Origin of the sequence: Paenibacillus sp. NFR01 (genome assembly GCF_900111565.1) — a bacterium.
Lineage (GTDB): Bacteria > Bacillota > Bacilli > Paenibacillales > Paenibacillaceae > Paenibacillus_AQ.
Genome location: NZ_FOIK01000002.1, coordinates 1 through 115,343, shown reverse-complemented (window position 1 = coordinate 115,343; position 115,343 = coordinate 1). Strand labels below are relative to the sequence as shown.

Annotated in this window: 92 protein-coding genes and 1 riboswitch (1 of these 93 running past the window's edge); of the genes, 66 read left to right on the top strand and 26 right to left on the bottom strand. The window is 54.5% G+C overall.

Annotated elements, in window-relative coordinates:
* A protein-coding gene (locus BMW84_RS11780; protein WP_254772964.1) for a methyl-accepting chemotaxis protein crosses the window boundary here: on the top strand, positions 1–506 show its 3' end. 1,699 nt of this gene lie to the left of the window's left edge; only the last 506 of its 2,205 coding nucleotides appear in the window; the start codon falls outside the window, past its left edge; it ends in the stop codon at positions 504–506.
* Positions 507–656: 150 nt separating this feature from the next.
* Positions 657–1,751 (top strand): LacI family DNA-binding transcriptional regulator, encoded by a 1,095-nt coding sequence (locus BMW84_RS11775; protein WP_091068497.1) that lies wholly within the window; start codon positions 657–659, stop codon positions 1,749–1,751.
* A 100-nt stretch (positions 1,752–1,851) separates the two neighbouring features.
* On the opposite strand, the gene BMW84_RS11770 is transcribed toward BMW84_RS11775, so the two are convergent.
* Positions 1,852–3,024: a glycoside hydrolase family 130 protein gene (locus BMW84_RS11770; protein ID WP_091068495.1), complete on the bottom strand. Its 1,173-nt coding sequence runs from the start codon at positions 3,022–3,024 to the stop codon at positions 1,852–1,854.
* Entirely contained in the window at positions 3,024–4,241 is a 1,218-nt protein-coding gene (locus tag BMW84_RS11765) for an AGE family epimerase/isomerase (RefSeq protein ID WP_091068491.1), read from the bottom strand. The genes BMW84_RS11770 and BMW84_RS11765 overlap by 1 nt, the downstream gene beginning before the upstream one ends.
* A 358-nt stretch (positions 4,242–4,599) precedes the next feature.
* Between BMW84_RS11765 and BMW84_RS11760 the strand changes: the two genes are divergently transcribed.
* Together BMW84_RS11760 and BMW84_RS11750 are read left to right on the top strand one after the other, a co-directional pair.
* A complete protein-coding gene (locus tag BMW84_RS11760) occupies positions 4,600–6,612 on the top strand; it encodes a methyl-accepting chemotaxis protein (protein ID WP_175498782.1) in 2,013 nt (670 codons plus the stop codon).
* 222 nt (positions 6,613–6,834) lie between these two features.
* On the top strand, positions 6,835–8,649 hold the full coding sequence (locus tag BMW84_RS11750; RefSeq protein WP_254772963.1) for a peptidoglycan D,D-transpeptidase FtsI family protein: 1,815 nt from the start codon (positions 6,835–6,837) through the stop codon (positions 8,647–8,649).
* Here BMW84_RS11750 and BMW84_RS11745 read toward each other — a convergent pair.
* The gene (locus tag BMW84_RS11745) at positions 8,595–9,809 is read right to left on the bottom strand and encodes an AI-2E family transporter (RefSeq protein ID WP_091068483.1); all 1,215 of its coding nucleotides are present in this window, start codon (positions 9,807–9,809) and stop codon (positions 8,595–8,597) included. The two genes, BMW84_RS11750 and BMW84_RS11745, sit on opposite strands and share 55 nt — an antisense overlap.
* A 154-nt stretch (positions 9,810–9,963) precedes the next feature.
* Between BMW84_RS11745 and BMW84_RS11740 the strand changes: the two genes are divergently transcribed.
* Positions 9,964–11,340, top strand: a complete 1,377-nt coding sequence (locus BMW84_RS11740; protein ID WP_091068482.1) for a polysaccharide deacetylase family protein — start codon at positions 9,964–9,966, stop codon at positions 11,338–11,340.
* 209 nt (positions 11,341–11,549) lie between these two features.
* Here the strand turns inward: BMW84_RS11740 and BMW84_RS11735 are convergent, their stop codons facing one another.
* The 6 genes from BMW84_RS11735 to BMW84_RS11710 all read right to left on the bottom strand — a co-directional run bounded on the left by BMW84_RS11735 (position 11,550) and on the right by BMW84_RS11710 (position 19,083).
* Positions 11,550–12,494: a glycoside hydrolase family 113 gene (locus BMW84_RS11735; RefSeq protein ID WP_091068479.1), complete on the bottom strand. Its 945-nt coding sequence runs from the start codon at positions 12,492–12,494 to the stop codon at positions 11,550–11,552.
* A gap of 34 nt (positions 12,495–12,528) precedes the next feature.
* A complete protein-coding gene (locus BMW84_RS11730; protein ID WP_091068478.1) occupies positions 12,529–14,022 on the bottom strand; it encodes a response regulator in 1,494 nt (497 codons plus the stop codon).
* The gene (locus BMW84_RS11725; RefSeq protein WP_091068473.1) at positions 14,000–15,832 is read right to left on the bottom strand and encodes a sensor histidine kinase; all 1,833 of its coding nucleotides are present in this window, start codon (positions 15,830–15,832) and stop codon (positions 14,000–14,002) included. The genes BMW84_RS11730 and BMW84_RS11725 overlap by 23 nt, the downstream gene beginning before the upstream one ends.
* 33 nt (positions 15,833–15,865) lie before the next feature.
* The gene (locus BMW84_RS11720; RefSeq protein ID WP_091068470.1) at positions 15,866–16,699 is read right to left on the bottom strand and encodes a carbohydrate ABC transporter permease; all 834 of its coding nucleotides are present in this window, start codon (positions 16,697–16,699) and stop codon (positions 15,866–15,868) included.
* Positions 16,700–16,701: 2 nt separating this feature from the next.
* Positions 16,702–17,595, bottom strand: coding sequence for a carbohydrate ABC transporter permease (locus tag BMW84_RS11715; protein ID WP_091068467.1), 894 nt, complete (start codon positions 17,593–17,595; stop codon positions 16,702–16,704).
* Between the two features lie 129 nt (positions 17,596–17,724).
* Entirely contained in the window at positions 17,725–19,083 is a 1,359-nt protein-coding gene (locus BMW84_RS11710; protein WP_254772962.1) for an ABC transporter substrate-binding protein, read from the bottom strand.
* A 256-nt stretch (positions 19,084–19,339) separates the two neighbouring features.
* Between BMW84_RS11710 and BMW84_RS11705 the strand changes: the two genes are divergently transcribed.
* Positions 19,340–21,508 (top strand): alpha-galactosidase, encoded by a 2,169-nt coding sequence (locus tag BMW84_RS11705; protein WP_091068465.1) that lies wholly within the window; start codon positions 19,340–19,342, stop codon positions 21,506–21,508.
* Between the two features lie 951 nt (positions 21,509–22,459).
* On the opposite strand, the gene ilvD is transcribed toward BMW84_RS11705, so the two are convergent.
* Entirely contained in the window at positions 22,460–24,145 is a 1,686-nt protein-coding gene (ilvD, locus tag BMW84_RS11700; RefSeq protein WP_091068462.1) for a dihydroxy-acid dehydratase, read from the bottom strand.
* A 295-nt stretch (positions 24,146–24,440) separates the two neighbouring features.
* Positions 24,441–25,481 carry an acyltransferase family protein gene (locus tag BMW84_RS11695; RefSeq protein ID WP_254772961.1) on the bottom strand — a complete coding sequence of 347 codons (1,041 nt, stop codon included), beginning with the start codon at positions 25,479–25,481 and terminating at the stop codon, positions 24,441–24,443.
* A 193-nt stretch (positions 25,482–25,674) separates the two neighbouring features.
* On the opposite strand from BMW84_RS11695, the gene BMW84_RS11690 reads away from it, so the two are divergent.
* The 4 genes from BMW84_RS11690 (at position 25,675) to mgrA (ending at position 29,172) form a co-directional block, all read left to right on the top strand.
* Positions 25,675–26,412, top strand: a complete 738-nt coding sequence (locus tag BMW84_RS11690) for an alpha/beta hydrolase (protein WP_091068461.1) — start codon at positions 25,675–25,677, stop codon at positions 26,410–26,412.
* 27 nt (positions 26,413–26,439) lie between these two features.
* Complete coding sequence (locus tag BMW84_RS11685) at positions 26,440–27,204, top strand: HAD family hydrolase (RefSeq protein ID WP_091068459.1); 765 nt, start codon at positions 26,440–26,442, stop codon at positions 27,202–27,204.
* A gap of 35 nt (positions 27,205–27,239) precedes the next feature.
* The gene (locus BMW84_RS11680) at positions 27,240–27,977 is read left to right on the top strand and encodes an NAD-dependent protein deacylase (protein ID WP_091068456.1); all 738 of its coding nucleotides are present in this window, start codon (positions 27,240–27,242) and stop codon (positions 27,975–27,977) included.
* A 190-nt stretch (positions 27,978–28,167) separates the two neighbouring features.
* A complete protein-coding gene (mgrA, locus tag BMW84_RS11675) occupies positions 28,168–29,172 on the top strand; it encodes an L-glyceraldehyde 3-phosphate reductase (RefSeq protein ID WP_091068455.1) in 1,005 nt (334 codons plus the stop codon).
* Positions 29,173–29,270: 98 nt separating this feature from the next.
* Here mgrA and BMW84_RS11670 read toward each other — a convergent pair whose 3' ends face one another.
* Entirely contained in the window at positions 29,271–30,170 is a 900-nt protein-coding gene (locus tag BMW84_RS11670; protein WP_091069693.1) for an AraC family transcriptional regulator, read from the bottom strand.
* Positions 30,171–30,398: 228 nt separating this feature from the next.
* Between BMW84_RS11670 and BMW84_RS11665 the strand changes: the two genes are divergently transcribed.
* The 11 genes from BMW84_RS11665 to pulA all read left to right on the top strand — a co-directional run bounded on the left by BMW84_RS11665 (position 30,399) and on the right by pulA (position 45,864).
* Positions 30,399–31,574, top strand: coding sequence for a galactokinase (locus BMW84_RS11665; RefSeq protein WP_091068453.1), 1,176 nt, complete (start codon positions 30,399–30,401; stop codon positions 31,572–31,574).
* A gap of 1 nt (position 31,575) precedes the next feature.
* Positions 31,576–32,562 (top strand): UDP-glucose 4-epimerase GalE, encoded by a 987-nt coding sequence (gene galE, locus BMW84_RS11660; protein WP_091068451.1) that lies wholly within the window; start codon positions 31,576–31,578, stop codon positions 32,560–32,562.
* Between the two features lie 46 nt (positions 32,563–32,608).
* A complete protein-coding gene (locus BMW84_RS11655; RefSeq protein ID WP_091068449.1) occupies positions 32,609–34,195 on the top strand; it encodes a UDP-glucose--hexose-1-phosphate uridylyltransferase in 1,587 nt (528 codons plus the stop codon).
* A 166-nt stretch (positions 34,196–34,361) separates the two neighbouring features.
* Positions 34,362–35,525, top strand: coding sequence for an iron-containing alcohol dehydrogenase (locus tag BMW84_RS11650; protein WP_091068446.1), 1,164 nt, complete (start codon positions 34,362–34,364; stop codon positions 35,523–35,525).
* A gap of 304 nt (positions 35,526–35,829) precedes the next feature.
* Positions 35,830–36,375 (top strand): NfeD family protein, encoded by a 546-nt coding sequence (locus BMW84_RS11645; RefSeq protein ID WP_091068444.1) that lies wholly within the window; start codon positions 35,830–35,832, stop codon positions 36,373–36,375.
* A complete protein-coding gene (locus tag BMW84_RS11640; RefSeq protein ID WP_175498781.1) occupies positions 36,372–37,844 on the top strand; it encodes a flotillin family protein in 1,473 nt (490 codons plus the stop codon). Before BMW84_RS11645 ends, BMW84_RS11640 begins: the two co-directional genes overlap by 4 nt.
* A 97-nt stretch (positions 37,845–37,941) precedes the next feature.
* Positions 37,942–38,820 carry a glucose PTS transporter transcription antiterminator GlcT gene (locus BMW84_RS11635; RefSeq protein ID WP_091068442.1) on the top strand — a complete coding sequence of 293 codons (879 nt, stop codon included), beginning with the start codon at positions 37,942–37,944 and terminating at the stop codon, positions 38,818–38,820.
* 274 nt (positions 38,821–39,094) lie between these two features.
* The gene (gene ptsG / locus BMW84_RS11630) at positions 39,095–41,161 is read left to right on the top strand and encodes a glucose-specific PTS transporter subunit IIBC (protein WP_091068440.1); all 2,067 of its coding nucleotides are present in this window, start codon (positions 39,095–39,097) and stop codon (positions 41,159–41,161) included.
* 33 nt (positions 41,162–41,194) lie between these two features.
* Positions 41,195–41,470 (top strand): HPr family phosphocarrier protein, encoded by a 276-nt coding sequence (locus BMW84_RS11625; protein ID WP_091069690.1) that lies wholly within the window; start codon positions 41,195–41,197, stop codon positions 41,468–41,470.
* Entirely contained in the window at positions 41,463–43,175 is a 1,713-nt protein-coding gene (gene ptsP, locus BMW84_RS11620; protein ID WP_091068438.1) for a phosphoenolpyruvate--protein phosphotransferase, read from the top strand. Before BMW84_RS11625 ends, ptsP begins: the two co-directional genes overlap by 8 nt.
* 316 nt (positions 43,176–43,491) lie before the next feature.
* Complete coding sequence (gene pulA, locus BMW84_RS11615; RefSeq protein WP_091068436.1) at positions 43,492–45,864, top strand: type I pullulanase; 2,373 nt, start codon at positions 43,492–43,494, stop codon at positions 45,862–45,864.
* Between the two features lie 69 nt (positions 45,865–45,933).
* On the opposite strand, the gene BMW84_RS11610 is transcribed toward pulA, so the two are convergent.
* The gene (locus BMW84_RS11610) at positions 45,934–47,535 is read right to left on the bottom strand and encodes a sensor domain-containing diguanylate cyclase (RefSeq protein WP_175498780.1); all 1,602 of its coding nucleotides are present in this window, start codon (positions 47,533–47,535) and stop codon (positions 45,934–45,936) included.
* A 395-nt stretch (positions 47,536–47,930) separates the two neighbouring features.
* On the opposite strand from BMW84_RS11610, the gene BMW84_RS11605 reads away from it, so the two are divergent.
* Positions 47,931–48,551, top strand: coding sequence for a histidine phosphatase family protein (locus BMW84_RS11605; RefSeq protein ID WP_091068432.1), 621 nt, complete (start codon positions 47,931–47,933; stop codon positions 48,549–48,551).
* A gap of 80 nt (positions 48,552–48,631) precedes the next feature.
* Here the strand turns inward: BMW84_RS11605 and BMW84_RS11600 are convergent, their stop codons facing one another.
* Genes BMW84_RS11600 through BMW84_RS11585 form a run of 4 tightly spaced genes read right to left on the bottom strand, consistent with a single transcriptional unit; the run spans position 48,632 to position 54,665 of the window.
* Positions 48,632–49,804, bottom strand: coding sequence for an ABC transporter permease (locus tag BMW84_RS11600; RefSeq protein ID WP_091069688.1), 1,173 nt, complete (start codon positions 49,802–49,804; stop codon positions 48,632–48,634).
* A complete protein-coding gene (locus BMW84_RS11595; RefSeq protein ID WP_091068430.1) occupies positions 49,804–50,502 on the bottom strand; it encodes an ABC transporter ATP-binding protein in 699 nt (232 codons plus the stop codon). The genes BMW84_RS11600 and BMW84_RS11595 overlap by 1 nt, the downstream gene beginning before the upstream one ends.
* Positions 50,499–52,022 (bottom strand): efflux RND transporter periplasmic adaptor subunit, encoded by a 1,524-nt coding sequence (locus BMW84_RS25150; RefSeq protein ID WP_091068427.1) that lies wholly within the window; start codon positions 52,020–52,022, stop codon positions 50,499–50,501. Before BMW84_RS25150 ends, BMW84_RS11595 begins: the two co-directional genes overlap by 4 nt.
* A gap of 57 nt (positions 52,023–52,079) precedes the next feature.
* On the bottom strand, positions 52,080–54,665 hold the full coding sequence (locus BMW84_RS11585; protein WP_175498779.1) for a hypothetical protein: 2,586 nt from the start codon (positions 54,663–54,665) through the stop codon (positions 52,080–52,082).
* Positions 54,666–55,187: 522 nt separating this feature from the next.
* Here BMW84_RS11585 and pheS point away from each other — a divergent pair.
* The 3 genes from pheS to BMW84_RS11570 all read left to right on the top strand — a co-directional run bounded on the left by pheS (position 55,188) and on the right by BMW84_RS11570 (position 61,478).
* On the top strand, positions 55,188–56,222 hold the full coding sequence (pheS, locus tag BMW84_RS11580) for a phenylalanine--tRNA ligase subunit alpha (RefSeq protein ID WP_091068423.1): 1,035 nt from the start codon (positions 55,188–55,190) through the stop codon (positions 56,220–56,222).
* A 22-nt stretch (positions 56,223–56,244) separates the two neighbouring features.
* The gene (gene pheT, locus BMW84_RS11575) at positions 56,245–58,689 is read left to right on the top strand and encodes a phenylalanine--tRNA ligase subunit beta (RefSeq protein ID WP_091068422.1); all 2,445 of its coding nucleotides are present in this window, start codon (positions 56,245–56,247) and stop codon (positions 58,687–58,689) included.
* 182 nt (positions 58,690–58,871) lie between these two features.
* The gene (locus tag BMW84_RS11570) at positions 58,872–61,478 is read left to right on the top strand and encodes a cell division protein ZapA (protein WP_139209619.1); all 2,607 of its coding nucleotides are present in this window, start codon (positions 58,872–58,874) and stop codon (positions 61,476–61,478) included.
* A 72-nt stretch (positions 61,479–61,550) separates the two neighbouring features.
* Here BMW84_RS11570 and BMW84_RS11565 read toward each other — a convergent pair whose 3' ends face one another.
* Positions 61,551–61,955 carry a cupredoxin domain-containing protein gene (locus BMW84_RS11565; RefSeq protein ID WP_091068417.1) on the bottom strand — a complete coding sequence of 135 codons (405 nt, stop codon included), beginning with the start codon at positions 61,953–61,955 and terminating at the stop codon, positions 61,551–61,553.
* 223 nt (positions 61,956–62,178) lie between these two features.
* Here BMW84_RS11565 and BMW84_RS11560 point away from each other — a divergent pair, with 223 nt between their 5' ends.
* Complete coding sequence (locus BMW84_RS11560) at positions 62,179–63,309, top strand: GGDEF domain-containing protein (RefSeq protein WP_091068415.1); 1,131 nt, start codon at positions 62,179–62,181, stop codon at positions 63,307–63,309.
* A 74-nt stretch (positions 63,310–63,383) separates the two neighbouring features.
* Here the strand turns inward: BMW84_RS11560 and BMW84_RS11555 are convergent, their stop codons facing one another.
* Positions 63,384–63,731 carry a phage holin family protein gene (locus BMW84_RS11555; protein ID WP_091068413.1) on the bottom strand — a complete coding sequence of 116 codons (348 nt, stop codon included), beginning with the start codon at positions 63,729–63,731 and terminating at the stop codon, positions 63,384–63,386.
* 153 nt (positions 63,732–63,884) lie between these two features.
* Between BMW84_RS11555 and BMW84_RS11550 the strand changes: the two genes are divergently transcribed.
* From BMW84_RS11550 to BMW84_RS11535, 4 genes are all read left to right on the top strand, one after another.
* Positions 63,885–66,251, top strand: coding sequence for an endonuclease MutS2 (locus BMW84_RS11550; protein WP_091068410.1), 2,367 nt, complete (start codon positions 63,885–63,887; stop codon positions 66,249–66,251).
* Between the two features lie 36 nt (positions 66,252–66,287).
* Positions 66,288–66,707 carry a DUF350 domain-containing protein gene (locus tag BMW84_RS11545; protein ID WP_091068409.1) on the top strand — a complete coding sequence of 140 codons (420 nt, stop codon included), beginning with the start codon at positions 66,288–66,290 and terminating at the stop codon, positions 66,705–66,707.
* 129 nt (positions 66,708–66,836) lie between these two features.
* A complete protein-coding gene (locus tag BMW84_RS11540; RefSeq protein ID WP_091068406.1) occupies positions 66,837–67,364 on the top strand; it encodes a hypothetical protein in 528 nt (175 codons plus the stop codon).
* Between the two features lie 82 nt (positions 67,365–67,446).
* Positions 67,447–68,643 (top strand): MFS transporter, encoded by a 1,197-nt coding sequence (locus BMW84_RS11535; RefSeq protein ID WP_254772960.1) that lies wholly within the window; start codon positions 67,447–67,449, stop codon positions 68,641–68,643.
* A 116-nt stretch (positions 68,644–68,759) separates the two neighbouring features.
* On the opposite strand, the gene BMW84_RS11530 is transcribed toward BMW84_RS11535, so the two are convergent.
* The gene (locus BMW84_RS11530; protein WP_091068404.1) at positions 68,760–69,992 is read right to left on the bottom strand and encodes an NAD(P)/FAD-dependent oxidoreductase; all 1,233 of its coding nucleotides are present in this window, start codon (positions 69,990–69,992) and stop codon (positions 68,760–68,762) included.
* A 167-nt stretch (positions 69,993–70,159) separates the two neighbouring features.
* Between BMW84_RS11530 and BMW84_RS11525 the strand changes: the two genes are divergently transcribed.
* Both BMW84_RS11525 and BMW84_RS11520 read left to right on the top strand, forming a co-directional pair.
* Positions 70,160–70,393, top strand: coding sequence for a hypothetical protein (locus tag BMW84_RS11525; RefSeq protein ID WP_091068401.1), 234 nt, complete (start codon positions 70,160–70,162; stop codon positions 70,391–70,393).
* Between the two features lie 58 nt (positions 70,394–70,451).
* Entirely contained in the window at positions 70,452–70,829 is a 378-nt protein-coding gene (locus BMW84_RS11520) for a spore coat protein (protein WP_091068399.1), read from the top strand.
* 87 nt (positions 70,830–70,916) lie between these two features.
* Here BMW84_RS11520 and BMW84_RS11515 read toward each other — a convergent pair whose 3' ends face one another.
* A complete protein-coding gene (locus tag BMW84_RS11515) occupies positions 70,917–71,117 on the bottom strand; it encodes a hypothetical protein (protein WP_091068396.1) in 201 nt (66 codons plus the stop codon).
* Positions 71,118–71,245: 128 nt separating this feature from the next.
* Between BMW84_RS11515 and BMW84_RS11510 the strand changes: the two genes are divergently transcribed.
* From BMW84_RS11510 to BMW84_RS11495, 4 genes are all read left to right on the top strand, one after another.
* Entirely contained in the window at positions 71,246–72,139 is an 894-nt protein-coding gene (locus BMW84_RS11510) for a LysR substrate-binding domain-containing protein (RefSeq protein WP_091068395.1), read from the top strand.
* Positions 72,140–72,211: 72 nt separating this feature from the next.
* Entirely contained in the window at positions 72,212–72,712 is a 501-nt protein-coding gene (locus tag BMW84_RS11505; RefSeq protein WP_091068393.1) for an Lrp/AsnC family transcriptional regulator, read from the top strand.
* A 13-nt stretch (positions 72,713–72,725) separates the two neighbouring features.
* Entirely contained in the window at positions 72,726–73,943 is a 1,218-nt protein-coding gene (locus BMW84_RS11500) for an aminotransferase class I/II-fold pyridoxal phosphate-dependent enzyme (protein ID WP_091068391.1), read from the top strand.
* Between the two features lie 167 nt (positions 73,944–74,110).
* Positions 74,111–74,287: an aspartyl-phosphate phosphatase Spo0E family protein gene (locus BMW84_RS11495; RefSeq protein WP_254772993.1), complete on the top strand. Its 177-nt coding sequence runs from the start codon at positions 74,111–74,113 to the stop codon at positions 74,285–74,287.
* A 55-nt stretch (positions 74,288–74,342) separates the two neighbouring features.
* Here the strand turns inward: BMW84_RS11495 and BMW84_RS11490 are convergent, their stop codons facing one another.
* Positions 74,343–74,966: a TetR/AcrR family transcriptional regulator gene (locus BMW84_RS11490; RefSeq protein ID WP_091068389.1), complete on the bottom strand. Its 624-nt coding sequence runs from the start codon at positions 74,964–74,966 to the stop codon at positions 74,343–74,345.
* A gap of 177 nt (positions 74,967–75,143) precedes the next feature.
* Between BMW84_RS11490 and BMW84_RS11485 the strand changes: the two genes are divergently transcribed.
* From BMW84_RS11485 to BMW84_RS11460, 6 genes are all read left to right on the top strand, one after another.
* Complete coding sequence (locus BMW84_RS11485; RefSeq protein WP_091068387.1) at positions 75,144–76,337, top strand: YhgE/Pip domain-containing protein; 1,194 nt, start codon at positions 75,144–75,146, stop codon at positions 76,335–76,337.
* 194 nt (positions 76,338–76,531) lie between these two features.
* Positions 76,532–77,098 (top strand): cob(I)yrinic acid a,c-diamide adenosyltransferase, encoded by a 567-nt coding sequence (locus BMW84_RS11480; RefSeq protein ID WP_091068385.1) that lies wholly within the window; start codon positions 76,532–76,534, stop codon positions 77,096–77,098.
* Positions 77,099–77,100: 2 nt separating this feature from the next.
* Positions 77,101–78,075 carry an RluA family pseudouridine synthase gene (locus tag BMW84_RS11475; RefSeq protein ID WP_091068384.1) on the top strand — a complete coding sequence of 325 codons (975 nt, stop codon included), beginning with the start codon at positions 77,101–77,103 and terminating at the stop codon, positions 78,073–78,075.
* A 31-nt stretch (positions 78,076–78,106) separates the two neighbouring features.
* The gene (locus BMW84_RS11470) at positions 78,107–78,472 is read left to right on the top strand and encodes an arsenate reductase family protein (protein ID WP_175498778.1); all 366 of its coding nucleotides are present in this window, start codon (positions 78,107–78,109) and stop codon (positions 78,470–78,472) included.
* A gap of 28 nt (positions 78,473–78,500) precedes the next feature.
* Positions 78,501–79,427 (top strand): 5'-3' exonuclease, encoded by a 927-nt coding sequence (locus tag BMW84_RS11465; protein WP_091068380.1) that lies wholly within the window; start codon positions 78,501–78,503, stop codon positions 79,425–79,427.
* A 136-nt stretch (positions 79,428–79,563) separates the two neighbouring features.
* On the top strand, positions 79,564–80,478 hold the full coding sequence (locus tag BMW84_RS11460) for a class I SAM-dependent methyltransferase (RefSeq protein WP_091068377.1): 915 nt from the start codon (positions 79,564–79,566) through the stop codon (positions 80,476–80,478).
* On the opposite strand, the gene BMW84_RS11455 is transcribed toward BMW84_RS11460, so the two are convergent.
* Together BMW84_RS11455 and BMW84_RS11450 are read right to left on the bottom strand one after the other, a co-directional pair.
* On the bottom strand, positions 80,479–81,189 hold the full coding sequence (locus BMW84_RS11455) for a hypothetical protein (protein ID WP_091068375.1): 711 nt from the start codon (positions 81,187–81,189) through the stop codon (positions 80,479–80,481).
* Positions 81,190–81,192: 3 nt separating this feature from the next.
* Positions 81,193–82,050: an ATP-binding cassette domain-containing protein gene (locus BMW84_RS11450; RefSeq protein WP_091068373.1), complete on the bottom strand. Its 858-nt coding sequence runs from the start codon at positions 82,048–82,050 to the stop codon at positions 81,193–81,195.
* A 205-nt stretch (positions 82,051–82,255) separates the two neighbouring features.
* Between BMW84_RS11450 and BMW84_RS11445 the strand changes: the two genes are divergently transcribed.
* The 6 genes from BMW84_RS11445 (at position 82,256) to BMW84_RS11425 (ending at position 89,048) form a co-directional block, all read left to right on the top strand.
* Positions 82,256–83,752 carry an alpha-N-arabinofuranosidase gene (locus tag BMW84_RS11445; protein ID WP_091068371.1) on the top strand — a complete coding sequence of 499 codons (1,497 nt, stop codon included), beginning with the start codon at positions 82,256–82,258 and terminating at the stop codon, positions 83,750–83,752.
* Between the two features lie 18 nt (positions 83,753–83,770).
* Entirely contained in the window at positions 83,771–84,052 is a 282-nt protein-coding gene (locus BMW84_RS11440; RefSeq protein ID WP_091068368.1) for a DUF6171 family protein, read from the top strand.
* 1,058 nt (positions 84,053–85,110) lie between these two features.
* Entirely contained in the window at positions 85,111–85,350 is a 240-nt protein-coding gene (locus BMW84_RS24500) for a hypothetical protein (RefSeq protein ID WP_139209618.1), read from the top strand.
* Between the two features lie 868 nt (positions 85,351–86,218).
* Complete coding sequence (locus tag BMW84_RS11435) at positions 86,219–87,553, top strand: RHS repeat-associated core domain-containing protein (protein WP_175498777.1); 1,335 nt, start codon at positions 86,219–86,221, stop codon at positions 87,551–87,553.
* A gap of 19 nt (positions 87,554–87,572) precedes the next feature.
* The gene (locus tag BMW84_RS11430) at positions 87,573–88,019 is read left to right on the top strand and encodes a contact-dependent growth inhibition system immunity protein (protein WP_091068364.1); all 447 of its coding nucleotides are present in this window, start codon (positions 87,573–87,575) and stop codon (positions 88,017–88,019) included.
* A 603-nt stretch (positions 88,020–88,622) separates the two neighbouring features.
* The gene (locus tag BMW84_RS11425) at positions 88,623–89,048 is read left to right on the top strand and encodes a helix-turn-helix domain-containing protein (RefSeq protein WP_254772959.1); all 426 of its coding nucleotides are present in this window, start codon (positions 88,623–88,625) and stop codon (positions 89,046–89,048) included.
* 318 nt (positions 89,049–89,366) lie between these two features.
* On the opposite strand, the gene BMW84_RS11420 is transcribed toward BMW84_RS11425, so the two are convergent.
* On the bottom strand, positions 89,367–90,290 hold the full coding sequence (locus tag BMW84_RS11420; protein WP_091068363.1) for an ArsR/SmtB family transcription factor: 924 nt from the start codon (positions 90,288–90,290) through the stop codon (positions 89,367–89,369).
* 175 nt (positions 90,291–90,465) lie between these two features.
* Here BMW84_RS11420 and BMW84_RS11415 point away from each other — a divergent pair, with 175 nt between their 5' ends.
* Positions 90,466–91,347, top strand: coding sequence for an ROK family protein (locus BMW84_RS11415; protein ID WP_091068361.1), 882 nt, complete (start codon positions 90,466–90,468; stop codon positions 91,345–91,347).
* 164 nt (positions 91,348–91,511) lie between these two features.
* Positions 91,512–92,525, top strand: a complete 1,014-nt coding sequence (locus tag BMW84_RS11410; protein ID WP_091068359.1) for an HRDC domain-containing protein — start codon at positions 91,512–91,514, stop codon at positions 92,523–92,525.
* A 99-nt stretch (positions 92,526–92,624) separates the two neighbouring features.
* Here BMW84_RS11410 and corA read toward each other — a convergent pair whose 3' ends face one another.
* Complete coding sequence (gene corA / locus BMW84_RS11405; protein ID WP_091068356.1) at positions 92,625–93,560, bottom strand: magnesium/cobalt transporter CorA; 936 nt, start codon at positions 93,558–93,560, stop codon at positions 92,625–92,627.
* Between the two features lie 404 nt (positions 93,561–93,964).
* Positions 93,965–94,093: riboswitch (SAM riboswitch) on the top strand.
* A 94-nt stretch (positions 94,094–94,187) separates the two neighbouring features.
* Here corA and metA point away from each other — a divergent pair.
* From metA to BMW84_RS11325, 16 genes are all read left to right on the top strand, one after another.
* Entirely contained in the window at positions 94,188–95,126 is a 939-nt protein-coding gene (gene metA, locus BMW84_RS11400; protein WP_091068354.1) for a homoserine O-acetyltransferase MetA, read from the top strand.
* Positions 95,127–95,175: 49 nt separating this feature from the next.
* A complete protein-coding gene (locus tag BMW84_RS11395; protein WP_175498776.1) occupies positions 95,176–96,375 on the top strand; it encodes an aminotransferase class I/II-fold pyridoxal phosphate-dependent enzyme in 1,200 nt (399 codons plus the stop codon).
* A 156-nt stretch (positions 96,376–96,531) separates the two neighbouring features.
* Entirely contained in the window at positions 96,532–97,668 is a 1,137-nt protein-coding gene (gene mqnC, locus BMW84_RS11390) for a cyclic dehypoxanthinyl futalosine synthase (protein ID WP_091068350.1), read from the top strand.
* Positions 97,669–97,832: 164 nt separating this feature from the next.
* Complete coding sequence (locus BMW84_RS11385; RefSeq protein WP_091068347.1) at positions 97,833–99,071, top strand: MFS transporter; 1,239 nt, start codon at positions 97,833–97,835, stop codon at positions 99,069–99,071.
* Between the two features lie 348 nt (positions 99,072–99,419).
* Positions 99,420–103,736 carry a bifunctional 2',3'-cyclic-nucleotide 2'-phosphodiesterase/3'-nucleotidase gene (locus BMW84_RS11380; RefSeq protein ID WP_091068346.1) on the top strand — a complete coding sequence of 1,439 codons (4,317 nt, stop codon included), beginning with the start codon at positions 99,420–99,422 and terminating at the stop codon, positions 103,734–103,736.
* Positions 103,737–104,220: 484 nt separating this feature from the next.
* Entirely contained in the window at positions 104,221–106,407 is a 2,187-nt protein-coding gene (locus tag BMW84_RS11375) for a peptide ABC transporter substrate-binding protein (RefSeq protein WP_175498775.1), read from the top strand.
* A 73-nt stretch (positions 106,408–106,480) separates the two neighbouring features.
* Entirely contained in the window at positions 106,481–107,443 is a 963-nt protein-coding gene (locus BMW84_RS11370; protein ID WP_091068340.1) for an ABC transporter permease, read from the top strand.
* Between the two features lie 38 nt (positions 107,444–107,481).
* Positions 107,482–108,375 (top strand): ABC transporter permease, encoded by an 894-nt coding sequence (locus tag BMW84_RS11365; RefSeq protein ID WP_091068338.1) that lies wholly within the window; start codon positions 107,482–107,484, stop codon positions 108,373–108,375.
* A gap of 1 nt (position 108,376) precedes the next feature.
* Complete coding sequence (locus tag BMW84_RS11360) at positions 108,377–109,363, top strand: ABC transporter ATP-binding protein (protein WP_091068336.1); 987 nt, start codon at positions 108,377–108,379, stop codon at positions 109,361–109,363.
* Positions 109,353–110,309, top strand: coding sequence for an ABC transporter ATP-binding protein (locus tag BMW84_RS11355; RefSeq protein WP_254772958.1), 957 nt, complete (start codon positions 109,353–109,355; stop codon positions 110,307–110,309). Before BMW84_RS11360 ends, BMW84_RS11355 begins: the two co-directional genes overlap by 11 nt.
* 19 nt (positions 110,310–110,328) lie before the next feature.
* Positions 110,329–111,294 (top strand): glycoside hydrolase family 113, encoded by a 966-nt coding sequence (locus tag BMW84_RS11350; protein ID WP_254772957.1) that lies wholly within the window; start codon positions 110,329–110,331, stop codon positions 111,292–111,294.
* 85 nt (positions 111,295–111,379) lie between these two features.
* Complete coding sequence (locus tag BMW84_RS11345) at positions 111,380–112,429, top strand: LacI family DNA-binding transcriptional regulator (RefSeq protein ID WP_091068332.1); 1,050 nt, start codon at positions 111,380–111,382, stop codon at positions 112,427–112,429.
* A 96-nt stretch (positions 112,430–112,525) separates the two neighbouring features.
* Positions 112,526–112,876 carry an SMI1/KNR4 family protein gene (locus BMW84_RS11340; RefSeq protein ID WP_091068329.1) on the top strand — a complete coding sequence of 117 codons (351 nt, stop codon included), beginning with the start codon at positions 112,526–112,528 and terminating at the stop codon, positions 112,874–112,876.
* Positions 112,839–113,075 carry an SMI1/KNR4 family protein gene (locus BMW84_RS11335; protein WP_175498774.1) on the top strand — a complete coding sequence of 79 codons (237 nt, stop codon included), beginning with the start codon at positions 112,839–112,841 and terminating at the stop codon, positions 113,073–113,075. Before BMW84_RS11340 ends, BMW84_RS11335 begins: the two co-directional genes overlap by 38 nt.
* A gap of 108 nt (positions 113,076–113,183) precedes the next feature.
* Positions 113,184–114,323 carry a tyrosine-type recombinase/integrase gene (locus BMW84_RS11330; protein ID WP_091068323.1) on the top strand — a complete coding sequence of 380 codons (1,140 nt, stop codon included), beginning with the start codon at positions 113,184–113,186 and terminating at the stop codon, positions 114,321–114,323.
* 143 nt (positions 114,324–114,466) lie between these two features.
* The gene (locus tag BMW84_RS11325) at positions 114,467–114,862 is read left to right on the top strand and encodes a contact-dependent growth inhibition system immunity protein (protein ID WP_175498773.1); all 396 of its coding nucleotides are present in this window, start codon (positions 114,467–114,469) and stop codon (positions 114,860–114,862) included.
* Positions 114,863–115,343 lie beyond the last annotated feature (481 nt).

Genomic DNA, 115,343 nt, shown 5'->3' with positions numbered 1-115,343 from the left:
TTTCGCTGAATGCAACGATTGAAGCGGCACGTGCAGGCGAAGCAGGACGCGGTTTCATGGTTGTCGCGAATGAAGTACGCCAATTGGCTGACCAGTCGAAGCAGTCGATCGCCCTTGTCGCGGGCATTACAGAGAAGATCATGACGGAAATGAATGAAACGGTTACAGTGCTCTCCGACGTGGCGCCGCTCTTCAAGGAGCAGATGGCTTCCGTCAAGAACACCAGCGATATTTTCCTCTCTGTCCGGGAGCAGATGAATGAGTTCATCGCCAGCCTGGGAACCGTTACCGGAGCGATCGACAGCCTGAACCATTCACAGGGCGTGTTGTCCGACTCCATGAGCAACGTAAGCTCGGTAGCCGAGGAATCTTCCGCCACCTCGGAAGAGGTAGCTTCGCTCAGCAGCGAGCAGCAAAATGTGAGCCAGCAGCTCGTGGCCTTGTCCGGCAAGCTGGAAACCGCCTCGACGCAGCTCAAGGACAAGCTGTCGCTCTTCACGTTCTAAACGTACGATTTCGCCTTAAGCAAGCCGCTCCTTCCAGCGAAGGGGCGGCTTTTACGTTTTGGAGTGTATAAAGGTCCGGAGTGATAAGGTCATATACTAACTTGTTAGGTAAATGTTATAATAATTAAATACGTTAGGAGGAAGCCCCGAATGGCCAAAAAGGTATCCATGCAAACCATTGCCGATCATCTCGGCGTATCCAAATTTGTCGTCTCCAAGGCACTTTCCGGCAAAGGCGGAGTCAATGAAAGCACAAGAGAGCGGGTCATTCAGGCGGCAGCGCAGCTCGGGTATTTCACCCAGAAAAATGCATATCCGCAGCAGGCGAAACGCGCACTGCCTACTTCGGGAGGCGAACGCAGGAAACAGTCCGTGCTGGTGCTGATGCCCAATATCCGCGCCCAGACCCAGGATTCACTTTATTGGGGAAAAATTATCGACGGCATTGCGCTGGCCTTGAACCGCGAAGGTCTCGGAATGGTCATTGTTTCGGATGACCGGGCAGACCATTTGGTGACGCTGCTGAATCCCGAGGGGCTGCTCGGCCTGATCGGCGTGGGAGAAATCTCGACGGCTCTGCTGCTGGAAGTACGGCGTATCGGCTTGCCGATGGTGCTGATCGACCACGAGGATCCGCTGATTCCAAGCGACACCGTATTCGCGAACAATACGGATGCGATGAACCGGATCGGCAATCATTTGATCGGTACCGGGCATAACCGTCTGCATTTTATCGGAGATATCCGCTATTCGCGCAGCTTCCGCGACCGCTGGATCGGCTTCCGCAGCGCGCTGGAGGAATACGGTAAACCCGCGCAGGCCGGCAACGACGAGATGCTGCTGCTTGAAGGAATGGAGAACGGGTCGTTCGTGGACGGCTTCAGCCGATGGGCCGACCAGCGCATCGGCGGCGGAACGCTTCCGACCGCACTGGTCTGCGCCAATGATTTTGTTGCTTTGAACGTCAGCGAAGTGCTGAAGTCCAAGGGCTTGCGTCTCCCGGCTGACGTCACGGTTACGGGCTTCGACAACATCGAGGACGCCGCTAGGGGGATTCCCCCGCTGACGACGGTGCATGTGCCGAAGGAAGCGATGGGACGCTCGGCGGTGGAGAAGCTGCTGAGCCGGATCGAGAACCTGGCTGCGCCGTTCGAGAAAATATTGATCGCCGCCGATCTGGTTCACCGCGATTCCGTTGCGGAGCCGCGGAAAGATGAACCGCGCCTGCCGGGCAGCAGTACGTAAGATTAGCCGTGAGGATATTTCACGGCGCAATGCAAGCTAAAAAGAGCAACCTCGCCTGCCGGTTACGGCGCGGGGTTGCTCTTTTTCATATCATCAAACGTTACAGCTTCAGGTTGCTGTCAATCAGGTTGATGCGCTGCTGCACGCAGGCATAGGAACGGAGCGGATCCTCCGGCGTGTTCATCACGTAATCCAGCATTTGCTCTACGGTGGTGGTGGCGACATGAATGCGGGTGTCGGAGGAGGCGTAGTAGATATAAATCTCGCCGTTCTCCCGGGCAATGGCGCCGTTGCAGAACACTACATTGGAGACATCCCCGACCCGTTCCTCGCCTTCAGGAGCGATAAAATGGCCGCCGGGCGCATAAAGCACCTTTTCCGGGTTCGCAAGGTCGGTCAGGAATACGTACAGCACGTAACGGAGTCCGGCGGCGGTGTTGCGGACACCGTGGGCAATATGTAGCCAGCCGCGCGGAGTTTTGATCGGTGCCGGGCCTTGGCCGTTTTTGACTTCTTTAATGGTGTGGTAGTAGCGGCGGTCGATAATCGTTTCCTGCCCAACTACGGCATGCTCAATCGAATCCGACAAGCCCCAGCCGATGCCTCCGCCGGAACCGGCGTCGATAAAGCCGTCCTGCGGCCGGGTATAGAAGGCGTATTTGCCGTCCACGAATTCGGGGTGGAGCACGACGTTGCGCTGCTGGGCGGAGCCGGTCTTCAGATCGTCAAGCCGTTCCCAGGTTACCAGGTCTTTGGTCCGGGCAATGCCGCATTGGGCGACCGCGCTGGACAAGTCTCCGGGAGGCGCATCCGGATCTTTGCGTTCGGTGCAGAACAGGCCGTAAATCCAGCCGTCTTCATGTTTGGTCAGGCGCATGTCGTATACATTGACGTCAGGCTCTTCCGTCTCCGGCATTACGACCGGATGATCCCAGAAGCGGAAGCCGTCCACGCCGTTTGCACTTTCGGCAACCGCAAAGAACGATTTCCGGTCATTGCCTTCGACGCGTGCAACCAAGTAAAATTTGCCGTCCAGCTCAATTGCACCCGGATTGAAAACGCCGTTAACCCCGATCCGTTCAGCAAAATAAGGATTGGTCTGCGGGTTAAAATCATACTTCCAGACGAGCGGCGCATGTTCGGCGGTAAGAACCGGATGGCTGTACCGGTCGTAAATTCCGTTGCCATAAGGCATTTTTTCATTTGGACGAGTAATAAGTGCTTCGTACCGCTGCGTCAACTGCTGCTTGCGGGATTCAAAAAGAGTGGTCATTATTGTGCTCCCTCCAATTCGGTTTCTTTCAGACGCCGGATCATTTCATAGCAGGCCCGGCTGTTGTGATAAGGGCATTTCCAGGCGCTGACTTTCGGGGCATTCGCTAGCGGACGGCGGTGTTCATCCACAGCCCAATACCATTCGCCGAATTCACGGTCGATGATATGCTCCTCGATAAAATTCCAGCTGGCTGCCGCGGCATCGCGGAAGCGTGCTTCGCCCGTCAGCTGATACGCGTTGTAAAAGCCTACGACAGCTTCGGCTTGCGGCCACCAGTCGTTGTTGCGGTCTACCAGTCCATGGGCTTCCATCTCGTTGCGCAGCCCGCCGTCTCCATCAAGGCCTTCCTCCAGTGTTGCTTCAGCCATCGTTATAGCGACCTTGCGCGCCCGCTCCAGAAGGTCTTCGCCGCCGAGCACTTCCGCCGCTTCGACCAGCAGCCAGCTGCCTTCGATATCATGTCCGTAGGACACGATGTCGGATTTAACGGTCCAGTCGTCATCCTGGAACAGGTGGAAATGCCGGCCCTTGTCGTCGATAATGCGATCGATCATGATTTCGGTCAGCAGCGTCAGCTTGCCCCGCAGCGCGTCGTTGGGATAGACCCGGTACAGGCCGGTATAGCCCTCCAGCACATGAAGATGCGTATTCATGGACTTCTTGACGTTCATGTCCTTGGCACTCAAAGACAAATCCTCCGTCGGACTCCAGTCCGCAGCCAAAGCTTCGATATAGCCGTGATGCACGGGGTCGTAAGCGTATTTCTCCAGCGTCTCAAACAAACCGGCTGCCGTATTGAGCGCTTCTTCGCGTCCGGCTGCATGATGATATTCCGCCAGTGCATAAATGACGAACGCCTGGCCGTAGACCTGTTTTTTGGTCTGGGAAGGGACGCCTTGCGCATCGACCATCCAATAGAATCCACCATTCGTTTTGTCGGCAAAATGCTCCATCAGATAAGCGTAAGCCCGGTCGGCCATTTCGAGATATTCCGGCTGCTTGTAGATGCGGTATGCGCTTGCAAAAGCCCAGAGAATCCGCGCGTTGAGCACAAGGCTTTTCTCGGCGCCTTCCACCACATTCATCTGATTGTCGATTTCGCCGACGAATCCGCCGTTCTTGGCGTCCAGCGTATGCTTCATCCAGAAATCAAGGATGTTGGCTTTCAGCACCTGCTCAAGCTGTTTCAGCCATGGTTCGGGTAATAGAGTCATTGCGGGTCGCTCCTGTCCAAAATAACTTTGTTATTTTGTTATTATAATAGTGTTAGAAAGTAATAACATTATAGTTCAGTTATACCCCTTTTTTTCCGTTATTTCAAGACGGAAGAGAGATTGTTTTGTTAGAAAAAGAACCAAGGCGTTTGTTTTCGACATCATTCGCCTGCCCAATAAAGTCACAGCACTAGACAGCCCGATAAGTTATCATAAATACGATCATGTACGATGGTTATTAATGGAAGCGGGGCGCCGCGATAATTGCATGATCATTCGCGCCTCTTAAAGCGCGGTACTGAATATTGTTGATCTGGCGGTGAATGTAATGGGTAAATCTTCGGGAAGTACACGTTTTTTGGACAGGCTGAATCCATTGAAATCGATCGGCGTTCGGCTGTTTCTGGTCTTTTTTATCGCAACGATGGGCATTGTGCTTTCGCTCGGTTACACTTCCTATTCCGTTGCCAAACAAACCATTGAGAATAATGCATTGGCTGCCAATGAACAGACGGTTCGTCAAACAGCGGATAAGCTGGATGTTATCCTGCTGCGTTACGAAGACCGTCTGGCTGAGCTTTTCTACAACAAGGAAATTCAAAGCGCCGTGGCAGGAGCAAAGGCGGATGACGCGCAGCAGCGGCTTACGAACGGGCTCAGCGAATGGCTGGGAGCCGGCAGCGGCATGCAGACGGTATATTTGATTCCGGCCGATGCGACCCGGTCCGTTGCCGGCGCCGGCAAAATTGATAATGCATTTATGGAGGGCATGCGGAATTCGGCATGGTTCAAGGAACTGCTGGAGAAGCCGAAGAGCCTGTGGATCACCGAGGCCCTTAAAGTGGGCGACAATTCGGGCGTGCTTCATTTCGCGAAGTCGGCGGCGGGGCCGTCCGGTAATATCGAATACGTTGCAGTGGGCGATGTCCCTGCCGTAGATTTGGAGAAAAACTTAAGCGAGGTTAATCTTGGGATGGACTCTTATGTCCAGCTGCTGACCTCCAAGGATGAACTGATTGCTTCTTCGCTGGAAGATCAGGCAGACTCCTATTTGCGGCTTGGCGGGACTCTGTTTAAGGGGCTGCAGCAGCAATCGGGTTCGCTGCCGACCAAGGATGAGCAAGGAAAATCGATTCTGGCAGTGTACGGAACGCTGAAGTCCTCCGGCTGGCGCGTCCTTGGCGTCGTGCCTTCGGAGAACCTGATCCAGGACGCGCAGCGAATCCTGAATACGACTTATATCGCGGTCGGCGCGGCGGCGGTCATTGCGATTATCATCGGCTTCGGGATGGTGCGGATGGTCTCCAAGCCGTTGTCCCGGCTCAAAGCTTTGATGTCGCGCGGGGCGGATGGGGAGCTGAGCGTACGCTCCAAGGTTGTCTCCAAGGATGAAATCGGGCAGCTGTCCGGGGCATTCAACACGATGATGGAGCGGATCTCCGAGCTGGTCGTCCATACGAGCGAAACGGCACGCGATGTGCTGGACACGGCGGATTTCCTGTATTCGGCCTCCGCACAGACGGCGCTGGCATCCAAGGATATCGCTACGGCGACGGAAGAAATCGCCGGCGGGGCCGGCAGTCTGGCGCTTGAAGTCGACCGGGGCAACGAAATTACGGCGCATATTACCGGCGGCATGGGGCAGATGATCGCAGCCGCGGGCGAGATGAGCGGACAAGCCCATGAGGTCGGGCAGGCCAGCGGGAACGGCGTTGCCCGCCTGCAGCGCCTTCTGGAGCAGACGGAATCGACCGGCGAGCTGACCGGAAATCTGGCTGCGAAGGTCAATGAGCTCCGGGAATCGGTATCGTCGGTTATGGAGGTGCTCGCAGCGATGCAGAACATCACCCAGCAGACGAACATTTTATCGCTCAATGCTTCTATCGAAGCAGCGCGGGCCGGCGAGGCCGGCAGAGGGTTCACGGTGGTCGCGAATGAAATTCGCCTGCTGTCCGATCAGTCGAAGCGCTCGATTGCCATGGCTTCGGACATCACCGACCTCATTATGCGCGACATGCACGAGACGGTCGATGCGCTTTCGGCCGTAACGCCGCTGTTCCGCGAACAGCTGGATTCGGTGCAAGAGACAAGCGAAATCTTCATTACCGTACAGGACCGGATGGATCAGTTCCTTGGCCGCCTGGACGAAGTAGGCTCCACGATGAGGACCTTAAACGAATCACAGCAAGTGCTGAGCGAAACGATCGCCAACGTCAGTTCCTTCGCCGAAGAATCTTCGGCGGCGTCGGAGGAAGTGGCTTCCCTGACGGGCGAACAGCAGACGGTCAGCGAGCATCTGGTGGAGATGTCGGGCAAGCTGAAGACGGCTTCCGAGCAGCTTAAGGAGCGGCTCGCCAAGTTCAGCGTGTAATATGGAGGGCATGGCCTCGACCTTTAACAGGGTTGGGGCTTTTTTGCGTAGAAAAACGTGGGAGAGCGTATATAATCTGACAGAATCAGCAGGACGCGCAGGTGAATCTAAGCTTCTGGTTAAACGCTTCTTTCCGTCTGTTTTGGGCTGGCATGAATTGGACATAATAATTCCGTTAAGCCGCGGCGTTGCCGCAAAATGACAGCTTAGGGGGAACATCCATTGCATAAGCTTGGCCGGAGACGGATGACCGGAGGACTGATTCTATTATGCGCGCTTCTCGCAATTTTGATGCTGCGGCTGGCGTATGTCCAGCTTGTCCTGAAGGACCGGGAGGTTCCGGGCAGAGACTATACACTGGCCCAGATGGCAGAAATCCAAAGCGAGCGGGAGACGGTACTCGACAGCGGGCGGGGCCGGCTGCTGGACCGCAGCGGCGCGCCGCTGGCCGGGGAGACGATCTGGACGGCCGCTTTTTTTCCGCGGGAGGACCAGCGGACCGCGGCTGCAGCCCAAGGCGCCGGAGAAGCGCCGATGCGGGAACTGGCCCGCGTGCTCGGCGTAACGTACGGCGAGCTGACGCTGAAGACGGCTCATCTGAAGGAGCCGCTGCTCTGGCCGGCGCCGGACGGCCGCACGCCGCTTGCGCTGACGCCGCAGCAGGCGGCGGAGGTGCGGCGGCTGGGCATCGACGGCGTCCAGGCGCTGCCTTTTGCCCGCCGGTATGAAGGCGGGGCATCCGGGCGGCAGTGGCTCGGCTATTTGTCCGAGGCCACCGGGGACACCGCGCGGCGGTCGCCGACAGGGCTTCGCGTGCCGCTTACCGGCACGGACGGCCTGGAGAAGACGCTGGAGCCGCTGCTGCAGGGCGTGGGCCACACCGAAGCCGTGGCGCAGGTGGATGCCCGCGGGAACCGGCTGAAGGGCAGCGAAATCAAATTTCGCGGGCCGGGTAATCCGTATTACCCGCTGAAACTATATACGACCATTGATAAAAAGCTGCAGGCGGAGATCGAAGCACTGGCTGGGAAGGCAGGGATTAAGGAGGGGGCCATTGTCGTCCTGGATGCGGAAAGCGGCGACATTGCAGCCATGGCTTCGCTTCCGCTCTATAATCCGGAGGAGGTGGCGCCGGAAGGCGGGCAGTGGAACAACCGGGCGCTGCAGGCGAATATCCCCGGCTCGATCTTCAAAATCGTCACTGCCGCCGCAGCGCTTGAGGCAGGGCTGACGTCGCCGGACGAACACTTCTTCTGTGCGGGTGAATACGGTAAATACGGGCTGTCCTGCGCCAAAAAAGAAGGACACGGCTCCCTCACGCTGGCGCAAGGGTTCGCTGTGTCCTGCAATACGGTATTTGCGACGCTGGCCGAGCGGCTCAGCGGCGCGCAGCTCGAGGCCGCCGCACTGGCGCTCGGCCTCGGGCGGGAGGTCGGCTGGCAGGCGAAGAACACGCTGGGCCAGCCGCTGCTCCGGCCGCTTGCCGGCGAGCAGGCCGGCACGATCTTCCGCACCCTCTTGCCGGATGACGGCGGCAAGAGGGTGCAGACCGCCATCGGCCAGCGGGACGTCACGGTTACGCCGCTGCAGGCGGCGAACCTGGTAGTCACACTGCTGCATGGCGGCGAGGTCCGTGCGCCGCGCATTCTGCGGCGCGTCGCTTTTGCGAGCGGGCAGACGCTGCGCGAGCTGCCCGGGCACCTGGCCCCGGCGGCGGCCGGCCGGATCTCGCCGGCCACCGCGAAGACGCTGCGCCAGTGGATGCGGCGCGTCGTGACCGAGGGCACGGGCGCCAAGCTGCAAGGCGCCCGCTGGTCGCTCGCCGGCAAGTCGGGGACGGCGCAGACCAAGGTCAACGGAGCGGCCCGCAACAACCAGTGGTTCATCGGGTATGGCCCCGTGGACCATCCGCGTTATGCCGTATCCGTTGCGGTGCTAAATGTCGCGCCGGGCAGCCCGCATGCCGCGACCAAGCTGTTCGGTCAAATCTTTGATGTGCTGTCGTCGCTGGAGTCGGAGCCGGCGGCAAAAGCCTGAGACACTCCATCCGTATCGCCGGAGACGGCGCCGCCCGGCGTCGACGGCTCGGAAGCAGCCGCAAACGGCGAGACGATAAATTCTTCCTTCGGCAAATAGATCCAGCGCTGCAGGTACCCTTGCGCAATCAGCTCTTTGATCAGGATGAGCAGGATCGGAGAGAGGATCAGCCCGGCCACGCCAAATGCGGAGGTGGACAGAATCACGAAGGACAACATCAGGAACGCGGAAGACACGCCGATGGAATTGCCGGTGATTTTTGGCTCGAGAATTTGCCGGACGACCAGCACGATGACCAGCAGAACCAGCAGGCCGATAGCCAGCGAAGTGTTGCCGACAATGAACAAGTAAATGATCCAGGGGATCAGAATGGTCGAAACGCCGAGCAAAGGAAGAATGTCGAAGATGGCACAGACGAGCGCCATCGTAATTTCGTTGCCGCTGCCCAGAATAAACAATCCGACCAGTACAAGCACGAAGGTGATGCTGATCAATTTCAGCTGCGCTTTCAAATAGAGGCCAATCGCCCGGAATACGTTGCCCTGAATAAACGCGTAAGCGGTTTTCAGGGTTTTTGGCATTCGGTCATGGGCAATCCGCCGCCAATCCTTGATCTCCATGCTGAGGAAAAAGGCGAGAATGATGGCGATGCCAAAATTGGCCATAAAAGAAGAAAAAGAACCAAGCATCTTAATCATATGCTCCAGCGAAACGACCAGCCAGCCGGATAGGATGTTGGTGGCATCGGCAAAATAGCCGTTCAGCTTCTCGGTAAGATCGGGCGGCAGTTTGTCGATCTGCTGCTGCAGATAAACCGTCGCATCGTTAAAATGTCCCTGGAGGATGCGGGTATACCCCGGAAGCTTCTCCTGGAATTGCAGCGCCTGCATCACGATGAGCAAGCCCGCCGCAAACAGCGTGCCAAGCAGGAGCACCAGAAACAGCAGGACGGAAATCGCCGAAGCGACAGGCTTGCCGAGCCCTTTGCGGTTCAGGAACCGGGCCAGCGGTTCGATCAGCATAAAGACGAAAAAAGAAAGGAATACCGGCGCGGCCATCTGGTACAGCTTGCTGAAGGCCAGCATCACCAGATAGACGGTAAGGATGACAAGCCCGATATCGAAAAACGTGCGCCAATATTTTTTATACAGCGGCAACATGGATGCAAACGACTCCTTTTTCTTCTATTTATTATGTATAGATCCCAAATCAGGCTTCATTTCATTGTACACGATTTTAACAAAAATCGTCTATTTCTTTATGACCTGTGTTAAAATAGGAGGGGTCAACTCTGATAAAGCGGGGAATTTTACAATGCAGACTTTGTTGTTCTGGCTATTTTCCATTACCTCCTTCTATGCGTTTATCCCCGGAATGATTACCCGGATTTTCGGCTATCACGTGTTTCGCCGGGGCCTCAGTTCCACGGATTACGCGTTAACTTTCGACGACGGGCCTGACCCGCATTATACGCCACAACTGCTGGATTTATTGAAGCGTTACGGCGCCAAGGCCACCTTTTTCGTGGTCGGTTCGCATGCCGAACGGTATCCCGACATTATTAAGCGCATGCATGATGAAGGCCATCTGATCGGCATTCACAATTATGTGCATATCTCGAACTGGATCATGCGGCCGAAAACGGTCCGCAAGCAGATCGAGCGCACTTCGGACATTATTCACCGGATTACCGGGGAACGCAGCGTGTATTACCGTCCGCCCTGGGGGATTGTCAATCTGTTCGATTTCTCCAAACGGCGTCAGACGCAGATCGTGTTATGGTCGGCCATGGTCGGCGACTGGAAGGAAAAACTGGGCGCCGACAGATTGGCCAAGCGCCTCCTGCGCAAGCTGAACCCGGGTGAGGTGCTCGTGCTGCATGACTGCGGCACTACCTTCGGCGCGGACCCGGCTGCTCCGGGCAACATGCTTATCGCGCTGGAACGGATGCTGGAAGAAGGAAGCCGCCGCGGTCTGAAGAGCATCCGGATCGACAACCTGATCAAGCAGACGGAGAACTCGCCGGTTCGCCGGCTCTCCTTCGCTAAACGGCTGATCGTAGGCCTGTGGCTGCTTTGGGAGCAACTGTTCCATTTCATGTTCAAGCTCAAGACCATCTCGCCCGACAACCCGTTTATGTATTACCGGCTGCGGAAATACCAGGGTGACACGCTGGAGCTGGAGAACGGCGATCTGCTGCAATCCGGCGATCCGGTGATCGAGCTGCATTTCGATAACCGCAAGCTGTTCGAGCTCGGCGTCCATTCCCGTTCATCCGCCCAACTGGCCATCCGGCTGGTACGCAAAGTGGAGAAGGAATTCCCGGTGCTGGCCGAAACGATCGCTTCCGACCCGGCATTGGCATCCGCCAAGGCAGTGTACGGCGTCAGCATGATTAACCGGGGACCCGAGAAATTCGGCTTTGCCGTACTCGATCTCAAAGACGGTCTGTTTGCCCGGTCGACGAAATTTTATCTGAGCATCCTGATGAGCGTCATTCACCCGTCCGGCGGAGCAAGACTGAAGGAGCGGACCGAAGCGCTGGTTCCGAAAATCATCGTGATGCCGGTATCGGAGATGCTCCGCCGGATGAACAAGCAGCCGCAGAAGCAGCCTTCAAGACCGGTGGAGCAGCCGCTGGAAGAAGAGCTTTCGCTTGAGCATGATCTCTCGGGAGCAACCGTGCATTAAACTTAGCTAATAATAAATACATTCTTGAACGGGCGGACAGGAAAAATACGTCCGTGACCGCCGTAAGGTTTCAATCGCAGGTATCATGGATAGACGATCAGCAGCATAGAACCAACAACAAAAAGCTTCCACCGACGCAAAAGTACATTGCGCCGGGAGAAGCTTTTTTAATGTTTTGGCCTTTTTGGCCTGACAGAAGCGAAACGCGCTTAACGTTTGGAGGTATAAAAATTACGGACGACGCCAGCTGCTTCTTTACCATACATACAGTAATCGTCATTAGCTGCTGCATCGGCAAGGTCATACAGCTTGGCCGGCCAGTCCCAGAGCATAAAGCCGCCGACCCATTCCTTTGCGGCGCACGCGCCGAACATGGCACGGTAGAAACGGGCCTGTTCCGCTTCATCCGGCTTGCCGGGAAGCGTCCAGTCGTTGGGGATGGCCGCGCTGCCGCTCCGGCTCGGACAACCGGCTTCCATGAAGAAGAAAGGTTTGTTGACCCGGTCAACGACGGCTTTGATCCGTTCCAGCTGCACTTCCCAGTCATTCTCCGGATAGTAGCCGCTCGAAGAGATGATATCGACCGCGTCCCACCAGGTCACATTGTCTTCCTGATATTTATCGCAATTGTAGGTAATGGGCCCGCTATACACTTTCCGGACTTCGGCAATCAGCGCCCGCCATTCCTCCGCTCTGCGGTCAGCCTGTACGGTCTCGCAGCCGATGCATAGCATCTCGCAGCCGGTCTCTTCGGCGATGGCCGCATAGTGGAGCATGAACTCGGTGTAGGAGGCAAACCATTCGCTCCATTTGGGCTCGTAGGGCACATCTTTATCAAAAAAGTTGATATGCGCCCGCCATGTGCCGTCGGCGCAGTTCACGATAGGCTTCAGGCATACCTTGAGCTTCAGCGCTTTGGCTTTGGAGATGGCCCAGCGCAGCTCCTCGTCGGTTATGGTCGGCTCTTCGCGGAAACGGATGACGGTTGATTGAGGTTTATCCTGCAAGGCACCGAAGGCAATGGCTGCCCAGTTCGCGCCTGTGTTTTCCGCCATCTGCTCCAATGAATAGACGGCTTCGGAACTGTTCCAGGTCCCGCGGCGGCCCATGGCGCCCCAGGTTACGCCGGCGATGTATTCAGTAGGTAGGATCATGAAGTTATCCCTGCTTTCGTAAGGAAGGAGTGAGTTAAGGCATGATTTTCTTGTATTCGTTCGGCGTCACGCCGACGATCCGTTTAAACAATTTATTAAAGTAGGCCGGGTCGGGATAGCCGACTTCCGCGCCGATTGTATGAACCTTCATATTTGGCTCCTGCCGCAGCAGCTGCTTCGCTTTTTTGATGCGGATCTCCGTGATATATTCCGTCAGGGTCAGGCCGGTTTCCTGCTTGAACAGCTTGCTTAAATAGCTGGGGGTCAGGAAGACCATACCGGCCAAAAAATTCAGATCGGCATGCTCATTGTAATGCGACGCTATCCAGCGTTTGACGTTCTCCACCGCTTTGCCGCCCAGGTCGCTGCGCATGCTGCGGATCTGCTCAAGCGGGGGCAGCAGCGCCCCGAGGAACGTCTGCTCCATCTCCCGGAAAGTCATGCAGGCGAGCAGCGACTTCTCAAGCAGGTCCTGTGCCTCAAGGGTGAAGACGGGCATTTCGGGGAATTCCTTTATCACTTCGTCTTCGATTCTGCGGCAGAGGCGGAGAATATCTTCCGGCTCGGCTTGCAGTTCCTTCAGTCTGGAGAATTGTCCGCGCAGCCATTCCTCGATCCGTTCGAGGTTCAGCAGCTGCAGGTTTTCGGTAAAATCTTTCCAGTAGGCAGCCAGCAGTGCCGGTAACACCGGCTCCGGCTGCGGACTCAGATCCCGGAAGGAGCCGTAATAGAGCGGCTCCTCGCGGTACAGGCCGGCTAGGCAGGCCCGGCTGGCTTCGGCATAGGCGGCCTTCAGCTCCCGGATCAACATCCGGGGGTGGCTGGTGCCCAGATGCACCGGAACTTTCCCGTTCCCCGCAAGCAGCGGCTTATAGAACTCCCGGAGGGTCTCCGGGCCAGGCTCTTCCGGGAAATAGCCGATCCAGAGCTGAAGCAGCGGCTGGAGGACGAGGCAGTCGGCATCGGGCCCGGCAATCATCCGCATCCGTTCGCTGCCGGCCTGCAGGGTATCGGCATCGCCGGCCCGGTGAACGCAGACGGCATAGTAGGGCAGAGGCAGCGCGAACTCCGGCGGCGAGGCTTCATCCAGCGCATCGCTGTGCAGATAGGCACTGAGCAGCTGCAGCCGCAGCCGGCGTTCCCGCTCGCAGCGCTCGCGGTTCTCGGCGGCCAGCTGATGCAGCAGCCCGAACAGCTGCTCTTTGTCGATCGGCTTCAGCAGATAGTCGACGGCGGAATAGCGGATCGCTTCCCGGGCGTAATTGAATTCCGTAAAACCACTCATCAGAATGCAACGGACCTGGGGATACAGCGCTTTGACTTCGCGGATGAGGTCCAGTCCGCTGACCTCCGGCATCCGGATATCCGTGATGACCAGATCGATCTCCGCGGCAGCGAGGATGTCCAAGGCTTCCCGGCCGTTAGAGCAAATGCCGGCGACATGGAAATATTCACTTTGCTTGGAGATCATCTTTGATAAACCTTCGCGGATCAGTATCTCATCGTCAACGATCAGGATGTTCAGCATGTGGGATTCCCCCTAATTGGAGTAACAGAATGCGCAGCGTCACGGAGGTGCCGACCCCTGCCTGGCTGTCGACCAGCAGGCCGGATCCCGGTCCGTAATTCAGGCGCAGCCGGTCGTTGACATTGTGCAGGCCGATGCCGAACCGGCTTTCCTCGGCGGCGAATTCGGTGAAGGTGCCGTGCTTCAGGCTGGCCCGCAGTTCTTCAAGCGTGCCTGCATCCATGCCGACGCCGTCGTCCGTCACCGTAAACAGCATGGCTTCGCCATCGCGCGAGGCGGTAATCGAAATGGTGCCGATGCCGATCTTCGGTTCTAGCCCGTGAAAAACGGCGTTTTCGACGATCGGCTGGAAGACCAGCTTGAGCATCGGAAGCTGCAGGTATTCCTCCGGGACATCGATGATGAGCCGGAACTTCTCCGGAAAACGGATCTGCAGCAGATTATAGTAATTGGTGACATGCTCCAGCTCCTGGCGGACGGTCACCGCCTTGTCGCTGCGGGTAATGCTGTAGCGCATTTGCAGCCCCAGCATGTAGGTCAGCTTGGCAACGCGGGAATCGTCGCTGCCTTCGGCAAGCATCCGGATCGATTCCAGCGTGTTATAGAAGAAATGCGGGTTGATCTGATTCTGCAAGGCGAGCATATCGGCTTTCTGCTTGCGCTGCTCCGTCTCGGCGACTTCCGTCAGCAGCTCCTTGACCCGGATAATCATCCGGTTGAAGTGGCTGCCGAGCATGCCGATTTCGTCGTTGTATTTCGGTTCGAGCCAGACGTTCAAGTTGCCGTGCTGCACCTTTTTCATCAGCCGTACCAGCGATTTGAGCGGTTTGGTCAAGGCATGGGAGAAGAGAGTCGCAACGATCAGCGCAAACATCAGAATCGCCAGCGTGGTCAGCAGCTGCCGGTCGCGGGTATGGCGGATACCGGAAAGAATGGGATTCAGCGGAATATTCACGGATGTAATCCATCCGGTTTGCTCCGACTTATGGTAAGCGACCAGATAACGTTCCCCATGGTCGGCATACTGGAAACTTCCGCTGCTTCCGCTGCGGCGGGCGAGCAGCAGATCGAGATGCTTTTGCGGTTCGCCGTTTGTCGCATAAACGATTTGGTTATGATCATCAACCACCATGGAAGTCCCTTTGGCTACGGCGTTAACGGGCCCCAGAACATCCAGAAGCATGCTTACATCAATATCGAATATGATCATACCGATATCATCAAGCCTGCTCGTCGATTTTATCGTACGCAGCATGCTGAAGACCTCTTTTTTCTGATCCAGATTATAAATGACGGAATGCCTGCCCTCCAATACCGGAGAGGTTCCGGCTTGGGCGAGCAGGCTGCGCCAGCGTTCAATCTGATCTGTGGTCGATACGACGCTGATTCCGCCTGCTCTGTCATAAAAAACGTTGCCGTATTTGTCAACGAGGTAGACGGTCGAAATTTCATCCTTTGTGATTTTGAGATATCCCAAAAACATACTCATACTGACGTTCTTGTCCCAGTCCGTCACCTTCTGCTCCAAGTAATACTGCACATCGGTATTATAAAGAGGCAGAAGCGTAGAGCGCTTCAAATCCGCGATATAGCGGTCGATCGTATCGGCCGCGTTTGCCGTAAGCTGCACCGCGTTATTGGCTGCATTGCGCAGATTGGAATTATACGTTGCCTGCGCCGACAAATAACTGACGAACGAGATGGGCAGGGAGAGCAGGAAAATAAAGATAACGATCAGTTTTTTCTCCATCGGGAGGTTGGCCAGATACTGCCAGCTCCAGCGGAAAAAGCGGAGGATGCGGGATACCATCGGGTTAGGTTCCTTTCAGCCTGTGAACATGCCTTATTTGACCGCTCCGCTCGCGACGCCGTCGAAAATATACCGCTGCAGGAACAGATACAGGACGACGGTCGGCAGCAGGATCAGCAGGATCGCGGCGCAGATCAGATTCCAGTCGGCCGAATTGACCCCCTGAAAGCGCATGAGCACCGTCGTAACCACACCGAGGCTTTGCTTCGGCATGTACAGGTAGGGAATATACATATCGTTATAGATGCTAATGGTCTTAAGAATGATCAGCGTCGCCGTGGCCGGAGTCAGCAACGGGAAAATGACCGAACGATAAATTTTGAACAGCGAAGCGCCCTCCACCATGGCGGCTTCGTCCAGATCGTACGGAATGTTGCGAATAAATTGCAGGTACAGGATGATCTGGATCACATCGGCACCGATATACAGAATGATCGGCGCACCAATCGTGTTGTACAAGCCGAAGCCTTTAATAATGCCAAATGTGGCCACCTGGGTGGTGATGCTCGGGATGACTGTTGCCATCAGATAAGCGGCAAACACGACGGGCTTTAGTTTGAAGTCGAACCGGCCGAGCACATATGCTACCATGGTACCGAACAAAATGTTCAAGGTCAACGAAACGACGATAATCAGCAGAACATTGCCGAAGCCGGTCAAGAGATCCCCGCGCTCAAAGACTACCCGGAAATTATCAAAGTTCATAAAGCTGCGGGGCAGCGCCATCGAACCGGTTGTATTGAATTCGTCGGCCGATTTGAAGGCATTGATTACGACGATATAAGGCGGGAACAGTACGACGAATACGCCGAACAGCAGCGTGATATATTTCAGCAGGTCCACAGGACCCAGCGTTTTTCTCCTCATTATCAGTCCTTGCCTCCTCTGCCAAGTACGAATTGCTGGGCGCCGACGATGACGATGACGAAGAGCAGCAGGACGACGCTCATTGCCGAAGCCAGGCCGTAATTGTTATAAGCAAAAGCGGTATCTACAACCCGCATGACGTACGTCTGGCTGGCGCCTGCCGGACCGCCTTTGGTCAGCACGAACGGAAGGTCGAACACTTCCAGCGCGCCGGTGACCGTGAGGAACAGGTTCAGCTGGATGACCGGCTTCATGTTCGGCAGGGTGATTTTCCACAGCGTCTGCGCGGCATTGGCACCGTCGATGGTAGCAGCTTCATATAAATCCCGCGGAATGGCTTGAAGGGAAGCAATATAGATGACCATGTTGTAGCCCATAAAACGCCACAAGCCGGTTGAAGCCAGCGTGTAGTTGACCAACCCTTCCTTGCCGAGCCAGCTTGTTTCGCCAAGGGTATGCAGGCCGAGACTGTTAAGCAGCAGATTGAGCGAGCCGCCTGTGGTATCGAAAACAAAGCCGAACATAAAAGCAACGGCTACACCATTCATAATGTAAGGTAAAAACAGCAGGATACGGAAAAAATAGCGGCCCTTCAGCTTGCTGTTCAGGACGACTGCAAAGTAAATCGCGAGAATATTTTGCACAATGCCCACGGCAAAATAGGCAAAGTTATGTTCAAAGACTTTGAGAATATCGGGATTGGCAAAAACCTCGCGGTAGTTGGCCAGCCCGACCCAGGGTTTCTCGGGATTGTACCCGTCCCAGTTCGTGAAGCTGAAGTAAATCAGCTTAAGAGCGGGATAGTAAGTAAACGTCGCCAGCAGTGCCAACGGGATGAGAAGAAATGAAATGATGATGATAATCTTCTGTTTTTTGTAATTCAGCGTTCCGAACACTCCATCGACCTTCTTTCTTTATATGAGCGACAGATGCGGCTGCATCTGGATGACTACGCTTCTGGCGGAGATCCGGTTTGCAGCCGCTATCGTCTTCACAGCATGGATTATGAGGTCAAGCTGTCAAAGTTACTGCCCGAGAATTTCCTTTTTCGCTTTGGCCCAAGCCTTATTCCATTTGTCCAGCACGGCCTCTGGGTCTTTGGCTAACACGAATTCCTGAGCGATTGCAGGCAGGTCGATTTGCGCTTTGTTCAGGATATCGGTTACTTGCCCATTATCTGGCGTTCCTTCTTGCAGTTCTACGCCGGTCGATTGGAACTCTTGCAGCTGTACCAGTTTTGATTCCTTGCCTTTGAGCGGCGAGATGAAGCCGGCGAAATCTTCGTATCCGGATTCGGTCAGCAGCCATTTGAGGAAAATCTTAGTAGCTTCGACGTTTTTGCTGTTTTTGCTAACGGCATAGAAGAAGTCGGGGCTAAGGGCGGCTCTCAGCGTGCCGGAATTGTCGGCCGGCAAAGGATAGAAACCAATATTATCAGACTCCGCGCCAACGCCGATAAGTTGGTTTACGACCCAGTTGCCCAGATAATAGGCTGCGAACTTGCCGCTGGCTACGTCTTTTTTCGACTGCTCCCAGTTGGTCGAGTTGATGTCTTTTTCGAGGTAGCCTTTTTCGTTCAGTTCTCTCAGCATGCTGAAGGCTTTGCCGTAGCCGTTGTCCATCGTGAACGGTGTATCCGTGTTTAGCTTATCGTTCGGAAAGTCCGGGTTGTTCTCGATAATCCGCGGCATATCGTACACCCAGGTATTGAGCGGCCATTTGTCCTTAAAGTTGGAGGCCAATGGAATGATGCCCTTTGCTTTCAGCTTCTCGCAGGCCGCCAGGAATTCATCCCAGGTCTTCGGAAGCTCGGTAATGCCGGCGTCGGCGTAAGCTTTCTTGTTATACACAATCCCGGAGGTCGAGTTGCCGGTAGAAATGCCGTATACTTGGCCTTCGTAAGATTTGAAGTCTTTAAATGTGATTTGATCGTCCAATCCGAGATCATCAAGCGGAGCGAAATATTTTGGCAGATCAGAATTAGGGATCCCAGGAATAAACAAAAGATCTGGCAGTTCGCCACTGGCCATGCGGACTTTAACCTGTTGATTGTAGTCCTGTTGTCCGCCTTCGAACTCAATTTTAATATTCGGGTACTTCTCATTGAAGCGTTTGGCGTAGTCGTCGTACTCTTTGCCGATCATGTCGGTACGGTTGGTCAGGAACGTTACCTTGCCGCTGATGTTTGTATCTTCGCCTGCCGGTGCCGCGGAGGCCGATGCTTCCGGTGCTGTGCTGGCTTCCGGTGCAGCTGTGCTGGAGGCATTTCCGGACGAGCTGTTATTCCCGCTATTGGCATTATTGTTGTTGCCGCCGCAGCCGCTCAGCGCAGCAGACAAGCTAAAGATCATAACAAAACCTAACAAAGCTGTTTTCTTATTCAATCGTTTCGCCCCTTTTCTAGTGGTTGTTAGCGTTTACATGATGATTATATCCCCTGAAAGCGCTTCTTTAAATGGATTCAATTATTTTTTATTGTCTTCATTTATCCTTTTTGCGCTGTTAGGATACATGATATGATAACATTAATATAACAAAAAGCTATGAATAACAAAAAAGGACAATGAATTTGCCGCAAGCATGATGTTATGTTGGTTAGGCACGGGCGGATAGCCCTCATTCAGAAGGGATGGGCGATTAATGAGTATCCATGTACGCGAGCAAGAGGGATGGTTTCACCTGCAATCGGAAAAAATGAGCTACATTCTGCAGCTTCAGGGCGGCCTGCCTGCCCATGTGTATTGGGGAGGACGGCTGGAGGAACGGGCGTCGCTTAAAGATCTGGCGGTAAAAACGCCGGAGAACGCCGGCATCGACCGGCTGCCCCAGGAATATCCGCAATACGGAAGCGGCGATTTTCGCGTCCCGGCCTATCAGGCCGAGCTGACCGACGGAACGCGGGTAACGGAGCTGCGCTACACCGGTTACCGGATCATGCCGGGCAAACCGGCTCTGGACGGCTTGCCTGCGGTGTATACCGAGCAGGACGAGGAAGCCGATACGCTGGAGCTGGATCTGGAGGACGCGTATTGCGGGCTTAAAGTGACGCTGCTCTATACCGTATTTGCGCAGCGGAACGTCGTGGTCCGTTCGGCGCGCCTTGTTAACGGCGGCGCAGCGGACCTGCGGCTGCGGCGGGCGCTCAGTGCCTCGGTCGACTTCACGGAGGGCGAGGACCTGGAGATGCTGTATCTGTCCGGCTCCTGGTCGCGGGAAGCGGCGCTGAAACGCAGACCGCTGCTCGCGGGCGGCACCCGGATCGACAGCAAACGGGGCGTCAGCAGCCACCAGTTCAATCCGTTTGCGGCTTTGGTGCGGCAGGACACGACGGAGGAAGCCGGCGAAGCGTACGGCTTCAGTCTGGTGTACAGCGGGGGCTTCGAAGCGGAAGCCGAGATGGACGCGTTCGGCTCCGTGCGTTTTGTAATGGGCCTCAACTCGTTTGACTTCTCCTGGCTGCTCCAGCCCGGGGAACAATTCCAGACGCCGGAAGCGGTGCTCGTGTATTCCGCTGAGGGTATCGGCGACATGTCGCGCACCTACCACCGGCTGTACCGGACCCGGCTGTGCCGCGGGGAATACCGCGACAAAGAGCGGCCAATTCTGGTGAACAACTGGGAAGCGACATACTTCAATTTCAATGCGGACAAGCTGGATGCGATCGCGGAAGAAGGCGCGAAGCTTGGCATCGAGCTGTTCGTGCTGGACGACGGCTGGTTCGGCAAACGCGATGCCGACAATTCCTCGCTGGGCGACTGGGTGGAGGACCGGCGCAAGCTGCCCGGCGGGCTGGCCGATGTCGCGGCCCGCGTGAATGGGGCAGGGCTGAAATTCGGGCTGTGGTTCGAGCCCGAGATGATCTCTCCGGACAGCGAGCTGTACCGCAAGCATCCGGACTGGTGCATCCATGTGCCGGGGCGGCGCCGGACCGAAGCGCGCTGGCAGCTGGTACTCGATTACACGCGCCGGGAGGTGCGGGATTACATCTATGATGCGATGGCCGCCATCTTCAAGGCGGTGCCGATCAACTACGTCAAATGGGATATGAACCGCTATTTGACCGAGATTGGCTCTGCCGAGCTTCCGGCCGAACGGCAGGGTGAAACGGCGCATCGTTATGTGCTCGGCTTGTACGAGCTGCTGGAACGGATCACCGGAGATTTCCCGCAGATCCTGTTCGAAAGCTGCTCCAGCGGCGGCGGCCGCTTTGATCCGGGCATGCTTTATTACATGCCGCAGACCTGGACCAGCGACGATACCGACGGCGCGGAGCGCCTCAAGATTCAGTACGGCACCAGCCTAGTGTACCCCGTGAGCGCCATCGGTGCGCATGTGTCCGCGGTGCCAAACCATCAGGTCGGCCGGATCACCCCGCTGGAATTCCGCGGCGACGTGGCGATGTCCGGCAACTTCGGCTATGAGCTGGACTTGACGAAATTCACCGATGATGAAAAAGAAATCGTGAAGCGCCAGATCGCCGACTACAAGGAAGTCCGCAGCCTCGTGCAGACCGGCGACTTGTACCGGCTGAAAAACCCGTTCGACGGCAACGAAGCGGCCTGGATGTTCGTTTCGGCAGACAAACGTCAAGCGCTGGTCTATCATTTCAAAGTAATGGCGACGCCGCATCCGGCAATCTCCAGCGTGAAGCTGCGCGGCCTTGCATCCGGGCTGGAGTATCGGGTGACTTCGAATAAAGGCGGAGAAACCGTCGTCTACGGCGGCGACCGCTTGATGCGCAAAGGCCTGGCCCTTTCATACGCGCAGCAGGATTACCAAAGCGGCTGGTTTAAGCTGCAGGCGGAGTAAGGAAGGATCAAAGCAGGGTATAGAGTAGAAGTGCAGAGTGAGTGTACGGATAAGGAGTATAGAGTATATGAGCGGAGTAGGAGCTTGGAGTAACCATAAAGAGTAGCAGGGAAATGGGCACGAAGGTACGAGGACGGAGCGGCTGTTGGAGCATTGGAGTAGCAGGTGGCGCAGGAGTAGAGAGTAGAATAGAGATTAGGAGTAACGTAAAAGAGCAGTAAGGAATAGTTGACGGAGAACGGGTAAGGAACAGCTGGATGAGAAGATGAAGGAACAGCATGGAGTAGCTGCAGGCGCACATCGAGCGGCAGTGTAGAGTAGAATTAGAGTAGTTGAGTAATATTGGTTTTCACGAGCCGTGCGCACACATCCAAGGTACCCTTCAGTGAAAAACGACTTGCCCGACGTGGCCTTACGGACCTGAGAGCCGCTATTTGGCGAAAAAGCGATTATTTCCCGAATTAACGGACCTGAGAGCCGTTATTTCCGAAAATGGGTTGCTAAAACAACCGATTTTGCAAAAATAACGGCTTCTGTGTCCGTTAGGCGAGGGATAATCGCAGAATACTTGAAATAAGGGCTCTCATGTCCGTTAGGCAGCGAGCGACGGGGCCAAAATCGGCAGAAGCGTGGAACCGCAAAGCCGCGAGCGACAGGGGCCAGAATCGGCAGGAGCGTGGAACCGCAAAGCCGAGAGCGTCGCGGACCGGGACGGCAGGATCGCAGATCCGCCAGGCCGCAAGCAACACGGCCCAAAATCCGGCAGGAGCGTAGACAGGCAACGCCGTAAGCAACACGGCCCAAAACCGGCAGAAGCGTAGACAAGCAACGCCGCTAGTAACGCGCGCACTTGCAAGCGGTGAGATTGCAGGCTCAACGAAAGAGCAGCCCCGACCTAGTCGGAGCTGCTCTTTCGTTGTATTCGCTGCTGAAATGATCCGGTTCAGCAGATTAAATTTTGAGTACGCCGCCGTTGCTCGCGTTGGTCACGAGCTTGGAGTAACGGGCCAGATAGCCGGTTTTGACTTTCGGCTCGAAGCCCTTCCATTGGCTGCGGCGGGCCGCCAGAACTTCTTCTTCAACCAGCAGTTCGATCTTGCGGTTGTTCAGATCGAGCTCGATGATGTCGCCGTCCTCAACGAAGGCGATCGGGCCGCCTTCGGCCGCTTCCGGCGAGATGTGGCCGATGCTGATGCCGCGGGACGCGCCGGAGAAACGTCCGTCGGTAATGAGGCCGACCTTGGCGCCGAGACCCATGCCGACGATTTGCGAAGTCGGAGCCAGCATTTCCGGCATGCCCGGTCCGCCCTTCGGCCCTTCGTAGCGGATGACCACGACATGGCCTTCCTTGACTTTGCCGTTCGCGATGCCGGACAGCGCTTCTTCCTGCGAGTCGAAGCAGATGGCCGGGCCTTTGTGGTAGCCGCCTACGGATGCATCAACCGCACCGACCTTGATGATCGAGCCTTCTGGCGCAAGGTTGCCGTAAAGGACGGACAAACCGCCGACCTGCGAATACGGGTTGTCGATCGTATGGATGACCTTGGTATCCAGAATCTCATGGCCCGTAACGTTTTCGGCCAGGGTTTTGCCGGTTACGGTCATGCAGTCGCCGAACAGGGCGCCCGGCTTTTTGAGCAGCTCGTTCAGCACGGCGCTTACGCCGCCCGCACGGTCGACGTCTTCGATGAAGATGTCGGATGCCGGCGCCAGCTTGGCGAGATACGGCACGCGGTTCGCGACTTCATTGATGCGCTCCAGCGGGTAGTCGATTTCGGCTTCCTTCGCCAGGGCCAGGGTATGCAGTACGGTATTGGTGGAACCGCCCATCGCCATATCCAGCGCGAAGGCGTTGTCGATCGATTCTTTGGTCACGATGTCGCGCGGTTTCAGGTCCATTTCGATCAGGTTCATCAGCTGCTTGGCCGATTTGCGGACAAAATCCTTGCGCGCTTCGTCCACGGCGAGGATCGTGCCGTTGCCGGGAAGAGCAAGACCCAGCGCTTCGGCAAGGCAGTTCATGGAGTTCGCGGTGAACATCCCGGAACAGGAGCCGCAGGTCGGACAGCCGAATTGTTCAAGCTCCAGCAGGTCGCTGTCGGTGATCTTGCCGACCTGGTGCGCGCCGACGCCTTCGAATACGGAAGTCAGGGACAGCTTGTTGCCTTTGCTGTCGACGCCGGCCTTCATCGGGCCGCCGCTGACGAAGATGGTCGGGATGTTGACGCGCAGTGCGCCCATCATCATCCCCGGGGTGATTTTGTCGCAGTTCGGGATGCAGACCATGCCGTCGAACCAGTGGGCGGATACGACGGTCTCCAGCGAGTCGGCGATGATTTCCCGGCTGGGCAGGGAATAACGCATGCCGATGTGGCCCATGGCGATGCCGTCGTCCACGCCGATCGTATTGAATTCAAAAGGAACGCCGCCGGCTTCGCGGATCGCTTCCTTGACGATTTTACCGAATTCCTGCAAATGGACATGTCCGGGAACAATGTCGATATAGGAGTTGCAGACCGCGATAAACGGCTTGCCGAAATCCTCTTCTTTAACGCCGGCGGCACGCAGCAGGCTGCGGTGCGGTGCGCGGTCAAAGCCTTTTTTGATCATGTCTGAACGCATTTTCTTGGCTGACATAGTTCTGTTTCCCCCCTAATAAAATGGCAATGCCGGAATATAGCGTCGCGTTAACGCGCTGCAATCAGAGGCTGCGGCGCGTCCGCGGTTTATAGAAAGAACAGGGTCCAGCCTCTCATGCGGAAGGCGGGCGAAGCCGTTTCTATAAAAGCAGGCTGCATTATTATTAGAAAGTCTATCACAAACCACCTCGTTTTTCTACCGGACAATGTGAAGTTTGTCGCTTTGGCGCCGGATTTTGAAGGACCAAAAAAGCCCATCCTTATTAAGGAAGGGCTTTGAATTCAAACACTGTTTATAGTGAACGGCGCAGCGCGGCACGCTGAAGAAGGATCATCCAGTCGACGGAAGGCTCGACCAGCGGATGCAGCAGGCGTTTGACGGACGGCTGGGCCAGCAGAATCGTCATCGCGAGAGCGGATACTACCAAGATAGAAGCCGCGGCGATACTGTGAATGTGGCTGTACAGCCCGCTGGCTGCGGCAAGACGTACGATGAAACCGTGCAGAAGGAACACGTACAAGGTACGGCGGCCCCAATCGGTCATCCGGGACATTCCGAACGGTACGAGTCCGAGGAACGCGAGCGAGGAAACGATCTGCAGTCCATAAACGGCAGCCCGGTACAATCCGTCATACCACTCCGGCTGACCAAGCTGCATGAAGGTCATGCTTCCGTACAGCCAGCCTGGTTGCAGGGAAACGGCCAGCGTACCAAGAACCAGCAGCAGGGTTACAGATAAGGCAGCGGCGGCAGACTTGGCGAATTTGCGGTACATCCGGAGGACCGTTTCGAATTTCAGATGATAGCCGATGACGAAAAACGGGAAAAAGACAAAGGTCCGGGAAATCGCGAACCACACGCCGTCAAGCTGCAAATACCCGACGCCGATGCCGGCGGCAAAGGCGAAGATCAGCTGCGCGGGCACCGACCAGCGGCGGATGGCCAGCATCAGCAGGCGCCAGAAGGCGTGGCCGGCGAGAAACCATAGCAGCAGATAAGGCGCGAAAAACGAATGGTGAATATGGTTGACGCGGAAGTACGAGACATCCAGCGCGGAATACAGGCTTTGAAAAATCAGGTATTGCAGGCCGATTTGCAGGAGCACTTTGCGGCCGGCCGGAGCAGTCAGATTCTTTTTGCCGAAGTAGCCGGTCACCAGTACAAACAGCGGCATATGGAAACTGAAAATCCACATGTAAAGGCTGTGCATTGCGTCCATCCGCCCGATCAGCGGTTCAATCATGTTGCCGACAAATACGGTGACGATCAGCATAAAGCGCAGATTCAGGAAAAAGGTCTCTCCGCGCGTCTCCAGCGATTGCTCCACGTTCATGGTACACCCTCCAACATTTGCGCTAGCAAATTACTTTAATTTTAAAATACATCATTTTCAAACGTACGATTGTGAAATAAGTCACATTAGAAAGCGTTATCAAACCCGGCAAATGTGGCGATGTGTTGAAGGTTGTGCGGCCTTTCCGATTCCACTATAATTTTTATAGGCAGTGCTTGGGAGTGATCTATTGATGAAGAAAAAAACAAAACGTTACATTTGGCTTGGCGCGGCACTGTTGGTCCTTATTGCGGGCATCGCGGTGTGGAGGTACTTGATTCCTTATGAGCCTGCAGAACATGCCGTCTCGGCGATGGCCTCCGCGGACGGCGTCAGCGTCGACGACAATGACAACTGGATCTCCTTCGAGCCGTCGACCGTGCTAGGCACGGCCGTTATTTTTTATCCCGGCGCGCTGGTGAAGCCGGAAGCGTACGCGCCGCTCGCCCACAGAGTCGCTGCGGCCGGGCATCCGTTCTACATCGCCAAGATGCCGCTGAATCTGGCGGTGATCAAAGGCGATGCCGCGGATGACATCATCCGCGTGCATCCGCAGCAGACCTTTGTCATCGGCGGGCATTCCCTCGGCGGCGTAATGGCGTCCCGGTTCGCGGCAGACCATGCCGATGAACTGAAGGGCGTATTTTTTCTGGCTTCCTACCCCGACAGCAAAGGGAGCCTGAAGGACACCGCATTATCCGTTTTGTCGATCCTCGGGACAGAGGACACCGTGGTCAATCGAAAAAAATACAGTGAAGGCCGCTCCTATCTGCCGAGCAATACGGTCTACGATTCAATTGCCGGCGGCAATCATGCGCAATTCGGCAGCTACGGCCCGCAAAAAGGCGACGGGGAAGCGACGATCACCGAAGAAGAGCAGCAGTCGCACACGGCACATTCCTTGCTGGATTGGCTGGGCAACCTCCAATAGCAGCCGGAGTCCGTAAAGGAGGAAGCAATGCCGATACTTCATATCAACGGGTTGGCCGTACCCTGCCATGGGATTCTGTTTGATAAGGATGGAACACTGCTGGACCTGATGGGGACTTGGGGCCACTGGGCGGACATCGTTCTCGAAAGACTCGGTACCCAGCTGGCGCTTGCCGGCGCGGCCGGTGGCTTTGAGCCGGCCGGAGTGCTGGGCACAATCCATGATCAGGAAGGACGCGTCATCGGCTATGACCGCTCCGGACCGCTGAGCATGGCTACCATAGAGGAAACCCATGGGATTCTGGCCTGGCAGCTGTACCGTGCCGGTGTGCCATGGAATGAGGCGATCGTACAGGTCACAGCCATTGCCAAGGAGGCGATGAACGAGCTCCGCAGACAGCGCATCGCCGTGCCGATTCCACAGCTGGTGCCTTTCTTGCAGCAGTGCCGGGATGCCGGCTTGGCGCTCGGCGTTGTTACTTCCGATGGCGCGGACACGACGGGCGAGCAGCTCGAATGGCTGGGCATCGCCGGCTATTTCCGTTCGGTCGTTACCCGCGACAGGGTGTCGCAGGGCAAGCCGGCGCCGGAGATGGCCGAGCTGGCTTGCCGCGAGCTGGGCCTGGCCCCGGAGCACACCGTCATCATCGGCGACAGCAACGGCGACATGCAGCTCGGCAAAGGCGCAGGGCTTCGGCTGGCGCTGGGTCTGGCGCCGGATGGACAGAAGGAACATTTGCAGGACGCGGATGTCGTGATTGCGGGCTACCATCAGCTGAGCCTGAGCCGCTGAGATGCCCATTCCAACATAAAGGTGGTTGCATAAGCATGGATGAGCTGGAAGTGTTGGCCGACTGGATTCGAAACAGCGGCAGCATCGTTTTTTTCGGAGGCGCCGGAACCTCGACGGAAAGCGGAATCCCCGATTTCCGGTCTGCGGCCGGACTGTACCAGGCCCAGCAGGGATCCCCGTACCCTCCGGAAGTGATGCTGAGCCGCAGTTTTTTTATGGCGAAGCCGGACATCTTCTTTGACTTCTACCGCAGCAAGATGCTGCATCCGGAGGCGAAACCCGGCGGCGCGCACCTGCTCCTGGCGGAGCTGGAGCGGCAGGGCAAGCTGAAGGCCGTCGTTACGCAGAATATCGACGGCCTGCATCAGCTTGCCGGGAGCCGGGCCGTGCTGGAGCTGCACGGCTCGGTCCACCGCAATCATTGCATGGATTGCGGCAGATTCTACGGACTGGAGTTCGTCCTCCAGTCCGCAGATCGCGTCCCCCGCTGCAGCGATTGCGGCGGGATCGTCAAACCCGACGTGGTGCTGTACGAGGAGGAGTTGGACCACGACACGCTGGTCGGCGCGGTCGCGGCTATTGCCGGGGCCGATCTGCTGCTGATCGGCGGCACCTCGCTGACCGTGCAGCCGGCGGCGAGCCTGGTCACGTATTTCCGCGGGAAGCACTGCGTGCTGCTGAACGCGGAACCGACGCCGTACGATCACCGTGCGGATCTGCGCATCAAGGGCCGCATCGGCGAAGCAATGGCCGCCGTGCAGCGCATGCTGTAAGGCCGGCTAAAGCCGTCGTTCGCCACATTCAGGCAGTTCTCGAATTTCGGTCCTCCGCAAAGTATCAGATGAAGCTTCGAAGCCAAAGCCCCGCATTGCGGGGCTTTTTTTCTGTGCCGGATTATAGACCGTCCCAATGGTTTAAAATAGGGTATTGCGATCAATGAGGAGCAGAGAGGCGGGATCAGATATGGTTTATGTAGCCAGCGACGAACGATATGAAATGATGCGCTATAACCGCTGCGGCAAATCGGGCCTGAAGCTGCCGGCGATATCGCTGGGGCTGTGGCATAATTTCGGCGGAATCGACACGTACGCGAACGGACGGGAGATGATTACCCGCGCGTTTGATCTCGGCATTACCCATTTCGACCTGGCAAACAATTACGGTCCTCCGGCAGGAGCGGCGGAACAGCTTTTCGGCAGAGTGCTTGCCGAGGAACTGGCCCATTACCGGGATGAAATGATCATCTCCACCAAAGCGGGATATTATATGTGGCCCGGGCCGTACGGCGACTGGGGGTCGCGCAAATATTTGCTGTCAAGCCTCGACCAGAGCCTGAAGCGGCTGCGGCTGGATTACGTCGATATCTTTTATTCGCACCGGCCCGATCCGGAGACGCCGCTGGAAGAGACCATGGGCGCGCTGGATACGGCCGTCCGCTCCGGCAAAGCGCTGTATGTCGGGTTGTCCAACTACACGGCGGAACAGACGGCGGAAGCGATCCGGATCCTGAAGGCGCTCGGCACGCCGCTGCTGATCCACCAGCCCCGCTACTCTATGCTGGACCGCTGGATCGAAAACGGCCTGCAGCAGGTGCTGGAGGACAACGGCGTCGGTACCATCGCCTTTACGCCGCTGGCGCAGGGGCTGCTGACGAGCAAATATTTGAACGGCATCCCCGCCGATTCCCGGGCGGCCGGGCCGTCGACGGCGTTGAACGAAAGCCGGATTACGCCGGAGGTGCAGCGAAAAATCCGCGCGCTCAACCAGCTCGCCGTCTCCCGCGGGCAAAGCCTGGCCCAGTTCGCCCTGCTCTGGGCGCTGCGCGGCGGCAAGGTGACGTCGGCGCTTATCGGCGCCAGCCGGGTCAGCCAGATCGAAGAGAACGTTGCGGCGCTGAGCCACAGCGACTTCACGCCCGACGAGTTGGAGCGGATCGAGACGATTCTCAAATCGGACAGCGAGGCGTAAGCTCCGGTTTCTTTTCTTTCGTATAATAAAATGCCTACACAAAGACAGCCTGTCAGACATGCAATGATGTCCGGCAGACTGTTTGATAATGAAGCGGTTTATTTGCGCGATTCGGCAGAGCTTTCTTTGCCTGGACGTTCGCCCGGCCGCGTCGTCGACTGCCGGTAGGCGGTCGGCGATTCCGCGCAGAAGCGTTTGAACTGGCGCGAAAAATAAAGCGGGTCGGTCAGGCCGACGGAGGCGGCGACCTGCTCCACGGACAGCTCCGGGCGCTCCCGCAGCAGCTGACGCGATTTTTCGATCCGCAGGCGCAATAAATAGGTCACGGGAGAGAGGCCGGTCTCCTGCTTGAAGATCCGGGACAAATACGCACGGTTGTAGCCGAGGCTGTCGCACATTTGCTCGATGGAGACGGGATGTGCATATTGCGCCGCCATATAGTGAATCATCTGCTTGACGGTACGTTTCCCCTGCGATTCTGCGCCGGAGAGGCGGGACGCGGCATCGTGCAGCTCTGCGGCTTCGCCGATAATATGGTACAAATACCCGAGCGAAGTCAGATGGGCGCTGTCCTTGTTGGCATAAAAGGCTTCCTTCATTCCGGCCAGGGCGCCGGGAATAACGCTGTTCTCACCGGTGGATAATACCGGATTCTCGGCGGTCAGCCCCGACTGCCGCACCAGCTCATCGGCGTCCGGGCCGGTAAATGCCGCCCAGCGGTACCGCCAGGGCTGCTCTGCGTCGGAGAGGTAACTGACGAGCTGGCCGGGATGAATCAGAAAGCAGTCCCCCGGACCGAGCCTGTATTTGCGCCATTCCGTCGTAAACGTGCCGGCGCCCGACTCGATGTTGTGCAGCAGATAATAGTCGTATATTTTCGGGCCGGCCTGATGCAGCGGCTTCGTCTGGCTCTCCCCGGCAAACAGGACATGCAGCCTTTGCTTGTCGTAATAAACAGGATTCGATCCTACCGAATAAGTATGCTCCATGGCAGACATCCTTTCAGGATAACCGGCGTTCAATGGCACCGGCAGTGCGGAAGACGGCCATGCCGGCATTTTTCGCCCCGCGGTTTTCATTATACGCCCCGAAGTCACATTTATCCATGTATTACGCACATGATTGCATTATCAGGGCAAGTCTGATTTGATTATAATTAAGCCGTAAAGCAAGCAATCATATTCCAAAGTTGCTGCGAAGGAGCAGCGAAAGGATGGAGCTTTTTCATGAGTACACAGGAACTTAACCGCAAATTTATCGAGAAGTATGGAGAAAGCACGGAAGAAACTCGGGTATTCTACGCCCCGGGCCGCGTCAATCTGATCGGAGAGCATCTGGATTATAACGGGGGTTACGTGCTGCCGGCGGCGCTGGAATTCGGCACCTTCCTGTTCGTCCGTCCGCGCAGCGACAGCAAAGTGCAGTTTGCTTCCACCAATCTTCCTTACGAAGCTTCCTTAGACTTGAGCGAAATCGGCAACAAAAGCGGAGAGTGGATCGATTACCCGGTCGGCGTATTGGTCGAGCTGGCGAAAAAAGACCTTAAGCTGCAGCATGGCTACGATCTGCTGTTCCACGGCGACATTCCGAACGGGTCCGGCCTCTCTTCCTCGGCTTCGATCGAAGTGGTTACCGCATTTGCCTTCCTTACGCTGCTTGGCGGGGATACGGATACGGTAGAAATCGCTCTGCTGTCGCAGCGCGTGGAGAATCAATACGTCGGCGTCAACTCCGGCATCATGGACCAGTTCGCCGTAGCCAACGGCAAACGCGACCATGCGATCCTGCTGATGTGCGATACGCTGGAATATAGCCTGATCCCGTTCGTGACCGGATCCTACAAGCTGGTGATCGGCAACACGAACAAGAAACGCGGTCTGGTCGACTCCAAATACAATGAACGCCGCAGCCAATGCGACGAAGCGCTGGCAATCCTCAAGCAGGAGGTTCCTGAGCTGTCCTACCTGGCCGAGCTCAAGCCGGAGCAATTCGAAATCCATAAGGATAAAATCACCGACGAAACCGTAAGACGCCGTGCGAAGCATGTTGTGGAAGAAAACCAGCGCGTCCTCGATTCGGTGGAAGTGCTTAAAGCAAACAACCTGAAGCAATTCGGCCAATATATGAACGACTCCCATGTCTCGCTCCGCGACCTTTACGAGGTAAGCTGCCTGGAGCTGGACGTGATGGTGGAAGAAGCGCAAAAAATCCCGGGCACGCTGGGTGCGCGCATGACGGGCGCCGGCTTCGGCGGCTGCACGGTCTCTCTTGTGCATGAAGACGATGTGGAACGCTTTATCTCCGAGGTAGGCGCAGCTTACACGGAAAGAACCGGCCTTACCGGCGAGTTCTATGTCTGCGGCATCGGCAATGGGGTAGAAGAACTGAAGGGAGCGAATTAACATGGCGATTTTGGTAACAGGCGGTGCGGGGTACATCGGTTCCCATACGGTAGCGGAGCTGCTGGACCGGGGCGAAGAGGTTGTGGTCATCGACAATTTGCTGACAGGGCACCGCGAGGCGCTGCTGGGGGGCAAGCTGTATGAAGGCGATCTGCGCGACAAGGCGCTGCTTGCGAAGCTGTTTTCCGAAAACGACATCGATGCGGTGATTCACTTCGCCGCCAGCTCCCTGGTCGGGGAAAGCATGAAGGACCCGGTTAAATACTACGACAACAACGTATACGGCACCCAATGTCTGCTGGAAGCGATGCAAAATGCCGGCGTGACCAAAATCGTCTTCTCCTCTACGGCGGCCACCTACGGCGAACCGGAAAAGGTGCCGATTGAGGAGAGCGACAAAACCGAGCCGGCCAACGTCTACGGTGAAACGAAGCTGACAATGGAACGCATGATGGCCTGGTTCGACAAGGTGCTCGGCTTCAAATACGTCGCCCTTCGCTACTTCAACGCAGCCGGCGCCCATGCCAGCGGCAAAATCGGCGAAGACCACCGTCCGGAGAGCCATCTGATTCCGCTGGTACTGCAAACCGCGCTGAAGCAGCGCGAAAGCATCGCCGTGTTCGGCGAAGACTATCCGACAGCAGACGGCACCTGCATTCGCGACTACATCCATGTCACCGATCTGGCGGACGCCCACATCCGTGCGGTCAACTACCTGCGCGGCGGCAACGCGAGCAACGTGTTCAATCTGGGCAACGGCACCGGCTTCTCGGTCAAAGAAGTGATTGAAGTGGCGAAAAAGGTGACCGGCCTCGATATTCCGGTCGTGATTCAGGAACGCCGCGCCGGCGACCCTGCGGTGCTGGTGGCTTCTTCGGCCAAAGCGCGCACGGTGCTCGGCTGGAATCCGCAGCATGCCGACCTGGAAGGCATTATCGAGAGCGCATGGGGCTGGCATTCGTCGCATCCGCAAGGATACGGGGAATAAACCCTCTTTTCCAAGACGCATAGCCATACATGAAGGAGAAAACCATATGTCTACGATAAATCAAGCCGTCTCCGGAGAGAAGGCGCAGCTGGCGATCGAGCAGCTTGTCCGGTTCGCGCTGGACCGCCGGCTTATTGAACCTGCCGATGAGGATTACAGCCGCAACGAGCTGCTTGACCTGTTCGGCTTCACGGAGCCATACGCCCATGAATTTAATGAAGCCCCGCTGAGCAGCCCGCAAGGTCCGCTGGATGTACTGATCGATTACGGTTATGAGACCGGGAAAATGCCGGAGAACAGCGATACGTACCGCGATCTGCTGGATGCCAAAATCATGGGCCTGCTGATGGCCCGCCCGTCCGAGGTTAATGCCGAATTCGCGCAGCTGAAGGCGGAGCAGGGCATCGAGGCGGCGACCGACCGTTTCTACCAGCTTTGCATCGATTCGAACTACATCCGCATGGACCGCGTCTCCAAAAACGTGCTGTGGCAGCAGCCTTCGGAGTATGGCGACATCCAGATGACGATTAATCTCTCCAAGCCGGAGAAAAGTCCGCAGGAAATCGCCATGGCGCGCCTGCTTCCGCCGCCGGTCTACCCGAAATGCCAGCTCTGCCGCGAGAATGTCGGTTATGCCGGCCGGATCAACCATCCGCCGCGCCAGAACCTGCGGGTGATCCCGCTTGCGCTGAACGACGAGAAATGGCTGTTCCAATACTCGCCTTACGTGTACTATAACGAGCACTGCATCGTGCTGCACCATGACCATGTTCCGATGAAGCTGACGAAGGAAACCTTGAAGCGCCTGCTCGGGTTTGTCGGGGAGTACCCGCATTACTTTATCGGCTCGAATGCCGATCTTCCGATCGTCGGCGGGTCGATCCTGACGCATGACCACTTTCAGGGCGGACGCCATACGTTTCCGATCCAGACGGCGCCGAAGGAAGATACGTTCGTCCATCCGGATTATGCGGGCGTCACGATCAGCATCGTGAAATGGCCGATGTCCGTGCTGCGGCTTCAGGGCCATGATCCGGCAGTCCTGCTGGAATGTGCCAACACGATCTACGAATCGTGGAAAACATACAGCGATCCGGAAGCCGATGTGCTGGCCTATACGGAAGCCGGCGGCGAACGCACGCGCCACAACACCGTTACGCCAATCGTGCGCCGCTCTCAGGACGGCGGCTACGAGATGGATCTGGTGCTGCGCAACAACCGGACCAGCGAAGCGTATCCGGAAGGCATTTTCCATCCGCACCGGGAAATGCATCATATCAAGAAAGAAAACATCGGCCTCATCGAGGTTATGGGTCTGGCGATTCTGCCCGGCCGCCTCAAGGAAGAGCTCGACGCTGTAGCCGGCATTCTCTCCGGGGACGGGGAGCTGCTGAATGCGGTCAGAGGCGATACGCAACATGCTTTGGCGCAGCACGCGTCTTGGATCGATGAGCTTGTGGCTCGCTTCGGTACGACACTGGACCGCGAGGAAGCGGTCCGGACGGTGCAGAACGAAGTCGGCATCAAGTTTACCCATATTCTTGAGCAAGCCGGCGTCTACAAACGGACGCCCGAAGGACAAGCGGCGTTCCGCCGGTTCGTCCACAGCCTCGGCGCGAAAGCCGAAGCTTAAGCATTGTTGCTGCCAACTCTCCGGCCCATGCGGCCGGGGAGTTTTTTCTGGTGAGCTGGATACGAAGGTGGAGAACCGAGGTTTGCCCTCCATTTGATTGCTGACCGGGACAAGTCTATAATTAAACATTGCAGTTCATTTTTTGCCTAAAAGTGGAGGGATAAGCATGCGCAACTTTCAATTTCATAATCCGACCAAGCTGATCTTCGGACGCGGCACTCTGCAGGCGCTGAAGACCGAGGTTCCCAAATACGGCACACGCGTGCTTCTGATGTACGGCGGCGGCAGCATCAAGCGCAGCGGCCTGTACGATAAGGTGATCGCCGAGCTGAACGCCATCGGAGCGACCGTTACCGAATTGTCCGGCGTGGAGCCGAATCCGCGGCTGTCGACGGTACATAAAGGCGTGGACCTGTGCCGTGAGCATAACATTGATTTGGTACTCGCCGTCGGCGGCGGCAGTGTGCTGGACTGTGCCAAGGCGGTAGCTGTCGGCGCCAAATATGAAGGGGACATGTGGGACTTCGTGGAGCGTAAAGCGGCGGCCCAAGGCGCGCTTCCGCTGGGAACGGTCCTAACGATGGCTGCAACCGGTTCGGAGATGAACAACGGTTCGGTCATCACGAACGAAGTGACGAAAGAAAAGATGGGCTGGGGCAGCGAATATGCCTATCCGGCATTTTCCATCCTGGATCCGGAGCATACGTATACGCTGCCGAAGGATCAAACCGTCTATGGCATGGTAGACATCATGTCCCATGTACTGGAGCATTATTTCCATACCGACGGCAATACGCCGGTACAAGACGGCTTCTGCGAAACGCTGCTACGTACCGTGATCGCGACCGCACCGAAGCTTATCGAGGACCTGCATAATTACGAGCTGCGCGAGACGATCCTGTACTGCGGCACAATGGCGCTGAACGGCATGGTCAGCATGGGCTTTGCCGGCGACTGGGCGACGCATAATATCGAACACGCCGTCTCGGCCGTGTACGACATCCCGCATGGCGGCGGGCTGGCGATCCTGTTCCCGCAATGGATGAGATACAACCTGAGCCACAATCCGGCGCGTTTCAAACAGCTGGCCGTCAACGTCTTCGGCATCGACGCCGCAGGCAAAACGGACGAGCAAGCCGGTCTTGAGGGCATCGAGGCGCTGCGTCGCTTCTTCGACTCCATCGGCGCTCCGCGTACGCTTGGCGATTACGACATCGACGACAGCCAAATCGGCGTGATGGCCGATAAAACGGTCCGCTTCGGCCCGTTCGGCGGCTTCCGTAAGCTCGAGCGTGAAGACGTGGTCGAGATTTACAAAATGGCGCTGTAAACCTGCCTTACAGGCTTAGCAACGGGCTCCGCCCAGAAAAACGGTAGAAATGCCAGCATTTCCGCCAGCTGCTGCATCCAGCTAAGCGCAAAAGACGCTTCAAACCGCCGTTCGCCGGCGTTTGAGGCGTCTTTTTGCTTTGGCCTTCAAAGTGAGTTAGGTCATTCCCTTCTAGCTGTCCATGTCGATCAATCTGAAATCCTTACACATATGAGAAAAATACCCATTATTGTGAAACCCGGGACAAAGTTTTTCCGTTAAACTATATATAACAGTCCGGAGCTTACGACGGGAGGAGAGAGGTATGGAAACGCTATATTTGGGCTGTTTAGTGCTTGGCGTCATCTTTGCCCTGATCAGCATTTTGATCGGCGATTTGTTTGGCGGTGCGCTCCACGGCATCTTTGATGCCATTTCTTTTGATTTTGTGAATCCAGCGGTTATGGCCGGCGGGATCACGGTGTTTGGCGGAGCCGGCATACTCTTGACCCGGTATAGCAGCCTGGAGCACGGCCCGGTGCTTGCCCTGTCCCTGCTGATCGCTGCGTTTTCCGGGGTAGGAATGTACCTCGGGATTGTACGGCCGGCACGGAAGAGCGAAAGCTCAAGCGGATTCTCCATGAACGAGCTGCCCGGAAAAATCGGCGAAGTGACCGTCCCTTTGCCGCCTGAGGGGTACGGGGAGATCATGGTGCGCTTCGGGGCCGGCAATAGCCTGCACACGGCGGCAAGCATGGAGCGCAAGGCGCTGCCGGCCGGAACAAAAGTAGTGATCGTAGATGTTAGGGACGGCGTCGCGCTTGTCTCTGAATTCGAATTTGCAGAACATAGAGGAGAGATGCATGAATGAACGGCATTCCTGAGTTTTTGATTATTCCGATTGTGGTCATTGCGGTGCTGCTGGTATTCGCTATCGCCTTCTGGGCGCGCTACAAGACGGTTGGCCCGGATGAAGCGATGATCGTAACCGGCTCGTTTCTCGGCAACAACCATATCTCCGACGACGGCTCCGGCCGCAAAATCAAAATCGTACGCGGCGGCGGGGCGTTCATCCTGCCTGTTTTTCAAAAAGCGGAATTTATGTCGCTGCTCTCGCACAAGCTCGATGTGACGACCCCGGAGGTATACACCGAGCAGGGGGTACCCGTTATTGCCGACGGCGTCGCCATCATCAAGGTAGGCAGCTCCGTGGAAGACGTTGCTACCGCGGCCGAGCAGTTTATGGGTAAACCGATCGAAGCGCTGAAGAGCGAAGCCCAGGAAGTGCTGGAGGGCCATCTGCGGGCGATCCTCGGTACCATGACCGTCGAGGAGGTTTACCGCAACCGTGACCGGTTCGCGCAAGAGGTGCAGGGAGTGGCCGCGCGCGATCTCAAGAAGATGGGGCTGCAGATCGTTTCTTTTACCATCAAGGATGTCCGCGACAAGCACGGTTATCTGGAAGCGCTCGGTAAGCCGAGAATCGCGGCGGTCAAGCGGGATGCGGAAATCGCCGAAGCGGAAGCGGTGCGCGACGCGAGAATCCAGAAGGCCAGCGCCGAGGAGCAGGGGCAGAAAGCGGAGCTGCTGCGCGATACCAACATTGCCGAAGCCTCGCGGGACAATCAACTCAAGGTAGCGGCGTTCAAACGGGACCAGGACATGGCCAAGGCGGAAGCCGACCAGGCCTACCACATCCAGGAAGCCCGCGCCAAGCAGACGGTGGTCGAGGAGCAGATGAAAGTCGAGCTGGTGCGCAAGGAGCGCGAGATCGATCTGCAGGCGAAGGAAATCCAGGTTCGCGAGAAACAATATGACGCGGAAGTGAAAAAGAAAGCCGAAGCCGACCGTTTTGCGGTCGAGCAGGCGGCGGAAGCCGATATGGCGAAGAAAATGCGCGAAGCCGACGCGCTGCAATACAGCATAGAGAAGCAGGCGAAGGCGACCTCTGAGCAGAAACGGCTGGAAGGCCAGGCGGTAGCTGACGCGGAACTGGCCAAAGGGAAGGCCGAATCCGAAGTCATCCGGCTGCGCGGTCTTGCGGAAGCGGAAGCGAAGGAGAAGCTGGCCGAGGCGTTCCAAAAGTTCGGCGAAGCAGCCGTGCTGGACATTATCGTCAAAATGCTGCCTGAGCTGGCCGGACGGATCGCGGAGCCGATCGCATCCATCGATAAGCTGACCGTGGTGGACTCTGGCGGGGGCGAAGGCGCGACCAAGGTGAGCAACTATGTTACCCAGCTGATGGCCACCGCGCCGGAGATGCTCAAAAACGTGTCCGGAATCGATATGGAGGGCCTGATCCAGAAGCTGACGAAGGGCGGGGGCTCCGCAGAAATCTGATTTTTTTGACAGTTTGCGGTATACTCTTCTAATCTTGAATGCTTGATGTTATGATGTAGCGGACGAACGGGTATTCAGAATTAAAAGAGGTGTAAGTGTGGCAAGCATAACCGTGTCCAAAGTCTTGAACAACAACGTCATAATTGCCGGGCATCCGCAGTATGACGAAGTGGTAGTGATCGGGAAGGGCATTGGCTTCAACCGAAAAACGCGCGACCGGATCGATTTATCCGCCGTTGAAAAGATGTTTATTCTCCGCAGTCAGCAGGAGCAGGAACAATATATGCAGCTCGTTCCCCAAGTCGACGAGAAGCTGATCGAGGTTGTCCAGGAGATCGTGCTTCATATTATGCAGAGCAGCGGGCAGAAGCTGAACGAGCATATCCATATTGCGCTAACCGACCATATTTCCTTCGCCATTCGGCGTTATGAGCAGCAGATCGAGGTGCATAATCCTTTTTTGTACGAAACGAAGGAGATGTATCCCGAGGAGTACCGGCTGGCCGAATATGCCGTCGAGCGGATCAACGAAGCGATGGGTACGACGCTGCCGGCGGATGAAGTCGGTTTTGTCGCCCTGCATATCGTTAGCGCGCTCAGCAACCGCCATATCTCGGAGGTCCGGCAGCATTCGGTGCTGATCGGCGATCTGGTGGGGTTGGTGGAGGATGATTTGAATTACCGGATTCCGCGCGATTCGCTGGACTATTCCCGTCTCGTTACGCATCTGCGGTTTGTGCTTGAGCGTCTGCGCCGGGGAGAGACAGTCCGCGAGACCTCTTCGCTCGACGGGCTGATGAAGCGCGAATATCCGGAGATGTACTCCCTGGCCTGGAAGCTGACCAAAGTAATTGAGCAGCGGGTACGGATTCCGGTCTATCCGGCGGAGGTCAGCTACCTGACGATTCATTTGCAGCGCCTTGCCCAGAAGAAGGAAGACGAGGAAGGCATGAATCGGGATGAACCGGCGGAATGACGGCATTGTTAGCAGAAATTCCGCCCAATTTTATTCACAAAATAGACCTTGCAACTTTAAAATAACGGTGCTACAATTTAGCCTATAAAAAAAGAAAACAGAATACCAACGTGTTACTGATACGATCAGGCATGAGTAATCTCAGTATTTTGGTTGTCCAGCCCCAAGTCGGGGTAATCTAACTTTAGCGTTAGAGGGCATATCAAATGCTGTGTTGCTTATGCCTTTTTTGGTTTTCTGTTCGTAAGACAATTGGAGAAGGAAGTGACCTACTGTGTTTAAAAAACTATTTGGCGTTTTGCAGCGTGTCGGTAAAGCGCTCATGCTCCCGGTCGCCATTTTGCCTGCGGCGGGACTTCTGCTCGGAATCGGCAACATGCTTGTCAATCCCGATTTCCTGCAGTATGTTCCGGCCCTGGAAAATGATACAGTCCAAGCGATTGCCAACGTACTCATGAATGCAGGGCAGATTGTCTTTAGCAACCTGTCGCTGCTGTTCGCAGTCGGCGTAGCCATTGGTCTGGCCGGCGGCGAAGGCGTTGCTGGTCTGGCGGCGATTATCGGCTTCCTCGTCATGAACGTGACGATGGGAACGGTGCTCGGGATCAACAATTATGTTCTTAGCAAGCAGGATTTTGCGTATGCAAGCGTCCTGGGGATTCCGACCCTGCAAACCGGCGTATTCGGCGGTATTCTGGTCGGTATCCTGGCGGCCTCGATGTATAAGCGGTTTTTCCGCATCGAGCTGCCTTCGTATCTCGGCTTTTTTGCCGGCAAACGTTTCGTTCCGATCATGACGGCGGTAACCTCGCTGCTGCTCGGTCTCGTGCTGACGCTGGTATGGCCTCCGATTCAAAGCGGACTCAACTATGTGTCCGAAAGTATGATCGACACCAATCTGACCCTGGCTGCCTTTATCTTCGGGGTCATCGAACGCTCGCTGATTCCGTTCGGCCTGCATCACATCTTCTACTCGCCGTTCTGGTATGAGTTCGGCAGCTATGTCGACAAGGCCGGGGACCTGGTCCGCGGCGACCAACGGATCTTCATGCAGCAGCTTCGCGACGGCGTTCCGTTTACGGCGGGTACCTTTACAACCGGTAAATATCCGTTTATGATGTTTGGCCTTCCAGCCGCAGCATTGGCGATTTACCACGAATCCAGACCTGAAAACCGCAAGGTGGTCGGCAGCTTGATGATTTCCGCCGCATTGACCTCCTTCCTGACAGGGATTACGGAACCGCTGGAATTCTCGTTCCTGTTTGTTGCTCCGCTCTTGTTTGCGGTACATGCCATTTTTGCCGGTCTGTCGTTCATGACGATGCATATCCTGAACGTTAAGATCGGGATGACCTTCTCGGGCGGCTTCATCGACTACGTGCTGTTCGGCATTATTCCAAACCGCACAAACTGGTGGCTCGTTATTCCGGTCGGTCTTGTGATCGCAGTGATTTACTATTTCGGTTTCCGTTTTGTCATCCGCAAGTTCAATCTGAAGACGCCTGGCCGCGAAGATGTGGTCGACGACGACGACGATGGAGCTGCGGTGAATACGGCCTCCGTATCCAAAACGGGAGACGATCTTCCGCGCAACATTTTGTCCGCTCTCGGCGGTAAAGAAAATATCGTTCACCTCGATGCCTGCATCACCCGCCTCCGTGTAGAGGTCAAGGACAAAGGCGGCGTCGACAAAGGCCGTCTGAAGAAGCTGGGTGCTTCCGGCGTGCTTGAAGTGGGTAACAATGTACAGGCGATCTTCGGCACGCGTTCCGACACGATCAAATCGCAGATTCAGGATGTGATGGACGGCAGAACGCCGGCCGCAGCTCCGGTCACACCGGCGCCTGAAGCTGAACAGAATGCCGGAGCCGAAGCGGCTGCCATTATCCCGGAAGACATCGTGTCCCCGGTTAACGGCGAACTTCTGGATATCACCCAGGTTCCGGATGCGGTATTCTCGCAAAAAATGACGGGCGACGGCTTTGCATTCCTCTCCGAGGACGGCAAAATTTCTTCCCCGGTTTACGGTAAAGTGTTCAATGTTTTCCCTAGCAAGCATGCCATCGGCATCATGTCCGACGGCGGCAAAGAGGTGCTGGTGCATATCGGCGTCAACACTGTTAAACTGAAAGGGCAGGGCTTTACCGTGCTTGTTGAAGAAGGCGATCTGGTAGCTGCCGGACAGCCGATTATGGAAGTTGACCTGGAATACGTGAAAGCCCATGCGCCTTCCGTCATTTCGCCGGTGATCTTCTCCAACCTGCCTGAAGGCTCCACCGTTACCCTCAAAAAGCCGGGTAAGGTAGCCATCGGCGACAGCGACATTATCAGCATCCAGTAATGGATCAATTTCAAAGAAAGCGAGTGAATGAACATGCAAAAAACATTCAAAATTGTTGACGAAGACGGTATCCACGCACGCCCGGCCACTGCGCTTGTGAACACCGCAACCAAATTTAAAGGTACCGAAAGCTTCGCTGAAGCCAACGGCAAAAAGGTAACCCTTAAATCGATCCTCGGTGTATTGTCCCTCGGGCTTGAAGCCGGCGACACGCTCACCCTGATTACTGAAGGCGCCGAAGAAGCGGAAGCGCTGAACGCATTGCAGGACGTTATGGTTAAAGAAGGGCTGGGCGAAGTTCATGAGTAAGCTTTCAGGAATCGCGGCTTCTGCAGGGATTGCCGTAGCCCGTGCATTTATCCTGGAGCATCCGGATTACACGATCACCAAAACATCGGTCAACGACGTTGAGGCTGAGGTAGAGAAGCTGAACAAGGCTCTGGAGCAATCCAGAGCCGAGCTTCAAAACATCAAAGCCCGCACGCTGGCAGAGCTTGGCGAGAAGAAAGCGGAGATTTTCGAATCCCACTTGCTCATCCTTGATGATCCGGAGCTTATTACTCCGGTGATCGATAAAATCCGTTCCGAAGCGGTAAATGCCGATTTTGCGCTGAATGAAACGGCCAGCCAGTTTGTGGCCATGTTCGAAAATATGAAAAGCGCGTACCTACAGGAACGCGCAGCCGATATGCGCGACGTGACCAAACGCGTGCTGAACCATCTGCTCGGGATCACCTACATCAGCCCGGCCGAAATCAGCGAAGAAGTGATCGTCGTTGCCCAGGATTTGACGCCTTCGGATACGGCGCAACTGAACCGTACTTATGTTAAAGGTTTTACGACGAATATCGGCGGGCGGACATCCCACTCGGCGATTATGGCCCGTTCGCTGGAAATTCCGGCTGTCGTCGGCACCAAAAACGTGCTGTCTCTGGTGAAAGCAGGCGATCTGCTGATCGTCGACGGCCTCAGCGGCGACGTTCTGATCAATCCAAGCGAGGAAGAGGTTGCCGAATACACCCGCAAGCAGGAAGCCCACAACCTGCAAATCGCGGAATGGAAAAAGCTTCGCGATGAGCCGACCGTCTCCAAGGACGGCAAACATGTGGAGCTTGCGGCCAACATCGGAACGCCGAACGACGTAACCGGCGTACTGGACAACGGCGGCGAAGGCGTTGGCCTTTACCGTACCGAGTTCCTGTACATGGGACGCGACAAGCTACCTTCCGAAGAAGTTCAGTACAATGCGTACCGCACGGTTCTGGAGAGCATGAAGGGCAAACCGGTTGTTGTCCGTACGCTGGATATCGGCGGCGACAAAGAACTGCCTTACCTGGAAATGCCGAAAGAAATGAACCCGTTCCTTGGCTACCGCGCCATCCGCCTTTGCCTGGACCGTCAGGATATTTTCCGGACCCAGCTTCGCGCCTTGCTTCGGGCAAGCGCACACGGCGAACTGCGGATCATGTTCCCGATGATTGCAACACTGACCGAATTCCGTGCCGCACGCGAACTGCTGCTTGAAGAAAAAGCGAAGCTGCGCGAAGAAGGCAAGGAAGTATCCGACAACATCCAGCTTGGCATCATGGTGGAGATTCCTTCCACGGCCGTACTGGCGGACCAATTTGCCAAAGAGGTTGATTTCTTCAGTATCGGAACCAACGACCTTATCCAATATACGATGGCGGCCGACCGTATGAACGAACAGGTCTCCTACCTGTATCAGCCGTACAACCCGGCGATTCTCCGCCTGGTCAAAATTGTCATCGACGCAGCCCACGCCGAAGGCAAATGGACCGGTATGTGCGGAGAAATGGCCGGTGATTCTACAGCGATTCCGCTGTTGCTCGGCCTTGGGCTCGACGAGTTCAGCATGAGCGCTACTTCGATTCTGCCGGCACGCAGCCAGATTGCCAAGCTCTCCGCCGCAGAAATGAAGGAAATGGCTGCAAAAGCCCTTCAGATGAGCACTGCTGAAGAAGTTGCAGCACTGGTGCATAGCAGCACCAAGTAAAGATTCGCAGCAACACCGTTTTTCGGAGATTTCACTTTTCCATCTGCATTTTCTCTCGGCCTCCTAAACGGAGGCCGTTTTTTTGTGCAGTGTGATGGGCTCGTTAATTGCGCGGGAAATAATTCCGATAATAATAAAGTAGGCGCAGATCTTCGCGTGCACCCAAACCTGTGAATATACTGTTACATAGGATATGGATAATCGAAAGGATAGCTGCGCAAGTATAATTATCGGTCCGCGTGGACATATCTGGAACTATGCAGAGCAATCTGTTTCCGGTATTATTGCCGGAGGATACCATGGGAAGGTGAATATCATGAGCAGCAATTATATAAATATGGAATCCCTGATAGAAACCTATAGCGCCCAGGAGCTGGGCCTGAGTTATTCAATGGAACATTGCGAATTTAAAGTATGGGCACCGACAGCGTTCGCTGTATCGCTGGTAATTTACGAAACCGATGGGAACGGGGGAACAGCGCCCGACAGCGGGAAAATTGTCAGCATGTCACGCAGCGAAGACGGCGTTTGGGAAACGCTCGTCGACGGCGACTTGAAGGGTAAATACTATATGTATCGCGCTGTCTTTGCCGATGGCACTTTACAGGAAGCTGCTGATCCTTATGCACGGGCCGTTTCGGCGAACGGCAAACGTTCAGCAATCGTTGATTTGCGCGAGACGGACCCGGAGGGCTGGCATGAAGACCGGTCGCCGGCGCTGCATCATCCCGTAGACGCCGTCATTTACGAGCTGCATGTACGGGATTTCTCTGCCGATGAAAGCTCAGGCATGACCTTTAAAGGTAAATATAAAGCGTTCACGGAGAGCGGATTGAAGGATAATGCCGGGCATGCACTGGGCATCGATCACTTGGCCGAACTGGGCATTACCCATGTGCATCTGCTGCCTGTTTTCGATTTCCAGACCGTCGACGAGCTGCGCAGCGGCACGGAAACCGGCGATGAAGCAAACTATAACTGGGGTTATGATCCCCAGCATTATAATGTACCGGAAGGCTCTTACAGCACGAACCCGGCGGACCCGCGGGTCCGGATCCGCGAATTCAAGGAGATGGTGCAGGCACTCCATGGCAAAGGAATAGCGGTTATTATGGACGTTGTCTACAACCATACGTATTCGGTGGAGAGAGGGCCTTTTGAACCGCTCGTCCCTGGATATTTCTACCGTCATGACTATCATGGCAGATTATCAAACGGTTCCGGCGTAGGCAACGAACTGGCGACGGAACGGCCGATGGTCCGCAAATTCATTAAAGACTCTCTGGCTTACTGGGCCGAGGAATATCATATTGACGGCTTCCGGTTTGATCTGATGGGGTTGATCGACAGCACGACGATGCGCGAGATCACCGAGGAGCTGCGGCTGAATATCCGCCCGAATCTGCTGGTTTACGGCGAGCCATGGACGGGCGGCGACTCTCCGCTTGTGGCCAAAACGGTGAAGGGTGTGCAGAAAGGCAAAGGTTATGCCGTATTCAACGATAACTTCCGCGCGGCGATCAAGGGCGACAGCGACGGCTGGGGCAAAGGCTTCGCCACCGGTGAATACGGCAAGGAAGGCGCTGTAGCAGCGGGGATAAAAGGGGCGATTCACGATTTTACCGACTCGCCTGCCGAGACGGTGAATTACGTAACCGCGCATGACAATCTGAATTTGTGGGATAAAATACTGGTAACCGAAGGCTTGCGTCAGGCAGCGCATTTGCCCGATCTTCACGATGGCCGCTTGCGCAGCGGCGGAGACTTGTTTGCAGCGATAGCCGCGGCAAATCCATATATCGGCGTGGAGGAACAGGACGTTTTCGCAAGTCCGGCGGTACGGCGCTCCCTGCTGGCGAATGCGCTTGTATTGACCTCTCAGGGCATCCCGTTTCTTCATGCCGGCGACGAAATGCTGCGCAGCAAATTCGGCGACCATAACAGCTACCGCAGCGGCGATGCCATAAACGGCATCCGCTGGGAGAACAAACGCCGTTTTGCCCCCGTATTTAACTATTACAAAGGTCTGATTGCCTTGCGCAGAGAGCATCCGGCCTTCCGGCTCCGCGGGCGGCTCGAAATTGAGAGGCATATGGAGTTTTTGCGCTGCGGCGGCGGAGTCGTCTCGTATCAGCTGAAGAACAATGCCGGGGGCGATGTCTGGAACAATATCATCGTCATCTTTAATGCCGGTACTGAGAAGGTTGTACATTCACTGCCGGATACAGGTGGATTCTGGAACATCGTCGCGGATCATACGCGGGCCGGAACGGAAGTGTTCCGCTTGGCGGAGTATGAGGTTGAGGTTGAGGGGCTGTCGGTAATGGTGCTATATGACGGATACGGTGACCCGGAGCCACGCGCCAAAATCGTGGAGATCGAATATGAACGCCCGGACGGTGACTACCGGGGCTGGAATTTATGGGTCTGGGGTACAGGGATTCAGGACGGACAATGGGATTTCCGCGAATTGACGGAGGATGGCAGTGCGGTGGCCCGGATTGAGGTTGCTCCTGAAACCGAGTCTATCGGATATATTCTCCGTTTAAACGACTGGGAAGCAAAAGACGGCAGCGGCGACCGGTTCGTCGATTGCTCCGGCGAACGTGAGCTTTACCGGGTACGGATTATCGACGGTGCCGAAGGCAGCATGGCGGATGACGATGCCGATTTACCGCTCATCAGCTAGCCTGCAACAAAAAAACGGCTACAGCGCCTCTACATGAGGCCTGAAGCCGTTTTTTTGTTGCACCTATATTCATTTGGGCTGCTCGGCAACGGCCTCATCAATCAGTTCGTTATACAAATTAGCCTCGTTGCCGCCGTGGTTTTTGGAACGGTACATCGCAAGATCGGCTGCGCGCAGAAGCTCGTTGATGCTGGTGCCGTGCTGCGGGAAAAGGGCAACGCCGATGCTGGCCGAGGTATTGAAACTCGCTCCTCCGCTAACGGACCATGATTTTTTAAATAGCTGCAGCAGCCGTTCCAGCACTTCCTCCAGCATTTCGGAATTGGCATAGCGGTGAAACACGACGGCGAATTCATCGCCGCCGATCCGGAAGGCTTGCCCGTAGCCCTTCACGGTCTGCTGCAGCTCCCTGGAGAGCAGCTGCAAAAATTCATCGCCGGCCAGATGTCCGAGCGTATCGTTAAGCTGTTTGAACCGGTCACAATCGAGCAGCGCCAGTGCGAGATCCTGCCGCCGATCTTCCGGTTGGTTAATCATGTTCTCCATGTACATCTTGAAATGGGCCCGGTTCGGGATCGCCGTCAAATGATCGTAGAACGCCAGCTTGTGCAGGCGCTCCTCGTACATTTTTCGCTGGGTAATCTCGCGGGAGACAAGCATGAATTGCGCCGGAAACGAACGGCTGCCCTGAATCGGCGTTACCTTGGTCTCCAGCCAGATCCACTGGCCTTCGGCGGAACGCATCCGCAGTTCGGAAATCCGCGGCGTTCCCCGAACGACGCTCTTCAGCTTGGCCCAGGAAATTTCCGCCTCGCGGATATAGTTGGAGAGCGGCGCGCCTTTCTCCGGAACATAACCAAGCACAGCGGCGTGGGAAGGAGAGGCGTACAGGATCAGTCCGTTGATGTCAGTGACGATAATGAAGTCGGACATCGTTTCCCCGATCAGCTGATGCAGCGATTTCTCTTCGCGGATTTCATTTTGCAGCGAGATCAGGCGGCGGCATAAATAGACAATGACCAGAACCAGCAGGAAAAGTAGCAGGGAATAGACAGCGAAGACGGAGCTCTTTTTCTCCTCGTATACGCTTAGGACATGCCGGGCATAGCTGTCGAGCAGGGATTCGGTCTCATCAAGATGGGAGCGCACCGTCGCCAGGCTTGAGCTTGCGGATTGCGGCGTGTCCGCTCCCGCATCGGCTGGATTGCCGCTCGCCGCTGCGAGGACGGAACGGCCGTCCGCCGCCCAGGTGCCGAAGGAATTTTCTACGTTTTGCAGCTCCTGCTCCAGCGCGGTAAGCAATTCCCTGCCTTGCTCCATGTCGCCGTAAGGCAGCTTCAGGACGGCGATATTGTCGGCGGCCAGCCGGAGCTGGCGTTCCACGCCGGACAGGTACTGCTCATATTCAGCCGCGGATTGGCGCCGTTTGCTGCCGGAGGCGTTCGGATTCAGCGCGTGCTGGTAAGCGGATGCAGAGCGGTACAAATCGCGGTCTGCATTCAGGATAAGCTCCGTATTCCGGTTAACGACGCCGGACAATGTCCCCGCCAGTTTATTCATCGCCGCATTCAAATAAAGCAGGGAAGCGATGCTGATGCCGGTCAAAAGAACGGTTATTGAGGCAAAAACAAGAATTACTCTCCGGGTATTGTTGATTTTGGAACCCGCCACTGTCATCCTCTCCCCGCTAAACTTGAATACGTCAATTGTATGTCTGGGTGTTGCAGCCGTTTGGGAAACTCAAAATCTCCTGCCTGTCAAGGAATGATCCCGAGGTTGGAGAGAAGAGGATACTGCTATAATTTTAATTTGAAACATTATGTATAGAGTTGCTGAACTTATTTATATTCGAACCCATGAAACCTATTACCCAACTCTTCTGCAAACGATACGCTATTTTGAACGAAAAAAGTGGTTTTTGACAAAAAAAGTGCTTATTCGCGAGATATGCAGGAGAAATATGGGGAAATGCAGCGAAATCGATCGTTTCCATTCGAAAAAAGGGAAAACAGCATCGGGACGGGAATATATTCCCTATGGATTGACTTTTTACCTGGGAGGGCAATATGGCTATTTATTTGATCAGGCACGGCAAGGACGATGAAGGATATCGCGGCGGCTGGAGCCAGCGTGGGCTTAATGTGGAAGGCTTCCGGCAGTCGGAGCGGCTGGGCCGCTATCTGCTCGTGCACAAGGATCGCATTCCGGTCGACGAGATTATCAGCAGCGACCTGCAGCGTGCCCTTGATACGGCGAACGAGATCGGAAGGGCTTTGGGCAAACAGGTAATCCCGAGCGGCGTATGGCGCGAAACCAACAACGGAGTCATTGCTGGCATGCCGAACGAAATCGTGGATGAGCGGTATCCGAAGCTGTATTTCGCGGGACTCCGCATGGATGAACGTTATCCCGGAGGTGAGAGCCCGATCGAATTTTTCACAAGGATCCGTCACGCGATTGAAGAGCTTTGTGCGGTCAAGGAACAAGAGGCTGAGGAGAAAAATACAATGGTGGTCACCCACGGCGGCGTGATCAATGCCATCTATCATGTCCTGAAAGGTAAAACCTGGACCAATCAGGCGAAAGCATATCCTTCTAGCTATACCAGTTTTCATAAAATAGAGCACCGGAACGGGAAATGGATGATTACCGTGGAAAATGATACGGAACATCTGGCAGCAAAATAATACAAGAAGGGGCCTTCCCGTATCGGGAGGCCCCTTTACTATGCATATCGGGAGAAGCAATCGGCTCTCACTCCGGATCATCAGTCGGTCCGCAGCGCCTGAATCGGCTGCAGGCGCGACGCCTTATTCGCCGGCATCATGCCAAAAATGACACCGATCAGCAGCGAGAAGATGAAGGAAAGAATGACCATGTCCCAGGCAATCGAGACGTTGAGCGGTGAATATTTGCCTGCCGCCCAGCTTCCGCCGACGCCGATGCCGACCCCGAGCAGCCCGCCGAAGCCGCTGAGCACGATGGCCTCGATCATGAACTGCGACAGGATATCGAAGCGTTTGGCGCCGATCGCCTTCCGGATGCCGATCTCCCGCGTGCGCTCGTTAACCGAGACGATCATGATGTTCATGATGCCGATGCCGCCGACGAGCAGCGAGATGCCGGCGATGCCGGCCAGCGCCATGGTCAGCGTATCGGTCGTGGAATTGACCGTATCAAGCATTTCCTGCGCATCAAAAACGGTAAACGCGTTGTCGGCGTTTTTGAATTTGACACCCAGCTGGTTCTCCAGCTCGGTTTTGACCGATTCGACGGTATCCGCGGAGGTGGTTGTGATCGTGATGGAGCGGACGCCCTTGCTCTGGAGCTGCCGTTCCGCCGTCGATATCGGAATCAGGATTTTATCGTCGTTGGAGCCGCTCAGGCTGGAGCCTTTGGAGGCGAGTAACCCGACGATTTTGTAGCTGATGCCGTTTAATTGGACCTTTTCGCCGACCGGATCGTCGGTGCCGAACAGGTCCTCGGCTGTGCCGGTGCCGATCAGCGCCACCTTCTGGCGGTATTCCGTATCGATGTCGAGCAGGAAGCGGCCTTCCTGCACGTGATAATCCTTTACTGTCTCGTAGGAGGGCGTAATGCCTTCAACGGAGACGCTGACATTCTCCGTCTTGTTTTTGGCGGTAACATTTCCGCTGATGATCGGCGCGACCCCATCCACGCCGTCGATCTCGCCCAGCGCGAGCGCCTCCTCATAAGTCAGGGAAGTGGTCGCCCCGCGGCCGGTGATGTTGACGGTCAGCTGGTTCGTGCCCAGGCCGTTGAGCTGCTCCGTGATCTGCGAGGTGGTTCCTTGCCCGACGGAGACGAGAATAATCACGGAGGAGACGCCGATAATGATGCCGAGCATCGTCAGGAAAGCCCTGACCTTGTTGCTCAGGATGCTTTTTAACGCCATTCGCATACTTTGAAAAAGCTTCATCATCCGGCATTCCTCCGATCCTCGACGAGAACGCCGTCCTGAATGCGGATGATCCGCTTGGCCTGTGCGGCGATCTCCAGGTCGTGGGTAATGACGATGACGGTATGGCCCTGCGCATTCAGTTCCTTGATCATCTGCATGACCTCGGCGCCGGTCCGCGTATCGAGAGCGCCGGTCGGTTCATCCGCCAGCAGAATCGGCGGGGTGCCCGCAAGCGCCCGGGCGATGGCAACCCGCTGCTGCTGGCCGCCGGACAGCTCGGAGGGGCGATGGTGCATCCGCTCCTCCAGGCCGACCTTCTGGAGCGCCTCCTGGGCCATCACCTTGCGCTCCCTTGCGGAGAGGCCGCGGTAAATCAGCGGCAGTTCTACATTTTCTGCTGCCGAAAGCTTCGGCAGCAGATTGAAGTTCTGAAAAATAAAGCCGATTTTCTCGTTGCGGATGGAAGCCAGCCGGTTGCCGGACAGCTTCCGCACCTCCTGGCCGTCCAGCAGATAGCTGCCGGAATTCGAAATATCGAGACAGCCGATCATGTTCATCAAGGTGGATTTGCCGGAACCGGACGGACCGATGATCGCGACAAATTCCCCGTAATCGATATCAAACGATATGTCTTTGAGCACCATCATCGTTTCGCCGGCCATTTTGTAGCCGTGGGACATGTCGCGGATTTGGATCAGCGGGCCGGAAGCTGTCATCGGCCTCCACCGCCCGTTCCGCCGCTGCTGCGCGTACCTCCGCTGCCGCCGCCGCTAAAACCGCCGCCACCGAAGTTGCCGCCTGGAGCGCCGCCGGTCATTCCGCCGAATCCGCCGCCGAATCCGCCGTCCATCTGCTGCTGCTGGCTGCTTGTGCTGCTGGTAGAGATCACGGTCGGAATGACAACGGTATCGCCTTCGTTCAAGCCGCTGGTGATTTCCATTCGGGATTCGTCATGGATTCCCACTTCGACGATAACCATCTTCGTTGCCGTGCTTCCGCTTTGGCTGCTGGTTCCGCCGGTTCCGCCTTGGCGATTCCAAGTGCCGCGTCCTTCGCCGGAAGTACGTCCTTCGCCGGACCACTGGCCGCGTCCACCGCTTGGCGCGCCGCTAGGCATGGCACCGCCTTCGCCTGTGCCGCCCCCCGGGAAGCCGCCTTCCGGCATTTGGCCGCCTTCGCCGCCTGGCGCGCCGCTTGGCATCGGCGCTTGTCCGTCGCCGGAAGTTCCGGTTCCGGCCGTTCCCGTGCCGGTGGTGCCACCGCCGCCCTTGCCTGCCGCAGCGCTTGTTCCTGTGCTTTCCCCTGCGGTTACCGGCACGGTAACCATGTACTTGCCGCCGATTTCCTTCACGGCTTCAATAGGTACGGTCAGCACGTCTTTTTTCTCCGCGGTTGTGATGGAGACTTCCGCAGACATGCCCACGCGTGCGCCTTCCGAGGTCTTCATGCCAACGGTGACATCAAAGAGGGAGACACCGTTTGACGCAGTTCCTTCTTCGGCAATGTCCGTGACCTCGCCGGTAAATTCGGTATCCGGAAGCGCATCAAGCGTTACGGTTGCCGGCATACCGAGCGTTACCGTCGGGATATCCAACTCATCGACCTGTACGACAACGCTGAGCTTGTTGTAGTTGGTGATATCGAGAAGCTCTGCGCCGTCCATTGCTTTTTCGCCTTCCGCAATGTTGACCACGGTAATCGTGCCGTCAATCGGAGCGGTCAGCGGATCGGGAGGCAGCATATCCTCCTGCACGTCGGTAATTTTTTCAACCTGATTCTGAATATCCGTTTTGGCTTTCTCGATGGCGCGCTTGGCAGTGTCGAGATCGTCATCCGAAGCGCCGGATTGCGCTTGCTTCTTGTAGGCCGCTTCTTTCTCGGACAAATCTTCTTTCAGGGACTCCAGCGAGTTCTGCGCATCTTCCAGATTGTCGCTCAAATCCTCTCCCTCGAAGGTGATCAGCGTTTGGCCTTTTTTGACCACGTCGCCTTCCTTGACGAGCACTTCGGCCACCGTACCGGCATCCTTCGTTTTGACCTGGCTCGATTCGGTCGCGCTGACTGAGCCCGCACCCGAGACACTGACGACGATATCTCCCTTGGTGACAGCCGCTGTATTCAGGGGAGCGACATCGGCCGTCGTTTTTTTGTCGGGAAGAAAGGTGTAAACGAGCAGTCCGGCCGCTACGAGCACGAGCACGCCAACGCTCCAGATAAGCACTTTTTTCTTCTTCATTTCCGTCCTCCGCTTGGTTTATAGTTCTTTCTTGCATCTGTAGATAACACGATCATGTTAGTTGGAGCCGCTGGATGTTCCCCCGGATGTGTTGCCGGTTGTGCCTGAACCGCTGGTATCTGAGCTGTTGGTTCCCGTAGTTACAGAAGGGATGTATGTTAGGTCATACAAACTTGAAGCAAGGAGCATTCGCTGATCCTCAAACTGATCGTACAAGTTGATGCGGAAATTGCCTGTGACAAGAGATTTGTACAAGCTGCTGGTAAAGGTGGTTGTATACGTTTTGTAGGGGCCGACAGGTAAATCGGTACCTAGAGTAAGCACCTTTTCGTTCGAATGGCCATAAGGATCGACCATTTCCAGAACCAATTTATGACCATAGGTTCCACCAATTAATTCACTGTTTTTTGATAGATTGTAGTTAAGTGTAAGCGCGAATGTATCCTTACCGTCAGTTACCGTACCAATTGCATTGGTGACGCTAATCGTATAAGGATATAAATCAACAGATATCAAACTGCTCTGGGAAACAGTCGAAGTGGGATTCACTGCAAGTCCGACAGTATCAATATAGCCCGTAGGTGAACCGCTGAGTGCGGTCATTTTACCGGAGCTTACCGCTTCTCCGATATATAAAGTCAGATTAGCTATGCTCACTCCAAGTGGTAAGTCACTTACTACTGTTACAAGATTTTTTGCACCCGGATTAGTTGCTTCAGTGGATTGGCTGACTTCAGCTTCATAAAATTGGCCGTCTTCACTTTTATAATAAGCGACCAGCTTTGCTTGATCCGTCCGCCGAGTTTCTTTGCTGCTCATCGTTAGTTCGGTGTACAGCAGATTATTGTCCAACCCACTGTACAACAGCGTACGCCGTTCCTGTATTTCAGCTTTCTTGCCGGAAAGGCCGATTTGAATCGTGCTTCCTGCCGTATACGCAACAACCGGAATATCCAGCTGTGTCGTCGACAAGGAGATAAAGTTTGATGCCGCACCGTCAATGGTGCTCTGAAGCGCAATCTGCAGCTTGTCAAAATTATAGTCGTACGGAACATTTGCCAGCACATAAATGTCGGTAGTCGCATTAGGCGCAAGCGACGTCAGGGCGGAGGGCGCAACCACCTGGGCCGTGCTGCTGAAGTCGCTGCTGCCCGCTTTGACAACGCCGGTCAAAGAAGGAAGCTGGACGCTGGCCGTGCCGGCGTTGCGGATCGTCAGCTTGGCCGCAATTTGGTCGCCGTCTCCCCATGGCGTGCGGGACACTGAGTCCAGTTTTACTCCAAACGTTCCATAGCTGTTCTGCACGCCGTATTCCGTAGCGACAAGCGTGTTCGATTGCAGCGTATAGGGAATGGTATAGTAAGCCGCCGGAAAAACAATTTGGTTCGCGGTCGCCGGTTCGGTCATCTGCAGCTGCAGCTTATCCTGCACGATGCCCAGCGGCAGATCTACGCTCAGGTCGATCAGTTTTTCTTCCAACGGTTTTAAGGTCAGGCTGGCAAAAGCCTTCGTGTCCACCGGGAAGGCATACCCTTCCGAGGACTTAACGGCAAGCTCGTAGGCGGGAAGCGTGACGGATTTGCTGCCGGTATTTTTCACCCGGAACTGCATCGTCCATTTGGCGGTGTCCCCGTCGGCGTAGACGTTGGCGCTCTTCAACTGGGTATCGACCGTAACGGTGTCGATTGTCAGTTTCTTCACGGCACCTGCTGCAACGGTAAGGCTCGGCGTGGTTGCCGCAGGCAGCGCGAACGTGACCACAGGCAGATTAAGCTTCAGCCCGGAATCAGTCTGTGCAAACTGTACGGTCATGTTATCCGTCTTCATATAATTCGGGATCTCCGCGAGATAATAGACGGTTTTCTTTTCCTGCGGCTGAACTTTGTACCCGCTGCTGCTGTCGTCAAGCGCAAGATCAAAACTGGAGCCGCCGGCGGAATTCAGATAGGCCTTGAAGCCGGGATCGCTCAGCACCTTGGACCCCAGATTGGTCAGGCTGATGCCGACCTTCGCGTATACTTTGCCACTCGATTTATAGATTTGCAGGCTTTCGGCTTTGGCGTTGACGGTCAGATTGTTCATGGTGATTTTTTTGCTGGCGGCTTTGGCAACGCTGCCTGTATACGCAGACGGTACAGAGAACGAGCCCAGCTTCTTCTGGTAATCGGCGGCGCTTGCAAAATCCCAGCCGAACATGGAAATTTTGACGCCGGCCACCTTGCTCACTTTGCCTACATTGACATAGTAGGTGACGGATTGGCTGGTTTTGGCCGCAACCGATTTCACGTTGGAGCTCGCCGTTACGGCAGCGCCTTTAATGACGGTGCCCCCGGTGGTCGTTACTTTGGAAAAATAATCGACAAGATCCACACTGGCGCCGCTGCCGTTATAGTAGCTGATCGTGTATGTAAGAATATTGCCGCCGTCCTGCGCGAACAGCCCGACATCGGTGAGCTTGACGCTGACTCCGCTTTTCAGGGCGATGGAGCCCAACTTATCGAGTGTAGCGGCAGCAGCGGCTGTGGCTGCGCTTTGTGCGGTTGAAGTGCCTGCCGCCTCGGCGTAGGCCCCGTACATCGCAGTCTGGCTGAGCATCGCGGTGCTGAGCAGAACGGCGGCGTACGTTTTTCTTCGTTTATGCATGACCTTCCCTCCCTGAAGTTTACTAACTGGAAAAGTATCAAAACCGGCTGAACGTTCGCTGAAAAATATCCCGAAAATCCGCCTTGAAGCTTAAAGAGAGCTTAAAGCGAGATAAAAATTAACCTAAATTTGCGTTCCTTGTCATTCTGCGAAATTTTGTATATACTATAAAGACGTATCGATGAAATGCATGGATGGAGAAGAGTACGCAGCATCCTGGTTCACAGGGAGGAGACGCCGGAGATTGAGAGCGTTTCTGGACAATCAGCGCTGCCGAAGTTCGCTCCGGAGCAGTTCCCTGAAGGCGGCTTTTGTTTAAAGCACAGTAGGGGATACCGGCCGCAGACCGTTATTTCTGTAAGAGTGAGATAGGCTAATTGCCGCATAACAGGGACGTTCCCTGTTGGAATAATGCGCGACCTGTCTAACAAGGGTGGTACCACGGTCTTTTCGTCCCTTACGGGAGAAAAGGCCTTTTTTTGTTGCAAAAACATAATTGAAAAGAGGGGGCGGCACACGGCCATGAAAGAAAAGCTGGAAGCATTAAAAGTCGAGGCGGTAGCCAAGCTGCAGGAGGTAAACGATCCGCAGGCGCTAAATGATCTGCGCGTCAAGTATTTGGGCAAAAAAGGCGAGTTAACTGAGGTACTCCGCGGTATGGGCGGCCTCAGCGCCGAAGAGCGTCCGGTCATCGGACAGGTGGCGAATGAGGTGAGAGGCGCAATCGAAGCCATCATCACCGAGAAGCAGGAGCTGTTCCAGCAGCAGGAGACGCAGCAGCGTCTGCAGGCGGAAAAGGTAGACGTTACGCTGCCGGGCCGCAGCCTGCCGCAGGGCGGGATTCATCCGCTGAGCCGCGTGGTGCAGGAGATCGAGGATATTTTCATCGGCATGGGCTATCAGGTGGCCGAAGGTCCGGAAGTCGAAACCGACTACTTCAACTTCGAAGCGCTGAACCTGCCGAAAAACCATCCGGCGCGCGATATGCAGGATTCCTTCTATTTAACCGATGACCTGCTGATGCGTACGCAGACTTCTCCCGTACAGGTCCGCACCATGCAGGCCAAAAACGGGGAGGCTCCGGTAAAAATCATCTGCCCGGGCAAAGTGTTCCGCCGCGACGACGACGACGCGACCCACTCGTTTCAGTTCCACCAGATCGAAGGGCTTGTCATCGGCGACAACATCCGCATGAGCGACCTGAAGGGCACTTTGCAGCAATTTGTAAAAGAAATGTTCGGACCGGCCACGGGCATCCGCCTGCGCCCAAGCTTCTTTCCGTTCACCGAACCGAGCGTGGAAGTCGATGTCAGCTGTTTCAAATGCGGCGGCGAAGGCTGCCGCCTGTGCAAGCATACCGGATGGCTCGAGATCCTCGGCGCCGGCATGGTACATCCGAATGTGCTGCGGATGGGGGGCTATGATCCGGAGAAATATACCGGCTTTGCCTTCGGCATGGGCGTGGAGCGGATTGCGATGCTCAAATACGGCATCGACGACATCCGGTATTTCTATACGAACGACATGGGCTTCGTAAAGCAATTCAAAGGAATCTAACTTAGGGGAAGGTGAACGAGAAATGAAAGTATCTACCGGATGGCTGTCCGATTATATATCGCTTGAAGGAGTAACCGCCGAAGCGCTGGCCGAGAAAATCACGGCGGCGGGCATCGAAATCGACGGCATCGAACGCCGTAACAAAGGACTGTCCGGCATCGTGACCGGCTATGTCAAATCGAAGGAAAAACATCCCGACGCCGACAAACTGAATGTCTGCGTAGTGGATGCCGGAACCGGCGAAGATCTGCAAATCGTCTGCGGCGCGAAAAACGTTGCCGCCGGGCAAAAAGTGCCGGTGGCCCTGGTAGGCGCGAAACTTCCGGGACTGGAGATCAAGAAAGCCAAGCTGCGCGGCGTCCTGTCCCAAGGAATGATTTGTTCCGCCAAAGAGCTGGGGCTGAACGACAAGCTGCTGCCGAAAGAACTGCAGGAAGGCATTCTCGTCCTGCCTGAGGATACGGAAATCGGGCTCGACATTATAAAAGTGCTCGGACTGAACGATGAAATTCTAGAATTTGACTTGACCCCGAACCGCTCCGATTGTTTGAGCATGCTCGGCGCCGCTTACGAGACGAGCGCGATTCTCGGCCGCGAACTGAAGCTGCCGGATCCGTCCAAGGATCTTGTTGAAACAGGAGGCGCAGCCTCCGATTCCGTGCGCGTGCAAATTTCGGACGAAGCTTACGCTTCCCACTACGCCGTGCGGTTCATCTCCGGCGTTAAGCCGGGACCTGCGCCGCTCTGGATTCAGAACCGCCTAATGGCCGCGGGTATCCGCCCGATCAGCAACATTGTTGACATCACCAACTATGTGATGCTGGAATACGGGCAGCCGCTGCATGCGTTTGACGCCGACAAAGTCGCCGGCGGTTTGCTGGGCGTACGTCTGGCCCATGAAGGCGAAGTATTGACTACGCTTGACGGCCAGGAGCGCAAGCTGGAGCCGCATATGCTGGTGATTGCCGACGAGGCCAAAGCCGTGGCACTGGCCGGTGTAATGGGCGGTCTGGACACTGAGGTTACAGGCGAGACAGTCAATCTGCTGCTGGAGTCGGCGAAATTCGACGGCGGCACCGTACGCAAAACCTCCCGCCAGCTCGGCCTCCGTTCCGAGGCCTCGCAGCGCTTCGAGAAAGAAGTCGACCCGGGACGTGTCATTCCGGCGCTGAACCGCGCCGCTGCATTGATCGCGCGTTATGCCGGCGGCACTGTGCATGAAGGCATCGTTCAAGCCGGCGGAGCACCGGTTGCAAACAAAGTGCTGACCTTGTCGCTCGCCAAGCTGAACGGCTACCTGGGTACGGATTTGTCGCTGCTGGAAGTGAAGACGCTGATTGCCCGGCTGCATTTCAAATGCGGCGATCGGGAGCACGGCCTAATCGAAGTTGAAGTTCCGACACGGCGCGGGGACATCACGGTGGATGTCGATCTGATTGAAGAAATCGCCCGTTTGTACGGATATGATAATATTCCGACGACCCTGATCGAAGGCGTGACAACGCCGGGTGCCTTGACGCGCCAGCAAAGCCTGCGCCGCAGTCTGCGCCGCCTGCTCTCCCATGGCGGATATCAGGAAGTGATGGGCTACAGCTTCATTCAGCCGGAGCAAAGCAAGCTGTTCCCGGCTTTTGCGCAGGGCCGCCATGCCGTGAAGCTGGCCATGCCGATGAGCGAGGACCGCAGCGTGCTGCGTACCAGCCTGATCCCGCAGCTGCTGGATATCGCGCTTTATAACGTGAACCGCAAACAAAGCGATTTGGCGCTCTTCGAAATCGGCAACGTGTTCTTCTCCGAAGAAGAAGAGTTGACCCGCCAGCCGCAGGAACTTCCGGTGCTGGGCTTGCTGCTGAGCGGTAACCGTGCCGCCAAACAGTGGAATATTCCCGCAGAGCCGGTGGATTTCTTCGACCTGAAAGGTGCCGTCGAGACGGTATTCGCCCACCTGGGCCTCTCGGGGCGGATGGCATATGAAGGCGATGCGCCGCAGGATTATCATCCAGGCCGCTCCGCTTCCATCTACCTGCTGGGCGAAGCAGGCCGCGTGAAGATCGGAACGCTCGGCCAGCTGCATCCGGAGCTGCAGCGTAAGCTGGATCTGGAAGATACGTACGTCGCGGAGCTGCTGCTCCAGCCGCTGTATGACGCAGCCCGTGTCCATCTGCAGTACACCGAGCTTCAGCGTTTCCCGGGAATGGAGCGGGATATTGCGCTCGTTGTTAATGCCGATGTGCCGGCCGGACATCTCCTGGATGTTATACGGGCGAACGGCGGCACGTTGCTGCAGCAGGTTCAGGTATTCGACGTCTATACCGGCGGGAAGATGGAAGCCGGCAAAAAGAGCGTCGCGATCTCTCTTCTGTACCGCCATACCGATCATACGCTGACCGACGATGAGGTCGGCGAAGTGCATGAGCAGGTATTGTCCGCCCTTCAGCAAAACTTTGGCGCGGAACTGCGAAAATAGCAGGAATTTAACAAAACCGCAGCGAATCCTTTGTAAACCGGATTGCTGCGGTTTTGTATTTTTTATGACTTATACTCAATTGAAGTTTTTTTGCCAAATGTTTAACAGCGACGTTACAATAGAAGCAGGACTTCAGAATCAGATCACCGAGAATCCGCACACATTCAAAGGAGGGCACAACTGTGGCTATGGACCGGACAAGTGTCGCCGTGGAGATATACGGAACATCCTACAGGCTTGTAGGCAGCAGCACTGAATATATGAAACAAGTCGCCCGGTATGTGGACGAGCATATGCGCGGCATTTCCAAATCCCACTCTCGGCTAGACACGCCGCGGATCGCGGTGCTGGCTGCCGTACATATGGCAGAGCAGGCCATTCAGGTTCAGGATCTCAAGAATGAACTTAATATGCTTACCGGTGAGCGTACCGAGCTGCGCACCGAAGTGACGCGGCTCCAGGAGGCGCAGCGGGAACAGCAGGAAGCGTATGAGCGGCTGGAAGCCGAGGCCAGAGCCGAAGCGGAGCGCGTCATCGCTGCGGCCGAAGCGCTGCACAAGGCGCAGCTGGAAGCGCTGGAAGGCGAGCGCGGCGGGCTCGCGTCGGCGCTTGAGGCGCTGAGAGCGGAGCTTACGGAAGCCAAGCTTAGCCATGAGCACGAGCTGGCAAGCGCGCAGGCGCAGCAGCAGGAAGCGCTGGAGCGGCTGTCAGCCGAGCGCACCGGGGAGCGGGAAGCGCTGTTGGCCCGCCATGCCGAAGAAATCGCCAAGCTGCGCGAGACGCTGACGCAGGAACATGAGGAAGCGCATTCGGCCCTGGAACGGCAGCTTGCCGAGACCCGGGAAACGCTGGAGAGCCAAGCCCGCGAACAGGCAGATACGCTTGGCGCGGAGCTCGAGGCCAATAAAACGCTGCTGGCCGAGGCACAGGAAGAACTGCTTAAAGAGCAGGCGAAGACGAAAGAATTGCGGCAGTCCCAAGGCTCGCAGGAGCATCGCCATAAGCAGCAGCTGCAGGAGCTGGAGAAGCAGCTCGGCGAGCTGCGCGGCGGCAATGGGCAACTGCAATCCCGGCTGCGCGCGGCAGAGGCCGGACTGAAGAGCGAACGCGATTCGCGGCAGGCGCTGGAAGCGGAGCATCAGGAGGCACTGGAACGCGAGGCGGGCCTGAAGGGAGAGCTGGATGCCGCCGTCCAAGCGGGCGAACGCATGAACGGAGAGTTGAAGGAGCTTCGTGCGCGTCATGAAGCGGTACTGCTGGAAATTGCGGAGCTTCAGGCTGCGCTTAAGGAGAAAAGCGATACGCTGCAAGAGACGCAGGCGGAGCTTCAATCGGCTGCCGAGCTGGGCGGATTGCTGACAGATGAGCTGGAAGCGCAGCGGGGACGTATGGAAGCGGTGCAGCAGGAGAGCACAGGACTGCGGCATTCGCTGCAAGAGCTGCAAAGCGCACTCGAGCTGGCGCAGGAAGAATTGGCCCGTACGGTGGCGGAAGCCGGCAATTGGCAGGAACTGGCCGATAAGCGGATGGAGGACATCTCCGAGCTGGAAATGTCGCTGCTCGAAGCCGCCGACAAGCGGACAGCGTTGGAGCAAGAGCTGGAAGAGCTGCGCGAGCGCACGGTAACCTTCAGCCGCCAACTGGAGCAGGAAGCCGCGCAACGCGAGCAAGCCGAACGCGAAAGCGCCGGGCTGCTGGAGATGGAAGCGGAGCTGCGGGCACAGGCGGAACGCGAGCTCGCAGGGCTGCGCGAGCAGGTAGCGGCGCTGCGCGAGGGAAGCGAGCGCGCAGCCGCGAATTGGCAGGAGCGCGTGGATGCGCTGGCCGCCGAAGCGGCTGCCGCGCAGGAGGGACTTCGCGCTCAGGTGGAACATCTGAGCGCACAAGCCGCGCGCCATGCGGAAGCGGAGCGCGAGAACCGCGAGCTGCTCGAGCTGGAAGCGGAGCAGCGGGAAGAAGCCGAGCGCGAGCTGAAGGAGCTGCGCGGGCAGGTTGCGGCGCTGCGCGAGGACAGCGAGCGCGCGGCCATGGACTGGCAGGCGCGCGTGGATGCGCTGGCTGCCGAGGCGGCTGACGCGCAGGCAGAGCTGCGCGACAAGGCTGAGCTGCTGCGGACGGAGCTGCGCCTGGAAACGGCCCGGACCGAGCGTGAAGCCGAGCTACGGGCCGATGCCCTGCGCGAGCTAGAGCAGCAGCAGGCGGAAGCCGCCGCAGCGGCGAAAGAGCGGGATGCACTGCGCGGCCGCTACGAGGAGCTGATTGCGCAGTACGATGAAGTGCTCCAGGAAAGCGAACGGCTGCGGGAGCGCTGCGAGCTGCTGGAAGCAGAAAGCGATGAAGCGGCCCGGCGCCTGGAGGAAATGTCCGAAGCAAGCCGCGAGGCAGCTGCTGCTGTCGCCGACCATCAGGAGACGCTCCGCGAACTGCGCGGCGTTGAAGCTTCCTGGAAGCTGCGCTACGAGGAACTGCTCCAGCAGAAGCAGCAGTGGGAAGAGCGGGAGGCGAAGCTTCGTGAAGAAGCGGAGCTGTGGCAGCAGGAAGCCTTGGAGGCCGAATCGAAGGCGGAGGCAGCCGGACAGGATCGCAGCGAGGACAGCCGCCAGATCGCTGAGCTCGGCGAGCGGTACGAACTGGCGGAAGGCCAACTGCGCCTGATGCGCACGCAGTTCGAGATGGCGCAGGACGAGCTCGACAAACTTAGCCAAGCCCACCGCAGCCTGCAAACGGAATATGCCAAGCTGCAAAACGAATATAATGAATGGATTCAACTTATCGAACAGGATAGTTGAATGACGGCTGCAACACAAAAAACTGCCGTCTCTGCAGAGGTGCTCTGCGGGGGCGGCAGTTTTTTATCTTTTTCACTCCACCACAATCTTCGCCTTCATCGTGCTGTGGCCGGAGCCGCACATGACCGCGCAGGTCATTTCGTAGGTGCCGGCTTTGTCGGGAATGATGACGGTGGAAGAGGTTTTGCGGTTCAACAGCAGGTTCAGCTCGGGCACAAGGAGGCCGTGGTTGCCGCTTTCATTTTTAAAAATGATTTTGACTGGAACGCCCTTCTTTACATGATACTCCTCTTGATCGAAGCTGTAATTGGTTGCGGTAATGACCAGCTCTGTTTCAGGGGTAATCTCTGGATTCGCAGCATTTGCAGCATTGGCGTTATCCGCAGTAGCGTTATCATTCATAGTATCACTGCTGCATGCGGCCAACACTAGGACAATCCCAAGCACCAAAAACAACCCTAATCCCCAACGTTTCATCGTCATTTTCCCCCAGTGCAATGAAATTTCTTGCAGAGATCATAGCATATTTGAAAAAGAGAGCAAAGATTTCCTGAACTCTCAGCCGATATAAAATATATAGTAAGTTACGTAATGAGTTGACTACCGGTCCAGCGAAAAAAATTAGGTGCATCAATTATTCAAATTTACTATAATTAAAACTATTATATTTACTTAGAAGTAGGGGATCGACATTCATAGCGTGGACGATGATTTGAACACGGAAATATGGCACCGCAGAATTTTGAACGGGTACTGGATCATTGTAAGCATCATGATGGCGGCCCAGTTTTGTTTCGTACTGTCGGCGAATCCGCCGGAGGTGCAGACGGTGCTGATTTTGACACAAGGGCATTTGTTTGTCGCATGTAACGTATTTATTGTCTTTTGCATGCTGACCGCAGAGATATGGCTTCGATTGACCCCGAACTATCACAAACATGCGGTGGTAGGCTGCGGATTTTTCGTCTCGTATCTGATGTATTTTGTGCTTGAGCCGTTTGTGGACGGTGCGCAGATGACGCTGATGATGCCGCTGATGATTTCACTGGTCTATTTTAACCAGAAATTGCTGTATGGGCTGGGAACGTTCAGTTTGCTGTTTTACAGCGGGATTTACTTTGGCCTAGAGCAGCCGATTTTACATAAGCCTGAACTGGAATTCGTGATGGTGGAGTGCGTGTTTATCGTGTTTGTCGTAACGGCGCAGGCGGTCATTATCCGGGCCCGGGAAATGCGCGAACATCTGGAACAGGTGACGAAGTCGGAACAGGGGCTGATGGTGGAGCGGGCGATTTCGGATAAAATGCTCAAGATCGATCCGCTGACCGGCTTGTACAACCATAAGACGTTTCATGAGTATCTGGATTCTTTGCTGGAGCTAAGCGAATGCAACGGACTCCGCCTGCAGCTGGCGATTTTCGATATCGATAATTTCAAGCGGGTCAACGATACGTACGGACACTGGGTCGGTGATCTGGTGCTGAAGGAAGTGGCCGCGAAGGTTGGCGGAATGATCGGGCTGAACGATTTTGCCGCACGCTACGGCGGCGAGGAATTTGCTGTCATTTATACGGATAAAAGCTTCCATGAAGCCTATGCCGCTGCCGAAGCGATACGGACCAGCATTGCGGAGATGGCGCACCCGTATGCCGGCAGTAAGCCGATTACGGTAAGCATCGGATTGTGCGATTATATTCCGGGCGACGGCAAAGAGATGCTGTTCCGCAAGAGCGACGACGCATTGTACGTGGCCAAGCGCAGCGGCAAGAACAAGATTATTACGGCTGCGCACTCAAGCCTGGCTGAAGTTGTTTTCAATTACGCGCAATAACGCACAATAAATTGAAACGAAACACCCCCTTGTATCCGTATGATACAAGGGGGTGTTTCACTTGGAGCGGTTCGCTATTTCCCGGCTTCAAACGGCGTTGAGACCGGCAGGAACAGGTCGATGATCCCGATGACCAGCGCGGCCAGCAAGGCTCCGAGGATCGTGACGCTTACGCCGCTGACGATAAATTGCGCGACCCAGATGACCAGCGCACTCACGAGAAAGCCGACGATCCCGCGGCCGAACGGCGTTGTTTTTTTGCCAAAGATGCCTTCGACGATCCAGCCGAGCAGAGCAATGACAAGGGCAAGAAAGAATGCGCTCCAGAAACCGCCAACTTCAAACTGCGGAACGATCCAGCCTACGACGAGCAGTACGATCGCCGCCACAATAAAGCGTACCAAGTGAGCCAGAAATCTCATTACGCTAACCTCCTTTGTCCTTCTTGAAGGATATGTGCAAGTTTATTGTGGGCTCCGCTGGTCTTTAATATGCGCAGAAAACTTCCCCAAAATAGCGAAAATAAGCGGGATTAGGTATAATGAATCCATTGATGAAGGGAGCTGTGACCGTAATTGGACGACAAAATTTTGCATACGCTTGAATACCGCAAGATTTTAAATAAATTGATGCAGTATGCACAGACCCCGATGGGACACCTCCGGGCCGAAGAGCTTCGCCCTTCCGGCGATTTCGAAGGGGTTAAACAACTGCTGCAGGCAACGGATGAGGCAGTCACCGTAGACCGGCTGAAAGGCATTCCTTCCTTCGGCGGCGTCGTCGACATTCGGCCGGCACTGAAGCGGGCGGCGATCGGCGGGATGCTGGGAACGAATGAGCTCTTGTCGGTAGGCAACACAATCGGCGGCGGCCGCCGGGTGAAACGCTTCATCGCGGCCATGCATGAAGATGAACCGATCCGTTCGCTGTTTGCGCTGGGCGATCTTTTATCCGAGCAAAAGCATGTGGAGGATGCCATTCGCCAATGTATCGACGAGAATGCGGATGTACTCGATACCGCCAGCTCCGAGCTGGCGAATATCCGGCGTGAGCTGCGCGGCGGGGAAGCGCGGATCCGCGAGAAGCTGGATTCGATGATTCGTTCCTCTTCGGTCGCCAAGATGCTCCAGGATCAGCTGGTGACGATCCGCGGCGACCGTTTCGTGATTCCGGTGAAAGCCGAATACCGCTCGCATTTCGGCGGGATTGTGCATGATCAGTCCGGATCGGGCGCCACACTGTTCATCGAGCCGGAATCCATCGTGGCGATGAACAACAAGCTGCGCGAGACGCGGCTGCGCGAAGAACGCGAGATCGAGATCATCCTGCAAAAGCTGACCGCCATGGTCGGCGACATTGCCGAAGAGATGGCGTACGATGTCGATATTCTCGGCGAGCTTGATTTTATCTTTGCCAAAGCGCGGCTGGCCCGCGAGATGAAAGCGACCCAGCCGCGGATGAACGACCGCGGGTACCTGCGCCTGCGCAAAGGGCGCCATCCGCTGATTCCGGCGGAAAGCGTAGTCCCGCTGGATATGGAACTGGGCAACCAGTACCGTTCGATCATAGTGACCGGACCGAATACCGGGGGCAAAACCGTTACGCTGAAGACGGTCGGACTGCTCAGCCTGATGGCGATGTCCGGGCTGTTTATTCCCGCCGAAGAAGGCAGCCAGCTGTGCGTATTCGACGCCATTTATGCCGACATCGGGGATGAACAAAGCATCGAGCAGAGCCTCAGCACGTTCTCCAGCCATATGACCAATATTATATCCATCCTGAAGCAGATGACTCCGAAAAGCCTTGTGCTGCTTGACGAGGTCGGCGCGGGAACGGACCCGGCCGAGGGCTCGGCGCTGGCCATCGCCATTCTGGAGCATATCCAGCGGACGGAATGCCGGATGATTGCAACTACCCACTACAGCGAGCTTAAAGCGTATGCCTATGAACGCAAAGGCGTCATCAACGCCAGTATGGAGTTTGATGTGCAAAGCCTCAGCCCAACGTACCGGCTGTTGATCGGCGTGCCGGGACGAAGCAACGCTTTTGCGATTGCCGAACGGCTCGGCCTGCCGAATGCTATTCTGGAGCATGCGCGCGGCGAAGTGAAGGAAGAGGATCTGCGCGTCGAGAACATGATTGCCTCGCTCGAAGAGAACCGCCTTGGCGCGGAGAACGAACGCGAACGCGCGGAAAGCCTGCGCCGCGAAGCGGAGGAATTCCGCAAGCGGCAGCAGCAGGAGCTGGAGAAGCTCGAGAGCCAGCGCGACAAGCGGCTTGAGAAGGCCGAGAAGGAAGCCACCGACATTCTCGCCAAGGCGCGGCGCGAAGCCGAGCAGATCATTGCGGATCTGCGGCGCCTGGCGATGGAAGAAGGCGCATCAGTCAAGGAGCATAAGCTGATCGAAGCGCGGCGGCGCCTCGATGAAGCGGAGCCGGCGCCGCGCCAGAAGACGGTCGCCCGCAGCAGCACCAAAGCGCCGCGGAAGATTCAGGCCGGCGACGAAGTGAAGCTGCCGAGCCTGAACCAGAAGGGCTTCGTGGTGGAATTGAGCGGCACGAAGGAGGCGCTGGTCCAGTTTGGCATTATGAAGATGAAGGTCAACCTGGCCGACCTGGAATTTGTCGCCTCCGCACCGGATGTGCCGCCTCCGCCGCTGCGCAAGGTGACCACCGTCAAGCGCAGCCGGGACGAGAACGTCCGCACCGAACTGGATTTGCGTGGCGCAAATCTGGAAGAGGCGATTCTCGAGACGGACCGCTTTATCGACGAGGCTTTTTTAAGCAATCTCGGTCAGATCTATATCATCCATGGCAAGGGAACCGGGGTGCTACGTACCGGCATCCAGGAATACCTGCGCAAGCATAAGCATGTCAAGGGCTTCCGGCTTGGCAATTATAACGAAGGCGGCGCCGGGGTGACCGTAGCCGAATTGCATTAAATGCAAGATTAGGTCTGCCCGGAAAGAGGGGGAAGCATGCAGGACAATTTGGATCAAATGCTCAGTCACCCGCTGGGTGCGCTGCTCGGCTATTTCACTGTCGCGATATTAGGACTGGTGGTGTTCCTTTCCTTTTTTGAAATGGTGACGAAGTACAATTGCTGGGAAGAAATCCGGCGCGGCAATGTGGCGGTGGCGATGGCGACCGGAGGTAAAATCTTCGGGATCTGCAATATCCTGCGCTTCAGCATTGATGCAGGCGTTTCGATTTACGAGACGATGAAATGGTCGGTGGTCGGATTTTTACTCCTGCTGCTGGCATATTTCCTGTTTGAATTTTTAACGCCGGTGTTTTCGATCGACGAAGAGATCGCGAAGGACAACCGGGCGGTCGGACTGACGGCGATGCTGATTTCGGTATCGCTGTCGTATGTGATCGGGGCGGCTATATTTTAACGGAGAAAGTGGGAGCATGATGAAAATTCTGATCCGCGTCTTGTTCGTGTGCGCTCTGCTTTTTATCGCGTCCGGCGTTTTGTACCTCGTATTAAAATGAATTTAAAGAAGCAAGGAGAGAAATAAACCATGGAAACAACCGTATGCCCTTGGTGCCATACCGAGATTGTATGGGATGAAGAATTTGGACCGGAGGAGACCTGCCCGCATTGCAATAACGAACTTGGCGGCTACCGTACCGTCACGATTAGTCCGGAAGATGTAGAGGACGATACCGAAGATGAAACGGATGAAGATGCGGTCGATGAAAGCAAGCTGTGGGACGAGTCCGAGCAGGACGGCGTGGTGCCGATCTTCAATACGCTGGAGCAATTCCGCGACGATTACGATATGAACCGCTACGCCTCCAATGTCTCTGACATTCTGGCCTCGCAGCTGGAAGCGCCGGAATGTCCGCAATGCCACGAGCTGCTGCTGTTTGCAGGCAAACAGCAAGTCGGCGATTTTGCGCCGTCGGTGCCGGGCGTGCTGAGAACGCCGGTGCTCCGAGCTCCGTTTGCGCTGAATATGTACGTATGCCCAACCTGCTTCCATGTTCAGCATACGCTGGCTTCGGAAGACCGGGAACAGTTTGTCAAGAATTTGAGCGAGCAATAAAGGTTCATCCCCCACTGATGGTTTTGCCTTGTTTCGGGTATTCTACCGGAGAGTACGGACTTCGGAACAAGGAGGAACCTCATTGGATAAACAGATACGCCATCAGACGGTGCTGATGCTCGCGGTAAATACGCTGTATATCCTTGCCGGCGCATTGGCCGGTACTTTTTTGAATGTCTACATATGGAAGTCCCGTCCCGATTTTGCCGCAATCGGCTGGTTTGCCGCCGCGCAGCAGCTTGCGCTCGGACTCAGCTTCTGGCTGGGCGGTAAATGGGTCAAGGAATATCAGAAAATGAATGCCCTGCGGGTGGGACTGGCCGTATCGGGCATTTTTTATTTATTGGTGCTGCTTGCCGGTACTAAGGCGGCTTCGTACATCTGGCCGCTGGGTCTGCTGCTGGGACTTTCCATCGGATTATTCTGGCTGGCTTCGAACACGATCTACTTTGAAATTACGGATGCGGAAAATCGCGATTTCTGGGGGGGCTGGATGGGGCTGCTGGGATCGTTGACGGGTATTGTCGGGCCGTGGACCTCCGGCTGGTTGATCACCCGGCTGAACGGCACTCAGGGCTACCGCATGGTCTTTATCGCTTCCTTATGCCTGTATATCCTTGCTGCGATATTGAGCTTTTTTCTGCGCAAGCGACCCGCCGGAAGCGGCTATCTATGGCTGGAGCCTTGGCGGGAGCTGCGCAGAAGCGGAAGCCACTGGCGGCCGGCCGCCGCGGCCCTGATGTTTCAGGGCATACGCGAAGGCGTCTTTTCCTTTCTGATCGGCCTGCTGGTTTATATCGCGGCGCGAAAGGAAAGCGGTCTGGGCCAATTTACGCTTATTACTTCGGCAGTGGCACTGGTGAGTTATTGGCTGGCGGGCAAATGGTTCAAACCGCGTTACCGCTCGGCCGGAATGCTGACCGGTGCGGTTCTGCTGGTCCTCGTGATTACCCCGCTGCTGTGGAAGGTCAATTACATGACACTGCTGGCGATGGGTATCGGTACTTCACTGTTTCTTCCGCTGTATATGCTTCCTATGCTGTCTACGGGGTTTGACTTGATGGGCGAGACCGAGGAAGCGGTTGAGAAAAGGGTGGAACTTGTCGTGCTCCGCGAGCTCAGCCTGATGACCGGCAGGCTCCTCGGGACGGCAGTGTTTCTCGTGATCCTGTCCTTCAGTCAATCCGCCGCCGTGCTTACCGGTCTGCTGCTGGCCCTTGGTGCTTCTCCGCTTGGCGGCTGGCTGGCGCTGCGCCGGTTGCTGCAAGCCGGACGGTAAGTTTGGTGCAATTGCTCATCGCTATTTGAACAAGCAATAAGGCTCTGCCACGTGGCAGAGCCTTTTCCGTGCGTGGCATATTTTGCGTCGCACATATTATGTGTAAGCTGGTCGTGTCACGATGTGCCGGCCGGGGCCGGCTTAGCCGATCGCGTTAAAGAGAAGAGCTCCAGCTCGGGCCGGATTCCGCCCTCCAGCGTATCGGCGATCAGTTCGGAGGCGATCATGCTGTATACCGTCCCGTTGCCGCCATATCCCTCGATAAAGTAGCAATGCGGATAATCCGGATGCGTACCCATGTAAGGCAGACCGTCATGGGTGGTGCCGAATACAGCGCCCCAGGCATATTCGATCTCCGTTCCCCGAACTTCAGGAAAAAGTGCCTCAACTTCCTGCAGCAGCTTTTTGGCCTGCGTCGGAACCCGAATATCCCGGCGTTCCGGGCTGGTCAGCGTCTCGTCTTTGCCGCCGGCAATGATCCGGCCGTCCGGCGTAGTACGGAAATAAAGATAAGGCCTCGCCGTTTCCCAGATCAGGCTGCGTTCGTGCCACTTGGGCAACGCCGGCAGCGGCTTCGTCATAATCGCATAAGTGTTGATCAACTCCGCTCCGCGGTCGCGTTTCATCTCTTGTGTCTCGTAGCCCATGGCGAAGATCACGTTTTTGGCAAAAATGCGTCCATCCTCGGTGTAGCACACGACGCCGTCAGAATTGTACTCAAAATGCCGGGACCGGGTATGTTCATAGACCCGTGCCCCAAGTGAATGAGCCTTATGGATCAGGCCATGAACCATCCGGTACGGATTGGTCTCGGCATCCCCTGGTGAATAGATCGCGGCCGGTTTCGCAAAACCGTACAAAGCTTTAATCCGATCGGACTCCCAGAATTCGCAGGTAAATCCATGACGCTGTAAGGTTCGATATTCCTGGCGGAGCATATCTGCATCCTCGGGTACGCTTGCATACAACAGGCTGCTGCGCTCAATGATCTGCGGATCGATATCGAGCTTGCCGGCCAGCTTGAGAATCCCCTGCAAAGCTTTCTGGCAGAGCCGGTAAAACAACACGCCACGTTCTTCGCCAAAGGTATTAATGCAAGAAGTTAAGGATTTGTCGTTTGCAATTTGCAGCAGTCCGGTATTGGCATGCGAACTGCCGCCGCCAATTTTCCTTTTCTCGATTAAAGTAACGTCTGCTCCCCGGCTGGCCATCGCGTAAGCGGCCATTGCCCCGCCCATACCCCCGCCGATGATCAGGCAGTCGCAATGTTCATCTCCGGCAAGCGGATCGTATTCCGGCGGATTGGGCAGCGTAGCTTCCCAAGGGCTTGTTCCACTGACTAATTCCATCGATTATTCGCTCCTTTACGGCTTCCCCCGGATAGTATTGGCGGCAAGTACAGTGCTCCATACGCTGCCCGCGAAGCGGTGTCCGGCAAGTTCGTTCGTGCACATAATCATGCCCGGCTTCAGGCATAATAAGACCGCTTGAACTAACGAAGGAGGGAATGATAAACATGCAATCCACGCAAATGCAGGCCTTAAGCTGCAAAGAACTGGAATATATCGCCGACTCTATCAGCAATGAGGATTTGTTGATTAAGCAGCTTGCCGCCACCGCAGCGACCACCCAAAATCAGGCGGTGCAGCAAATATGCCAGCAGCATCTGCAAAGCCACACCCAGCATATGAATTCGCTGATCCAGCTGATTCAGCAGCATCAGCAATATGCTCCGACGCAGCCGCAATAATTCGCCGGCATCGCTCAGGCAGACTCACACTATTTTACAAACCGGGAGGTAATGTGAAGTGAACGCTCAAAACGGATCGGCATTTATGCCGGATGAAGATTTGCTGTACACCATTCTGGCGGACTGCAAGCGGACGGTTCGGGAATATGCCACTGCTGCAACAGAATCCAACTGTCCCGCAGTCCGTACCGCATTTAACAATCTGACGATGGAAACCCTGCGCCTGCAAGGGGATCTGTACACCAGCATGTCCCAAATGAATATGTATGAGACGCCGGGAAAAGCGCTGCGCCAGGATATCGACAAGCAGCTGCAGACCGCTAAGCAAACGCAGCAGACGTCCCAGCAGTTCGTCCAGCAAAAAACGGGAGGCGCTCCCCATGCTGCGGGCATTCCGCAGCAGCAGACGAATTCGCAAAACTCTTATTATATGTAACCCCATCCCCTCAGGGATGAAGCAGCTTCGGCCGCTTCCCGAATTGACCGTCTGCCGGAAACGGCAGGCGGTTTTTTGAGTTCGCGATCAGCCCGTATACAGCGTCGTTCGAATCTCCAATGAAGTCTTATGTTCACCTTCAGGCTGATGTGTGCAGGTTTGCGGCAGCGGGCCGCGGAGCTTGGCCAAAAGATCGTATACGCTCGTGATTTCCCTCGCATCCACAACGATTTCTTCTCTTCCGCCGTTCTCTCCGGGCGCTCGAAAACGCCAAATCCGTTCTCCCATGGGCTCCACTCCTTCGATAAATCATCGATTGCAGTTTCATTATATTTGCAGGTTGAGATCATGTATAATGAAGGGAATTGATGGGGGCTATCACTGCAAATGATGGCTTTTCTCGGGGGGGATGAACCATGGACATCGGCCTGTTAAAAGTATTTCGGGCGGTTGCGGAAGAAGGGAGCATTTCCAAAGCGGCGCAAAATCTGAATTACGTGCAGTCGAACGTAACCGCGAGAATTCAGCAGTTGGAGCAGGAGCTGAAGGTGCCGCTTTTTTACCGGCATTCCCGGGGAATAACGTTAACCTCGGCGGGCCAGACCCTGGTGGACTACACCGTCAAAATCCTCAATCTGCTGGATGAAGCGGAGCAGGCTGTACAGGATTCGCCGGAACCCAAGGGCGCAATCGCAATCGGTTCGGATACGACGGCCGCCGTGCGGTTGCCTGCCGTTTTATCCGCTTACCGCGGCAAATATCCTCAGGTAGAGCTCCAGCTCGAAATCGGGCGCACGGAACAGCTTATACAAGCGGTCTTGCAGTATTCCGTTAACGGCGCTTTTTTGGACGGTCCGGTGGACCATCCGGATATCGTGCAGGAGCTGGTCGTTAATGAGCGCTTGGGGCTGATGGTTCCGAATGCGATGGATTACCAGGACCTGCGGACGATCCAGGACAAAACGCTGCTGATTTTGAACGAAGAATGCATGTACCGGCAGCGGTTGGAGGAATGGCTGCGCGACGAGGGACTGCGGCTTGGGCACATCATGCAGTTCGGGACGATGGAAGGGCTGATCGGCTGTGTGAAGGCGGGCATTGGTTATGCCGTATTGCCGGTGTCTTATTATTCAAAGCTGAATATAACGGAAGGCATCTGCTGTTATCCGTTTCCCGAGCGGTACGAGATCGTGCCGACCGTATTTATCCGGCGTCGCGATCTGTATATGACCAGCGCTTTTCAGAAATTCATCGATGAAATGAAGAAGCATCTGCCGGAAGCGATGGCCTGCGAGAGCGAAGGGGCTTAAGCATTTTTGTTTGCAGAGTTGCCATTTTCATGTCATATTATTAATAAACTCTTTACGATCCGGAGGGAAGGCATGAAGGAGATCAATGAACTGAAGAGAAAAGTGCTGGAACTGCTCAAGGAAGACGCGCGCAGGTCCGCAGAACTGATGGCCACGCTGCTCGGGGCGGAAGAAGAGGAAGTCAAAGCGGCGATCGACGAGCTGGAAAAAGATCATGTGATCGTCAAATATGCTACCGTGGTGAATTGGGATAAGCTGGACGACGAGCGCGTCACCGCGCTGATCGAAGTGCAGATTACGCCGGAACGCGGACGCGGCTTTGAAGGCATCGCGGAACGGATCTACCTGTATCCGCAGGTGAAGTCCGTTTATCTGATGTCGGGAGCCTATGACTTGCTGGTTGAAGTCGAAGGCCGCAATCTGCGCGAGGTCGCCAATTTTGTCTCCGAGAAGCTGTCCCCGATTGATTCGGTACTGTCGACCAAAACCAACTTTACGCTCAAAAAATACAAGCAGGACGGAATCATCTTCGAAGAACACGAAGAAGACAACCGTCTGATGATATCTCCGTAAAGGAAGTCGCGCTATGATCAAGAACCCTACAAATCAATCCGGAGATACGTTAAAGCCGATGAGTTCCTATCTGTCTCCGCAGGTGCGGGAGATTCAGCCTTCGGGCATCCGCCGGTTTTTCGATCTGGCGGCGGGCAGCAAGGACATTATTTCGCTGGGGGTCGGGGAACCGGACTTCAAGACGCCTTGGCATGTACGCGAAGCCTGCGTATACTCGCTGGAACGCGGCTTTACCGGATACACTTCTAACGCCGGGATGCCCGAGCTGCGGGAAGCGATTGCCGATTATTTGCATACCCGTTTTGCGGTGGATTACGATCCGGCGAACCAGATTATCGCTACCGTCGGCGGCAGCGAAGCCATTGATCTTGCGCTGCGTGCGCTGATCGCGCCGGGCGACGAGATTCTGATTCCTGAGCCATGCTACATCTCTTATTCGCCGATTACGGCGATTGGCGGGGGAATCCCTGTCGGCATCGAAACCTTTGGGGAGAATCAGTTCAAGCTGACGGCCGAAGGGCTCGAAGCCAAAATCACCCCGCGTTCCAAGGTACTGATTCTATGTTATCCGAGCAATCCGACGGGAGCGATCATGAGCCGCGAGGACTGGGAACCGATCGCCAAAGTGGTGGAAAAACATGACCTGATCGTGATTTCCGACGAGATTTATGCCGAATTGACTTACGGCAGCAACCACGTCAGCTTTGCCTCTCTGCCGGGGATGATGGACCGGACGATTCTGGTCAGCGGTTTCTCCAAAGCGTTTGCCATGACCGGCTGGCGGATGGGCTACGCTTGCGGGCATCCGGATCTGATTGCGGCCATGCTGAAGATTCATCAATATACGGTTATGTGCGCTCCGTCGATGGGGCAAGTGGCCGCACTGGAGGCGCTGACCAACGGCCTGGAGGAGAAGGACCGGATGGTCGACTCCTACAACCAGCGCCGCCGGCTGATCGTCAAGGGCCTGCGCGAAGCCGGCCTGGAATGCCATGAGCCGCAAGGCGCGTTTTACGCTTTTCCGAGCATTCGGCATACGGGTCTGACATCGGATGAGTTCGCCCAGCGGCTGCTGCGCGAATACAAAGTCGCCGCCGTACCGGGCAGCGTGTTCGGTCTCGGGGGCGAGGGGTACCTCCGTTGCTCTTATGCGACCTCTGTTGCCCAACTGAACGAAGCGCTGGAGCGGATCGGCACATTTGTGACCCAGCTTCAAAATGAACGGGCGTAAGGATAAACTATTGTTTCTGGATGTAAAATTATGGGTAATACTGGGCTATAGCGGATGACCAAATGGTATGGTATTATTTAACTGTATAAACAGGATAATACTTATTAGGAGGGATGTTTGTGCCCGGAACCGATGGTTTATCGTCTTCCTCCGCGCGGCCCCTCAAGATTGAACCTTGCGAGCACAGAGTCTCTCTGGAGGATGAAATTCGTTTGTTGCGCCGCCAAATGGAGATGTTGTTCATTCAGGAAAAATCTTTTACCTCGAAGCCTGTCGTTGAAGCGAGTACAAGGCTCGATCTCAAGCTCAACGAATACATGAAAGTGCGTTTTGCCGGAAATTAGCGAAATGGAAAGAGGCCTGAGGGCCTCTTTTTTGTGTCCAGTGTTCGCAGCCCGCTTATGGCTTCGCCGGACTTTCGCCGGGGCGTGCTTTGATGCCGAACGAAACCATCGGTCCAAAGTAAGCGATCCGCGTCATGATCTGGGCAAGCTGGGCCGGCGTCTGGTCCATTCCGGATTCCAGCCAGTGCATGATTAGTCCAAAGTTGGCGGAGATCATATAGGCGACGACGTAGTCGCGAGGCAAAACGGGATTCGGTACCGCCAGGCTGACTTTATCGTACAAGTGGCTCGAGAGGAGCTCCCTGAGCTTTCGCGCAAACGAAAAATCACCCTTTGGGCCGAGCATAATCCGCAGAAATCCGGCGTGGCGGGCAAGCTCTTCGAAGACCTCTTCGATAATAGGGTATGTCTGGTCTTGTTCGATATAGCGGATCGAATCCTGGAAATCCAGCCGGGCGGCGAACCCCCGGATGCGTTCAAATACTTCATTCTCCAGTTGCTCCACCATATCCGGCACATCGCGGTAATGCAGGTAAAAGGTCCCGCGGTTTACGTTAGCCCGCTTCGTTATATCCGTTACAGTGACATGATCGGCACCCTTTTCTTCAATCAGACCCATAAGCGCGTCGTACAAAAGCTGCTTGGTGCGCAACTGCCTGCGGTCCAGCTTGTCCTCCATGCCAGTCACCTCCCAGGATAAATAAATTTTTTAAGATAATAAACACTTTCGAAAAAAGTGCCCGCTATGGAACAGTTCCGGCCGAATTGACGATTGTAGTTCCCTATACCCCTAATTATAATTAACACCGTGATCAATAATCAATATTGTGTTGATTAAAAATAGGGGTGGATAGAGATGAAAATTTTTAAACAAAAGATCTTATGGGCCGGCGTCGCCATCGTTCTGGTCGTATTGATGGTTTTTGGCCTGGCCATGATGGGCTCGGTCATTAGCGCGAAGCCGAAAAATATTCCGGTAGTGCTGGTGAACGCCGACCAGCCGGTACAGCTTCCCGGCGGTCAGGCACTGGCGGTAGGGGAACTCATTCAAAAGCAACTCACGACGAACGATAAGCTGCCGCTCCAATGGAGCGTCGCGAACTCGGAAGCGGAAGCCCGTAGCGGACTCGACGACGGAACTTATTACGGCGCACTGATCCTTCCGGCCGATCTCAGCGGCGGAATTGCTTCTTTATCTGGAACGGAACCGAAACCGGCGACCGTTACCGTAATCTCCAATGATGGCCTGAACGTGCAGGCGGCAACGGCCGTGAAGCAAGGGCTGGATCAGGCGATGCGCATGGTGAATGCGCAAATGTCCGCTGCGCTGCTCGGCCAGATCGGCAAGACGTCCGGCGGGGTGATTCCGGTAACCGCCGCACAGGCGCTGCTGGCCCCGATTCAGGTAGCGGATGAATCGGTTCATCCGGTTGGCCTCAACAACGCCTCGGGCAATGCGCCGGGCCTTGTCACGCAAATCATGTGGATGGGCAGCCTGGCTTCGGCCCTCGTCTTATTCCAGGCTGGACGAAATGCGGCAAAAGCCGGCTCCAGCCGCATGGTATCCGTAGCGGTGCAAGCATTGGCCGGCACGGTGATTACCGGCCTTGCCGCAGGTTTTATCGTATGGATGGCTTCCGGCTGGTATGGCATGGAGATTTTGAATCAGACGGATGTCTGGCTGGTATTGTGGCTGGCGGGTCTGATGTTTTTCCTGCTGCAATCCGCATTGCTTAATTGGCTGGGCATGTCGGCGCTCCCGCTCTTAATCCTGCTCATGTTCTTCTCGATGCCGCTGCTGAATATGGCGCCTGAATTTCTGTCAAACGTCTCGCATGACTGGCTGTATTCCTGGACCCCGCTCCGCTTCGCTGCGCTGGGCCTGCGGAAGACGATGTATTTCGGCGGGCTGGATGCCGCTTCAGAGAGCACAGCGGTGCTGTGGGCCATCGGCGGCGCCTGCCTGCTGACTCTGCTGGCAGCCGGCTTCAAGAAAGGGAAAGCCGCCACCGTGCAGGTTGAAATGGCTCAGGTGTTGCCCGAAGCATAAGCTGAAGAAAAATAAAGTTTACGAAAAGAGCCCTCGGGCTCTTTTTTTTGCGTCCGGCGTCGGGAAGTCCCGGCTTGCCGCATAATACGGTACAGGATGTTTTCCTCTCATGCCAAACTCTTCATTTGCCTGAGGCGGGTATAGCGATTAAACTATACATATTGCAATGACGGGTCTACGCAGGAGGGAACGGAATGAAAATTTACACGCGCACGGGCGATCAGGGGCAGACATCGGTTATCGGCGGACGAGTAAGCAAGGACGATGCCCAGGTGGAGGCGTACGGGACGATCGATGAGCTGAACAGCTTTGTCGGGCAGGCCCGCAGCCTGATGGACGGAAATGACAATTTTGCCGATACGGCGGAGCAGCTCCTCCAGATCCAGCATGAGTTGTTCGACTGCGGCTCGGATTTGGCCTACGCCAGACCGGATGCCAATACCTATAAAGTCAGCGGCGAAATGCCGCAGCGGCTGGAGGGATGGATCGATGCCCTTACGGCGGAGAATCCGAAGCTTGAACGGTTTATTCTGCCGGGAGGAAGTCCATTGGCTTCGATCCTGCATGTCTGCCGTACGGTATGCCGGCGGGCGGAGCGGCGGACGGTCACACTCGCGCGCGCGGCAGAAGTCAATCCGGAGGTAGCCGTATATTTGAACCGGCTGTCGGATTATTTCTTTACGCTGGCCCGGACGGCCAATACGCGCCTCCACATCCGCGATGTGGAATATGTGCGCAGCGGAAAGGTGTTCCGCAACTAGACATGACGACCTATTATGCGCCATTAACTTATCAAGTGCCGCCGTCCGAGGACGGCTGGCTGCTGAAGACGATCCTCCAGAAGCGGATGGACGTCTCGCGCAAGCTGCTGTCGCGGCTGAAAATGACGGAACAAGGCATTATGCTGAACGGCGAGCGCGTCTATATCAGTGTTAAGGTCAGCGCCGGCGACCTCGTGGAGATCCGGATGGAGCAGGAGACCTCCGAGGATATTTTGCCGCAGCCGATGGACCTCGATATTCTCTACGAGGACGAGCATCTCTTGGCGGTGAACAAAGCCGCGGGAATGATCGTGCATCCGACGCACGGCCATTATACGGAGACGCTGGCCAACGGCGTCGTCCATTACTGGGCCGCCAAAGGGGAACGTTTCCGCTTCCGGCCGGTGCACCGGCTGGACCAGGAGACCTCCGGCGTGCTGGTCATCGCCAAAAACCCGTACAGCCACCAGCACATTTCCGAGCAGATGATTGCCGGGACGGTGGACAAGCGGTACGTTGCTTTTGTACACGGCGCGCCGCCCGCGCCGGCCGGGGACATCGACGGCCCGATCGACCGCGATCCGGCCGAGCCGCACCGGCGGATCGTGACGCCGGACGGTTATCCTTCCTTGACGCGGTATAACGTCAAGGCGGTTTACCCGGACAGCTCCAAGGTGGAGCTGAAGCTGGAGACCGGCCGCACCCACCAGATCCGGGTGCATATGGGCTCGGTCGGCTGCCCGCTCATCGGGGACGGGATGTACCGTCACCCGCTGTACGCCAAAGCCGACCCGTCGCCGCAGGAAGCGGCGGCGCTCGCGCGCATCGCCGCGCTGGATTCCGCGATGCCGCGCCAGGCGCTGCATGCGGCGAGCCTGACCTTCATGCATCCCGTGCGATTGCAGGAGATGCGGCTTACGGCGCCGCTGCCGCCGGACATGGCGGCGCTGGAGCGCCTGCTGAAAGGGCAGGCGTAATAAACCTTTTTACGCAGGAGAGATGAATCACGTGAGCAAGCTGACCGTCTATCAATATCCAAAATGCAGCACCTGCCGCAGCGCCGTCAAATGGCTGAAGGATGCGGGACATGAACTGGAGCTGATCCATATCGCTGAAACGCCGCCGTCCGTTGAACAATTGCGCAGACTGGTGGCAGAGAGCGGACTGCCGCTGAAGAAATTTTTCAATACGAGCGGTGAAGTGTACAAGGAACTGGGGCTGAAAGACAAGCTGGCCGGGATGAGCGAAGAGGAACAGCTGGAGCTGCTGTCGCAGCACGGCATGCTGATCAAACGTCCGGTCGTGTCGGATGGCCGCGCAACAACAGTCGGGTACAAAGAAGATGAATACGGCGAAGCCTGGGGCAAAGCCTAAAGCGAAAAATATAGAGGAGAGGTTTCTTATGAGTTTCGAACCCAAAGGCCGCGTAATGCTCGTCGACGGAATGGCTTTATTGTTCCGGGCCTTTTATGCGACCTCTTACGGCGGGTATATCCGCAAAACCAAAGCCGGACTGCCGACCAATGCGGTGTACGGATTTTTGCAATATTTTTTCGACGCGGTCAGCACGTTCGAACCGACCCACCTGGTCTGCTGCTGGGATATGGGCAAGGGAACGTTCCGCACCGAGAAATACGACGGGTATAAATCGAACCGGATCGAAGCGCCGCTGGAGCTGATTCCGCAGTTCGATCTGGTGAAGGAAGTCGTCGCCGAACTTGGCGTTCCGAACATCGGATTGGCCGGCTATGAGGCGGATGACTGCATCGGCACGCTCTCGGCCTGCTTCAGCGAAGAATCCGAAGTGTACATCGTGACCGGGGACCATGACATGCTGCAGCTGGTGGATGACCGCGTGAAGGTCGTCATTATGAAAAAAGGCCGGTCGAACTATAAAGTCTACGACCCGGCGGAGCTGATGGCGGAGAAGGGGCTTACCCCGGCGCAAGTCATCGACCTGAAAGGGTTTATGGGCGATACGAGCGACAATTATCCCGGCGTCAAAGGCATCGGCGAAAAAACGGCGCTCAAGCTGCTGACGGATTTCGGTTCCGTGGAAGGCGTCATCGAGAACCTGCATGCGCTGCCCAAAGGCGTCCGCGCCAAAATCGAAGCCGATCTCGACATGCTGCATCTCTCCCGCGACCTGGCGGAAATCCGCCGCGACGTGCCGGTTGTCTGCACGCTGACGGAATGCCTGTGGCAGCTGCAGCGCGAGAATGCGGCGCGCAAGTTCGATGAGCTGGAGTTCGGCAGCCTGCTGCATTTGCTGAAGGCGGTACCGGATGATCGGGGCATCGTGCAGATCGAGTTTGGCGAATTAGGCTAATTAAAACTTCTATCCTGCGACATTTGGTATTGACAAAATTTATATTTTATGCTATAATTTACAGATATGTAAATAGCGTATATAATGAGATTCTCCTGGCCAGGGGGAATCTCTTTTTTATTATGGAGGCAAAAAGATGAAAGAGAAGGAATCCAGCGTTACTTCTTTGGTTGCGGCGTTTGGCCGTGCTTATCACAGCCGGTATGATCACCCGGTGATCTTCAACGATTCGTTGGCGGGTCAACTGATTACCGAGCAGGAGTTTGCCGAGATCAGCGGTCATATGATTCAGGGAAAGGACTTTTTCAGCCGCGGGGCGGAAGAGCCGGTCGGCGAGAAGCCGGAAGACATCCTGCGCTGGATTACCCAGGTGCAGCTGTCGCCGACTCCGCTGGCGCGGGCCGCATTCTGCGAAGCGGTGCTGCAAAGCGAGGTCCGGCTCGGAGCGGAGCAGTACGTCATTCTCGGCGCCGGACTGGACAGCTTTGCGCTGCGGCATCCGGAGCTTGCGGCGCGGCTGCACGTCGTCGAGGTGGACCACCCGGCCACTCAGGACTTTAAACGGAAGCGTCTGGAAGAGGCCGGGTTGTACGTGCCGGATCATCTCCGCTTTGTGCCGATGGATTTTGCCGATGGCGCCGATGAAGGGAAATGGGCAGCCGCCGGGATCGGGCGGGGCAAGACCTTTTTCAGCCTGCTGGGCGTATCCTATTATATAAGCGAAGAGGACCTGGCCGCACTGCTCCGGACGCTGTTTGCGCTTGTACCCAAAGGAAGCTCCATCGTGCTGGATTATGCTGACGAGCATCTGTTTGAGGCCCAAGGACGGGCAAACCGGGTGCAGAATATGCTGGCGATGGCGGCGGCCGGCGGCGAGCCAATGAAAGCCTGCTATTCGCAGGCTGCGCTGACGCGGCTGCTGGAACAGGCAGGCTTGCTGGTTTACGAGCATTTAACGCCGGAAGCCATTCAGGAACGGTTTTTCCGGGATCGCGAGGACTACCTGTCGGCATTTGAGACCATTCATTATATCCATGCGGTGAAAATATAACTATTGCGCGCGGCTCTCGAACCTTCTCCGCTGCATGATGTACAGGAACAAGGCAACCAGCAGAATGATGTAGAGAATCGGGTAGAGAAGTTCGGCCAAGCCTGGCGAACTCTCCGCTTGCGGGCGGTCGCTCAGAAGATGCAGCACCATGCGGAACGGAGGAATCAGCCAGCCGAGCGCAGGCGATGTCCGGTTCACGATGCCTTGCCCGCCAAGCGCGGCGGTAAGCACGAGACATAACACGAGAAAAGCGACCATGCCGGAGCGGAACAATCTGCGGTTGAACCAGGCTGCGACGGCGATGCCAAGCCAGACGGCAATCTGGTGGCAGAGGAAGGCGGTGAGCACCTGGGCAACGGTTGGAGCATGGTCGAATTTATCGAAAATAATTGGGTAGACGATGGCGAACACGGAGAGCGGAAGGCTGAACATCCAAAGGTACAGCAGCTTTAAAGCGTAAAGGCGCATGATTTTTCCGGAGTGAAGAAAGGTGAGAATCTGCTGCGTTTCGTCCTCCAGATCGATAAATCCGAAGCATAGCCAGGCGGCGATCAGAAACATCAGTGTGGCGGTAACGGCGTAGCTGTCCATGACCGGGTTGGGAACGATTCCGTACAGAAAAAAGATAAAACCCAAGCAGACCGTGAGCGGGGCGGCGAAACGGTACGAACGCAGGTAATAGCGGTGATAATAACGCAGTGCATACAGCATCGTTTACGCTCCTCTCCGGCTGACTTCGATAATGGAGCCGCCGTTTTGCAAAATCAGCAGCAGCAGACGGTCCACATGCGCCTCGTGTATAGTGAGCTGTGTCAGTCCCTGATGAACCGAAGCGTCCAGAATTCCTGGTTCTGCGGGGGCGAAAATCTCGTTCTCCGTAACGCTCAGACGGCACAAGATCCGCATCTGCCGTTCATAGCCTTCCCGATCATGGTCTTGCCGGTTATCGGCAAACGGTTCTGCAAGGGAGGCGTTGGCTACATGTATCACTCTGTCCGCGACGCCTTGAAGCAGCTCCGGTTCATGCGCGGAGATCACGATGGCAACCTCTCTTTGTTTGAGGCCAAGCAGCGTACCGATCAGCAGCGGCACGGAGGCTGCATCCAGACCGGACAACGGCTCGTCCAGCAGCAGAAGGTCCGGCTCGGCGAGTATGGCCTGCATGAAGTTGACCTTTTGCAGCATGCCCTTGGACATCTCCCGCAGCGGAATGTCGGCGGCCGGCAGGTTGAGCAGGGTATGGAGCTCGCGGATGGTCTTGCGCAGCCCCTCTTTAGGCAGCCCTTGTATTTGGCCCATGTGCATCAAATATTCGCCGGACGTGAATTTTAGCCTGGGAAAACGGTCAGGCATGTAGCCGATCCGCAGCGGTTGCCGTTCACGAATGAGGCGCCGGCCGGAGGTTGGCGGAATCCATCCGCCGATTAATTGGATGAGCGTGCTTTTGCCGGAGCCGTTTGCGCCCTGGAGCAGCACGGTTTGACCCGGCCGAAGGTCCAGCGATACGGAAGAAAGCACGGTTTTCCTGGAATAACGTTTGGTGACCTGGTCCAGCCTGACTATCGGATCCACAGCGTGTGAGCCTCCTAGGTAATAATAATGAACAAAACCTCAAATATCCTATTGTCATTATATCCCTTTTCCTTTTTCTGCAGGAAGAGGGTTCTTTTTGTGCGTTTTCTTTTTTGATTGACGAAGGCGGAAAGCCATGTTTATAATGTTAATATAATAATTACTTCATTAATAAAAATATTAATTAAATGGAGGGGCTTTATTCATGGCACATCGCGCGGTATTAAACGCGGATATCCGCAAGGGAACGATCAACCGCAACATTTACGGTCATTTCTCCGAGCATCTGGGACGCTGCATTTATGAGGGCATTTGGGTGGGAGAAGACTCGCCGATTCCGAATACGAAGGGCATCCGCAACGATGTCGTGGAAGCGCTTAAAGAAATCCAAATTCCGGTGCTCCGCTGGCCGGGCGGCTGTTTTGCCGACGAATACCACTGGCAAGACGGCATCGGGCCGAAGGAAGGCCGCAAGCGGATGATCAACACCCATTGGGGCGGCGTCGTGGAGAACAATCATTTTGGCACGCATGAGTTCATGGAGCTGTGCAAGATGCTGGACTGCGAGCCGTACATCAATGGCAACGTCGGCAGCGGCACGGTGCAGGAGATGTCGGAATGGGTGGAGTACCTGACCTTTGACGGCGTGTCCCCGATGGCGGAGCTGCGCCGGGCGAACGGGCATGAAGAAGCGTGGAAGGTCAAATATTTCGGCGTCGGCAACGAGAATTGGGGCTGCGGCGGCAACATGCGTCCGGAATATTACGCCGATCTGTACCGCCGCTATCAGACGTATGTGCGGAATTACGGCGACAACAAGATTTACCGGATCGCCTGCGGCGCGAACTCGAACGATTACAACTGGACGGAAGTGCTGATGCGCGAAGCCGGACGGTTCATGGATGCGCTGACGCTGCATTTCTATACTCTGCCGACCCAGGAATGGAACGACAAAGGCGACGCGACCGGCTTCGGCGTAGACCAGTGGTTCTCGACGCTGCAGGAAGCGCTGAAGATGGATGATTTGGTGGCCCGCCACAGCGTGATCATGGATAAATACGATCCGGAGAAAAGAGTCGGCCTGATCGTCGACGAATGGGGCACCTGGTACAACGTTGAGCCGGGTACGAACCCGGGCTTCCTGTACCAGCAGAACTCGATCCGCGATGCGCTGGTGGCCGGGGTGACGCTGAATATTTTCCACAAACACAGCGACCGTGTGCAGATGGCGAACATTGCACAGACCGTGAACGTGCTGCAGGCCGTTATTTTGACCGAAGGGGAAAAAATGCTGCTTACCCCGACGTACCATGTGTTCAACATGTACAAGGTGCATCAGGACGCCCAGCTTCTTGACCTGGCGGTCGAAAGCGGAACGTACAGCCTGGACGGCGCGGGGATTCCGGAAATTTCCGCTTCGGCGTCCGTCAACGCCGAAGGCGTCATCCATGTCAGCCTGTGCAACCTGAACCATGAGTCGGCGGCCAACCTGCCGCTTGAACTGCGCGGACTTGTGACTGCCGGCGCGGAAATTACCGGTACCGTGCTTACCGGTGCCGCCCTTGATGCGCACAACACCTTCAGCGAGCCGGAAGCCGTTGTGCCGGTGTCGTTCAGCGGCTTCAAGCTTGAAGGCGATACGCTGAACGTGGAACTGCCGCCGCGGTCGGTAACGGTTCTGGCGATCGCGCCCAAAGCGTAAGGCCGGCGGCGTATGGCGATGGCAAGTTCTCAAGGCTCGGCATGCAAGGCATGCCGGGAAGAATACAAGGTCACGGATGCGCAGATCGCCCGCATACTGGCGTCGTCCATGTTTAACGCCGCCAATACGGCGAGCGACGAGGTGTACGCCGAGCGCTTAGCGCTCTGCGCCGCCTGCCCCAAGCTGCAGGACGGCGTGACCTGCACCGCTTGCGGGTGCATTATCCCGGTCGTTGCAAAGCTGAAGGACCGCGGGTGCCCCCTGCCGGGCGGGGGCATGTGGCAGGCGGTGGCCGGCTAGACGGCGGCGCACCGGTTGCACGGCTGCGGCGGTATTGCGGATACGCAGCAGTAAATCGAAAAACCGAGGGCAGCTTCCTGTGATGGGAGGCTGCCCTCGGTTTTTGTGCTTTTACGGTTGGCGTAGGGTAAAGTGCGGAGGGTCCAATGGTGTGCCGGCCGGCAAAACTTAAAGGCGTAGTTTGCGAGCGACCCATGGCGCGTCAGAAGCCAGACCGTTCGTTATGCCGTCCGCCGGACTGGAGAACGTATGCAAAACCAAATTCGCCAGCCCGGCCGAGAGTTCATTGGTGCACCGAACCGTACATTACGTCAGTCCAGTCAGCCCAGGGTCCAATGGTACATTAGACTGAGTCCCAACCTGGCGATAGTCGCGCGAAAACCAAATGCGGAATGTGCGAGCGTCCATTGGTCACCTGAGCGTGCGCCAGCCCGGCGCAAATCTGTGCATCAACTCATACACCGCCCATCCCTCGCCATTCCATCCAAGGTGCCTAGATTCGTACATTGGATGGTCGAGTGGGTCCGTAACGGACCTGAGCGCCGCTATTTGCCCAAAAACCGACGGAATTGAGTTCTTACGGACCTGAGCGCCGTTATTGACTCCAAAATGCTCGATAATCTGCCGAAATGAAGCAAATAACGGCGTTGACGTCCGTTAGAAGGGGAAATATCTTGTTTTGAGAGAAATAACGTCTCTCAGGTCCGTTACATTCCACTTGTCAGCAAAGAGCAGAGAGTACCAGTACCGGGAGTAGCACCAAGCACCAGTATAGGGCAGAGGCGCCATCCATGAACACGAACCATCGTGCTCGCCGTACTTTATGTCAAACTCGGAACGCAGAGTATTGTACAACAAGCATGAACTATGCACCAAGCACCAATGTCGTACACCAGCCACCATGAACTATGCACCAAGCACCAATGTCGTACACCAACCACCATGGACTACGCACCACACACCAACCATCACGCACTGCACTTCACGTTCTTTAAAATTTCTGTTTTTTTCGATAGCGCAGACGATGATTACATACTGCTGGCGTTGGAAGCAGAGAGTTGCCTATTCGACCTGTATTGAATAAGAAAGAGAGCATTTCTGGATATTTTTATCGAGTGCTTAAATCAAATTATTTTTCTTCTGCATCTTCAATGATTTCTAAGCTGGATATCACTTCATCCCAAGCGCAAAACAATTTTATTCCATTATTAGCGCGAACCCGTTTGGCCCATATGGTAATACAAGATGATCATGCTTTGAGAGAAAAGACACTCCTCTCACAACAAGCAAAAAAATAAGTCGAAAATTAATGTTGCATAATAAGGTAAAGTACTGTCCTCATGTATTGTGGAGAACTACTTCCATCAATTCGGATGGTATGTACTGCTATTAATCCTGTGTATACACCACAATATTTATCTTCTAAGATGTTCGAAATGCAAGGCATAATTAGCATGAAAACTTTTACCGATGGATTCTGTAAGGTTTGTGATTTTCTGTTTGTAAAAACACCATTAACACCGATATGCCCTTATCGTGGGAAAAGTCCTGGAAGGCTCCTCTTGCTATAAGGTAAAAAATCCATTTGGTCCAGGTTATGAAATTACTTTATAGTTAAACGTTACCGAATTAAATCAACTCATAGCTTGATCCTAAACAGCCGGTTTCCTTCTCCTACAACAGATGTCCTTTAACGGGAGCTTGCCCTGTTAGCAGGACAGTTGATGACGGGCTACATCAATGAGTCCCTTCTCCTGATCTTCCAACCTGACATTCTCCATGGCCATCCTTCTTTTCACTGCCGGATAGCAACAATTATTTGAAATATGTTATCAAAGTTTAATTAATGGTATAGAAAAGTTGGTTTAATATCATCTATTATTCAAGGGGATTATTACAAAATATGGGATAGATGTACATGTTTGGCCTTATCACCCAGTGCAAAGCACAGTTAATAACGTCGATTCCGCCAATGTGAAATATGCCTATTATCCGAACGGGAGAGTTAAAACGGTATCGTATCCTCTATTAACAGACGGAAGCATCCTTACGATGGATTATACGTACGATAAATTAAATCGAATCTCTATGGTTAGTAACAAAAAGGGCTCATCCGTACTGTCTTCGACCAGTTACTCATACGATGACAACGGAAACGTTACCACATTGATCCAGACGATGCTCAATCAACCGACACGTACGAATAACTACATCTATGACAAATTAAATCGGTTGACTAGCGTTACAAGAGGTGACGGCACTTCAGTAACTTATACGTACGATCTCTTGGGAAATCGCCTGACACTAGCGGATACAGGGGAAGCAACGAATTCGTTTGACGACATCAGCTATCAGTATGATTTGAATAACACGCTCGTCAGTGCTGCCAAAGGTACGAATACGACAACCTTTGATTATGCTGCGGATGGGTTGAGGTATAAGAAGACAACAGGTAGCAAGGTAATACAGTATCGTTACAATACTAAGCAAGAAGTTGTCGCAGAGGTTGATGGAAGCAACCATACGATTGCGAACTACGTGCGTGGAGACCGATTGTTGGTTAAAAAGGATGTGGCTTCTAACAATAATTATTATTATCTATACAACGGGCATGGCGACGTGATTCAGATCGTCGATACAAGTGGCAATGTGGTCAATACCTATAGTTATGATGAATGGGGGAACATCGGCAATCAAACTGAAGGAACACCAAATGTATTTAAATATGCTGGAGAAGTCTACGATGACGAGACAGGACTTTATTATCTTCGAGCAAGGTATTATGACCCTGCTGATGGACGGTTTATCAATGAGGATACGTATGAAGGGCAGATTGTTAATCCGCTAAGTTTGAATTTGTATACGTATGTAACTAATAACCCGTTGATTTATACTGATCCTACAGGGCATTATAATAATCATTATGATCATGGGGGCAGTGGTGGATTCTTAATAAGATTTCGAAGTAACTTTAAGACTAGTCCAGAGAAGCTACCTGAGAAGATTAAAACTCCGAGTACTCCAGTTAGAATAAATTTAACTCAATCAGAAGTAGATAGCTTACGCGCGGAAACTAACAGTCTTCGGGCTAGAGCTACTTCTGAGGGGACGGGTAATGTTAATAGGGTAATCTCAAGTGTTGATGATTTATCAGATGCTTCAAGGGCTAATATTACTACTAGTCAGAGGGCAACTCTGAATCAACAGGAAAGAACATATTCGCATTTAACCGAAATGGATTTAAAAGGAGCACAGAGGGACTTGGATGGTAATCCAGTTCCAAAACCAGGTGGAGGTTATTATGATCATGCTCAAGAAGTTTCTGATGCATATCGTGGTTTATCAGATATGAAAAAAAGTTGGGAAGGGATTCTTAAGAATCCTAATTTAGATACTGAACTTCGCCAACTCTACACGTCAAAGTTAAACGAAGTAAATAATACAATGAAAAAAGTAGAAGATATGTTTACTCCCCACGGGGGAGTGTTCCCACCAAAATAATGATTGGGGTTATGTAAATATGTACAATAGAAAGAAGAAGTTAAAAGAGTTTTTAACGAGAGAAGAATATGAGGTTGTAGTACAAAATGCAACGAATTTTTCCGATACGCCACTGCCCGTATGGCACTTGGAAATTATGGAAAAATGTCTAAGTGAGTTATCTAACTTTGATCTGATTCGTTGTATTAGACAAGATGTTTTTACAAACTTAGCAACATTTGAAATCATTGTGAGGATTGATGAAAATAACACTCCTTTCTACGCTGATATTGATTCGCTAGAGCTAATGGAAAAACTATCATCCGTTAGTTCGGAAATTCTCTTAACACATATGGATGAATTAATTAGAATGATCGATAATATTGAGAAAAGGAATTTAATAGATTTAGCAGATGTTTGGATGTTTGATGAACAGAAGGAAACGTATAAAGGCTATGTAGATATGATAAATAGGAAAATTCACTAATGTAAGATTTTAAGTTTTGACGGTGGGGCTACCCAGTGCCGAATGAACCCATATTTCAACCAATAACACATATAACCTATGTAAAATGCCACAATGCGAGCTAGCCGCCCGTGTTGTGGCATTTTTTTCTTAAGCAAGTCGCGTCGGCTATTTGGAACAGCCCCCACCCAGTGCCGAATGAACTACTATATCAAGAACCATAGGAGTTTACCTTCATCATCTCCGTATGAAATTCTCCCGAAAAGGCCGTACGTACATATGTTTGAAAAAGTATACCTACTTCCTGTAAGTTCTTCCCCTTGCTGACCTTCATAATACTCAGATACCACCGTATTTGAAGTTGGATTCCTTACCTTCGCTTTCTCACAGATTTTTCAACTGTATGATTCGCCGCAACTTTACGGATACATAGATCGCCCACTGAGATTGAGGTGTAAATTATTATTTGCTTCGCAACGATCTAGGGATATGCCGCGATTATTATTGTGAAAACACTCTGGTAACGTGCCAGTTCACATATAATGGGTAAGGTTCGTCCAGGCTAGCCACCTTTCCAACTTCATAGCCGCCGTGTGGCGGAACAAAATCACGAGAAGGATGGTAATGGGGATGAAAGATTTCTTTCCAATTCAAAATCGTCAAGCCGCAAATGAGTATATGGACAAGGTAAGCCAAGAGAGTGAATTTACGGCTCACCATAAGGGCTTTACTAAAGTGCCGCATAAAATCCATCGTTGCTTCGGCTTGAGTCTTTACGAAAAGCTGATTCTGATTGACCTGATAGCGTATATGAGCGATAAGATTATGTGCTATCCAACGCTAGAAATGATTGCTCGAAATGTAGGTTGCAGTTCAAAATCCATCGAGCGTCATATCGAGGAACTGGAAAAGAAGAAGATGATGCTTGTCAGTCAGAGTAAGAACAACACGTACTATCTGCCAAATTACCTCCATTGCCACCCGTACTTGCTCATAAGTGAAAAAACGCATGAGTTCATCGGGGGTGTACGGGAGCAAGTGAACAACTAAGGATAACTCCAGTGTAGACGAGAGATAGTGTGCCAAAATTTGCTTCGTAGCACCATCCTTCAAACAAGAATGATACGCCCACTGACCGCTATCATAGCGCATGTAGGTGATGTCCGTAAGGAGGCCCTTCTCTGGCTTCCCTTGCATATCATGCACTGCACATCGCGCACCACAAGCCAGCCACTACACACTGCCACCAAACTCCGAGGTCTAGCACAGCCACCCATCAAAGCCTCTGCCTAGAGTCCGTCTTCAATTCTCCCGCAATGCTTGCCAGCCTCCGTCCATCCCCGAACGACAATCCAGCCGGCAACATCTCTACCCTTTGGCTTCCTGCAAATCGGCATAATACAGCTCGACCGCCGGATCTTCGTTGTAATTTCCGAAGCCTTTGCCGAAAAGGGTCAGGCCGCCGACATGCTCGGCATCGTCCTCCACGGACAAACGGAAGGTCAACTGCTTCTCGCGGATGCCAATTTCGTTCAACGTTACATCCGAGAGGCGCAGCCCGTCCATGTACGTGCCTTCGCGGGTAACGCGCAGCTGCTTGCGCAAGCCGTATTGGTTTGTATAGGGGGGCCACCAGGCCGGCGTGTATTTGCCCAGCCGGTCGCCGTAATCGCCGGGACTGGTCCAGATGCCCAATGTATGTCCGTTCAGCGAAAAAGTGATGTCCGAAGGCCAGTTGTTATTCGTGGAAGGTGCTTCGGAAGCCAGTTCCATCGTCACCACAAGCTCTTCCGGCTGTTGGCTGTTCAGAAGAAAATTGGGGATTTTGTATTCGATGTAACCCTTGCCGAACCAGAGAATGCCGGCATTCATACGCTCCTGGTCCCAGAAATAACGGGGGTCGTCGAAGCTGCCGATCACTTTGTCGACTGTGGCGAGCCCACAGGTCGGTTCGATCCGGAAGTCGGAATAATGGCCGACCCGGATCTCCTGGCGGTGGCATTTGCGCTCCTTTTTCAAGGGCTGCGGGAAAAAAATTTCGGCATAGTCGGCGGCCAGCGTGCAAACTTTCTGCAATCCGCTTTTGCCGGGCGCCATATGCGAGCGGACCAGCTCGGCGGCTTCCAGCTTCCGCACATGCGTCGTCATGATCGCGCTGCTGAGCCCGAGGGCGCCGGCCAGCTCCTTAATATTCATCGGGCGCTCGGCCAGCAGCCGCAGCATTTGCAGCCGAACCGCGCTGGCCAACGCTTCATATACGGGCAGGGAGTCATTGGTTAAATCAAGTTTCATAGAGGGCCTCCGAATCATCGATTATTAATTAATAATTATATTATTTAATTTGGTTTATCACAACGTATATTCCGTTATGTCAACCGCTTGTCATAGTGTGGTTTGCCACGTATAATTGAGGCTGAAAGCGTTTATCGTGTACAAGGTAAGCGCCGGGAGAAGGGAGAGGGCAAACATGAAGTTGCTAGGGGCCATTGAAGCAGGGGGAACCAAATTCGTATGCGGGACCGGTACGGAGGACGGAACCGTTACCGATAGAGTTAGCTTTCCGACGACGACTCCGGAGGAGACCATCGGACAGGTACTGGAATATTTTGTGGACAAAAAGATTGAGGCCATCGGGATCGGTTCCTTTGGACCGATCGATCCGGTACCGGGCAGTCCGACGTACGGTTATATCACAACGACACCCAAACCGCATTGGGGCGGTTACAATCTTGTTGGCGCCGTGGGCGGCGCACTTAACGTTCCGGTCGGTTTTGATACCGACGTAAACGGTGCTGCGCTGGGCGAGTCGCTTTGGGGAGCCGCCCAGGGGCTGGACAGCTGCCTGTACATCACGGTGGGCACCGGGATCGGGGCCGGAGCCGTGGTCGGCGGCAAGCTGGTGCACGGGCTGTCCCATCCGGAGATGGGCCATATCTATGTGCGCCGGCATCCGGACGACCGTTATGAGGGCTTCTGCCCATACCATAACGACTGTCTGGAAGGGTTGGCCGCAGGTCCGGCCATCGGCAAACGCTGGGGTCTTCCGGCGGGCGAGCTGCCGGCCGATCATCCGGCATGGGCGATGGAAGCCCATTACCTGGCCCATGCCCTGATGAACTATACGCTCATCCTGTCGCCGCAGCGGATTGTCATGGGCGGGGGCGTCATGAAGCAGCAGCAGTTGTTCCCGCTGATTCATGCGGAACTTCAGAAGCTGCTGGCCGGTTACGTCCAGCATCCTGCACTCGGCACGGACATTGGAAGCTACATCGTGCCGCCGCAGCTTGGCGACAATGCCGGGCTTGCCGGCGCACTGGGCTTGGCGAGACAGGCGCTCGCCGGCGAATAGCGGCCAAAAAAAGGTTGGACAGTTTAGAAAAATATGGTATTGTAGCAGTAACAGTATAGCTGCGATGAGGAAGCACCTCTTTCACGGAAACGTGGGAGAGGTGCTTTTTGCGTTGAAAGAACCTGCATCATGCTAGCTGTAAGACGCGAAAGGTAGGGATACGTATGCAGATCGTATTTATGAACCGTCTCACCAAAAGTACAGGGGCATTGTCGGAGAGTTTTGCCCAGCTGTGGATCGGTGAAGAAGAGGGAATCTGGCGGCTGGGTTGGCGGGATTTCACGGCTTCCGGCGAAAGCATGGACAGCATCTGGTACGAGGGAAGCTCATGGAATGAGATGTTGTGCGTGTACAGGCATGAACTGGCCGTGAAGATGGGCGAAGGTTTCCGGCCGCTGATCGACGGCGTATTCCATGAGGAGGATGTACCGGCAGGGCGCAATCAGGAACAGCTCCGGCTGCAGTTCTACGCCGAACAGCACAGCGATGAAGCCATCTACGAACAGCTTTGCGCCTGGCGCCGGAGCAAGGCGGCCAGCGAGCGGAAGGCGCCGTATCTGCTGGCCAGCAACCGGCTGCTCCGGCTGCTTAGCTCTTTCCTTCCGTATACACCGGAAGAATTGCGGCAAATTCCCGGCGTCGGCGAAGCAAAAGCGATGCAGCACGGCGAGGAATGGCTGGAGATCACCGGCAAAGCCGTGCGGGCCCATTCCTATCCGCTGGCATGGGTGCATGAAGCGGTAGACGAAGAGACCTTTACCTCCTGGCTGTACAAGCAGAAGGAGATGAAATACAAGAAGCAGTTGGAGCGTCTGCGGCTGCGCCGGGTGCTGCTGCAGGGCATCGAAGGCGGGCAGGGGCTGGATGCGCTGAAACAGGCGACCGGCGTCAGCCGCCGGGAGGTGCTGGAAGCGGTCGAGGAGCTGGAGAAGGACGGATACTCTGTAGAACGGCTGCTGGATCAGGAGCTGGGAGGCGTCTCGCCAGCCGAGCTGAGCCGGATCTGGGAAGCCTACGAGCAGCTTGGCGACGGCTTCCTGAAGCCGGTTCTGCATCTGGCGTACGGCGATGATTTCGCCCCGGCGGAAGGGCTGGATGTGTATTATGAACGCCTCCGCCTGATCCGCATCCGCTACCGCCGCGGCCAGCCGGTCCAGCCGGCAGCCGTTACTGTCTGAGCCACGCTGTTCGGGCTTTTTACAACAGCAAAAAGGACGAAGGTTCTTCCGGCCTGACGGCAGCGGCAACCTTCGTCCTTCCTATTCGTCCTTGTTCCTTCATAGCCATTCCTTCTTGCGGAACACGTACAACATTCCGCAACCCAGCGTCACCATCACGGCGATGACGCCGTAATAGCCGTATTGGGAGTGCGTTTCCGGGATATTGTCAAAGTTCATGCCGTAAATGCCCGTAATAACCGTCAGCGGCATGAATATCGTTGTAATTGCGGTAAATACGCGCATGATTTCGTTCGCGCGGTTGGCGATACTGGATTGATAAGCTTCTCGTAAGTTGCCCATCAGGTCGCGGTAGGTATCGAAGGTTTCCGAGATTTTTACCGCATTTTCGTAAATGTCGCTGAAGTATTTTTGCAATTGATCGTCGATCAGCCGCAAATCCTTTTTGTTCAGCGTGTTGATGACTTCTTTTTGCGGACCGAGAATTTTCTTCAGCCACAGGATCTCACTGCGCAGCGTAATAATTTCGCTCAGATGCGATTTCTTGGTGTGCATCAGGATGTCTTCTTCCAGCTTTTCGATCCGCGCTTCGATCCGGTCGCCGACGTTGAAATAGTTGTCTACGACAAGGTCGATCAGCAGATAGAGAAAGCGGTCCGGCTCGCTGACTTCCTGCTCCCAGAGGATGGGCTTCAGCACGCGCAGTTCGTTGATTTTTTGCTTGGTGACCGTAATAATGAAGTGTCTGCCAAGAAACACGTTCAGCGCCCGCAGGAAGATTTCTTCATCGTCGAAACGGATGCTGTTGACTACAATAAAATAATGGCTTTCATAAATTTCGATTTTCGGGCGCTGCTCGTCTTCGCTGAGACAGTCCTCCACCGCCAAATCATGCAGATTGAACAGCGGCTGCAGCAAAGCCAAATCCTCCAGATCGGCGTCGATCCAGTAAAAACCTTCCGCTGGGGCGGAAAGCGCCGTTTCAATATCCTCAATAACCGTAAAAACCCCAGCATTTACCTGCCGAATTTTCATCTGATCCTCTCCTTCGTACTCTGGAAAATGTCCAGAGCTATGCTAATGAAAGCACAGGGAAACAATCAGCTTGGCCGGAGGTACAATCAGGGGTATAGAATAAGGCCTATGACGGTTCGTGGGCATGGAGAAGAAATGCGCGCGCCGCCGGCAAGCTGATGTTAATCCTGTGCGGTTGTTCGTTTTGCACATTAAGCTGCGCACTCGGGTCGCCTTCCATTCTTCTCTCACCTCTTTAAAGTCAATTATTTTTAATGTATACCGCGAAACACTTGTCTAGTATAACGCCGGGATATGCCGTATTCAAGCTAAATTCTTTTCATTTTATAGGCTCTTTTGCATTGTATGGACTTGACGAAGGAGAGGTTCATGATTTAAAGTAATTTTTAAGAAAATACAGCTAAATCTTATCAAGAGCAGGTGGAGGGACTAGCCCGATGAAACCCGGCAACCGGCGTGGAGACGCACGGTGCTAATTCTTGCAGAAGTGTATACCGGAGACCGATCCGGCGTTGGCTTCTGGCAGATGAGAGAGGCGCATATGACTGCAAATCTATGACCTTTCTCGCTTTGAGGAAGGTCTTTTTGATTATCCAATTCCAATCCATCATAAGGAGTGAATCCGCCGTGCCCATTAAAATTCCCGACAGTTTGCCGGCTAAAGAAGTGTTATCCGGAGAAAATATTTTCGTCATGGATGAAAGCCAGGCCTTTCATCAGGATATCCGCCCGCTGCGGATCGCGATCCTGAACCTGATGCCGACCAAGGAAACGACGGAAACGCAGCTGCTGCGCCTCGTGGGGAACTCCCCGCTGCAGGTCGACGTCACTTTGCTTCATCCCAGCACCCATACCTCAAAAAACACGTCGTTCGAGCATCTGAGGAGCTTTTACAAAACCTTCGACGAAATCCGTCATCATCGTCTGGACGGCCTGATCATTACCGGAGCGCCGGTGGAGCAGCTGAACTTCGAGGACGTGAATTACTGGGAAGAATTGCAGCAGATTTTTGCCTGGAGCAAAGAGAACGTGACTTCAACCATGCACATCTGTTGGGCCGCGCAAGCGGGGTTGTACTACCATTTCGGCGTCCGCAAGGTGAGCTTGCCCGATAAATGCTTCGGGGTATTCCCGCATACCGTGAACGAAAATAACGTCAAGCTGCTGCGCGGATTTGACGAAGTCTTCCATGCTCCGCATTCCCGGCATACCGATGTGTCCCGCGAAGACATTGAGGCCGCTTCCGACCTGCAGATTCTGGCCGAGTCTGAAGAGGCCGGCGTCTATATTGTGGCAACAAAGGACGGCAAACAGATTTTTGTGACCGGCCACTCGGAATACGATCCGTTTTCGCTGAAATGGGAATATGACCGCGACGTCGCCAAAGGGATGGATATCGCGCTGCCGAAGCATTATTATCCGAACGACGATCCGACCCGGACGCCGCCGGCCGTGTGGCGGGCCCATGCCAACCTGCTGTTCTCCAACTGGCTGAATTATTATGTGTATCAGGAGACGCCTTACGACATCGATCCGGTCAGCGAACCGATTGTCTACAATATATAAGTCCGTTTTGACGATTGCACGTTTTGGCGATTACATTTCTAGGAGGATTATGATGGAAGAGAAACTGAGGATTGAAAGCAGACTGGCGCAAATCGGTTCACAGGAAGATCCGGCGACCGGAGCGGTAAACTATCCGATCTATCATGCGACGGCGTACCGTCATCCGCGGCTTGGGCAGAGCACAGGGTTTGATTATGCCCGTACCAAAAATCCGACCCGCGCTGTGCTTGAAGAAGCAGCTGCGGCACTCGAATCCGGCGATGCCGGTTTTGCCTGCAGCTCGGGCATGGCTGCCCTGACCACGATTTTTGCCTTGTTCCGCCAAGGCGACCATCTTGTCGTCTCGCTCGATCTGTACGGCGGAACCTACCGTCTGCTGGAGCGGATTCTCTCCAAATACGGCATCACCGCCTCCTATGTCGACACGAATGACCTGGATGGCCTGGAAAGCGCGCGTCGTCCCGAGACGAAGGCGGTCTTCATCGAGACGCCGACAAATCCGCTGATGATGATCACCGATATTCAGGCCGTGTGTAGCTGGGCCAGCCGCCACGGGCTGCTGACCATTGTGGACAACACATTGCTGACGCCGTTTTTCCAGCGCCCGCTGGAGCTTGGCGCAGACATCGTCGTTCACAGCGCGACCAAATATTTGGGCGGCCACAACGACGTGCTGGCAGGGCTGATCGTCACCAAAGGCGAGGAGCTCTCCGCCGAAATGGCGATCCTGCACAATTCGCTGGGCGCGGTGCTGTCCCCGCATGACAGCTACCAGCTGATGAAGGGGATGAAGACGCTCGCGCTGCGCATGGAGCGCCATGAGCAGAACTCCCTGGCCATTGCCAACTATCTGCTTGGCCACCCGGCCATTGCCGAAGTGTTCCATCCCGGCCTGCCGGATCATCCGGGACATGAAATACAAAACCGCCAATCCTCGGGCAATACGGGCATCTTCTCCTTCAAATTGAAGGATGCCCGGTATGTCGAGCCGATTCTCCGGCACATCCGCCTGATCGCCTTCGCCGAAAGCCTCGGCGGCGTCGAATCGCTGCTGACGTATCCGGCGGTGCAGACCCATGCCGATATCCCGGCGGAGATCCGCGATGCCGTCGGCGTCGACGACCGGCTGCTGCGCTTCTCCGTCGGTATCGAGCATGCCGACGACCTCATCGCCGATCTCGCGCAGGCGCTGGAAGCGGCCCGCGCCGAGCTGGAGGCCGCGGCGGTTCCCGGCGGCGGTCAAGCCTAAGCGGAGCTGCCCTTCGCAAACGAAACGCGGACTCTCAAGAAATCGCCCGTACGGGCGGTTTCTTTTTTAGGTTCGATTATGATAGGATGAGACAACGGGCTTCTTTTGACATCATAAATTCAGACTTGCTTGGAGATACGAGGAGGCATATAGACGATGAGTAGAATTGACAATATCCTGGACCGGGCACTAAAGGGCGAACGGCTGGGCCTGGAAGATACCGTCACATTGTTTGAAAGCAACGAAATCGAAAAAATGGGCGCAGCCGCCGACATCATCATGAAGCGCTGGCATCCGGAGCCGCTGACCACATTTGTCATCGGCCGCAATATCAACTATACAAATGTCTGCGACGTCTACTGCCGCTTCTGCGCATTTTACCGCAGACCGGGCTCGGAAGAGGGATATGTGCTTCCGGATGAAGTCGTCTATCAGAAAATTGCCGAGACCATCGCGGTGAATGGGACGGAAATTCTGATGCAAGGCGGAACGAACCCGAATTTGCCGTTCAACTATTATACCGATCTGCTGAAGGGGATCAAGCAGCGTTTTCCGGAGATTACGATGCATTCCTTCTCACCGGCGGAAATCATGAAAATGAAGGAAGTTTCCGGTTTGCCGCTGGAGCAGGTGCTGCGCGAGATTCATGCAGCCGGACTCGACTCGCTTCCGGGCGGGGGCGCCGAAATTCTCGACGACCGCACGCGCCGCAAAATCAGCCGGCTGAAAGGCTCCTGGCGCGACTGGATGGACGTCATGCAGACGGCCCATAAGATCGGCATGAACACGACGGCCACGATGGTGATCGGGCTCGGCGAGAGCATGGAGGAACGGGCGCTGCATCTGCTGCGGGTACGCGAAGCGCAGGATGAGTGCATCGCCAACCGATACGATTCGGAAGGCTTCCTTGCGTTTATCTCCTGGACCTTCCAGCCGGATAACACGAACCTGAAGCTGTCCCGGCAGACGCCGGAGGAATACCTGAAGACCGTTGCGATCAGCCGCCTGGTGCTCGACAACATCAAGAACTTCCAGTCCTCCTGGGTCACGATGGGACCGGAGATCGGCAAGCTGTCGCTGCAGTACGGCTGCAACGATTTCGGCAGTACGATGATCGAAGAGAACGTCGTTTCTTCCGCCGGCGCAACCTACAAAGTCAACATCGAGTCGATCCTGCAGATCATCCGCGAGGCGGGCAAAATCCCGGCGCAGCGCAACACGAAATACGATATCCTGCGGGTATTCGACGACGAACACGTGAAGATCGACAACGATTTTATCATGCAGAACTAATTTTAGTATGCAGCACTAATTTTATCATGCGATATCCAGACGTTTGTTCGGATAAATCCGCAAGGATTGATGAGGAACAAGCGTCTTTTTGCTGCAAAAGAGGGTGTTGTAACAACGGCATGCAGATCATGGATAATCGATGATTGGCGGAAAGAAGGAGACTCGTGGCGAACGACAAGAAGACTTTTAATCGAACGTATGCGTTTCAGCTGGCGACTGTTTTTTTAGGCTTTATCGTGTTCGGCATTTCGGAAAATATCAAGGGGCCGGCCATTCCACGCATCCAGTTCGACTTTCACTTAAGCGAATCGCAGCTGGGCACCCTGTTGTCGCTTAATGCACTCGGATACCTGCTTGCCTGCAGCTTTACCGCCTATTTGACAGGGAAATGGGGCATCAAAATCGTCACCGCGACGGCGCTGGGATTAATGGCGCTCTCCGGCGTCTTGATTTTCTTTTCCCATCATTACGCGTTGTTCTCGGGATCGTATTTCTTAATGTATATCGGCAACGGTATGCTGGAGATCGGATTGGCCATCCTGGGGGCGCGCATCTTCGTGAAAAACACCGGGATGATGATGAATCTATCCCATGGCTTCTATGGCCTCAGTTCCACCGTTGCGCCTCTTATGGCTTCGGGTTTGATGAAGCTTCACATCAACGGGCACGCGCTGGATTGGCGCGGCATGTACCTGATTATGCTCATGTTGTCTTTGCTGCCGATTATTTTTGCCGTGCTGAGCTCCTTTCCGGGAGACGACATTCATCCGGCGGACCGGATTCCGCTGAAGACGCTGCTGCGGGACCCGGCGCTGTGGCTGATGGTGCTGATTCTTTCGTTCGGCGTGGTGTCGGAGCTTGCCGTCGGCGGCTGGCTGGTCAACTTTCTGGAAAAAGCGTATGCGTGGGAAGGGGTCAAAGCCTCGGGCATGCTGTCGGTCTTTTTCCTGTGTTTTGCGCTTGCCCGCCTGCTCCTGGGACCGGTTACCGATAAAATCGGCTTTACCTTATCCTTGATTCTCTTCTCGGCATTTTCGGCCGTCTGCACGTTTATCGCCATCTTTGGCGGTGAGCCGTTTGCGTATCTCTTCGCTGTCTCCGATGCGGGAATTGCCATGATTTATCCGACGGTCATGGCCTTTATTGCCCGCCGTTATCCGACCGGCAGCGACACGGCGATTACGTTCACGGTGACCTTGATGGGTCTTGGCAGCGTCATCGGCAATTATTTAATTGGCGGGGTCATTGAAGCCGTTAAACGGCATTTCGGCAGCGGGACAGCCCTTGGTTTGCTCCGCGGTCTCCAGGCCGGCTACGGCGTGATCGGGATATGCGCGGCGCTGAGTTCGATCAGCGGAATCCTATTGATTCTCTATTTGCGCCGACGGAAGGAAGTGATTTAGTCTTTTTCGAACGCTAACACTGACTTAACGATGTTAAAATCTAGATATAGTCCTTCTATTTTATTACGCTTGTCCGATATTCCGTTCATGGAGTATAAAGGGCAGGCGTTTTTTTGTGCATCCGATACGATATATAGGATTTATAGCAAATAAATGATTCAGCTCCTCGTAAAGATGGTATATACTTCGGTGTGCAAAACGTAAAATTTGAAATAGTTTTACATAAGGGGGTGCATATTTTACATATTTTGTAGTTCGGGTTGATCTTTTTTGACAACTTTGGAAGAATCGCTATGCTACAATTTTTGCGTTCAATACTAGAATACCACTGGGAGGATTAATCATTTTATGGGAGAAAAACGATGGAATAAGCCTGTCGCTTCAATCCTGGCTACTGCAATCATTACGGCACAGGTATTGGGTGGCGTTCTGGGCGCCGCTGTGATTGGAGCAGGTACTGCTGCCGCTGACCCTACTGAGCCGACAGGCACGGTAAAAGCGGATTTGCGGATCATGAGCACCACGGATGTGCACACCAACGTAATGGGCTGGGACTATTTCAAGAATACGGCATCCACGACCGTCGGTCTTGACCGCACGGCCACGCTGGTGAAGGAAGCCAAAAAGGACCATCCGAACACCCTGCTTCTGGACAATGGTGACCTGATTCAGGGAACTCCGCTGGGCACTGTAGTGGCTCAATCGAAATTGAAAGATTCCACGGCTATTCACCCGATGATCGCGGCGCTCAATGTCATGGGCTATGATGCTGCAACGCTGGGCAACCATGAATTTAACTACGGCCTGGACTTCCTGCACCGTACGTATGAAGGAAGCAGTGAGAACAGGGACACGACAAAAGCAAACTTCCCGTATATCAATGCTAACGTATTTAATGTGTCTGACGATAAGAATACATTTACGCCTTATGTCATTCTGCCCAGAACCCTTAAGGACAGCAATGGTCAAGACGTCGATATCAAAATTGGTGTAATCGGCCTCGTCACTCCGCAAATCATGGATTGGGATAAGGCTAATCTGGAAGGCAAAGTATATACCAAAGATATCGCGGCGACCGCCAGAGAGTATGTCAGCAAAATGAAAGCGGACGGAGCAGACATCATCATCGCCATGGCCCACACCGGATTCGATGTGAATGCGACCGAAGGCGACGGTTCGGAAAACGATATCAACGCGCTGAGTAAAGTCCCTGGGATCGATGCGATCACCTTCTCGCATACACATAAAGTGTTCCCGGTGAGCGATGTCAGCAAGTTGGACGCTTCGTTCATCGACCCTACGTCTACGACTAAGGCTCCATATAACAACGACAAAGCCGTAATTGACAATGCCAAAGGAACGATTAACGGCGTGTTTGCCGTTCAAGCCGGATTCGGCGGGGGGAACCTTGGCCTGATCGATCTTTCGCTTGTGAAAGAAGATGACAAGTGGAAAGTGGATACATCTGATGCCAAATCGAAATCCTCCACCGTTTCCATTGGATCGGGAAGCACGCTTGTAACTCCAGACGCAGCTGTTGACGAGGTTGTCAGTGCTGCACACGAAGCTACAAAACAATACACGGCTCAAGTCATCGGTAAAACCTCGGCGCCGATGAACAGCTATTTTGCCATGGTTCAGGACGACCCAACGGTGCAAATCGTAACCACTGCGCAAAAATGGTATGTGCAAAATCATTTGGATCAAATTCCGGCGGAGTATCGCGACCTGCCGATTCTTAGCGTAGGCGCTCCGTTCAAGGCCGGGCGCAACGGCCCATCGGAATACACCAGCATTACCGACAAGGATCTGACGATCCGCAGTGCAAGCGACCTCTATCTTTACGACAATACGCTTAAAGCGATTGTGGTTCCGGGATCTACCGTGAAGGAATGGGTAGAAATGAGCGCAGGTGCGTTCAATCAAATCGATCCGGAGGTTTCCACACCGCAATCTTTGCTCAATCCGGAATTTGCCGTTTACAACTTTGATGTCATTGACGGCATCAAATATACGATTGACGTAACCAAAGCAGCCAAATATAAAGCAAACGGTTTGGTCAACAACGCGAATTCCAGCCGTGTAACAAGCATCACTTACAACGACATCCCTCTCAAGGATACAGATCAATTTATTGTGGTTACCAACAACTATCGCGCAAGCGGCGGCGGCAATTTTCCTGGCGTCAAAAACGGAATCATGGTTCTGGATACGCAGTACGAAAACCGCCAGGCGCTGATGGATTACATCGGTTCGAAGCCTGTAATTGACCCAACGGTGGATAACAACTGGTCGATTGCTCCGATTAAGGCTGCCAACCTTAATGTAACCTTCACCTCCTCTCCGGATGCCGTTTCTTATGCGGGAGGTAAAATAACGGATACAAAGGCGAAGGATGACAAGGAGTTTGAAATCTTTAATCTGGATTTGAACAGCGTTGAGGTCCATCTGCTTGGCATCAACGATTTCCACGGTCAGTTGGATACCACCTCTATTGTCAATAACAGACCGGTAGGAACGGCTGCTTACTTGGCTGCCTATTTGAAGAATGCCCGAGCCAAATATCAACACTCATTGCTTTTCCATAACGGTGATTCCGTCGGCGCTTCTGCTCCGGTATCCTCATTGGAGCGCGACGAACCGACGATGGAATGGATGAATCTGATGAAATTCGACGTCGGCACATTGGGGAACCATGAATTTGACCAGGGCGTAGCCGCCATGAAATCGCAAATTTATGGAGGTCCCGATCCCAAAAATACTAGCGTTATCCATAAAGGCGCAGACTTTAAATATATTAACGCCAACGCAGTGGATGCCGAAACAGGAGTTCCGATTCTTGACCCATACGTCATCAAAGAAATCGGCGGCGTAAAAATTGGTTTTATCGGTGTTGTTACAAAGGCGACGCCAAGCAAAGTATCTCCTGAAGGTACGGCTGGTGTGAAATTCCTGAGCCCAACTGAAGAAGTTAAAGCCATTAACAAATATGCCGAAGAACTCCAGGGTAAAGGCGTTCAAACGATTGTTGTCCTCGCTCACGATCCTGCGACCACGAAAGACGGAAAAACAACAGGTGAAGCAGCGGAACTGGCTGCTGCCCTTCCGCCAGAGTCACCGGTAGACGTGATTGTCGCAGGAGACAACCACGCTTTGGCTAACGGGGTAGTCAATAACAAACTGATCGTCCAAGCCTATTCCTATGGTACGGCATACGACGACATCAATCTGTTGATCGATTTCACCACTGGCGACGTTAAACAAAAATCAGCTGTTGTTCCAACTACATTCCAAGATGATCCTAACATCACGCCAGACGCGGAATCAGCCGCACTGGTTAAAAAATACCTGGACGCGCATCCTGAACTGAATACGCCCGTCGGCACCACGGACGGTACGATTACGCGTACCGATGCCTACAACAACGAATCTGCACTCGGCAATCTGATCGCCGATGCCATGCGTCAAGCTGATTTCGGCGATAATAAAGGACCGGCGGACTTTGCTTTCATGAATCCGGGCGGGATCCGGGCGGATCTGCCAAACGGCAATGTCCTCTTCGGTGATTTGGCCAAGATTCAACCTTTTGGCAACACATTGGTCAGACTGACATTGACCGGCGAACAGATCAAAACGCTGCTGCAGCAGCAATGGGGTAAAAAGGCTGATGGAACCGCGGATACGAAGACGCTGCAAATATCCGGCCTGAAGTACACGGCGTACATGAAACTTCCTGTAGAAAGCCGGATCGCCAACCTGACCAAAACAGACGGAACGCCGATTGAAATGAACAAATCGTATACCGCCGTTGTCAATAATTTTATGGCGGCAGGCGGAGATAACTACACGGTGCTGACTAAAGCTTCTTCTTCCCTGGCTGGACCGATAGACCTGGACGTATTCTATGATTATATTTTAGATACTTTCAATCGGGGCAAGATTACTGCGGTGAAAGAGGGCCGCATCGATAATCAGGAGCTGCCGCCGGTAACAAGCATACCGAATCCATCGACACCAACACCAACACCTACACCTACGCCATCCGCAACGCCTGCGCCTTCGGCAACGCCGGCTCCAAGCGCAATACCGGCACCGACAGCAACGCCAGCACCGGTTCCGGTATTCCAGGACGTGGAGAAGGTAGCTTGGGCCAAAGATGCGATTACATCCCTGGCTGACAAAGGCATTATTACCGGTGTAGACGGAAGCAGCTTTGCACCGGCCAAAAATGTAACCCGCGCCGAGTTTATTACCATGCTGGTCCGTTCGCTTGGCTTAAATGCAACCGGAACGGCATCGTTTACGGATGTGAAGCAGGGGGCCTGGTATACCGATTCGATCGCTGCTGCGGTAGCCGCCGGCATTGTTCAAGGTTCCGGAAGCGGCAAATTCGAACCGGGACGCGAAATCACCCGGGAAGAAATGGCGACGATGATTTATAAAGCGGTCAAAACAAAACTGCAAGCCGCAGACAAGGCTGCTTCCCCGGGCAAGTTCACGGATCAATCGGCCATTTCCTCCTTCGCCCAGGAGGCGATCGCGCAACTGACGGATCTGGGCATTGTGAATGGTGTGGACGGCGGCAAATTTGCGCCGAAGAGCCCGGCGAACCGGGCCCAGGCTGCGGTCATCATTTACCGTATGCTGGATAACATCGCCTCATAAACCGCCTGTCCCAGCATCCGAATCAGAATTGTCTTGAATCGAAAAACCTCCAGACCGCAATCAATGTGGTCCGGAGGTTTTTTGCGTACAGCTGCAATGTTTAAAATGAATATTTCAATTCCTCATTATTGTTAGTGCTAAAATTCACTATTTTATTGTTGTGATTAATATTTGTTAGTTGGATTGTCTTTCTTTGTGTTTTCTTGTTCTGATTTGTGTTTTTAATAACAAATATACATATTCGCTAACTAAAACTAAAAATCATGCAATAAATCGCTTACATTTCGGTATTGACAATAACTCCCGCGGATTTTACAATGTAATCGTTACCAAATCAAGGGATTCGCACATAATAACATCTAATTGTTAGGTAACTCTTTTGGTTAATTTGTTAGGGGGATGAGGGAAAAAGTTAGGTTGTAAAGAGTTAATGTTTTTGGAATCTTCAAAAAAATTCAATCGGATTGAGGAGGATTTCCCAAGAATGAACAAGAAAAACGCGGTCTCTGCTTTTGTTTTGTCCATGGCTATGGTTTTAACCGTGGCATGCTCAAACAACAACAACTCCGGCAATACCGCCGCAGACAGCGGCAACGCTACCAAAAACAGCAGTACGAACAGCAGTGCGAATAGCGGCAACTCGAGCACGAACGATACGGCAGCCCCTGCCGACAGCAACGGTGCCCAAACCGCAATTCAAAATGCAAACGCTTCCGATCCGGAGATCAAAGCGGGAAGTTCGGTAACGGTCATCAACCCGAAGATTCCGACGCTGGATCCGACGCAGTGGCAAGGACAAATTCTCGTCGAGCAAGGAACGCTGCTTGAGGGTCTTTACGGCTATAACCAAAATCATGAAATCGTTCCTAAGATTGCTACAGGCTACACTGTCTCCGAGGACAAAACAACATGGACGTTTACCCTCCGCAAGGATGCGAAGTGGTCCAACGGCGATCCGGTTACAGCGAACGATTTTTACAACGCCTATATGTACCAGCTTGATCCGAAGAACACGACTGCACAGCTCTGGCTGAGCGTCCTGAACTTCGTGAAGAACTCTTATGCCTACCATGCAGGCTCCGTAACCAAAGAAGAGGTCGGCTTGAAGGTCGTGGACGACTACACGCTGGAGATCACGACGACATTGCCGCATGCGATCCTTGGGGACCTGGTGCTGGCCGGCGCGATGCCGATCAACTCGAAGAATCTTCAGGCGCATCCGACAGACTGGTTTGAACCGCAGAATTTTGTAAGCAACGGGCCATACACGGTGAAATCCTTTACGTCGAACGGGGAACTCGTGATGGTGGCGAACCCGAACTATGTAGGCGCACAAGGACAGCTGAACCGCGGCAATGTGGAGACGATCCACGTGCTTCCGGAATCGACAGTACCTGTTGAAGTATTCATGGCCGGCAAGACGGATGTTGCGCTTGTGCAGAATACCTCCGACTTGCAGTACGCCAAAACGCATGACCTGAAATCCCAACTGTATACCGCACCGAACTATTCGATCCGTTATCTGGAATGGAGCAATCCGGCAACAGAATCGCCATATGACAAGAAAGAAGTGCGCCAGGCGATTGCCAAAGCGCTCCAACGCTCCCCGATCGTCGATTCCGTGCTTAACGGAATGGGCGGCGCTACCAACGTCTTCGCCTCCACCGGCTGGCCGACAGAGAAATTGGAGCAAGGACTTGAAGAGAACGTTGACGCCGCCAAGCAATTGCTGAAAGATGCCGGCTACGAAGGCGGCAAAGGCTTGCCGAAGCTGACGCTGTACATCGGTATTAAGGAAAAAGATCCACAAGGCGAATCCATTGCACTCGCGCTGGGTCAAGAATTGCAGCAAAACCTGGGCATTCAAAGCGAAATCAAACAGCTCAACGAAACCGAATGGAACGCTTATCAGTATAGCGGCCCGCAAAACGGGGCACAGCCGGGATTCATTCTGGCTTCCGGCGCTACCAACTGGAGTGAACCGGGAAGCCTCGATATGGGCGCTACCCAGCAGCTGTACTCCCTCGGAACATTGGATGCTCCGCAGGAAGCCACTCAAAAGTTTATTGACTGGAGCAAAGACGTTTATTACAAACCGGCTATCCAGCAATATGGCGACCCGGACAATGCTAAAGCCGGCGTTGAATGGAGCGATTGGGCTGCACTAGAGAAAGCCGCCAAGGATGATATTGCATTCCTGGACGCTTGGACCGCCAAACAACCTGCCGAATGGCAGCCGTACTTGAAACAAAAGGGCGTAGCTACTCCGGCAGAGCAATGGCAGCAAATCGTCGACAGCTGGAAAAATGCCAAAACCGATGCAGACAAACACGCGGCTTTCGTAACGGCATGGACCTTCGTCGCACCGAACGCGCCGGGCGGCAAGCTGAACCAAAATGCGCTGGACGTTCAAGTCTACTACAACACCTATTCTTCGCAAGAGCTGCTTAACCTGAGAATGTGGCAAGCAGAGTTCGTCAATGCGCTGACCGTTGAAGATGCGGCTCCATTTGCTGCAAAAGTGGTCAACAGCCTGCTCGACAATGCCTACGCCATCCCGTTGTTCTATCAAAAGCAATATTTCCTGGTAAAACCGGGCGTCACCGGCGTAATGTCGAACCCTTGGGCATGGGGCAACTTCTATGAATTCCAATACCTGAACGTCGAATAATTGCAAATAAGAACAGTACCTTTCAAGGGGCACCGATTCTGGCGCCCCTTTGATCGGCAGAGGAGGCTGAAGCATGGCTGTCGCCAAGTTTATCGTGAAGCGCCTTTTTCAAATCGTTATTACCTTGATTCTGGTCATGGCGGTCAGTTATATCATGATGTATTACTCGCCGGGCGGCTTTTTGAATACGACCACCATGGCATCGGTATTGGCTCCGCTGCAGGGCCAGAATCCCATCCTTTATCAGCAGGTCATGGATCAATTCCAAAGCCGTTATGGCTTGAACCTGCCGCTGTGGCAGCAGATCGCCAAATACGTGTGGAATGAACTCACGTTTAATTTCGGGAATTCGATGCAGAACCCGTCGCTTAAAATCATGACGCAGTTAAAAGACACCTTGCCGATCAGCGTGCTGCTGGCGTTCGGCTCCGTGCTCGTATCCATATTCGTCGGCGTCCCAATGGGCATCATTGCCGCCTTGAAACGGAATTCTTGGGTGGATTACGTAGTAAGTACAATCTCTTTGGCGGGGCAGGCCATTCCGGCTTTCGTGCTCGCGGTAATTATGGTCCTGATTTTCGGCGTAGCCTTTCCGGGCATTTTGCCGATTACGGGCTGGGGGAACTGGAAGGACGCGGTGCTGCCGATTATCTGCTTGTCTGCGGCGAACATCGGCGTCGTTGCCCGTTACATGCGGGGAAGTCTGATTGAAACGCTGCGGCAGGACTACATTCGGACGGCCAAAGCCAAAGGCGTCAAATATTGGCCGATGGTGATGAGACATGGCGTGAAGAACTCGCTTACGGCCATGATCACCGTTATTGGACCGCAATTCGCTTTTACCGTCATGGGGACGATCTGGGTAGAGCAAATTTTCGCCATTCCGGGGCTGGGCAAAGTCATGCAGACCGCATTCACCAGCTTCGACTATCCGCTGGCCATTACCTCGGTCTTTTTGCTGGGGTCGATGATCATGATCATGAACCTGCTGGTTGACATTATTTACGTCTTTATTGATCCGCGCGTCAAATTGTAAGAATTATTCCGGATTTTTGGACTTAGGAGGGGGAGCTATTGGCCGGCACGGTAGCAGCAACTCGTTCGGACGCTGTCAAGACGAGCAAAAAGAGATCCAACGTTCATCAAGGGTGGAAAAGATTCAAGAACCATAAACTCGCCGTCATCGGCTTGGTATGGGTGGTACTGTTTATTCTGGCCGGTACCATCGGGCCTTTGGTGGCCCCTTACGATTACCGTACAGGCGATTTTCTGGCGATCAATCAAGGCCCGACCTTGAAACATATTTTCGGCACGGACAATGTCGGACACGACATGTTCAGCCAAATTTTATATAGCATCCAGAGCGCGCTGATTATCGCGGTCGGCGCCACTTTGGTCAGCTTTGTGATCGGCATCATCCTGGGCTTATGGGCAGGCCTGCGTGGCGGGCTGGCGGATGTCATTATCATGCGGGGCGTGGATTTTATGATGACGCTGCCGGGCTTTCTGTTCGCGCTCATTCTGGTCATTCTGCTCGGGCGGGGCTATTGGTCGCTGATCCTGGCCATCGGCATTCCGGGCTGGGCCGGGTATGCGAGACTGATCCGCAGCCTGGTGCTCGGCATGCGTAACGGCGAGATGGTAGAAGCGGCGACGGCGCTGGGCGCTTCCCAGTTCCATATCGCCAGACGATACATGCTTCCAAACGTTATTGGCAGCATGGGTGTGGCGCTGGCATTCGGGATTCCCGGCGACCTGACGCAAATCGCGGGCCTGAGTATTTTCGGCATGGGGCTTCAGCCACCGATTCCGTCGTTCGGCAATATGATCGCACAGGCAAGCGCCAACATTCTGGGCTTCCCGTGGCTGCTCTATTTCCCGGCAGGCATTTTCGCCATTACGCTGCTTTCCTTCCTGTTTGTAGCGGACGGTCTTCAGGAAGCGTTCAGTCCGAAGGGAGGAAACTAACATGAATACACCGCTGCTTGAGATCGATAATCTTCATGTTAAATTCGCCAGAAGCGAAGACGAGGTCCACGCGGTCAACGGCGTAAGCTTTACCGTGCACGCCAATGAAACGCTCGGCATCGTCGGCGAAAGCGGCTCCGGCAAGTCCGTCACGTTGATGTCGTCGATCGGGCTGCTGCGCGAGAACGGCAAGATCACCTCGGGAACGGCCAAGTTTCAGGGACAGGATCTGCTGAAACTGCGTCCCAAACAACTTGAAGATATCCGGGGCCGGGACATCGGCGTCATCTTTCAAGATCCGATGACCAGCTTGAACCCGATTATGCGAATCGGCGATCAGATCATGGAAGCAATGCTGGCGCATCAATATTGCACCCGCAAGGAAGCGTACGAGCGCACGCTGCAGCTGATGCACGAGATCGGCATTCCCGACCCGAAGACGCGGATGAAGAACTATCCCCACGAATTCTCCGGCGGGATGCGGCAGCGGATCATGATTGCCATCGCTTTGGCCTGCGAGCCGCAGCTGCTGATTGCCGACGAACCGACGACGGCGCTTGATGTTACCGTGCAGATGCAGATTCTCGCGCTCCTGCAGGAATTGCGGCATCGGCGCGGCATGAGCGTGGTCATGGTAACGCATGACTTCGGGGTCGCGACCAATTTCTGCGACAAGATCATCGTCATGTATGGGGGACAGATCATGGAAGCCGCCCGCACGGACGACTTTATCCGCCAATCCGTCCATCCGTATTCCATTGGACTGAAACGCTCCATCATTGAGGTCGGGCACAGAGGCAAAGCGATCGTGCCGATTCCGGGCGCCGCGAAGGCAATTACCGAGTCGCCTTGCAGCTGTCCCTTCGCCCCGCGCTGCACGTTCGCTTCCGAGCGCTGCCACCGGGAGATGCCCATGCTCCGCGATTTCGAGAAGGACCATCAAATCGCTTGCCATCATGCAGAGGAGGTCGTGGCCCTTGCCAACTGATACTTTGCTACAAGTCGAACATATTTCAAAGACGTTTCGCGTGGGAGGGAAGTCGCTGCATGCCGTCGAGAACGTTTCGTTTGCTTTGGAAGCAGGCAAGACGCTGGGGCTCGTCGGCGAAAGCGGCTCCGGCAAGTCTACCCTCGGACGTCTGGTGCTGCGCCTGTTAGATTCCGACAAGGGAAAGGTTGTATTCGACGGAACGGACATCTCCAGGCTCAAGAAAAAGGAACTGCGTTCCTTGCGCCGGGATATGCAGATCATCTTCCAGGATCCCAGTGCAAGCCTGAATCCGCGGATGACGGTGGGTGAGGCCATCGAAGATGCGATGATCATCCACAAAATCGGAACGAAGGAGAGCAACCGGGCGCGGGTCAGCGAATTGCTGCAGCGCGTCGGCTTGCCCGAGAACGTCAAATACGCCTATCCGCATGAGTTGTCCGGCGGCCAGCTGCAGCGCGTCGGCATCGCCCGGGCGCTGTCGCTGAATCCGAAGCTGATCGTATGCGATGAGCCGGTGTCCGCGCTTGACGTGTCGATCCAGGTTCAGGTCATTCAACTGCTGAAGGATTTGCAGGAGGAATACAACCTGTCCTACATCTTCATCTCCCATAATCTGGCGGTCGTGGAGTATTTAAGCGATGAGATCGCCGTGCTTTATTTGGGCGAAGTCGTCGAGCAGGCGCCGGCCGACGAGCTTTTTCAGAACCCGAGCCATCCTTATACGCGCGTGCTGCTTCAATCCATCTTGAATGTACCGGAGAATCCGGAGCTGAAACAGGAAATGCTGTCCATCCAAGGCGAGATTCCGTCTCCGCTGAATCCGCCCAGCGGCTGCGCGTTTCATCCGCGGTGCACGCATGCCACCGACTTGTGCAAAACCGTGAAGCCGGAACGCAAAAACGTGGCCGAAGGGCATTTTGCGGCATGCCATCTCGTCGACTAAGCCAGGAGAGGGAGTAATTATGTTGTTTATAAAAGGTATGACGTACGGCTGGAACAGCACACGCGGTTCTTATCGCCAGCCCTATGCGCGAGATTCTCTTCAGAAATTGAAAGATACCGGCAGCGAATGGATCGCTCTGGCTTTTTATACGTATCAGCCTACCGTTCATTCCACGGAGATCCCGTTCGACTACGGCATCACCATGACCGACCGGGATATCGAATGTGCGGTGAAGAATGCCCGGGAGCTGGGACTCAAGGTATGCCTGAAGCCGGTGGTCAACTCGGCGGACGGCATCTGGCGCGCCTATATCGGATTCCCCGAAGATGAAGGCGCCAAGCCGTATTGGGAAGCCTGGTTCCGTTCGTATACGAATTTTCTGCTGCACTATGCGGAGCTGGCCGAGGAGCTGGGCTGCGAAATGTTCTGCATCGGCTGCGAAATGGTCGGCACGGAGAAACAGACCGGACATTGGACGCGGCTGATTGAACAGATTCGCCAAGTGTACAGCGGGCCGATTACCTATAATGCCAATCATGGAAAAGAAGAAGGCGTCGAGTGGTTCGGCCTAGTCGACATCATCGGTACCAGCGCCTACTATCCGATCGCGAATCATCCGGGCGACAGCGAGGAATCCATGCTGCAGAACTGGCAGCCGATCAAAGAAAAGCTGGCCCGCCTTCATGCCAAATTCGGCAAACCGATTGCATTCCTGGAGATCGGCTGCCGCAGCGCCTTGGGCTGTGCAACGATGCCGTGGGATTTCTCTTCGACGGAGCTGCCGGTAAGCGAAGAAGAGCAGGCCAATTTCTACAGCTCCGTGATCCGCGCGTTCTGGGATGAACCGTGGTTCGCCGGCTTTTTCTGGTGGGACTGGAGCACCAAGCTGTACCCGCTCGAGGAAGCCGAATCGAATACCGGTTTTGACATTTATGGTAAAAAAGCGGAGCGCGTGCTCAAAGAATGGTATGCGAAGGCGCGATAACGGGAAATTTGATCGAAATTTGTTGCCGCAGCGAATTATTTGTACAATAATAGGAGGAAGTTGACCAGACGGGGGGAACCTCGAGTTGAAAAAGATAACCATGCAGCAGATCGCCGAGCAGGTCGGCGTATCCAAGTTCGCCGTTTCACAGGCGCTGTCAGGGAAGTCTGGCGTTGCCGAAGAGACGCGGATCCGGATTGTTCAGGCTGCAAATGAAATGGGGTACTCCAGAAAGGCAAAACCCCCTAAGAAAGAAAAGCTTGCGGCAACAGAGTCAAACGATTATTCCGCTTTTACCAAAAACACCGTAATTATTCTCATGCCCAATGTCCGCTTCCAAAGCCGGGATTCGCTATTCTGGGGAAAAATTATCGACGGCGTCATGGTCGGATTGACCGAACGAAAGGTCGGCGTCCTGATCGTGACCGAGAGCTTTCCCGAGCTTGCACTCAAGAGCATCAACCCGGAAAGCGTGCTTGGCCTTGTAGGCATCGGGTATATCGCGACTCCGCTATTGCTCGATATTCGGCAAATGGACATTCCGTTCGTTCTAATCGACCACGAAGAACCGCTGGTCCCGTCCGATACGGTGTTCATGAGCAATTACGATAGCATGAAGCAGATGACGACGCTCGTTCTGCAGTCCGGAAGGCGTCCTCTTCGATTCGCCGGGAGCCCTAAGTATTCCCGGAGCTTTCAGGACCGCTGGCTTGGCTTCCGGATCGCAGTGGAAGAAGCGGGCGCGGAGCTGCCCGCCCCGGATGATCCGCTGCTTCAAATGGAAGAAGACGCGTATTTGATCGTCGAGAAGGAAATCCCGAAACTGGTGGCGCAAAATAAACTTCCGTCGGCATTCATCTGCGGGAATGACTTTTTTGCATACCTCGTTCTGAAGGCATTGGTCGCTCACGGCGTAAACGTGCCTGAAGATGTCGCGGTAACCGGTTTCGACCATACGGATGAGGAGCGGGATCCGAATCTGCCTCCGCTCAGTACGGTCCATGTACCGAATGCCATTATGGGAAGGCGCGCCGTCGAAATGCTGTTTGACCGCCTGGCCGACCCGGACCGTCCGTTCGAGAAAATGCTGATCCAGGGCGAAATTCTGCTTCGCAAATCGTTTGTAAGAGAGTAAAATAACGAGAACCTGCAAACCCAAAGAGCCTCCAGTCCACTTCACGTGGCCGGGGGCTTTTTGTGGTACACTTGGAAGGAATAGGAGGGGTTCCAGATGGAAGAATTGTGGCGGAGAATCGAGCGTTGGCTGGAACAAGAGGCTCCGGATGTTCTGGCGGATCTCAACGCGGGCGCGACTGAAGCGGAGATATTTTCCTTGGAGGAGGAGCTAGGAATTCGTTTTCCTGCGGACTTGCGGGAATCCTTCAAATTGCATAATGGTCAAAAGGGCGATTCCGCCTGGCTGTTTGCAGGTTGGGAATTTCTATCCTTGGAACGGATTCAATCGGAATGGAAGGTCTGGAAAGACTTGTACGATAGTGGAACGTTTGATGGTTCGAAGGCCGATGTTCAGCCGGGCATCCGGAATGAGTGGTGGAACCCGATGGATTCCGCTGACGTATGACGGGTCCGGCAATCATCATTGCATCGATCTCTCCCCAGCAGACGAAGGAACGCACGGACAGATCATTATCATGTGGCATGACATGGAGGAACGCAGAATACTGGCAAGCAGCTATAAGGAATGGCTGGAGTCGATTGCCGATAAAATCGAGACCGCCGGCTATGAAGAGATATTTGAGAGTGGGGAGTTTGAGTTTTAGCGCCGAAAGCATCGGGGCCTTGAGATGGATTTCTGTCTCGGGCTCTTTTTTTGTATGCAATTCGATTTCCAATTATTTCAACGGATGGTACACTGAGGAGGAAGAAAGATGCGGATTGATCTGATTTATCGGGATGAATTAACGATTGGGGTTCGACTGGAGCACTACGGCGTTGAAGAAAGACAAGGGATTCGCTCTGTCCCGGGGAGAAGGTGGGTTCCGGATGATAAAATCTGGACAATTCCCTACACCCTTGCTGCTTTGGATTGTTTATTTGAGGCGTATCCTGGCTGTTCTTTCGCATGGGATGAACATTTTCATCGCGAAATGCCCGATATCATTGAACGATACGGAACAAGGAATGCAGAGGAGCGCGTTACGCCCACAACACCTCAAGTTGTTAGCTGGAACACGGAACGGAAGAAGCAATTGCAAGATGCTCTGAAGGCAAGAGGTTATAGTGACAAAACGCTAAAAGCTTATACTTCGCAAATCGAACGATTCTTTAGTCGTTTTTTTCGGAAAGGTTCGTCTTTCGATGATGCAAGTGTACAAAACTATGCGCTGTCGCTGCTTGAAAAAGGCCTTTCGCACGCATACGTCAACCAGGCCATCAGCGCACTGAATTTCTATTTTCGGATTGTGATGAAAGAAGCTCAATCCACTTCTTGCGTACGTCCAAAGAAGGTAAACAAACTGCCGGATATCCTGTCACTGAACGAAGTTGCGCGCTTATTAAAGGCTGTGACAAATCCGAAGCATCAAGCGATATTATACCTCGCCTATACCTCCGGTCTTCGGGTAAGCGAAGTGGTTAGGCTCCGGCCCGCAGATTGTGATAGGGAACGAAAAACAGTAAAAGTTCGGCAGGGAAAGGGCAGAAAGGATAGGCAGACGTTATTATCTGCCATGGCCACTGAAGTCTTGGACCGATACATCGAGCTGGAGAAGCCGGAAGGCTGGCTGTTTCCCGGTCAGCGGAAAGGCAGCCATTTAACCGAGCGCTCGGCGCAAAAGGTGTTCGAGAAGGCTTTGGTTCAAGCCGGTATTGATAAACCGGTGAGCATTCATTCGTTAAGGCATGCTTTTGCGACGCATCTGTTGGAGAATGGCATAGACCTCCGGTACATCCAAGAACTTCTGGGTCACCAAAGCGTACGGACCACCGAGCGCTACACCCATGTTAGTAAGCGAGATATAGGGCGAATTCAGAGCCCATTGGACCGGATGGGTGGGCTAGAGGATTGAAGCTGAATTAAGGCTCATAAATATAGCTAAATGTGCTAGATTCACGAAATACAGAAATCCAACAAACTGAGAGGTATAAGCGAAATTCGTAAATAAGACGTTATGGGAAATACCAGAAACAGATTATTTAGGAGTGGAATGTCATGAAGCAAGTAGATATAACTAAAACCCTCGAAGAAATTGAAGGAGAAATCTGGAGTGAACCAGTGTTTAATTCTGGATTAGTAGTTCGAGTGCATGAATTAAGAAAGAAACCTCTAAATGAGTTCAGGTATGAAGATTTGAGACTTTTAATATTACAACAAACTAGCTTAGATTCTCTTCTGCCTTTAGCACTGAAGATATTAACTGAGAATCCTTTACGATCAGGAGATCTATATATTGGAGATTTATTTTGTGCGGTACTGAACGTCGATGAAGAATATTGGAAAAACAATATAGAAATAAAAAACGAACTATATGAAGTTATAAGAATATACAATAATGCTAGAGACAGAATAGAAAGTCATATAAACAAATACCGAAGTGATGACTTGTAAGTATCTTCAAGAAGCCCGGTACATCCCATAACATTATATTCACGCATCGGGCTTGCGCCCTCGGTCCGGCAGAGGGATTTCGGGGAAGTAGTAGCAGCCGGACACATCCAGCATTCGCTGGACGTCGTGAATACGGGAACGTTATATGCAATCGAGAGAAAATATATATGAAAAACAAATTAGCCATTACCATTAATTAGGGGTAGTGGTATATTTGTATAAAGCCTTGAAAATCAGTAAATGAAGAATTGAACTATGATAAGACAATAAGGCGCTATATAACTAAATAACGAAAGGACAGTAAGATAAAAAGCACAAAAAAGACTACTAATCATAAATGACTATCAACACTATAAAGTCCAAACATAAAAAAGATGAACAAGACTATAAAGATTGAACAGAACAAGACTATAAGGATGAACAAGACTAAAAAGATTGAACAAGATAATAAAGAACGAAGAAAGATTAAGTTGGGTAACAC

Excerpts from the sequence above, each read along its gene's own strand:
- BMW84_RS11775 (WP_091068497.1), top strand. The coding sequence starts at position 657 with ATGGCCAAAAAGGTATCCATGCAAACCATTGCCGATCATCTCGGCGTA.
- BMW84_RS11770 (WP_091068495.1), bottom strand. The coding sequence starts at position 3,024 with ATGACCACTCTTTTTGAATCCCGCAAGCAGCAGTTGACGCAGCGGTAC.
- BMW84_RS11765 (WP_091068491.1), bottom strand. The coding sequence starts at position 4,241 with ATGACTCTATTACCCGAACCATGGCTGAAACAGCTTGAGCAGGTGCTG.
- BMW84_RS11745 (WP_091068483.1), bottom strand. The coding sequence starts at position 9,809 with ATGTTGCCGCTGTATAAAAAATATTGGCGCACGTTTTTCGATATCGGG.
- BMW84_RS11740 (WP_091068482.1), top strand. The coding sequence starts at position 9,964 with ATGCAGACTTTGTTGTTCTGGCTATTTTCCATTACCTCCTTCTATGCG.
- BMW84_RS11735 (WP_091068479.1), bottom strand. The coding sequence starts at position 12,494 with ATGATCCTACCTACTGAATACATCGCCGGCGTAACCTGGGGCGCCATG.
- BMW84_RS11730 (WP_091068478.1), bottom strand. The coding sequence starts at position 14,022 with ATGCTGAACATCCTGATCGTTGACGATGAGATACTGATCCGCGAAGGT.
- BMW84_RS11725 (WP_091068473.1), bottom strand. The coding sequence starts at position 15,832 with ATGGTATCCCGCATCCTCCGCTTTTTCCGCTGGAGCTGGCAGTATCTG.
- BMW84_RS11720 (WP_091068470.1), bottom strand. The coding sequence starts at position 16,699 with ATGAGGAGAAAAACGCTGGGTCCTGTGGACCTGCTGAAATATATCACG.
- BMW84_RS11705 (WP_091068465.1), top strand. The coding sequence starts at position 19,340 with ATGAGTATCCATGTACGCGAGCAAGAGGGATGGTTTCACCTGCAATCG.
- ilvD (WP_091068462.1), bottom strand. The coding sequence starts at position 24,145 with ATGTCAGCCAAGAAAATGCGTTCAGACATGATCAAAAAAGGCTTTGAC.
- BMW84_RS11695 (WP_254772961.1), bottom strand. The coding sequence starts at position 25,481 with ATGAACGTGGAGCAATCGCTGGAGACGCGCGGAGAGACCTTTTTCCTG.
- BMW84_RS11690 (WP_091068461.1), top strand. The coding sequence starts at position 25,675 with ATGAAGAAAAAAACAAAACGTTACATTTGGCTTGGCGCGGCACTGTTG.
- BMW84_RS11685 (WP_091068459.1), top strand. The coding sequence starts at position 26,440 with ATGCCGATACTTCATATCAACGGGTTGGCCGTACCCTGCCATGGGATT.
- BMW84_RS11680 (WP_091068456.1), top strand. The coding sequence starts at position 27,240 with ATGGATGAGCTGGAAGTGTTGGCCGACTGGATTCGAAACAGCGGCAGC.
- mgrA (WP_091068455.1), top strand. The coding sequence starts at position 28,168 with ATGGTTTATGTAGCCAGCGACGAACGATATGAAATGATGCGCTATAAC.
- BMW84_RS11670 (WP_091069693.1), bottom strand. The coding sequence starts at position 30,170 with ATGTCTGCCATGGAGCATACTTATTCGGTAGGATCGAATCCTGTTTAT.
- BMW84_RS11665 (WP_091068453.1), top strand. The coding sequence starts at position 30,399 with ATGAGTACACAGGAACTTAACCGCAAATTTATCGAGAAGTATGGAGAA.
- galE (WP_091068451.1), top strand. The coding sequence starts at position 31,576 with ATGGCGATTTTGGTAACAGGCGGTGCGGGGTACATCGGTTCCCATACG.
- BMW84_RS11655 (WP_091068449.1), top strand. The coding sequence starts at position 32,609 with ATGTCTACGATAAATCAAGCCGTCTCCGGAGAGAAGGCGCAGCTGGCG.
- BMW84_RS11650 (WP_091068446.1), top strand. The coding sequence starts at position 34,362 with ATGCGCAACTTTCAATTTCATAATCCGACCAAGCTGATCTTCGGACGC.
- BMW84_RS11645 (WP_091068444.1), top strand. The coding sequence starts at position 35,830 with ATGGAAACGCTATATTTGGGCTGTTTAGTGCTTGGCGTCATCTTTGCC.
- BMW84_RS11640 (WP_175498781.1), top strand. The coding sequence starts at position 36,372 with ATGAACGGCATTCCTGAGTTTTTGATTATTCCGATTGTGGTCATTGCG.
- BMW84_RS11625 (WP_091069690.1), top strand. The coding sequence starts at position 41,195 with ATGCAAAAAACATTCAAAATTGTTGACGAAGACGGTATCCACGCACGC.
- ptsP (WP_091068438.1), top strand. The coding sequence starts at position 41,463 with ATGAGTAAGCTTTCAGGAATCGCGGCTTCTGCAGGGATTGCCGTAGCC.
- pulA (WP_091068436.1), top strand. The coding sequence starts at position 43,492 with ATGAGCAGCAATTATATAAATATGGAATCCCTGATAGAAACCTATAGC.
- BMW84_RS11605 (WP_091068432.1), top strand. The coding sequence starts at position 47,931 with ATGGCTATTTATTTGATCAGGCACGGCAAGGACGATGAAGGATATCGC.
- BMW84_RS11600 (WP_091069688.1), bottom strand. The coding sequence starts at position 49,804 with ATGAAGCTTTTTCAAAGTATGCGAATGGCGTTAAAAAGCATCCTGAGC.
- BMW84_RS11595 (WP_091068430.1), bottom strand. The coding sequence starts at position 50,502 with ATGACAGCTTCCGGCCCGCTGATCCAAATCCGCGACATGTCCCACGGC.
- BMW84_RS25150 (WP_091068427.1), bottom strand. The coding sequence starts at position 52,022 with ATGAAGAAGAAAAAAGTGCTTATCTGGAGCGTTGGCGTGCTCGTGCTC.
- BMW84_RS11585 (WP_175498779.1), bottom strand. The coding sequence starts at position 54,665 with ATGCATAAACGAAGAAAAACGTACGCCGCCGTTCTGCTCAGCACCGCG.
- pheS (WP_091068423.1), top strand. The coding sequence starts at position 55,188 with ATGAAAGAAAAGCTGGAAGCATTAAAAGTCGAGGCGGTAGCCAAGCTG.
- pheT (WP_091068422.1), top strand. The coding sequence starts at position 56,245 with ATGAAAGTATCTACCGGATGGCTGTCCGATTATATATCGCTTGAAGGA.
- BMW84_RS11565 (WP_091068417.1), bottom strand. The coding sequence starts at position 61,955 with ATGAAACGTTGGGGATTAGGGTTGTTTTTGGTGCTTGGGATTGTCCTA.
- BMW84_RS11555 (WP_091068413.1), bottom strand. The coding sequence starts at position 63,731 with ATGAGATTTCTGGCTCACTTGGTACGCTTTATTGTGGCGGCGATCGTA.
- BMW84_RS11545 (WP_091068409.1), top strand. The coding sequence starts at position 66,288 with ATGCAGGACAATTTGGATCAAATGCTCAGTCACCCGCTGGGTGCGCTG.
- BMW84_RS11540 (WP_091068406.1), top strand. The coding sequence starts at position 66,837 with ATGGAAACAACCGTATGCCCTTGGTGCCATACCGAGATTGTATGGGAT.
- BMW84_RS11530 (WP_091068404.1), bottom strand. The coding sequence starts at position 69,992 with ATGGAATTAGTCAGTGGAACAAGCCCTTGGGAAGCTACGCTGCCCAAT.
- BMW84_RS11525 (WP_091068401.1), top strand. The coding sequence starts at position 70,160 with ATGCAATCCACGCAAATGCAGGCCTTAAGCTGCAAAGAACTGGAATAT.
- BMW84_RS11515 (WP_091068396.1), bottom strand. The coding sequence starts at position 71,117 with ATGGGAGAACGGATTTGGCGTTTTCGAGCGCCCGGAGAGAACGGCGGA.
- BMW84_RS11510 (WP_091068395.1), top strand. The coding sequence starts at position 71,246 with ATGGACATCGGCCTGTTAAAAGTATTTCGGGCGGTTGCGGAAGAAGGG.
- BMW84_RS11505 (WP_091068393.1), top strand. The coding sequence starts at position 72,212 with ATGAAGGAGATCAATGAACTGAAGAGAAAAGTGCTGGAACTGCTCAAG.
- BMW84_RS11500 (WP_091068391.1), top strand. The coding sequence starts at position 72,726 with ATGATCAAGAACCCTACAAATCAATCCGGAGATACGTTAAAGCCGATG.
- BMW84_RS11490 (WP_091068389.1), bottom strand. The coding sequence starts at position 74,966 with ATGGAGGACAAGCTGGACCGCAGGCAGTTGCGCACCAAGCAGCTTTTG.
- BMW84_RS11485 (WP_091068387.1), top strand. The coding sequence starts at position 75,144 with ATGAAAATTTTTAAACAAAAGATCTTATGGGCCGGCGTCGCCATCGTT.
- BMW84_RS11480 (WP_091068385.1), top strand. The coding sequence starts at position 76,532 with ATGAAAATTTACACGCGCACGGGCGATCAGGGGCAGACATCGGTTATC.
- BMW84_RS11475 (WP_091068384.1), top strand. The coding sequence starts at position 77,101 with ATGACGACCTATTATGCGCCATTAACTTATCAAGTGCCGCCGTCCGAG.
- BMW84_RS11465 (WP_091068380.1), top strand. The coding sequence starts at position 78,501 with ATGAGTTTCGAACCCAAAGGCCGCGTAATGCTCGTCGACGGAATGGCT.
- BMW84_RS11460 (WP_091068377.1), top strand. The coding sequence starts at position 79,564 with ATGAAAGAGAAGGAATCCAGCGTTACTTCTTTGGTTGCGGCGTTTGGC.
- BMW84_RS11455 (WP_091068375.1), bottom strand. The coding sequence starts at position 81,189 with ATGCTGTATGCACTGCGTTATTATCACCGCTATTACCTGCGTTCGTAC.
- BMW84_RS11445 (WP_091068371.1), top strand. The coding sequence starts at position 82,256 with ATGGCACATCGCGCGGTATTAAACGCGGATATCCGCAAGGGAACGATC.
- BMW84_RS11440 (WP_091068368.1), top strand. The coding sequence starts at position 83,771 with ATGGCAAGTTCTCAAGGCTCGGCATGCAAGGCATGCCGGGAAGAATAC.
- BMW84_RS11430 (WP_091068364.1), top strand. The coding sequence starts at position 87,573 with ATGTACAATAGAAAGAAGAAGTTAAAAGAGTTTTTAACGAGAGAAGAA.
- BMW84_RS11425 (WP_254772959.1), top strand. The coding sequence starts at position 88,623 with ATGGGGATGAAAGATTTCTTTCCAATTCAAAATCGTCAAGCCGCAAAT.
- BMW84_RS11420 (WP_091068363.1), bottom strand. The coding sequence starts at position 90,290 with ATGAAACTTGATTTAACCAATGACTCCCTGCCCGTATATGAAGCGTTG.
- BMW84_RS11415 (WP_091068361.1), top strand. The coding sequence starts at position 90,466 with ATGAAGTTGCTAGGGGCCATTGAAGCAGGGGGAACCAAATTCGTATGC.
- BMW84_RS11410 (WP_091068359.1), top strand. The coding sequence starts at position 91,512 with ATGCAGATCGTATTTATGAACCGTCTCACCAAAAGTACAGGGGCATTG.
- corA (WP_091068356.1), bottom strand. The coding sequence starts at position 93,560 with ATGAAAATTCGGCAGGTAAATGCTGGGGTTTTTACGGTTATTGAGGAT.
- BMW84_RS11395 (WP_175498776.1), top strand. The coding sequence starts at position 95,176 with ATGATGGAAGAGAAACTGAGGATTGAAAGCAGACTGGCGCAAATCGGT.
- mqnC (WP_091068350.1), top strand. The coding sequence starts at position 96,532 with ATGAGTAGAATTGACAATATCCTGGACCGGGCACTAAAGGGCGAACGG.
- BMW84_RS11380 (WP_091068346.1), top strand. The coding sequence starts at position 99,420 with ATGGGAGAAAAACGATGGAATAAGCCTGTCGCTTCAATCCTGGCTACT.
- BMW84_RS11375 (WP_175498775.1), top strand. The coding sequence starts at position 104,221 with ATGAACAAGAAAAACGCGGTCTCTGCTTTTGTTTTGTCCATGGCTATG.
- BMW84_RS11370 (WP_091068340.1), top strand. The coding sequence starts at position 106,481 with ATGGCTGTCGCCAAGTTTATCGTGAAGCGCCTTTTTCAAATCGTTATT.
- BMW84_RS11360 (WP_091068336.1), top strand. The coding sequence starts at position 108,377 with ATGAATACACCGCTGCTTGAGATCGATAATCTTCATGTTAAATTCGCC.
- BMW84_RS11350 (WP_254772957.1), top strand. The coding sequence starts at position 110,329 with ATGTTGTTTATAAAAGGTATGACGTACGGCTGGAACAGCACACGCGGT.
- BMW84_RS11340 (WP_091068329.1), top strand. The coding sequence starts at position 112,526 with ATGGAAGAATTGTGGCGGAGAATCGAGCGTTGGCTGGAACAAGAGGCT.
- BMW84_RS11335 (WP_175498774.1), top strand. The coding sequence starts at position 112,839 with ATGAGTGGTGGAACCCGATGGATTCCGCTGACGTATGACGGGTCCGGC.
- BMW84_RS11330 (WP_091068323.1), top strand. The coding sequence starts at position 113,184 with ATGCGGATTGATCTGATTTATCGGGATGAATTAACGATTGGGGTTCGA.
- BMW84_RS11325 (WP_175498773.1), top strand. The coding sequence starts at position 114,467 with ATGAAGCAAGTAGATATAACTAAAACCCTCGAAGAAATTGAAGGAGAA.